Origin of the sequence: Paracoccus litorisediminis (assembly GCF_009711205.1) — a bacterium.
GTDB lineage: Bacteria > Pseudomonadota > Alphaproteobacteria > Rhodobacterales > Rhodobacteraceae > Paracoccus > Paracoccus litorisediminis.
The window spans coordinates 1-115,343 of sequence record NZ_WMIG01000006.1; the positions used below are offsets into that span (position 1 = coordinate 1).

Here is a 115,343-nt window from a genome sequence, read left to right on the forward strand (position 1 = left end):
GCAAGCCGAACCCCGCCCAGACCGCCAAGGAGCGGCTGCAGATCCTGCTGGCTCATGAACGCGCCGGCGGCACCAGCCCGGATTTCCTGCCGCTGCTGCAGCGCGACATCCTCGAGGTCGTCCGCCGCCACATGGAGATCGACGGCGAGCAGGTCGAGGTCAAGCTGGAACGCGGCGAGGAACTCTCCAGCCTCGAAATCAACATCGAACTCCCAGGCGCGACAAAGCTGAAGAAACGGGCCTAATCAGGCCCGCCCCTGCGGCCGTCTCCGGGGCGGCCGCGGCGAAACAGATTGGCGCGGTCGTAAAGCTCTTCCAGCCGCTCCATCCGGCTTTGGGTTTGCGGCCAAGTGCGTTCCTGCACGGCGGCCAGCAGGGTTTCGACCAGCACCAACAGCGCAACCGAACTGTCCCAGGCCGAGGGCACCTCGATCTGGGCAGAAAAGCGGAAACGGGCATGGGCGGCGACCGGGCTGATCCAGGGATCGGTGATCAGCACGATTTCCGCACCCTGTTCGGCAGCAAGTTCCGCCAGTTGCAGAATTGTGCCCTCGTAGCGGCGGATGTCGAAGACGATCAGCACGTCGCCCTTTTGCAGGTCCAGTAGCGCTGGAGGCCAACTGTTCGACAGCGCCCGCAGCGCGGTGACACCGGGCCGGACGATGCTAAGCTGGGTCACCAGATAATCGGCCAGCGCATGGGTGATCCGGCCACCTGACACAAGGACGCGACGCGCCGGATCGGCCAGCATCGCGGCGCAGGCGTCGAATTCAGAATGGTCGATCCGCCCCAGCGTCGCGGTCAGGTTGCTTAGCACCGCATCGGCGAAGCGATTCAGGATATGGGTGCGCGGCACGCCCTCGGTCCAGCGGGCATGGCGGGACAGGGGGGATTCCAGCCGCGCCTCGATCTCGGCCCGCAACCGGGCCTGAAACTCGGGATAGCCGCGAAAGCCCAGCTTCTGGACCAGCCGCAGTACGGTCGGCGTCGACACCCCGGCCTCGCGCGCCAGCTGCGGCATCGAGGACAGGCCCGCCACCGGGTAATGGCGCATGAAATGGCTGGCCAGCTGGCGTTCGGCCGGGGTCAGCGTGTCGAACCCGGCGGCAAGCCGTTCCTCAATCCTGCCGGGAAAACTGTCCTCTGGATGCATCTGCCTGCCGGTGGGCAATTGCCCTGCTGATGGTCGTAAAGATCATAACAGATGGTACCTGTCCTGAAATATTATTGACAGGATCAAGCCCGCTGCGCCAGCCTGACCGGGCAGGGAGCGCCAAAATGTCTGATCAAGAGTCGTTTTACGCCAATGATTTCCCCCGATCGCCCGACATGGCGCGGCCGGGCTGCGGCTTCCAAGGCAGGGGGGCATGATGCCGGGCTGGGCCATTGCCTATGTGCAAAGGATCGAGGCGGTGAATTACCGCATCGGGCGCTTTGCCATGTATCTGCTGTTCGTGATCATGGGCATCCTTTTGTGGTCCTCGGTGACCAAGATCATCAAGCTACCCTCGCTGTGGACGCTGGAAATGGCGCAGTTCACGCTGGTCGCCTATTACCTGCTGGGCGCGCCCTATTCGATGCAGCTGGGCGCGAATGTGCGGATGGACCTGATGTATGCCCGGATGCCGCTGCGGCGACAGGCGCTTTGGGACATGTTCACCGTCTTCTGCCTGATCTTCTATCTTGGCGTGATGCTGTGGGGCGCGGTCGATTCCACCGTCTACAGCCTCAGTGTCGGAGAGCGCGCCCCCAGCGCATGGCGTCCGCCGCTATGGCCGATCAAGTTCATCATCACCATCAGCTTCGCGCTGATGATCCTGCAGGCGCTGGCGCATCTGATCCGCGACATTGCCATTCTTCGGGGCGTCGAGATCCCCATGCCGTTCCGGGGTGAGGTCGACCGATGAGCTATGAATGGATCGCCATCCTGATGTTCTCGACCATGCTGTTGATGATGGTCACGGGGCAAAGGGTGTTCGGCGCGATCGGCTTTGTCGCCGTGGTCGCGGCCTTGGCGCTGTGGGGGCCGGGTGGCTCCGACATGGGCTTTTCCGCCGTGATGAAGCTGATGAAATGGAACGCGCTGCTGACGCTGCCGATGTTCGTCTTCATGGGCTATGTCATGTCGGAATCCCGGCTGGCCGAAGATCTGTACCGGATGTTCCATGTCTGGTTCGGCCCGCTGCCGGGCGGCCTTGCCATCGGGACGGTGCTGTTGATGGTGCTGATTTCCGCGATGAACGGGCTGTCGGTCGCGGGCATGGCGATCGGCGCGACCATCGCGCTGCCGGAGCTGGTCAAGCACCGCTATGACAAACCGATGATTTCGGGCGTGATTCAGGCGGGCTCCAGCCTTGGCATCCTGATCCCGCCCTCGGTTGTGCTGGTGCTGTATTCGCTGATCGCGCGCCAGCCGGTCAGCCAGTTGTGGCTGGCGGGGATCGGGCCGGGGCTGCTGATGGCGGCGCTGTTCATCATCTATATCCTGATCCGGACATGGCTAAATCCGGCGCTCGCGCCCCCCATGCCGCCCGAAGAACGCGCCCGGATCACTTGGGCCGAGCGGTTCCGTCTGCTGCGCGCGGGTATCCTGCCACTGGTGATCTTTGCGGCGATGATGATCCCCTTCATCAAGGGCTGGACCTCGCTGACCGAAAGCAGCGTCGTCGGTGCGCTGGCTGCGGTCTTTGCCGCCATCATCAAGGGCCGTTTTACCCGCCACGTGTTCGAGGTCGCCACCCGCCAGACCCTGGCCATCACCTGCATGTTCATGCTGATCATCATGGCGGCTTTGTCCTTTGGCGCGGTTTTTGACGGCTTGGGCGCGGGCAAGGCCATCGAGAACCTGTTCCTGCAGGAAATGGAGCTGACGCCGCTGCAGGTGCTGCTGATCATGCAGGCATCCTTCCTGATCATGGGGATGTTTCTGGACGACACCGCCATGCTGGTCATCGTCGCCCCGATCTATGTGACCATGGCGCGCAGCCTTGGCTTTGATCTGGTCTGGTACGGCATCCTTTACACGATCACCTGCCAGATCGCCTATCTGACGCCGCCTTTCGGTTACAACCTGTTCCTGATGCGGGCGATGGCGCCGCGGGATTTCACCTTGGGCGTGATCTATCGCTCGGTCCTGCCCTTCGTGCTGATCATGATCCTGACTCTGGCGCTGGTCATCGCCTTTCCCGGCATCGCGATGTGGCTGCCCCATTCGATCTACGGACAATAACCAACAGGGAGAATGACGAATGACCACCAGACGCACTTTCCTGACTTCCGGGGCCTTGGCTGCGGGCGCAAGCGCGTTGTCCGCGCCCGCCATTGCGCAAGGCGCGCCGCTGAAATGGCGGATGCAGACCTATGCCGGGGCCACGCTTGGCGCGCATGTCGCCAAGCCCGCGATCGATTCCTTCAACAAGATCGCCAATGGCCAGATGGAGATCGAGCTGTACTATGCCGACCAGCTTGTCCCCACCGCCGAGCTGTTCCGCGCCATGCAGAACGGCACCATCGATGCGGTGCAATCCGACGATGACAGCATGGCCAGCCCGACCGAGGTCACGGTCTTTGGTGGCTATTTCCCCTTTGCGCTGCGCTACTCGCTGGATGTGCCCGCGCTGTTTTTGCACCATGGTCTGGATGAGATCTGGAAGGAAGAATATGCCAAGCAGGGCATCCAGCATATTTCGGCCGGATCATGGGACCCCTGCAACTTCGCCACCAAGCAGCCGATCAACAGCCTTGCCGACCTGCAGGGAAAGCGGGTCTTTACCTTCCCGACCGCAGGCCGCTTCCTGTCGAAATTCGGCGTCGTTCCGGTGACCCTGCCATGGGAGGATATCGAGGTCGCGTTGCAGACCGGTGAGTTGGACGGCGTTGCATGGTCGGGCATCACCGAGGATTACACCGTCGGCTGGGCCGAGGCGACCGGGCACTTCCTGACCAACAGCATCTCGGGCGCGTGGATCGGGCATTTCTTTGCCAATCAGAAGCGCTGGGACGAAGTGCCCGATCACCTCAAGGAGCTGATGAAGACCGTCTTCGATCAGTCCCACTACTATCGCCAGCATTGGTATTGGGCGGGCGAGGCCAATTTGCGCGTCACCGGCGACAAGATGAAGCTGACTACCATTCCAGCCGCCGAATGGGCTACGGTAGAGGAAGCAGCCCGCGAATTCTGGGACGAGATTGCCGCCGAATCCGAGGTCAAGGCCAAGGTCGTCGCCAAGATCAAGGAATACAATCAGGCCATGACCAAGGCCGGTCCGCCCTACCGCGACGCCTGACCCGCACAATCGGGGTGCGCCACTTCCGGCGCGCCCCCTCTAATAGGTGAGACATGCCTGCCAATCTGGACTTTGAGACGTTGAAAGCCGCTGTTGCCAGTGGTGAGATCGATACCGTGATGGTCGCACTGGTCGACATGCAGGGGCGCCTGATGGGCAAGCGCTTCCATGCCGCGCATTTCATCGAAAACCCCGACGAGACGCATTGCTGCAACTACCTGCTGGCCACCGACCTTGAGATGGAGACCGTGCAGGGCTACCGGGCGACCAGCTGGGCCTCGGGCTATGGCGACTATGTGATGAAGCCCGACCTGGCGACTCTGCGGCGCATCCCTTGGGCCCCCGCAACCGTCTTGTGCATGGCCGATCTTTATGATCACCGCACGCATGAACCGGTGCCCCATGCGCCGCGCAACATCCTGCGCCGCCAGATCGAGCGCGCGCGCGCGATGGGCTTTGAGCCGATGATGGCGACCGAACTGGAATTCTTCCTGTTCACCAAGGGTTACAAGGAACTCTTCGACGCGGATTATCGCGGCCTTGTGCCGACCGCACGTTTCAACGTCGATTACGGCCTGACCGGGACCTTTGCCGAAGAGCCCTTCATGCGCGCTCTCAGGAATGGCCTTTATGGCGCTGGAATTCCTGTCGAAAACACCAAGGGCGAGGCCGAGGCGGGCCAGCACGAAGTCAACGTCAAATACTCGGACGCGATGGATACGGCGGACATGCATGTCATCGTCAAATCCGCGACCAAGGAAATCGCGCAGAACCAAGGCCTGTCCGCGACCTTCATGGCGAAATATGCGCATGGCAAGGCCGGGTCCTCCAGCCATGTCCATCAGTCGCTGTTCCGGGATGGCGTGAACGTCTTTCATGACGCGGGGGCGGAACATGGCATGTCCGACCTGATGCGGCATTACATGGCCGGGCAATTGGCCCATGCGGCCGAGCTGACCTATTTCCTTGCGCCCTATGTCAACAGCTACAAGCGTTTCGTGACCGGGCTGTTCGCGCCGACCAAGGCGATCTGGTCCATCGACAACCGCACCGCCGGTTTCCGCGTCTGCGGCGACAATACCCGTGGCGTCCGCGTCGAATGCCGCATCGGCGGTGCCGACCTGAACCCCTATCTGGCCTGCGCGGCGCTGCTTGCGGCAGGACTGGCCGGGATCGAGCAGAAGCTGGAGCTAGAGCCCGCATTCAGCGGCGATGCCTATGCCGCCGAACAGGCCCGGCAGATCCCGAAAACCCTTGGCACGGCGGCGATGGCGCTGAACGGCTCAACCATGCTGCGCGCGGCTTTTGGCGACGAGGTGGTGGACCACTACCTGCGCGCCGCCGAATGGGAGCTTGAGGAACAGAACCGCGTCGTCACCGACTGGGAGCTGTCCCGCGGCTTCGAACGCGCCTGATTTGAGGACAAGATGACCAAGACGATCAAACTGATTTCCCCCGTCGATGGCGCGGTCTATGCCGAGCGTCCGGTTCTGACCGGACCCGAGGCCCGCGTCGCCGTCGCCCGCGCCCGGACAGCCCAGCCCGCATGGGCCGCGCTGCCGCTGGCCGAGCGTATCGCCAAGGTGCAGGCCGGGATCGCCGCGCTGAATGCGATGAAGGATGACATTGTTCTGGAACTTGCCGGGCAGATGGGTCGCCCGACCCGTTATGGCGGCGAGTTTGGTGGTGTGAACGAACGCAGCGCCTATATGGCCAGCATCGCCGAAACCGCGCTGGCTCCCATGGTTGCCGAGGATAGCGACCGCTTCCGCCGCGAAATCCGGCGCGAACCGGTCGGCGTGGTCTTTGTCATCGCGCCTTGGAACTATCCCTTCCTGACGGCGGTCAATACCATCGTTCCCGCGCTGATCGCCGGGAATGCGGTGGTGCTGAAACATGCCAGCCAGACCTTGCTGGCGGGGGATCGGCTGGCGCAGGCGCTGCATCAGGGCGGTGTGCCCGAGGATGTGTTCCAGAACGTCGTCCTTGACCACCAGACCACCGAGGAGCTGATTGCCGAACGCAGCTTTGGCTTTGTGAACTTCACCGGCTCGGTCAAGGGCGGGCAGGCGATTGAGCGCGCGGCCTCGGGGACCTTCACCGCGACGGGGTTGGAACTGGGCGGCAAGGACCCGGGCTATGTCCGGGCCGATGCCGATCTGGATGCCGCCGTGGACAGCCTGATGGACGGCGCGATGTTCAACAGTGGCCAATGCTGTTGCGGGATCGAGCGCATCTATGTCCATGAAAGCCTGTATGGCGCCTTTGTCGAAAAGGCGGTGGCTTGGGTAAAGGCGCAGAAGCTGGGCAATCCCTATGACGCGGAAACCACCATGGGCCCGATGGCCCATCGCCGCTTTGCCGAGCTGGTGCGTGGCCAGATCGCAGAGGCCGTGGCGCAGGGGGCCAAGTCGATGATCGATCCCGCTGACTTCCCCGCTGACGATGGCGGCGCCTATCTGGCGCCGCAGATTCTGGTCGATGTGACCCACGACATGCGGGTCATGCGCGAGGAAAGCTTTGGCCCCGTTGTCGGCATCATGCCGGTCAGCGGCGACGATCAGGCGGTCGCGCTGATGAATGACTGCGATTACGGGCTGACCGCCTCGATCTGGACTTCGGATGCTGAGGCGGCGTCGGAAATCGGTGCGCGGCTGGAAACCGGCACGGTCTTCATGAACCGCTGCGACTATCTGGACCCGGCTTTGTGCTGGACCGGCTGCAAGGATACCGGTCGCGGCGCGGCGCTGTCCAACCTTGGCTATCTGGCCGTGACCCGGCCCAAATCCTACCATCTGAAGAAGGTGACGAAATGACCCTGCGCGCCAATTGGTCCTATCCGACCGCGATCAAGTTCGGGGCCGGACGCATCGCGGAACTGGCCGAGCAGTGCAAGGCCGTGGGCATTCAGCGCCCGCTGCTGGTCACCGATAAAGCGCTGGCCAGCCTGCCGATCACGGCAGCTGCGCTGGACATTCTGGAGGCCGCGGGCCTTGGCCGCGCGGTGTTCTCGGATGTCGATCCGAACCCCAATGAACATAACATGCAGGCCGGGATCGCCGCCTATAAGGCGGGCGGCCATGACGGGGTGATCTGCTTTGGCGGCGGTTCCGCGCTGGATCTGGGCAAGATGATCGCGCTGATGGCCGGGCAGACGGTGTCGGTCTGGGATCTTGAGGATATCGGCGACTGGTGGACCCGCGCCGATGCCTCGGTGATCGCGCCGATCATCGCCGTGCCGACCACGGCGGGCACCGGCTCCGAGGTCGGGCGAGCGGGCGTGCTGACAAACTCGGAGACGCATAAGAAAAAGATCATCTTCCATCCCAAGCTGATGCCCGCAGTCACCATCTGCGACCCGGAACTGACGGTGGGGATGCCGAAATTCATCACCGCAGGCACCGGCATGGATGCCTTTGCCCATTGCCTTGAGGCCTATTGCAGCCCGTTCTTCCACCCGATGAGCCAAGGCATCGCGCTGGAGGGGCTGCGACTGGTCAACGAATACCTGCCGCGGGCCTATGCGACCCCCGACGATCTGGAGGCGCGGGCACAGATGATGGCCGCCGCCGCCATGGGTGCGGTCGCCTTCCAGAAGGGCTTGGGCGCGATCCACAGCCTCAGCCACCCGATCGGCGCGGTCTACGGCACCCATCACGGCACCACCAATGCCGTGGTCATGCCGATGGTGCTGGATTTCAACCGTCCGGTGATCGAGGAACGGCTGGTCCGCGCCGCGGATTACCTTGGTATCAAGGGCGGCTTTGAGGGTTTCCGCGCCCGGGTGATGGAACTGCGCAGCACTCTGGGCATTCCGGCCAACCTGACAGCCATGGGCGTCGAGCCCTCGCGTCTGGACGAGTTGACCGAAATGGCGCTGGAGGACCCGTCCTGCGGCGGCAACCCCATCGAGATGACGCGCGAGAATACCCGCGCGCTGTTCGATGCCTGCATGTAGGGCGCGCTAGTAAGGCAGACCGACATAGTTCTCTGCCAGCGCGGTCTGAGCGGCGGTCGAATGGGCCAGATAGTCCAATTCGGCCGCCTGCATCCGCGCCAAGAATTCGCCCTCGGCTGGGAATTCATGCAGCATTCGCGTCATCGACCATGAGAAACGCGAGGCCTTCCAGACCCGCGCCAGCGCCGTGACCGAGTAGTCGCGCAGGGGCTGACCGTTGCCCGCGAAATGCGCGATCAGTGCGCGCGACAGGTAATGTACATCCGAGGCTGCCAAATTCAGCCCCTTGGCACCTGTTGGCGGCACGATATGGGCGGCGTCGCCCGCCAGATGGATGCGTCCCCAGCTCATCGGTTCCGAGATGAAGCTGCGCAGCGGCGCGATGCTTTTCTCGATCGAGGGGCCTTCGACCAGCGTTTCCGCCAGATGCGGGGGCAGGCGACGGCGCAGTTCTGCCCAGAAAGACGCGTCGCTCCAATCCTCGGGGCGGTCGGTCAGCGGCACTTGCAGATAGTGGCGGCTCAGATTGGCATTGCGCATCGAGCACAGGGCAAAGCCGCGTTCGTGGCCGGAATAGACCAGTTCAGGCGCGACCGGCGGGGTATGGGCCAGAATGCCAAGCCAGCCGAAGGGATAGACATGTTCGAATTCGCGGCGCACCGATGCGGGGATCGAGCGGCGGCTGACGCCGTGAAAACCGTCGCAACCCGCGATCTGATCGCAATCCACGCGCTGGCTGCGCCCGTCATGGGTGAAGGTCACATAGGGTGCGTCGGTATCGGCGCCGTGGATGGTGACGTCCTCGGTCCCGTGAAGGACGGGCGCGCCGATCCGGTCCAGTTCGTCATACAGATCATGCGTGACCTCGGTCTGGCCATAGATCATCACCGACTTGCCGGTGAGCTTCTTGAAGTCGATATGGACCGTCGTGCCATGGGCGGCGATGATGGTGCCGTCATGGACGAATCCTTCGCGGTCCATGCGCGCTCCGACGCCCGCCGCACGCAGCATGTCGCACAGGCCCTGCTCCAGCACTCCGGCCCGGATGCGCGACAGAACATGTTCGCGCGAACGGCGCTCAAGCACGACGGAGTCGATGCCGGCGCGGCGCAAAAGCAGTGAAAGCAATAGCCCCGACGGACCACCGCCAATGATGCAGACCTGATGGCGCATGATCTTACCTCCTCGGACGGCAGATCCGCGCCGTCCCCGATCTGCGGCAAAATGGCGCAAGGGTGCATGGCACGAAATGGACGGGGCGTCGGAAAACTTGGACAGATCGTCAGTCCGTTCCACCCCGCTGGCGATAGGCCCCCGGTGACATCCCGACCCTGCGGGCGAAGAAGCGGTTGAAATAGGCCGGGTCGTCGAAGCCGGTCATATGGGCGATCCGCGCGACGCTGTTTTCGGTGTAAAGCAGGCAGCGCTTGGCTTCGAGCAGGATGCGGTCATGCAGAACCTCGCTGGCGGTGCGGCCTGCACGGGCCTTGCAAGCCGCGTTCAGCCGCGCGGTCGTCACTGCCAAGGCCGCGGCATAGGTCGAGGGCGCGCGTTGCACCCGGAAGTCCCGCTCGATCAGCGCGCGGTAGCGCATCAGCAGGTCCAGATCGCGGTCGGGCTGCGCTGGCTCGGGGCGGGCATGGGTGATGCCCAGACGCAGCACGATGACTAGGATGCGCAGAAACAGCGCGGTGATGGCCGAGCGGCGGCCCGGAGCGGACCAGACGAATTCGCGCAGGAGCCAATCGAACGTATCGATCACTGCCGGCAGATCGACACCCGAGCCCGCAATCCCCAGCACCGCGGGCCGTGCCACCGCCTGCGCCAGTCTGGGGTCGCCTGCCGTCACCGCGCCCAGAAAACCCAGCGCCGCAGTCACGACATGGCCATCCGTGCCGGGATCGAAGTCGAATTGATGGACGCAGCCCGCGGGCAGGACAAAGATGCAGGGCGCGAAGATCGGATGGGTCTTTTCCTCGATGCGGATCGTGCCGCCACCGCTATGGATCAGCATGACCTGCATGTGGTCGGGATGGGCATGGGCCTTGATGCGCCAGCCATTCGGGCCGCTCCGGTCAAGGATCGGCTCGGCATGCAGGAAGTCCAGCTCAACGTCGGAATCCCGATCTCCGTAAAGGTAGTAAAGCGGGATTCCGGTAGGGGGTTTGCGGGTCATCGGATGTTCATTCGGCTCCGCCAAGATTGCGGGCTACCTCGCGGGCAATGTCTTCGAACTCCGACAGGCCCGGAGCGGTTACCGCCTGTCTGCGCGTCATCCCGACTGCACCGGACAGGAAGCGGGCGCCGGTCGGCAATTGGGTCATCTCGGCCCGCTCAAGCTCATGCAGGATCACCCCGCGCGAGATGAACCACAGCGCGTCCGAGCCAAGGCAGATCCCGCGCCCCAGCGCCAGCGAGACGGTCTCGAATGCCGGGCGCATGCCCGCCAGCCCATTCGCCGCCAGATAATCATTGACCGCCGGGCGGATCAGCGCGGTTGCTGGCGGCAGGATCACCGGACAGACCGCCAGTGCCTGAGGGGCGGGATGCTCACGCAGGGGATGATCCGCGCGGGCGACAAGGATCACCTCGTCCTCATATAGGTGGTCGAAACTTAGCCCCGCCATTTCCGAGGCGCCGGGCAGGCGGCCCACCATCACATCGACATGCCCGTCGCGCAAAAGCCGCATCAGGTGGAAATGCGGGCCTGTTTCGGCGGCCAGCAGGATCTGCGGATGCAATTCGCGAAAGCGCAGCATGACTTGCGGCAGAAAGCGTGTGGCGACGCTGGGCAAAACGCCAATCCGCAAGGTGCCGCTGCCGCCCGGACGCAGGGCGGCCGCCCCGGCCTCAAGCGACTGAATGGCCGCGATGGCGTGGCGGCGAAACACCGCGCCGGCCTCGGTCAGCAGCAGCCTGCGGCCCTGACGCAGGAACATCGGCTGGCCCAGCAGGCTTTCCAGCTCGGCCAAGGTGCGCGACAAGGCGGGCTGGGTGATGCCTTGTGCACGGGCAACCGCCGACAGCCCCCCTTCGGCGGCAATGTCCAGGAATGCCCGGATGTGGCGCAGCTTGACGCCGGGATGCATAGCAGAATGGTTATTCATCTTGGCCGATTTTGCATTATCCAAGCCTGAGTAGTCATGCCAGATTATGGATAAGGGAGATTAGCATGCAAGTTCTGACCCGCCCCTGGGGCGCGATGCATTACCGGATTGATGGCCCGGCGGACGGTCCCGTCGTGGTTTTCGCCAATTCGCTGGGGACCGACCTGCGGCTTTGGGATCAGCTTCTGGACGAACTTCCCCAGATTCGCGCCGTCCGCTTCGACAAGCGCGGACATGGCCTGTCGGATGAGGGCGGCGACTACGGCGTCGACGATCTGGCCGATGACGCGGCTGCCCTGATCGAGCATCTGGGCCTGGGCCGCGTGATCTTTGTCGGCCTGTCCATCGGCGGCATGATCGCCCAGAACATCTCGGCCCGTCGCCCCGACCTGATCCGTGCCGCCGTGCTGTCGAATACCGCCGTCAAGATGGGCACCCAGCAAAGCTGGTCCGAGCGCATTGCCGCGGTCCGTGACGCCGGGCTGGACAGCATCGCCGATGTGATCATGCAGCGCTGGTTCGCGCCGACCTTCCGCGCCCGACCCGAGCTGGCCGCGTGGCGGAACATGGTCGTGCGGACCTCGGGCAATGGCTACATCGCCGCCTGCCACGCGCTGGCGAATGCCGACCTGACCGCGACGACCAGAAAACTGGCCCTGCCGGTCACGGTGATCGCGGGGGATCAGGACGGATCGTCCCCGGCAGAGCTGGTCAAGGCGACGGCCGATCTGATCCCCGGCGCCACCTTCCACGTCATTCCCGATGCCGGCCATCTGCCCTGCGTCGAGCAGCCCGCGGCCTTTGCCGCGATCCTTCGCAACTTCCTGCAGGACCATTCCAGATGAATGCACGCTATGACCAGGGCATGAGAACACGCCGCCGCGTGCTGGGCGACGCCCATGTCGACCGGGCCGAGGCGAACAAGACCGCCTTTGACGAGCCCTTTCAGACGCTGATCACCGAATCCGCATGGGGCTCGGTCTGGTCGCGAGACACGATCAGCCCACGCGAGCGCTCGATGCTGACGATCGCGCTGCTGGCGGGGCTGGGCAATGATCATGAACTGGCCATGCATATCCGCGCCACCGCCAATACTGGCGCCAGCAAGGACGACGTGCTGGAAGCGCTGCTGCATGTCGCGATCTATGCCGGCGTGCCCCGGGCCAATCACGCGATCAAGATCGCCAAGGACACTTTCGCTGAAATGGAGCATGCGCGATGACCCTCAGAAACGACCTTGATCGCGGGCCGCTGTTCTTCCGCGACCGCGACTGGCACCCCGCCGCCTATACGCCGGGCTACAAGACCTCGATGACCCGCGCCCCGCACCGTCCGCTGGTCGCGATGGGCTCGACCCTGTCCGAGGAAACCGGCCCGGCATTTGGCCATTCCATGATCGGTGAACGGGACAACAACCTGATCCTGAACTTCACCGGCCAACCCGCGATTGGCGAACGCATCATCATGCATGGCCGCGTTCTGGACGAATCCGGTCGCGGCGTTCCGAATGTGCTGGTCGAGATCTGGCAGGCCAATGCCGGCGGCCGCTACCGCCATAAAAAGGACAGCTATGCCGCCCCGCTCGATCCGAATTTCGGCGGCTGCGGGCGCACGATCAGCGGGCCGGACGGAGCCTATGAGTTCCTGACCATCCGCCCCGGTGCCTATCCCTGGCCGAACCGCGTCAATGACTGGCGACCGATGCATATCCATATCTCGGTCTTCGGCTCGGGCTTTGGTCAGCGCCTGATCACCCAGATGTATTTCGAGGGCGACCCCCTGATCGCCCGCTGCCCCATCGTCAATACCATCGGGAAAGACCGCGCCATTCAGGCACTGGTCGCGCCCCTGGACATGAACCGGGCGATTCCGATGGATTGCCTTGCCTACAAGTTCGACATCGTGCTGCGAGGTCGCCGCCAATCGTTCTTCGAGAACCGCAAGGAGGGGCTGTGATGCAAAAGCTCGACTACCTCAAGGAAACCCCCTCGCAGACGGCTGGTCCCTATGTCCATATCGGCCTGACCCCGAACCAGCTGGGGATTGAAGGCATCTATCCGACCGATCTGGGCAGCAGCCCGATCCGACCCGGTGCGCAGGGCCAGGAAATCACCATCACCGGAACCGTGCAGGACGGCGCGGGCATGATCCTGCGCGATGCGCTGATCGAAAGCTGGCAGGCGGATGCGAACGGCATCTATCCGGGCAACGATCCGCGTGGCGCGGCGGACCCGAATGTCACCGGCTGGGCGCGGATCATCGCCGATTTCGACAGCGGCGAATGGACCCTGAAAACCATCAAGCCCGGTCGCGTGCCCTTCCCGGACGGGCGTTTGATGGCACCCCATATCGCGCTGTGGATCGTGGCGCGAGGCGTCAATCTGGGCCTTCAGACCCGCATCTATTTCGAGGATGAGGACAATTCCTCCTGCCCCGTCCTTGCGCGGATCGAACATCGGGCACGGCTGGATACGCTGATCGCCAGGAAAACCGGCGACGGCAGCTATCGCTTTGACATCATCCTTCAGGGCGAAAACGAAACCGTCTTCTTCGACATGTGACGTTCCCGCTGCCCGCCTGCCCCCTCGCATCCTCTTTCTTGCGGAAATATCCTCGGGGGGTCCGGGGGGCAGACAGCCCCCCGGTCTTTGCCCACAAGAAAGCCCAGACATGCCCGCATCCGCCGCCGACAGCGCCATCTATCGCAACCTTTTCAGCGATGACGCGACCGCCGCCCTGTTCACAGACAGCGCCGAGATCCGCGCGATGTTGCTGGTCGAAGGCGTGCTGGCCCGCGTGCAGGGGGAACTGGGGCTGATCCCCGAAGCCGCCGCCGCCTATATCGACCGCTCCTCGCGTGAGGTGCAGATCGACCCGACGGCGCTGGCCGCCGAAACCGCGATCAACGGCGTCCCGATCCCCGGCCTTGTCGCGGCCTTCCGCAAGGCGATGCAGGCGCCCGAATATGCGCAATACCTGCATTGGGGCGCGACCAGTCAGGACATCATGGAGACAGCTCTTGCCCTGCGCCTGCGCCGGGTGACGGCGAGTTGGGATGAAAGCTTGGGGCAGCTCATTACCGCCCTTGGCGCTCTGGCCCGCACCCATGCCGACCTGCCGATGGCTGCGCGGACCTATGGTCAGGCGGCGACGCCGACCAGCTTCGGCGCGGCGGTGGCGGGCTGGGGCCATCCGCTGCTGCGCCACCGCGCCCGCCTGACCCCCATTGCCAGCGACCTTGCCACGGTTTCGCTGGGTGGGGCGGCGGGAACGCTTTCGGCCATGGGCTCCGACGGTCCTGCCGTCCGCGCTGCTTTGGCACAGGCGCTTGGCCTGACTGATCCCGGCCATTCCTGGCATGCCGAACGCGACCGGATCGGTGTCTTTGCCGCGTGGATGTCGGGTCTTGCCACCAGCCTTGCCAAGATGGGCGAGGATCTGATCCTGATGACCCAATCCGGGATCAATGAAATCACACTGGAAGGGGCGGGCGGCTCGTCCACCATGCCGCAAAAGCAGAACCCGGTCGGCCCTTCGGTGCTGGTCGCCTTGGCACGGCAATCGGTCGCGCTGGCTGCGGCGCTGCAAGGCGCGGGCATCCACCGCCAGCAACGCGACGGCGCCGCGTGGTTTGTCGAATGGCTGACGCTGCCGCAGCTTTGCATCTCGACCGGTCGGGCCTTGGCGCTGGCTCTGGAACTGGCCGGAAGGATCGCGCCGGACGCGCGGGCAATGGCGCGTGGCCTTGATGACGGGACCGGCCTGATCCATGCCGAGGCCTATACATTCGCGCTGGCCCGCCACATGCCCCGCCCCGAAGCGCAATCGCGGATCAAGGCGCTGTGCGTTGAGGCTCAGGCAGGGAAACTGTCCCTGCCGGAACTGGTCGCGCGGGATTTCCCCGAACTTGATCTGAGCGCGGCAGGTGGCCTTGGCGCCGCCCCGGCCGAGGCCCGGGCCTTTGCCCAGACTGTCGGGGTCTAGCGCAGCCCCCGCCAGATCGACGAGGCGATATCCCCCAGATCGCCCAGCCGGGCCAGCAGATGTTCGCCCGCCATGGGCGCGGCCTCTTGCCGCCGGTCCAGCCGCGCCAGCATGCGCATCAAGCGGCGGCGATGCAGCCCGGTCCAGCTTTGCACCGGGTCCGCGATCACCCCGGCAAATGTCGTTACCACCGAGGCAATCACGGTCAGCACGATCCCGGTCAGGATCAACTCGCCCATCGCGATCTCGCGCGGGAACACGCCATACCACATGCGCCCGGCCCAGTTCCCCAGCGCGAATTCCTCGATCGCACGGGATTGGGCGCGCATCTGCGCCACCGGTTCGGCCAGCGACATCACGCCCGGTGTCGCGCGATAGAACAGCAGCAGCCCGCCCAGCAACACAAGCAATGAGGTGGTGATCTCGGCCACCGCATTACGGGTTTCGACATAGGCAGAGATCGCCCGTCGGATGGTTTCGGGCTGCGCTTTCGGGGCAAGACCGCGCTCGGTCAGCCGCACCATCAGCCCGTCCAGATCCGCCTCGACCTGACGGCCCAGATCCGAGGCCAGAAAGATCCGCCGCGATGCCAGCCAAGCCGCCGGTCGCGTGGCCCCACAGCTTCGCAAGACCCATGCCAGAAGTCTGATCAGCAGGAAAACCGGCGACAGCATCACATTCACCGGTGCCCGCAACAGGTCCGCCCCCAATGCCGCGCGATGCAGGCGCAGGCTGCCCCGGACTCCGAAGCGCGCGCGCACAAAGCGACGGACCTCGTTCTCGCGCTGGGTCAACGGGCGGGTGTCAGCAGGGGCGGACATGGGGATTCCGAAAAAGCATGAGTGGAATTTAGGGCAGCCCGGACCCCGCCGCAATGCGCCCGGGCCAGCAAGCGCTGGTTCTGCCCGTGAGCTGGGCAGTCTTTGGCATGCAAAAGAAGCCAAAACGACGGATTGCGACGCCATGTCAGGACGTTGTGCCGCGAAAGCGTGAAATTTCCGAACCTCGGTCCGCACCGCGGGCTTGCCGGAAAAACATGCTCTGCGGCCTGCGGGATGGGCGGGAACACCTCCTTCATTTCGGAAAAACACCAAATCTCTATATACTCAGTAGTGATTAAGTGTATTCTGCCCTCGAACCGAATGAACGCCGTGACCCACAGCATTAAGACAGGGCACGGCAAAGCAAAGGATCGCGACATGACCATTCCCGCGCCCGACAAGATCAAGGTGCTCTGGTTCCTTCCGACCCATGGCGACAGCAGATATCTGGGGACTGCCGAAGGCGGCCGCGCCGTGAACCTGCCCTATCTGCGCCAGATCGCGCAGGCGGCGGATTCGCTGGGCTATTACGGGGTGCTGCTGCCCACCGGCCGCAGCTGCGAGGACAGCTGGATCGTGGCGGCGGCGCTGGCCTCGCAGACGGAAAAGCTGCGCTTCCTTGTGGCGGTGCGCCCCGGCCTGCAATCGCCGACCTTGGCTGCGCGGATGACGGCGACGCTGGACCGGTTGTCCAATGGGCGGCTGCTGATCAACGTGGTCACGGGCGGCGATCCGACCGAGAATGCCGGCGACGGCATCCATCTGACCCATGCCGAGCGCTACGAGGTGACGCAGGAATTCCTGGACATCTACAAAGCGCTGCTGGCTGGTGAGACGGTCAATTACGAAAGCAAGCATTTCAATATTGTCGACGGCAAGCTGCTGTTTGCACCCTTGCAACCCAATGGCCCGCAGCTGTTCTTTGGCGGCTCGTCGGAGGCGGCGAATGCCGTCGCGGCCAAGCAGGTCGACAAATACCTGACCTGGGGCGAGCCGCCCGAGCAGGTTCGCGAAAAGATCGAGGGCGTGCGCCGTCTGGCCGAGGCCGAGGGCCGCGATGTCAGCTTTGGCATCCGCCTGCATGTCATAGTCCGCGAAACCCAGTCCGAAGCATGGGAGGCCGCCGAGCGCCTGATCAGCAAGCTGGATGACGCGACCATCGCCAAGGCGCAGGAGACCTTCGCCCGGATGGATTCGGTCGGGCAGCGCCGGATGGCGGAACTGCATGGCGGTCGCCGCGACAAGCTGGAAATCAGCCCGAACCTGTGGGCGGGTGTCGGCCTTGTCCGGGGCGGGGCCGGGACCGCGCTGGTCGGCGACGCCGCCACCGTGGCCGAGCGCATCGACGAATATCGCCGCATCGGCGTCGATACCTTCATCCTGTCGGGCTATCCGCATCTGGAGGAAGCCTACAGCTTTGGGGAGCGCGTGTTGCCGCTGCTGCCGCTGGACCACCCGCTGCCGCAGGCCAGCCAAGTCGCGAATATGGGTCCGTTTGGCGAAACGGTCGGCAATGATTATCGCCCGGCCGCCAAGCCGCGCCCGGTTCTGGTCACCGGAGGCTGAACCGATGACCCTGCAGCAAACCTCGCGCCTGCGCGTCGTGATCATCGGGGGCGGTTTCTCTGGTGCTTCGTTGGCCTGGCAGCTTGCCGAGCTGCAGGTTCATGCCAATGTCACCGTGGTCGAACCGCGGTCTCAACTGGGCCGGGGTCTGGCCTATTCCTCGGCCGAGGCGGTGCATCGGATCAACGTCCCGGCGCATCGCATGACCATGGACCCCGAGCGGCGCGAGGATTTCCTAGAATGGCTGCTTGAGGCCGAGGCGGATGGCAGTCTGCCCCCCGATCCGGAATCGGTGACCGCCCTTGGTGAGCGTTTTCCCCGGCGCGAGGTCTTTGGCCGCTATGTGGGCGAACGGCTGGCCCCGCATCTGGCCACTGGCCGCATCCGGCATGTGCGGGCGCGCGTTTCGGATATTGAGCGGACGCCCGACGGATCGCTGGTGCTGATGCTGTCGGACGAAAGCCGCATCCGGGCCGATATTCTTGTGCTGGCGACCGGCCATCCGGCCCCCGCCGTGCCGCGCCCAGTGGCCGGGCTGACCGGATCGCCCCGGCTGATCGCCGATCCCTATGATCCGGTCCGGCTGGCCGAACTGGACCGCGATGCCCGCATTCTGGTGATGGGGGCGGCGCTGACCTCGGCCGATGTCGTGGCAACGCTGGATCGGCTGGGCCATCGCGGGCGGATCACCTGCATCTCGCGCCACGGCTTGCGGTCGCGCGGGCATGGGCAGATCACCAAGGACTCGCAAGTGGATTTCACCGATCCGCCGATCCACAGCGCCTCTGAACTGCTGCGCCGCGTCCGCCATGCCGTGGTCGACGATCAGGCGCAGGGACAAAGCTGGCACGCGACCTTCTTTCGCCTTCGCGCGCAGGGGCCGCAGATCTGGGCGACGCTCGACGCCGAAAACCGCGCCCGGCTGCTGCGCCACCTGCGCACGCTATGGGACGTTCACCGCTACCGTCTGGCCCCGCAGGTCGAGGCGGTGCTGAACCGGCTGATCGCCGAAGAGCGGCTTGAATATGTCGCGGGCCATCTGCTGTCGGCTGAAAAGCAGGAAGATGCCCTTGATATCGTCTGGCGGCCCCGTGGCAGCTTGCGTGAACGGCGCGAACGCTTTGATGCGGTGATCGTGACCACGGGTCCGGCGCAGGGGCGATGTATCGACTGGAACCCGGCGCTTGGTGCGCTGGCGCGACTGGGCCTGATCACCCCCGACCCGTTGGGTCTGGGACTGGCCACGACCCAGACCTGCCATGCCGTCGATGCCGGTGGCGCGGCCAGCCAGCGCATCCTGATCGCTGGCCCCTTGGCCCGCGGCCATATCGGGGAACTGGTCGGTGCGCCGGAATGCGCGATCCAGGTCAGTTCCATCGCCCGCGAGATCGCCCGGCAGGCCCTGCTTGCCCCCATCCTACGCCCGGCCGCCGTCGCGCATGGCCCGGCTGCCAATCCTTATTGATCCTTCGGGAAGCCCCCGAAAACAGGAGATTCACATGACGACCCTGACCATCGCCGGTTTTGCCGGAAGCCTTTCTGTACCCTCTCGTACCCGTTCGCTGGTCCAGCAGACCGTCGATCAGGCCGCCGAGCGCTTCAACGCCGTGGGTCATGTCTTTGACCTGTCCGACCTTGGCCCCTCGCTGGGTTCGGCCCGCCAATTGGGCGATCTGGAGCCGGAGGCGCTGGAGCTGGTGACCTCGCTGGTGCGTGCCGATGCGCTGGTGATTGCAAGCCCGGTCCACAAGGGCAGCTATAGCGGGCTGTTCAAGCATGTCTTCGACCTGCTCGATCCCGGCATGCTGCATGGCAAGCCGGTGCTGCTGGCCGCGACCGGCGGCGGCGACCGCCATGCCCTGATCATCGAACACCAGTTGCGCCCCCTGATGGGCTTCTTTGAGGCACAGACCCTGTCCACCGGCGTCTATGTCTCGGATCGCGATTTCGTCGGCGGCAAGCTGGTCGATGAGGCCGCCCGCGCCCGCCTGAGCCGCGCCGTCGGACAGTTCGCCCCCTTCTTCGCCGAATTCGCCATTCCGCAACGGGCCACGGAACCGGCCCAACTGCTGAAAACCCACTGAAGGATGACCGCCATGACGATGAATTTCTCGCGCCGCGCGGCGCTGGGGCTGGGGCTGGCGGCGCTTGCCACGCCCGCCATCCTGCGCGCGGCTCCGGCAACCACCCTGCGGGTTGGTTGGCAAAAGGGCGGCCTTCTGGGGCTGGTGAAGGGCGCGGGCGTGTTCGAGCAGACCTTTGCCGACAAGGGCATCAAGGTCAGCTGGTCCGAGTTCACCTCGGGTCCGCCACTGCTTGAGGCGCTGTCGGCCAATGCGCTGGACTTCGGCTATACCGGCAACGTGCCGCCGATCTTTGCCCATGCCGCGCGCGGCAATCTGGTATTTGTCGGGGCCGGGCAGGGTTCACGCGAAGGGCATGCGATCCTTGTGCCCAAGGATTCGCCGATCCAGACCCTTGCCGACCTGAAGGGCCAGAAGATCGCCTTCAAGCGCGGCAGCTCGGCGCATTACGCGACGATCAAGCTGCTTGAAACCGCGGGCCTGACGCTGGATGATATCCAGCCGCAGGATCTGGCCCCGCCGGATGCGATCGCTGCCTTTGATGCGGGCGCGATCGGGGCATGGACGATCTGGGATCCCTATTTCGCCATGGCGCAGGAACGCCCCAATACCCGCGTTCTGGAGACCACCGCCATCGTCGATCCGGATTACAACTTCTATTCGGCCAATGGCGATTACGCCAAGGAAAACCCGGCGCTGGTCAAGCAGATCATCGAGACGATCCAGACCGCAGGTCGCGAGGGTCAGGCGAACCTGCCACAGACCATCCAGACCTTCTCGAAGGAAACCGGCCTCAGCGAGACGGTGATGGAACGCGCGCTGACCCGCAAGGGGGCCGATCTGGGACATCTTGGTTTCGTCGAGCCCCAGCACATCACCTATGAACAGGGCGTCGCGGACGAGTTCTACAAGCTGGGGATCATCCCCCGGCAGCTGGACATCGCCTCGGTGGTCTGGACCCCGCAAACCGCGACCTGACGGAGCCATGACATGAGCCTGACGGAAACCCTGATCGCCGCCCGCAGCCGTCGCAGCCCCGGCTTGCGCGGCCTGCTGCCCCGGCCTGATGCGCTGCTGCCCTATGCCGTCCCCGCCGCCATCCTGATCCTGTGGGAGATCGCCGGGGCCAGCGGCGTCATCTCGGACACGGTGATGCCGCGTCCCTCGACCATTCTGGCGACTGCCGTGCAGATGACGCTGTCGGGCGAGTTGTTCACCCATCTGGGCGTTTCGGCGCTGCGGGCGCTGGCCGGGCTGGTGGTCGGCGGCGGCATCGGCTTCATCCTTGGCGTGTCGAACGGGGTTTCTCGCCTGTCCGAGACGTTGACCGATTCCACCCTGCAAATGGTGCGCAACATCCCGCATCTGGCGCTGATCCCGCTGGTCATCCTGTGGTTCGGCATCGGCGAAGGGGCGAAGCTGTTTCTGGTCGCGTTGGGGGTGTTCTTTCCGATCTACCTCAACACGTTGCACGGCATTCGCAACATCGACCCGCAACTGATTGAAATGGGCCGCGCCTATGGCATGACCCCGACCCAGCAGTTCCGCCGGATCGTGCTGCCGGGCGCGCTGCCATCGATCTTTGTCGGCCTGCGCTACGGTCTGGGGATCATGTGGCTGACGCTGATCGTGGCCGAAACGCTCTCGGCTTCGTCCGGGCTGGGCTACATGGCGATGAAGGCGCGTGAATTCATGGTGCTGGACGTCGTGGTGCTGTCGATCCTGCTTTACGCGGCACTTGGCAAGCTGGCCGATAGCCTGACCCGCGCGCTGGAACGCCGCGCCCTGAAATGGAGCCCCGCCTATGCAGGCCGTTGAGCTACTGCCCCGCGACATCACCGTGCCGCCGATGCTGCGCGACAATCGCGGCGCCGCCGTGTCGATCCGCAACGTGACGCGCAGCTTCGAAGGCAACCGCGTGTTGTCCAATCTGGATCTGGATGTGCGACCGGGCGAGTTCCTGTCCATCGTCGGCAAAAGCGGCTGTGGCAAGTCGACGCTGCTGCGCCTGATTGCCGGGCTGGACCAGCCCAGCTCGGGCGAGGTTCGCATCGATGACCGCCCCGCGACACAGGCCGGGGACAAGCTGCGGATCATGTTTCAGGAACCGCGGCTGCTGCCTTGGGCCAATGTCGCCGACAATGTCGCGGTGGGTCTGCGGCAAGGTCCCGACCCGCAGGCAGTGACCGAGGCGCTTGCCTCGGTGCAACTGGCGGATAAGGCCGGGGTCTGGCCCGCGCTGCTGTCTGGCGGTCAACGTCAGCGCGCGGCGCTGGCGAGGGCCTTGGTCAGCCATCCCAGCCTGCTGGTGCTGGATGAGCCGCTTGGCGCGCTGGACGCGCTGACGCGGCTGACCATGCAGAACCTGATCCGCGACATGCATGCGAAAGCCGGCTTCACCGCCATCCTTGTCACCCATGACGTGGCCGAGGCGGTGGCGCTCTCGGACCGGGTCATCGTGCTGGGGCAGGGCGGCATCCTGCACCATGTCGAGATCCTGCGCGTCGGCCCCACCCAGCGCGGCAGCGCCGAACTGGCCGCGATCGAGGCCGAGATCCTCGACGCCATCTTCGCAGCCTAAGCAGGGCATCCCATCGGAACCGGGGCTGGCATATTGCTGGCCCCGGTTTTTTGCAGCTGTGGCCAGAAAACCGGACCTGCCATGAACCGCCCCTAATCCTGACGGATTTGCTTGCATTTGTCTGGTTTATGTCTCAAGGCGAAAGCAACCAAAACAATCGGAATACTCACCAGTCCCAGCCTGCCGGGACGCGTGATTTCAGTCGAAGGGCGCTGACCATGTTGCTTTCATACCGTTTTGCCTTGCTGGCCGGAACCAGCCTGCTTGCGCTCGCCCTGCCGGCATTGGCGCAAGACGCCCCAACTGCCGAAACGGTGGTTCTGGACGAGGTGGTTCTGGACGCGACTGCACCCACGCAGGGCTATGTGGTTCCCACCACCCAGATCGCCACCAAGACGAACACCCCGGTTCTGGAAACCCAGCAATCCGTTTCGGTCATCACCCGGCAACAGATCGAGGATCAGGGCGCGCAGAACATGACGCAGGCCCTGCGCTATACCGCCGGGGTCACGGCCGAGCCCTTTGGCGCCGATCCGCGCTTCGACCAGCCGCGGATGCGTGGCTTTGACGTGAGCAACTCGCAATATCTGAACGGGCTGCACCTGATCCGCGATTTCGGGGCCATGTCGCTGGACCTTTACGGGCTTGAGCGGGTCGAGGTGCTGCGCGGGCCGTCCTCGGCGCTGTATGGTTCGGGTTCGCCGGGCGGCATCATCAACATGGTCCAGAAACACGCCCAACCCGAGGATTTCTCGGAAGCCGGTGTCAGCTATGGCACGCATGGCAATGCCAGCGTCTTCTTTGACATGAACCGCGCGCCCAGCGACACGCTGGCCTGGCGCCTGACCGGCAATCTGGCGAATGAGCAGGAGCAGGTCGAGGAACTGGAAAACCAGCGCGGCTATCTGGCAGGCGCGCTGCGTTGGGAACTGGACGACGTCTCGACGCTGGACGTGATGCTGTCCTACCAGAAGGACAAGCCGCTTTCGCCGACCGGCGTGCCGCATGCCCTGACCGACATTGGCGACGCCGATGACCTGCGCGAGCTTTACGCGGGTTATCCGGACGAAGACGACAGCGACCGTCGCATGCTCAACCTTGGCGTCGAATATAAGCGCGAGCTGGACAATGGCTGGCGGCTGGAGCAGGGCTTCCGCTACCAGAAATTCGACTGGGATTACACCGGCTTCTACGTCACCGGCCTGACCGGCGACATGATCGGCGTCGGCTCGACCTATCAGGACGAGACCAGCGACACCGTTCAGGTCGACACCCGCCTGATCGGCGAGGCCGTGACCGGAGCCGCCACCCACCGGCTGCTTTTCGGTCTGGATGTCAGCCGCTGGAGCGGTCGCAACGCCACCGATTTCGGCACTGCGCCCTCGCTGAACTGGCGCAACCCGGATTACAGCGTGCCCGCGCCCCGCTCGACCTGGTACAATCTGGTCAATGACATCAGTCTTGAGCAGATCGGCGTCTATGCGCAGGACGAGATTTCGTGGAACAACTGGCGCGCCTCGCTGGCGCTGCGCCATGACTGGGCCCAGCAATCCGGTACGGCCTGGAACAATTTCGGTGGCGAAACCGATGTCTCGCAGAAGGACGAGGCCACGACCGGTCGCGTCGGCCTGACCTATCTGTTCGATAATGGCGTGGCCCCCTATGTCAGCTACGCGACCTCGTTCGAGCCCGAAATAGGCCCGGACAATAAGGGCGACACGCTGAAGCCGACCGAAGGCAAGCAATGGGAAGCCGGGGTCAAGTATCAGCCGGAAGTCATTGACGCGCTGGTGACGCTGGCGGTCTATGACCTGAAGCAGACCAATGTGACGCGCAACATGGGCGGCGACATCGGCAACATTCAGATCGGCGAAGTGCATTCGCGCGGCGTCGAACTGGAAGGGACTGCCGAACTGGCCGAGGGCTGGGACATCCGGGCATCCTATGCCTATACCGATGCCCGCCAGAAAGGCGGTGCCGAGGACGGTCGCCGCATGCCCGACACCCCTTACAACAGCGCCAGTCTGTGGCTTGACCGCGATTTCGGCAATGGGTTCCGTCTTGGCGGCGGTATCCGCTATGTCGGCGAACGCGATGGCGTCGGCGCGGATTGGCTGCCGACCAAGGTCGATGGCTTCACGGTCGGCGACGTGGCGGCCAGCTATACCCGCGACAATATCGTGGCCTCGATCAACGTCTTCAACATCACCGATGAGGCCTATATCTCCAGCTGCAGCGGCTTTGGCTGCTTCTATGGCGACGGCCGCGAAGTCTTGGCCAAGCTGACCTACAAGTGGTAACTGCCGGGCCCCAGCTTGGGCGCCGTGCCTTTCTGATCTCCGTCGCCGCAATCGCGGCGGCGGGGTCTTCCTTTGCGGCCGAGCGTCCGACGCCTCGGCTGGCGGCCATCGACTGGGCCATGCTGGAAACCGCGATCGCGCTTGGCCAGATGCCCGTCGCCGCCTGCGAGTTGATCCGCTATCGCGCCGATACCGAAACGCCCGTCATCCCCGACAGCGTCACCGATCTGGGGCTGCGCGGCGCACCGAATTACGAATTGCTGCAGCTGACGCGGCCGGATTTCATCCTCAGCTCGCCCTTTTATGCCCAGCACGAGGCCCGGCTGCGCAGCATCGCCCCGGTAATCTCGCTGCCCTTCTATGTTCCGGGTGAACCACCCGTCGACAAGGCGCTGGCAGCGCTGACGGCGCTGGCAATCGCCACCGGCCAGCCCGACAGCGCGCTGGCCGCCCGGACGCGCTATGGCGTGCAGATCCGCGGCCTGTCGAAGCGGATCACCCCTTTCACCGACCGTCCGGTCTGTCTGGTCAATATCGGCGATGCCCGCCATCTACGTGCCTTTGGCTATGACAGCCTGTTTGGCGACATGCTGGGGCTGCTGGGCATGCAGAACGCCTGGACCGACCGCACCCAATTCAGCTTCCGCGCGCCGCTGCCGGTCGAGCGTCTGGCCGAGATGCCGGACGCGCATCTGGTCATCGTCGGCACCGTCCCGGTCGAGGCCCGCTCGGGCCTTGCCCGCAGCGTGCTGTGGCGTCACCTGCCCGCCGTGGCCGAGGGGCGGGTGCTGCATTTGCCCGATGTCAACGCCTTTGGTGGCATGCCCTCGGCCCTGCGCTTTGCCAGCCTGCTGACCGAAGCCTTCGAGGCGGGACCGCGCGCGGCATGATCATGAGGAAGGCTGCGATATTGGCTTTGGCGGCTGGGCTGGCTGCCATTCTGTGGGGGCTTGCGGCGCGGCAGATGCTACCCTCGGGCTGGCCGAGCCTGCCTTTCGATGCGTCCGCGATGAGCCTGCAGCAGATCCTGATCGCCTTTGGCATGATGCCGCGCGGTATGATCGCGCTGGTCGCCGGCGCGGCTTTGGGACTGTCGGGGGCGCTGCTGCAAGCGGTCCTGCGCAACCCGGTGGCCGATCCGACGACGCTGGGGATATCGTCGGGGGCGCAACTGGCGCTGGTGATGGCGACGATCTTTGCGCCCGGACTGCTGGAGGTCGGGCGTTGGCCGGTGGCGCTGGTCGGCGCTGGTCTGGCCGCCGGGCTGGTCATAGCGATCGGGGCAAGGCGCGCCTTTGCCCCTGTCACCATGGTCATTGCCGGGATGCTGGTCGGGCTGACGACATCCGCCATCGCCACCGCAATCACGCTGTCGCGCGGGGAATATCTGCTGTCGCTGGTGATCTGGAACGGCGGCTCGCTGGTCCAGCAGGATTGGAGCGGGGTGCTGTCGCTGACCGCCGTTCTGATCGTCGGCGCAATCGGGGCGGCGTTGCTGGCCCGACCCTTGCGGGTCCTTTCCCTTGGCGCGGCGGGGGCGAGCGCGCTTGGCCTGAACGTCGCCGGTGTGCGGCTGGCAGTGATCCTGCTGGCGGTGCTGCTGGCCGGCGCGGTCTCGGCCGAGCTGGGGCTGATCGGCTTTGTCGGCCTTGCCGCACCGGCGCTGGCGCGCAGCATGGGCGCGCGCAGCATGGGGCAGGTATTGGCGCTGGCCCCGCTGATCGGGGCGCTGATCCTGTCGGTCTGCGACGGCGTGGTCCTGACGCTGGCGGGCGCGACCGGAGAGATGTTCCCGACCGGCGCCCTGACCGGGCTGATCGGCGGTCCGCTGTTGATCTGGCTGCTGCCGCGACTGCGCGGCTCGACCCCGCCGGGGACCGAAACCGCCGAGGGCATTGCGCCGCGCCTTGCCCATCCGGTCACCTTTCTGATCGTGTTCGGCCTTGCCGGGTTGGCTTTGGCCGGGTTGCTGGCATGGATCGGGCGGGTTCCGCATGGCTGGGCCGTGCTGGACTGGGACAGCTTCAACGCCTTCTTGCCCCTGCGCCTGCCGCGCATCGTCGCGGCGGCGGCGGTCGGCGCGCTGTTGGCCATGGCCGGGGCGATCCTGCAGCGGCTGACCGCCAACCCTTTGGCCTCGCCCGAGGTGCTGGGCGTCTCGGGCGGCGCGGCGATCGGCTATGCGCTGACGCTTTTCGCCACCGGCACGCCAATCCCGGCGCTGCAGATGCTGGGCACGATGCTGGGCGGCGCGATGGCGCTGGCGCTGGTCGCGGCCTATGCGCGCAGGCGGGATATGCCTGCCGAACGCGTGCTGCTGGCGGGGATCTCGGTCTCGGCGATGGCGGCGGCGGTGCTGTCGGCGATCATGGCGACCGGCAGCGCCCAATCATGGCAGGTGCTGGCATGGTTGAGCGGTTCTTCCAGCACGGTGGGCTGGTGGCAGGCCGCTTCGCTGGGCGGACTGGCGGTTCTAGTTCTGGTGCTGGCCCGGATGGCGGCGCGCTGGTTGCAGATCCTGCCGCTGGGACCCGAGGTCTCGCTGGGGCTTGGCCTGCCGCTGGACCGTGCGCGGGTCGGGCTGATCGCGCTGGCGGGGGTGGCCACGGGGGCCGCGACCGTGCTGGTCGGACCGGTCAGCTTTGTCGGGTTGATGGCCCCGCATCTGTCGCGGCGCATCGGCTTTGCGCGGGCACAGGACCATATCGCCGGATCGGCGCTGATCGGCGCGATCCTGATGATCGCCGCCGATTTCGGCGCGCGCATGGCCGGTTTCCCTTATGAATTGCCGCTGGGGCTGTTCGCCTCGCTTCTGGGTGCGCCATGGCTTTTGTGGCTGATGATGAGGATGAGGCGATGACCGATCCGCTGTTCACCATATCCGGTCTTTGCGTCGATGTGCCGGGGCGCAGGTTGCTGGACCGTCTGGACCTGAACCTGCCGCGCGGGCAGGTCGTGGCGCTGATCGGGCATAACGGCTCGGGGAAATCCACGCTGCTCAAGGTGCTGGCGCGTCAGGTGCAGGCCTCGGGCGGACAGGTGGGTTTCCTTGGCCGGGCACTGACCGACTGGCTGCCGCGCGACTATTCCCGTGCGCTGGCCTTCATGCCTCAGACGACGCCTCCGGCCGAAGGCATGACCGTGCGCGAGTTGGTCGCCCTTGGCCGTTACCCGTGGCATGGCGCTTTGGGTCGCTTTGGCGCGGCTGACCATGCCGCCGTCGCGGCGGCGCTTGAGGAATGCGCGATCACCCCCTTGGCCGATCGGCTGGTCGATACGCTGTCCGGGGGTGAGCGGCAGCGGGCGTGGCTGGCGATGATGGTCGCGCAAGAGGCCGGTGCCCTGCTGCTGGATGAGCCGATCTCGGCCCTTGATATCGCCCATCAGGTCGAGGTGCTTTCACTGGTCCGCCGCATGTGCCATGAGCAGGATCGCAGCGCGATCGTCGTGCTGCACGAGGTGAACATGGCCGCACGTTTCTGCGACCATGTGGTCGCGCTGAAGGCCGGGCGGATCGCCATGCAGGGCACGCCCCGCGAATTGATGACCCCCGAGGCGCTGCAGCGTATCTATGGCCTGCCAATGCAGGTCCTGCTGCGCGAGGATGGCGGCCGCGTCGCCGTTCCCGCCTGAATGAACGACCGGGCCTGACTGGAAGATAGGACTGAGAATGCTGCGCGATTTCTTCGCATATTACCGCCCTTGGATGGGTCTGTTCTGGCTGGATTTCGGCTGCGCCGTTCTGGCCGGCTTGCTGGAGCTGGCCTTTCCGGTGGCGATCACCGCTTTCATCGACCACCTCTTGCCGCAGGGCAACTGGGGCCTGACCGTCGCCGCCGCCGTGGGCCTGATGGCGCTTTACGCGATCAATACCGGGCTGATGTCCATCGTGATCTATTGGGGCCACATGCTGGGCATCAATATCGAGACCGAGATGCGCGCCCGTGCTTTTGACCACCTGACGCGGCTGTCATGGCGCTGGTTTGACCGCGCCCGCACCGGCAAGCTGGTCGCCCGCGTCACCCGCGATCTGGAGGAGATCGGCGAGGTCGCCCATCACGGCCCCGAGGACGCCTTTATCGCGCTGATGACCTTTGTCGGTGCGTTCCTGCTGATGTTCTGGATCCATCCAAACCTTGCGCTGATCGTTGCCCTGATCGTGCCGGCGATGCTGGGGCTGGTCATCGTCTATGGCGGGCGCATGACCCAGACATGGCGCGCGATCTATGCCCGCGTCGGCGATTTCAACGTCCGGCTGGAAGAGGCCCTTGGCGGTGTCCGCGTCGTGCAGGCCTTTGGCAACGAGGCCCATGAATCCGAGCTTTTCGCCGCCGATAACCAAAGCTACCGCAAGACCAAGCTGCAGGCCTACAAGGTCATGGCCGTGTCCTCGGCGCTGCAATACATGGGGCTGCGGCTGGTGCAGGTCATCGTCATGGTGGTCGGCGCGGGCTATGTGCTGTCCGGCGATCTGACCACCGGCGGCTTTGTTGGCTTCCTGCTGCTGGTTGGCGTTTTCTATCGCCCGCTGGAAAAGATCGCTGCCGTGATTGAGACCTATCCCCGCGGCATCGCCGGTTTCCGCCGCTATCAGGAATTGTTGGCGACCGAGCCCGAGATCGCCGACGCGCCCGATGCAGTGGACGCACCGGCGCTGAAAGGCGACATCCGCTTTGAGAAAGTCAATTTCGCCTATGAGGGCGGCCGCCAGATCCTGGACGGCATCGACCTGACCATCCGCGCGGGCGAGACTGTGGCCTTTGTCGGCCCTTCGGGGGCAGGCAAGACCACTTTGCTGGCCCTGCTGCCGCGCTTCTATGAGCCGACTTCGGGCCGGATCACCGTGGACGGCCTTGCGCTGGACCAGATGAAGCTGAACAGCCTGCGCCGCCAAATCGGTCTGGTCAGTCAGGATGTGTTCCTGTTCGGCGGGACCTTGCGCGAAAACATCGCCTATGGCCGTCTGGGCGCGACAGATGCCGAGGTGCTGCGCGCCGCTGAACAGGCCCAGCTTGGCCCGATGATCGCGACCCTGCCGGATGGGCTGGATACAGTCGTCGGAGAGCGCGGCGTGATGCTGTCGGGCGGGCAAAAGCAGCGCGTGGCGATTGCGCGCGCGTTCCTGAAGAACCCGCCGATCCTGATTCTGGATGAGGCCACCTCGGCCTTGGACAGCCAGACCGAGCGTGAAATCCAGTCGGCGCTGGACGCGCTGGCGGTGGGGCGCACCACGCTGGTCATCGCGCACCGTCTGGGCACGATCCGCCATGCGGATCGCATCGTTGTCATGCAGGACGGCAAGATTGTCGAAAGCGGCCAGCATGGGCCGCTGATCGCGCAGGGCGGCGTTTACGCCCGGCTGTCAGGCTGACCCCAATAGGCGGCAGCCGTGAACTGCCGCTTGTTCAACCCGCGCGTTGCCAGATGGCGGCGCGCCTCGCGGGCTTGGGTGGCATGGCCCGCGAACCAGACATGCAGATCGCCCTCGGGGGCAATGTTGCAATCCGCCAGCGCCGTCAGCAGATCGTCGCAACGGGTGACGCGGAGGTCATCGGCCAGCTCGGCCATGTCCTCAACTGCCGCGCGGACAAAGGCGCGGACCTCACCCCTGGCAATGGCCAGCATCCGACGGATCGCGGGCAAAGCGGTCTCATCGCCGAACAGCCAGATCGAGGCCGCATCGGAACACCAACCGCCGCCCGGACCCATCAGGCCGACGGCCTCGCCGGGCTGGACCCGCGCCGCCCAGTCGCAGGTCGGGCTGCCCTCATGGGCGAAAATGTCGAACTCGACCCAATTGTCGCGCTGGTCGGCGACGGTATAGACCGGACGGTGCAATGCATCCTCGCCCTCGGGCCAGCGGGTGCGGCCATTCGCGGCGATGCGCGGCCAGACCGGTTGGCGGCCCTGCGGGGCGATCAGCAGACGGAAATGCAGGTTGCTCTGGCCGAACCGCCCGGCATCCGGACCCGACACGCGGACTCGGACAAATCCCGGCGTCTGCTGCACGACGCTTTCGACTCGCATCAGCGCCAGACCCGGTGCCAAGGCACCTTCATCCACATTGTCCCAGATGATCGCCATGCCGTGGCTTTCGAAAAGCTCGGTGGCGCTGTCCTGTAACACGCCGATCAGGCGCTGCTCGGGGGCGCGGAGTTCGATCCGCACTGCGCCGTCCTCGGGGATTAGGCAAAGCTCACTACCCCAGACATGCATGGTCAGCGAAGTAGGTGTCTCGATCAGGTCGATTTCCCATTCCGCAGCCCGCGCCCGCAAGAGGGCCGAAGCCGCGCCAGAGGCCGTGGACAGCATCCCTGTGCTGCGATGCGGACGGATCGGGAACATGGCGGACCTTCCTGCTGTGTCACTCCGGACCTTATAACCAACTGAAACAATCAGCAATTAGGTGCGGAACAAAAATCGGATTCTGCGGATTTCGTCGGGAACCGTTTGCGCGGCAGGGAATTGGTCCCGGGGTGGAGTGGAATGGATTATGGGCGATTGGCTGCGGCCAATCAGGACCGGAACAGGGCAATCCGTCGCGATATTGCGGTGGGCCGCCATGCAAATGGGGCGAAATCGATCATGACGGATGAGCAACTCGCGCTCGCACGCAGCATGATGATGACACGGGTTCCTGCCGCGACGGACGATGAGACGGCCCCGATGATCACGCCGGTGTCCTTCAGCCTGCTGGCGATCGACCGCTCTGGGTTGACCGTGCGCTTTGTCGACGCCGAAGGCGTGCTGCTGGACCTGCATCTGAACAGCGCCGTCGCCCATGCGCTGGGACATTGCGTCGGGACAGCCCAGGAATTCGGAGACGATACCCCACCTAATTGATCGCGATCAGGGAACCGGATTGCGACAAGGCAGTTTCTGATCTGGCGGTGTTCCGTGCGCATTCCGGCATGGGCAAGGCCCTTCCTTGCGGATGTATCGGAGACTTGTGCTCATGCCGATCCTGATCAGTTCCGTAGCGCTTGCCATGACCAGCGCGGTGGTGGCCTTTGCCTTGGGATGCTCTCTGCCCAAGGTTATGGCCATCTATATCGGCAGTGGGGTTCTGGCCGTTTTCGCACAGGCACTTCTGCGCAATCTGATCTTGCCGACTGAAAACCGGGGCTAAAGAACAGTCTTCAGTCCCTGTTGGGCGGGTTGCGGCATTGGCATCCCGGTCTGCGGTTCAGTGTCGTAAATGCCCTTGGCCAGACGCTGCGCATTGCCAAAGATCACCCCCGCAATCAGCCATGTGATCGGCGTTGCCGTGGCATTGGGCAGGATATCGACCAGATTGGTCGCCAGCATCATCGACAGACAGGCCAGCGGCAGCAATTCGCGATCCATGCTGCGGTCGGCCCGATGACGATGGGCGACACGCGCCAAGGCCCAGATCGGGCCAAGCAGCATCAGGAAATGGCACATGTAGCCAAGGATGCCCAGGCTGCCCAGCCAGATCACCCACAAGCCGTCGGGGATGGCCGAGATCCTGCCACTCCAGGAATCGAAGTACAGTGAACGCCCGCCGCCGCCCCAGCCGAACAAGGGCCGCTCCATGGCGCGTTCCAGCAGCTTTTCCTCGTTCATGAGGCGGAATTCCAGCGAGGCACCACGATCGAGCGAGATCGATTTCGCCGTCTCGACGATAGCCTCCAGCGGCACCAGCGAGGTCGTGCGCAGGATCGGATAGGCAAAGGCCGCGGTTCCCGCGATCAGTGCGACGCGGATGATCAGCTGCGGGCGGCCCAGCAGCACCAGCGGCATCGACAGGATCGACAGCATCAACGCGCCCGCCGATTTGCAGATTACCACCAGCAGCGCCAGATATCCGGCACGCAGGATATTGCGCCGACTGGGCTCAAGTCGGGCCAGCCCGATCGCAGCCAGAAACGTCATCAGGGTCAGCGAGGCAACCCATAGCGGATGTTCCAGAAACACGATGGGACGGAACCCGCCATATCGCATGGTCTGGCTGAAATCATGCTGGAAATAGCCATAGACCCAGACGTTCACCTGTGGGCTGAATCGGACCTCGACCCACATGAAGAAGGAATAGACCAGCATCGCCGCCAGCAGGATCTGCAGGAATAACCGCGCACCCTCGGCATTCCACAACAGCCTGTAGGCCAGCAGGAAGGGCAGGATCTCGATATAAGCGCGCATCAGATCGCCAATAGCGAACGTGGCCGAGATGCCGGGGCGGTAGGTGATCCCCTCCTGGATCGGGTCGGAATTGGTCGCGGCGGTCAGCAGCGGGGACATCAGCGCCAGCACCACCAGCACCGTCATGAAGGCACCTTTGGGGGGCGGCGCGGGGACGGCCTTGTCACTGTCCTTTTGCAAAAAGATCATCAGCGCGACCATCAGCGCCGGCAGAGCGGGTTTGCTCAGGATCGGCAAGCCGGGCAGCATGATGGCAAAGCCCGGTGCAAGATACAGGTAACCGCCAAGGATCGACCAGATCGCCGCGCGTTGCCAGTCCAGACGCGAAAACAGGATTCCGACCACGACAGGGAAAGTCAGCAGGGCGACCGGAGGCAGCATCGGGGCGCTTTTCTGTCAGGCCAGCCGCTTGGTCCCGGTGACCGGGGCCTCGCGCGGGTTGGCATGATTGATGGACGACATCCGGAACAGAACCGCGACCCCTGCGTGACAGATATTGACCATCAACCTAGCCGCAAGCCAGCCACGCCCGCAAACGAAAAGGGCGGCCATCACAGGCCGCCGCTTCGGGTTTCGGGTCCGGGCGTCTTAACCCAGCGAGAAATGCGACAGCACCAGATAGAGCCCGGCCGAGAGCAAGGCCGAGAAGGGCACGGTAATCACCCAGGCCATTGCCACCGTCACCGCATGCGAGCGGCGCACCAGCTTGCGGCGGCGGCGCTCCTCGGGCGGGACGACCTTGCCCTTTTGCAGGCCCAGCATGCGGGCGCGACGCTCGGCATGCCATTCGCGGAAAAAGCCCACGCCAAAGATCCCGCCGACCGCAATATGGGTCGAGCTGACCGGCAGGCCCAGCCAGCTGGCAACGATCACGGTCACCGCCGCCGACAGCGCCACGCAATAGGCGCGCATCGGGTTCAGCTTGGTGATCTGGTCGCCGACCAGCATGATCAGCTTGGGCCCAAACAGCATCAGGCCCAGCGAAATGCCGATCGCGCCGATGATCATGACCCAGCTGGGGATGCTGACGCTGGCCTCGACCGAACCGGCCTGCACGGTATGGACGACGGCGGCCAGCGGGCCGACCGCATTGGCCACGTCATTCGCGCCATGGGCAAAGGACAGCAGCGCGGCAGAGACGATCAGCGGCAGCGAGAACAGCACGCGCAGCGACTTCTTTCGGTTTTCCAGCCCGCGCGATTGCCGTTCGATCAGCGGGCGCGAGGCCAGCCAGCAGGCGACGCCGATGGCGATGCCGATGGCGACTGCGGTGGGCGAGTCGACCTCGATGATGCGGCGCAGACCCTTGAGCGCCAGATAGGTGGCAAAGACGCCAGCCATCAGCCCGGTCAGGATTGGCACCCATTTGCGCGCCGCCGCCAGCTTGTCGTCGACATAGGCGATCTTGGCCTTGATGAAGGCCAGCAGGGCCGCCGCAATGACACCCCCCATCACCGGAGAGATCACCCAGCTTGCCGCGATGCTGGTCATCTGGCTCCAGTTGACCGCGTCAAAGCCCGCCGCGACCACGCCCGCGCCAACCACACCACCGACAACGGAATGGGTGGTCGAGACCGGCGCACCAAGCACCGTGGCCAGGTTGATCCACAAGGCCGCCGCGATCAGCGCCGACAGCATCAGCCAGACAAAGGTCGCGCTGTCCGCCACCACCTCGGGTGAGACGATGCCCGAGGAAATCGTGCTGACCACGTCCCCGCCCGCAATCAGCGCACCGGCGGTTTCGCAGATGGCGGCGATGACAAGGGCCGAACCCATGGTCAGTGCCTTCGCACCGACCGCCGGGCCCATGTTGTTGGCCACGTCATTCGCACCGATGTTCAGCGCCATATAGGCCGCAACCACCGCCGCGCCGACGATCACCAACCCCGAGGGGCTGGCTCCGATCAGTGCCAGCGCCACCAGCGCCACGCCGATCACGAAAAGCAATGCCAGACCCGGCGCGACAAGCGGGCGCGAGATCGTGGCCGTCGCCTGCTCCAGCACGCTGATCCGACCCAGATCCTTGTCCAAGGTCTTCCACTGGTTCCGGGGGCCGTCGCCCTGCCGGAGTTGTTCATCCGCGTTGGTCACTCGTTACATGCCTGTCATATTTGGCCGAAATTCGGGGGGCACATACAGTGCGTTCCCCCGTGGCACAACCAGATTGGCAATCTCACGCAGCGGAAGCCGATTTGTCGCATGGGCGGGGCATGCGCCCGCTGGCCGTCGTCCCACCATTGTTCAGAGCGCAACCTCGCGGCGCAAAGCCATGCCCTCAAGCATCACCGCGCCGACTGTGGTCGAAACAGGCTCCTGTGCGATCAGCAGCTGATCATTGATCCACGGCACCTAGAAGCGTTGTGCTGATGGCCAGCAACCGGGTCTGCATCGGCAGATCGGGAATGGTCAACCTTGAGCCGATGCGTCGTGTCTTACTGAAGCTTTCCGACTTCCTTGTAGAATTTCTCGGCACCCGGATGCAGCGGGATGCCCGCGCCCTTGGTGGCATTGTCCAACGTGATCTGGTTGCCCTTGGCGTGACCCGCAGCGAACAGCTTCTGGGTCGTCTCACTATAGATCGTCTTGGTGATGTCATGGATCAGCTGCTCGGGCTGATCGGCGCTGGTCACCAACTGAGCACCTACCGAGATCGTAGGAACGGCAGCGGTCTGCCCGTTATAGGTCCCGGCAGGAAAGCTGTCGGCAGAAAAGAAGCGATATTTCTCGCGCAGCTTGTCGGCAGCCTCGCCGTCGATCGGGATCAGCTTGACGTCATGCTGGCTGGCCAGTTCCGCAATCGCGCCCGCGGGATAGCCACCGACAAAGAAGAACGCGTCCATCGCCCCGTCCCGCATGCGATCGGCGGCCTGATCGGGCTTCAGGAACTCGGCGCTGATATCGGCCTCGGACAGACCATAGGCTTCAAGAATGATGCGGGCATCGACCAGCGTGCCGGAACCCGGCTCATCCAAAGACACCTTCTTGCCCCTGAGATCGGCGACGGTTTCGATCCCGGCATCGGCGCGGGCCACCAGATGGATGCTTTCTGGATATAGATTGGCGATCAGGCGCAGCTTTTCGACGGCAGGTCGGCCTTCCCACAGGCCGGTGCCCGTCTGCGCCCAATAAGCCACGTCGGACTGGGTGAAACCGGCGTCGATCCGACCCGCAGCGATCGCCTCGATATTGTCGACCGAGCCATTCGAGGCCAGCGCGGTCGCGACCAGTCCCGGCAGACCGCAGGGGCCGCCATTTTCGCAGGGGCGCGATCCGGGCGGGTTCGAGATCGCATTCGCGATCAAACCGCCCATCGGGTAATATGTGCCCGCGGTGCTGCCCGTGCCGATGCGGAAAAAGCTCGGTTCCTGTGCCGCCGCGCAATGGGTCAGAAGCCCAACCGCGACCGCGATCCCAAGAATGATGCGTCTGTTCACGACATGTCTCCGGTTACTTTCGCACCAGCCTAGCATGAGCGCGCGGCCGGGCCAAAGCTGCCCCTTGGCGGGCGTGGCATAACCGCGCATTATCAAGGCCATTACCCATTAGAAATTTATCTGATCGATACATTGGCCTAATACTTTCCACAGAAGCGCGAGTCACCGAAAGCCGACCCATCAAGGCGGCCCGGTCGCAAGTCAGCGGAAGGAAGATGAACATGGACGACAAGACGGTAAAATCCGGCGGCGGCTGCCCGGTCATGCATGGGGCAAACCGCAACACGCGGGTCAGCGCGCGGTCGAACCGCGAATGGTGGCCGAACCAGCTGAACCTGAAGATCCTGCATCAGGACAATGCCCAGCTGAACCCGCTGGGCGAGTCGTTCAACTATGCCGAAGAGTTCAAGAAGCTCGACCTGGAAGCGGTCAAAGCCGACCTGCGGCAGGTGATGACCGACAGCCAGGACTGGTGGCCGGCCGATTGGGGTCATTATGGCCCCCTGTTCATCCGCATGGCGTGGCACAGCGCCGGGACCTATCGCACCGCCGACGGTCGTGGCGGCGCCCGTGCTGGCGCCCAGCGTTTTGCGCCGCTGAACTCGTGGCCGGATAACGTCAACCTGGACAAGGCCCGCCGCCTGATCTGGCCGATCAAGCAGAAATACGGCAACAGCCTGAGCTGGGCCGACCTGCTGATCCTGACCGGCAACGTCGCGCTGGAATCGATGGGCTTCAAGACCTTCGGCTTTGGCGGCGGTCGTCCCGATGTCTGGGAACCGCTGGAAGACATCTACTGGGGTTCGGAAATCGAATGGCTGGCGCTGACCGGCTCGCAAGGCAGCCGCTATTCGGGCGAGCGTGAGCTGGAAAGCCCGCTGGCCGCCGTGCAGATGGGCCTGATCTACGTCAACCCGGAAGGCCCGGATGGCAATCCCGACCCGATCGCCGCAGCAAAGGACATCCGCGTTACCTTTGGCCGCATGGCCATGAATGACGAGGAAACCGTCGCGCTGATCGCTGGCGGCCATACCTTTGGCAAGACCCACGGCGCTGGCGATGCGGCCCATGTCGGCTCGGACCCGGAAGGCTCGGCGATTGAGCTGCAGGGCTTCGGCTGGGCCAGCACCCATGGCACCGGCATTGGCGGCGACACGATCTCGTCGGGGCTGGAAGTCGTCTGGACCCAGACGCCGACCGAATGGAGCCAGAATTTCTTCAAGAACCTGTTCGAATTTGAATGGGAACTGACCAAATCGCCCGCCGGCGCGCATCAGTGGAAGCCCAAGGGCGATGCCGGTGCAGGCTCGGTTCCGGACGCGCATGATCCGTCGAAACGCATCGCGCCGTCGATGCTGACCACCGACCTGTCGCTGCGCTTCGACCCGATCTATGAGGCGATTTCGCGTCGCTTCTACGAAAATCCCGATCAGTTCGCGGACGCCTTTGCCCGCGCATGGTTCAAACTGACCCACCGCGACATGGGGCCGAAGAACCTGTATCTGGGTCCGGAAGTTCCCGCCGAAGACCTGATCTGGCAGGACCCTATCCCGGCCCCCGACTACCCGCTGATCGATGCAGCGGACGTGACCGATCTGAAGGCGCGGGCTCTCGCCTCGGGCCTGACCTCGGCTGAACTGATCGAAACCGCATGGGCCTCGGCCTCGACCTTCCGTGGCTCGGACTATCGCGGCGGCGCCAATGGTGCGCGCATCCGTCTGGCCCCGCAGAAGGATTGGGAAGCCAACCAGCCCGAGCAACTGGCCCGCGTCCTGTCGGTGCTGGAAGGGATCAAGGCCGAATTCGACGCCAAGGGCGCGAAGAAGGTCTCGATCGCGGATCTGATCGTTCTGGCAGGCGACGCGGCGGTGGAAGCTGCGGCCAAGGCTGCCGGTCACGACCTGTCGCTGCCCTTCGCCGCCGGGCGTGGTGACGCGACGCAGGACCAGACCGATGTCGAAAGCTTCGACTGGATGGAGCCGATGGCCGATGGCTTCCGCAACTACCAGCGCAAGCAATTCAAGAACGCGGCCGAGGAACTGCTGATCGACCGCGCCCAGTTGCTGCAACTGACCGCGCCGGAAATGACCGTGCTGGTCGGCGGCTTGCGTGCGTTGAACGCCAATTACGGCGGCACCGCGCATGGCGTCCTGACCAACCGTCCGGGCCAGCTGACGAACGACTTCTTCGTCAACCTGCTCAGCATGGACACGGTCTGGAAGGCCCAATCGGATGCGCAGGACGTGTTCGACGGCACCGATCGCAAGACCGGCGCGCCGAAATGGACCGCGACCCGCGTCGATCTGGTCTTTGGCTCGAACTCGCAATTGCGCGCCATCGCCGAGGTCTATGCCCAGAACGATGCCAAGGCCAAGTTCGTGGCCGACTTCGCCAAGGCCTGGAGCAAGGTGATGAACGCCGACCGCTTCGATCTGAAGTGATGCAAAGGCCGCGAGGTTTGAAATGACTTCAAATCCTCGCGGCAACATACTGAAAATAAAACGCGCGCCGGGTGTGGCGCGCGTTTCTGTTTGGTCAGCCAGCGGCGACTTGTGGCAAGATCCAGATGCCCTCGGCTGGAACCGCGTTCACCCGCAGGTCGCAGCCATAGGCGTGGGACAGGGTGGCATCCGTCAGGACTTCGGCAGGGGTGCCTTGGGCCAGGACCTCGCCCTTGCCCATCAGGATGACTTTCTGCGCGAAAAGCGCGGTCAGGTTCAGGTCATGCATGACGGCGATCACGCCGCCACCGCGCCGCGCATAATCGGCGGCCAGCCGCATGACCGTCAGCTGATGCGCGATATCGAGGCTGCTGACCGGCTCATCCAGAAACAGCCAGCGCGGACCTTGGTCATCGACGGGCTGCCAGACCTGCGCCAGGACGCGGGCCAATTGCACGCGCTGCTGTTCGCCCCCGGAAAGCTGCTGGTAATGCCGCCCCGAAAAGCCGGGCAGGTCGACGGCGGCCAATGCTGCCGGGACCAGCGCATCGGCACGCTCGCCCCGCGCCTCAAGGCCGATGCGCACAACCTCGGCCACGGTGAAGGGGAATGACAGGGCAGCGGCCTGCGGCAGCACGCCCCGTCGGCGGGCCAGATCCTCGGGCGCGAAGGCGTCCAGATCGCGCCCGCCCAGCCGGATCGCACCACGATGCGGAAGCTCTCCGGTCAAGGCCCGCATCAGGGTGGTCTTGCCCGAGCCGTTCGGACCGACGATGGCGGTGAACTGACCAGCCTCGGCCTGTAGCGAGACGCCGTTCAGGATGCGCTTGCGGCCGATGCTAACCGCGATGTCTTGGGCGATCAGGCTCACAGGTCCAGCACTCCGCGATTGCGCAACAGGATCCACAGGAAGAACGGCCCGCCGATCATCGCAGTGACGATGCCGATGGGAAGTTCCGCCGGGGCAATCAGCGTGCGGCTGGCCATATCGGCCCAAAGCAGCATGACCGCGCCCAGAAGGCCGGAATTGACCAGCAGCCAACGGTGATCCGGCCCGCTGGCCAGCCGCAGCAGATGCGGCACAACAATGCCGACAAAACCGATCCCGCCCGAGACCGCGACCGCAGCCCCGGTGGCCGCAGCGACGGTCAGGATGGCGCGGTTCTTGACCCGTTGGACGCGGATGCCGACATGGCCCGCGGCAGCCTCGCCCAAGGCAAGGGCGTTCAAGCCGCGCGCCAGTGCTGGTGCGGACAATACCGCCAGCACCATGATCGGAGCGGCGGCCAGAAGCTTCGGCCAGTTCGATCCGGCCAGCGATCCCAGACCCCAGAAGGTCAGATCCCGCAGCTGGCTGTCATTGGCGCGCAGGATGACAAGGCCCGCCACCGCGCTGAGGATCGCACCAAGCGCGATGCCCGCCAGCAACATGGTCGCGACCGAGGTCCGACCCCGCCGCGTGGCAATTCGATACAGGGTCAGCGTGGTGACCCAACTGCCGACAAAAGCTACGACCGGCACGAGATACCAGCCAAATATCCCGGCGACCGAGGCAGGCAGCGCCGCGCCCCAGACGATCGCCAGAATAGCGCCCAGTGACGCGCCAGAACTGACACCGACCAGCCCCGGATCGGCCAGCGGATTGCGAAACAGCCCCTGCATCAGCGCACCGGACACGGCTAATGCCGCGCCGACACAGATCCCCATCAGCACCCGGGGCAGGCGGATGTCCAGAAGCACCACCCGATCCTGAACCGCCAGCTCACGCCCGGCCAGCAGGTCCGAGACGGCGCGGGTCAGCGAGGTTCCCGACGCGCCCCAGCCCAGCGACAGCACGGAGCTGGCCAGCAGCAGGACGACAAGCACCCGGCAGGTCAGGCGGGCGCGATGGCTGCGATCGCCGTCGATCCGTGGCATGTCGGGGCTGATCGCCACCATCACGAGCCTCCGTAAACCAGACCGTGCAGCTCGATCGCCGCTTCGCCGGTCCGGGGGCCGAAGCCCAGCAGTTTCAGCCCGTCCATGATGACGATGCGGCCATCCCGGCCCGCCGGGGTCTGGGCGATGGCGGGCATCGTTTGGGCGGATTGCTTGGCCGCCTCAAGGCTGTCGCCGCCATTCGCGGTCGCATCGGCCTTGGCGTCGCCGCGCTGCATCATCAGGATGACGTCGGGGGCGGCCTTGATCACCGCCTCATCGGTCAGGGGCTTGTAGCCCTGAATATCCGCCAGCGCATTCTGCGCCCCGGCCAGCCGGATGATGCCATCTGCGGATGTGCCCGTGCCGCCCGCCATGACCCGCCCGCCTTGCAGCGACAGGACGAACAGCACCTTTTTCGGCTGACCCACGGCCTTGGCCTTGCTTTCCGCATCAGTCAATTGCGCCGCCAGCTTTTCATGCAGCGCGTGGCCCTTTTCGGGCACGCCAAGCGCCTCGGCCACGGCATCGACCTTGGCCAGCACGCCCGCAGCATCATAGCCCTCGGCCACCGTCACATAGGGCAGATTGGCCGATTTCAGCACCGAGACCGCCTCGGGCGGACCCGCGCCTTCTTCGGCAAGGATCAGATCGGGCGACACCGACAGCACGCCTTCGGGGGAAAGCGCGCGCATGTAGCCGACATCGGTCAGGGCATTGGCCTCGGGTGGCCAATTCGAGGTCGTGTCGCGCCCGACCAGCCGGTCCTGTTCGCCAAGCGCATAGACCAGTTCCGTCACCGCGCCACCGATGGCCAGCACGCGGCTGGCCTCGGGATAGGTTTCGGCATGGGCAGGCGCCGCCAGCAGCAGCGCGAGAGCCAGCCGTTTCATTCGGCGGCCTCGGCCAGCACCGGCAGCCCCTGAACCAGCGCCGCCCATTCAGCCGCATCGCCGCCCTTTTCGGGGCGCAGGCCGAAGCATTGGAAGATCAGCGCGCCTTCCGCGTCAAACGCCTCGACCGAGATTGCCGGACCGCGCTTGGTCGGCTTTTCGACCGCCCAGACCTCGGCGATGTGGTCGCCGCGCAGATGCAGGTTGAAGCGCGGGTCCAGCACGTTCAGCCACGGACCCATCGGTTTCAGCGACTCGATGCGGCCGGAATGGATCTCGATGCAGCCCATGTTGCCGACAAAGAACATGATGCCGACATTGCCCGCATGGACGCGTTCGAGCAGGGCGGGGACCGCATCCACCGCCAGCGGGCGGACATAGGGCGCACCCGCGACGCGGTACGCGCCCAGACGGTTCATCTTGAGGCGATGGATCAGGGTGTTGAACTGGTGGGTGTCGGTCATTTCGGACCATTCACGGCGCAGTGCGTCGATACGCTCGGGCGCGGCCTTGGCGGGCTCGACCGGCGCGCGCACACCGAATTCGGCGCTGTCGGACTGGTCGGCCACGACCAGATCACGCTTCAGTGCCTGCCATGCGGTCAGGTCCGAGGTCTCGCGCAGGTGGACCTTGTGGACCGCGTCGCCCGCCGCGTCGAAGACCTGAACCGAGCGCTTCACGCTCGCCTCGGTTTCCTTCTCGACCGCAAAGGCATGGACCCAGTGGCGCGGAAAGAAGCGCATGTCGATTTCCGCATCCAGCGTCATCGCGGCATGCTCGCCGTCGTGGAACTCGTTATAGGTCCCGACCTTTTCGATCACGCAGGAGCGGTTGCGGGTCAGCGCCATGACCTCGCCCAGCGACTGGATCGCGGGGATCAGGCGGCCCAGCGTCGGGTCGATGCGCTGCACGCCATGTCCGACATGGGCCAGAACCAGCGCGGCCTCGGGCAGACCAAGTTTGGCGGCCAGATCGACCGGGCGGCCGGTATCCTCGGCCTGAAGGCGGCGCAGGTCGGCGGGGCTATGGGTGGTCATGGTGGCAGCCTTTATCGTTGTTAATCTTATGGTTGTGCCCGAATTAACGGGGCGAATGTATCATTGACAGTTTTACTCGGAAAACTTAACGCAGCGCAAGATGCCAGCCGTTCGCCAGCAAAAAACTTAAGAAACGCAAGGGGACATAATGTCACGACTCCCGCTCCGCATCGCGCTGCTTGCCAGCACGACCTGCCTGACGGCTCTGGCGATCACCGCTCCGGTCTGGGCACAGGACGCTGCTGCCACCGCCGCGACCGAGGAAAAATTCCTGCTGGACCCGCTGGTCCTGCGCGCCGGGCAGCCGAAAGTGGCCTCCGAGGTGCCGCAGTCGGTTTCGGTCGTCGGGCAGCAGCAGCTTGACGATATTGCGCCGATCCATATCGGTGAGGTGCTGGACACGGTTCCGGGCGTCGCGGGCACCGGTTCGGGCAGCTTCTTTGGTCAGGGCTTCAACATCCGCGGCTTTGGCGCGAACGGTCTGGCCGGGGGCGAGGCGGGCATTGTCCAGCTGATCGACGGCGAGGAGAAGTACTACGAATCCTATCGTCAGGGCTCGCTGTTCGTCGAACCCGACTTCCTGCGTCAGGTCGAGGTTCTGCGTGGCCCGGGCTCGTCCACGCTTTACGGTGCGGGCGCGCTTGGCGGTGTGATCGCGATGGAGACGATCGAGGCATCAGACCTGATCGAAGAGGGCAAGACCTTTGGCGGCAAGGCCAAGATCGGCTTTGCCTCGAACCCGGACAGCATTCTGGGCAGCGTCGCGCTTGGTTGGCGTCCGGCCGAGGATTTCGAAGCCGTCGCGGCCTTCGCATGGCGCAAGCTGGGCGACACCAAGGATTCCGATGGCAACACCACCATCCGTTCGGATTCAAGCACGCCGAACGTGCTGCTGAAGGCCAAGAAGACCTTTGGCGACCAATATGTCGCGTTCTCGTATCAGCATCTGGAAGCCAAGGGCGACAATCAGGACTTCGATCAGATGCACGGGGCGCAGAAGGATCTGTTCTATCCCGGCTTCTCGTGGGGGGTGGGCGACATCACCACGCGCGACCAGACCGCCAAGGCGGAATGGGGCTGGAACCCGGCCGATAACCGCTACATCGACCTGACCGCAGCCCTGTCCTACACGAACACGATGAAGGACGTGCAGCAGGGCGACGACCCGGCCGAGCCGATCATGGATTCGCTGCTGGGCAAGCGCGACTACCGGTTGTGGAAGTTCAAGCTGAACAACGTGGCCGACCTCTCGGGCGACAGCTATGAGCATTTCCTGATCACCGGGGCGGAAATCTGGAAGCAGGACCGTTCGTCCAGCGTGCCGTCCTCGTCCCACCCCGAGGGTTACACCCGCGGCTGGTCGGTCTATGCCCTGTCCGAAGTCACCTGGGACCGGCTGACGGTCAATTCCGGCCTGCGCTACGAAAAACAGCGCACCGAACCCAAGGACAGCGTCAGCTTTGACGCCGATGAGCGCAGCTTTGAGGCGGTCGAACCGCAGATCGCCGCGATCTATCGCCTGAACGATCAATGGTCGGTCTTTGGCTCAGTCGCCTTCGTGAACCGCATCCCGACCGTGGATGAGCTTTACGACGGCTCGATGATCACCGCGCCCAACCCGAACCTGAAGGACGAGAAGGGCAAGAACATCGAGATCGGCACCTCCTATACGGGCAGCTCAATCCTTGCCGAGGGCGATCAGGCGGTGATGAAGGTAACGCTGTATCGCAACCATATCGACGACATGATCATCCGCGCCGGTGCGGGTCCGATGGCCTATTACACCAATATCGAGCGCGCATATCTGAAGGGTGGCGAGCTTGAGGCCAGCTACCTGCTGAACGACTGGGAACTGGGCGCGGCGATCACCGTGACCGAGGGCGTCGATCAGGATGATGTCGATCTGGACACGCTGCAGAACAACCGTCTGATGCTGCAGGCCACCTGGAACGCGAACGAGGCATGGCGCATCGGCGCGCGCAGCACGCTGGCCGCTGGCCGCGACAAGCCCGATGGGACCCATCGCGCGGGTTACGGCGTGCATGACATCTTTGCCTCGTGGTCGCCGCAAGCTGGCGTCGCCGAGGGGATCGAGGTGCAGATGGGCGTCGATAACGTCACCAACACCGATTACACCCCGGCCAGCTGGCTGGGCGGCCCGGCACCGGGACGCAACTTCAAGCTGTCGCTGTCGCGCAAATTCTAAGAAAATCAGGAAAGGCCCGGAAATCTCCGGGCCTTTCGCTTATTGGCCGCGCAGTTTCGCGATGGTGGTCCGGGTCGAGATCTGTTCTGGATCGGTCATCAGTTCGATCACCGTGGGCCGGGCCGAGGCGAAGGCGGCCTTGATCGCGGGCAGGAACTCAGCGGTCTGGGTGACACGGGCGAATTCCGCCCCCAAGCCCCGCGCCAGCGCCCCGAAATCGGTGGTGACGATATCAGTGCCGGAAACACGCCCCGGATGCTCGCGTTCCTGATGCATGCGGATCGTGCCATAGGTGCCGTTGTTGAAGACCAGCACGATCGGACGTCCGCCATGCTGGACGGCGGTGGCGATTTCGGCCCCGCTCATCATGAAGCCGCCATCGCCGACAAAGGCCAGCACCTGCCGAGCCGGGTCCTGCAGAGATACGGCGACAGCGGCGGGGACCGAATAGCCCATCGCCCCGCAGGTCGATCCGATCTGCCGACCCGGACGGCCATAGCGCAGGAACCGCTGCGGCCAGCCGGTATGGTTGCCCGCATCCAGCGTGATGACCGCATCGGCGGGCAGGGCGTCGCGCAGCGCCAGCATCGCCTGTCCCATATCCAGCGGATGGTCATGCGCGGGCGCTTGGGTATCGGCCAGATATTCCTCGCGCAGCGTCTGACGCCAGTCGCCATGCCCGGACAGACCCAGATCCGTTCCTGCCAGCGCAAGAGCCGCAGCGGTCGAATCCGCGGCAATGCCCAAGGTCGGGCTATAGACGCGCCCGATCTCATCGGCATCGACATGGATATGGACAAGCACCTTGCCGGTATCAGGCACATTCAACGAGACATAGTTGCGGGTGGTGATCTCGCCCAGTCGGGCACCGATGACCAGCAGCACGTCGGCTTCGGCCAGTCGGCGGACAAGGCTGGGCGCGACGCCAGTGCCGAAATCCCCGACATAATGGTCCGAGTCATTGTCGATCGCGTCCTGACGCCGGAACGATGTGGCGATCGGCAGGTCATTGTCGGTGGCAAAGCGCAGCAAGGCCTCGGCCCCCTCATCGGTCCAGCCCGACCCTCCGGCCAAGACCAGCGGTCGCTTGGCCCCGCGCAGCACCTGCACGATCCGGGCCACCTGCGCCGAATCCATCGCGGGCGCGGTCGGGACATAGGGCGGGGCGTCGGCCACCTCGACCAATTCGGTCAGCATGTCCTCGGGCAGGGCCAGCACCACCGGACCCGGCCGCCCCGAGGTCGCCACCCGGAACGCCCGCGCCATGTATTCCGGGATGCGGCGGGCATCATCGATCTGTGCCGCCCATTTCGCCACCGGGCCGAACATCTGGCGATAATCGATTTCCTGAAAGCTTTCGCGATCCACCGTGCCGCGTCCGACCTGACCGACCAGCAGGATCATCGGCGTCGAATCCTGATAGGCGACATGCACTCCGATGGCGGCATGGCACGCCCCCGGGCCGCGCGTCACCATGCAGATGCCCGGCCGCCCGGTCAGCTTGCCATAGGCTTCTGCCATGTTCGCGGCCCCGGCCTCGTGCCGGGCATTGTACAGGGTGAAACGGTCGCGCACGTCATGCAGCGCGTCCAGCACCTCAAGATAGCTTTCGCCGGGGACGCAAAAAGCGCAATCCGCGCCATGGATCAGCAGTTGATCGACCAGCACCTGTCCGCCGCTGCGGGAATTCTGCTGTTGTTGCATCCGGCTCTCCTCTGCGATCCGCCCGCCGCCACTGTGGAAGCAAAGCGGCAGGAATGTCGAGACGGCGCGACACAGCCTGAGCTTGCGCATATATTTTAGTTTTCATGCCGAGCCGAGCCTGTATTCTGCTTGCAGGCAGCTGGGAGGCGCCGCGCGCCTTCGGGCTGCGACAAGGGGGAAAGAGATGAATTTGTCCGTCAAGGCGGCGGTCGAGTTGGCACGGCACAATATGCGCCACCAGCCGCGCTCGGCAGCCGCCAGAATTTACGATGACCTGCGTCAGCGCATCCTGTCGCTGGAGCTGCCGCCGGGCGCAAGCCTGCTGCGGGCGGAACTGGCGCAGCGCTACGATGTTAGCCAGACCCCGCTGCGCGACGCGCTGCAGCGGCTGGAGCAGGACGGTCTGGTCGAGATCTTTCCCCAATCGCGGACTTTGGTCACCCGGATCGACGCGACCCGCGTGCAAGAGGCCCAGTTCCTGCGAGTTGCGCTGGAGACCGAGGTGGTGCGCCGTCTTGCCCGCAAGGGCGCACAGGATGTGGTCGATTTCGGCCGCGCCGTGATCGAGCTGCAGCGCAGCCTGGCCACCGACCGCTCGCAATTGCAGCTGTTCCAGGAGATGGACGAGTATTTCCACGGGGTGTTGTTCGGCGGCCTGCAGCAGGACGACCTGCATGCGCTGGTCCGTTCCCGATCGGGGCATCTGGACCGGGTGCGGCGGCTGCAGACCCATGCCGAGGACAAGATCCGCGAGATTTTGCAGGGGCACGAACGGATCGTGGCCGCCATCGAGGCCCGCGACGAGGATGCCGCGGTCGAAGCCATCCGCGTGCATCTGCACAAAGAGCCCGATTGGGTAAACAGCTTCCGCGCCGAGCATCAGGATTACTTCAGCTGAAAACGGGCCTCGGCGGGCGGGACCTCATGCCCTAGCGGCGCTGGCCAGCAGGGCCTTGATCTCGGGGCGGCAGGAACCACAATTCGTTCCCGCCCGCAATGCAGCGCCGACCTCATCGACCGTGGTCAGGCGCTGCGCGCCGATGGTGCTGCGGATCAGGTTCACGCCGACGTTGAAGCAGGCGCAAACCAGCGCGCCGTGATCGGGCCGGTCGCCACCGGGCCTGCCCGCCAGCGCGTCCCCGGCATTTTCCCCGCCCAGCAGGCTGCCCAGATGGCTGCGCGACAGACCGACCGGCTCTCGCGCGATGAACAGGGCAGCCTGCAAGCGGCCCTCGCGCATGAAGGCCAGCCGGATCTGGCCCTTGGCCCGGTCATGCACGGTCAGCGGCTCATCCCTTAGCCCGAACAGGGCGCGGGCATGATCCATCCAGCATTCGGGATCGGCCTCGCCAGCCAGTTCGGCCTGCCAGCCGCCCTCAATCGCGGCGCGCGCCCAATAGGCGCTGGCGGGAATGATCGGCCCGGCCGAGATCGCATAGCCATACCACGCAGCGCGGAACGGGGCGATCGCGACCGGCGCGGATTTCGAGGCGGGCTGACCCGAGACAGGATCGGTCACGCCCGGAACCAGCACATCCACCCGCCCCGAGGGCGCGGTCTGCCCGGTCCAATGGATCGGCGCAAAGGGATGTCCCGGTGCGACCCGGTCGGTGACCAGAACCCGCAGGATCGCGGTACCCTCGGGGCTGCTGACCCGTGCCAGCGACGCGACCGACAGTCCCAAGGCCTCGGCATCGCGTGGATGGATCTCCAGATAGGGTTCGGCCAGATGGCGCGAAAGACGGGCCGAAATCCCGGTGCGGGTCATCGTGTGCCAATGGTCGCGGACCCGACCGGTATTCAGGCGATAGGGATGTTCGGCGCTGACCGACTGCGGGGCGCGCGGCGTGACCGGGATCATCCGCGCCTTGCCATCGGGATGGTGAAAGCGGCCATCGCCAAAGAAGCGGCCGCCCGATTTGCGCGGCGATTGCGGCCACAGGAATGGCTCCAGCCGGTCATAGGCGTCCCGCGTGATCCCGGCATGGCTCGAGATGTCGAAATCGCTGCCAAGCCTGCCCGCGACGCCGGACAGGGCGGCATGCTCGGCATAGATCTGGGCCGGGTTGGTCCAGGCGAAATGCTCGCCCCAACCCATGCGGGTGGCGACATCGGCGATGATGCGCCAATCGTCGCGGGCCTGACCAGCAGGGGCCATGCTGCGACGCTGGCGGCTGATCCGACGCTCGGAATTGGTGACGGTCCCGTCCTTTTCCGCCCAACCGGTCGCGGGCAACAGGACATGGGCCAGACGAGTCGTGTCCGTTTCCGCGACCATGTCCGAGACCACCACGAAATCGCAGCCGGCGATGGCACGGGCGACGCGGTCCGCCTCGGGCATCGAAACGGCGGGGTTGGTACACATGATCCACAAGGCCTTGATCCGCCCGTCCTCGACCGCGCGGAACATGTCGACAGCTTTCAGGCCGGGTCTCTCGGCCATGCGCGGCGCGGCCCAGAAATCCTGCACGGCGCTGCGATGGGTCGCGTTTTCGATATCCAGATGACAGGCCAGCATATTGGCCAGACCGCCGACCTCTCGCCCGCCCATGGCATTGGGCTGGCCGGTGACGCTGAACGGCCCCATGCCGGGACGACCGATCCGGCCCGTGGCAAGATGACAGTTCAGGATCGCATTGACCTTGTCGCTGCCGGATTCCGACTGGTTGATGCCCTGCGAATAGACGGTGACGACCTTTTCCGTGCCGGTCCACAGGTCAAGGAAACGCTCCAGATCCTCGGCCGACAGGCCGGTGGCGGCAGGATCGGCTTCGCGCGCAGCGTGAATTGTGGCGTCAAAGCCATTCACATTGCTGATGAAATATTGGTTCACTGCACCACGCTCAGCAATCGCGGCCAGCAGCAGATTGAACAGAACCGCATCCGCCCCCGGCGCGATCGCCAGATGCAGGTCGGCCAGATCGCAGGTTGCGGTCCGCCGCGGGTCGATCACCACGACGCGCATTTCGGGGCGGGCTTCCTTGGCGGCGACAAGGCGCTGAAACAGCACCGGATGGCACCATGCCAGGTTCGACCCGGTCAGCACCACCAGATCGGCCTGCTCCAGATCCTCGTAAAGCCCCGGAACCGTATCGGTGCCAAAGGCGCGGCGATGCCCCGCGACCGAGGACGCCATGCACAGCCGCGAATTCGTGTCGATATTGGCCGAGCCGATGAAGCCCTTCATCAGCTTGTTGGCGGCATAGTAATCCTCGGTCAGCAATTGCCCCGAGACATAGAAAGCGACCGAATCCGGGCCGTGTTCGGCGATGGTTTCCGCAAACCGTGCCGCGACCAGATCCAGCGCATCGTCCCAGCTTGCCTCGCGCCCGTGGATGCGCGGGGCAAGCAGCCGACCTTGGCGGTCCAGCGTCTCGCCCAAGGCCGAACCCTTGACGCAAAGCCGCCCCCGGTTTGCCGGATGGGCCGGATCACCCATGATGTTCAGCCCGCCCGTCCCGTCCGGGCTGGCCAGCACCCCGCAGCCTACTCCGCAATATGGGCAGGTGGTGCGGATCGTCGAAACTGCGGGATGCATGGTCATGTGATGGTCCTTGGCTCTACTCGGCGGGAACCGCGACGGGCTGAACCTCGTCGGCATTGCGCTGGCGTTCGGGCGAGGTCTTGTGATGGGTGGCATAGATCACCGCACCGACAAAGGTGATGCCGCCGACCATATTGCCCAGCACGGTCGGGATCTCGTTCCAGATCAGGTAGTCCATCCAGGTGAACTGCCCGCCCAGCAGGATGCCCGCGGGGAACAGGAACATGTTCACGATGGAATGTTCGAAGCCCATGTAGAAGAAGACGAGGATCGGCATCCACATCGCCATGATCTTGCCGGAAACACTGGTGGACATCATCGCGGCCACGACCCCGGTCGAGACCATCCAATTGCACATGACCGCGCGGACAAACAGCGTCAGCATCCCCGCCGCGCCATGCGCCGCATAGCCCAGCGTCCGGCCCTCGCCGATATGGCCGATCTTTTCGCCGACGGCGTTGGGGGCCTCGGAGAAGCCGAAGGTCACGATGATCGCCATGAACACCGCGACGGTGAAGGCCCCCGCGAAATTCCCGGCGAATACCAGCCCCCAGTTGCGCCACAGCCCCTTCATTGTCACGCCGCGCCGCTTGTCGATCAACGCCAGAGGCACCAGCGTGAACACCCCGGTCAGCAAATCGAAGCCCAGAAGGTACAGCATGCAGAACCCGACCGGGAACAGCAGCGCGCCGATCAGCGGATCGCCGGTATTGACCGTGACGGTGACGGCGAATGCGGCCGCCAGCGCTAGGATCGCCCCCGCCATATAGGCGCGGATCAGCGTGTCACGGGTCGACATGAAGACCTTGGCCTCACCAGCATCGACCATTTTTTTAGCGAAATCAGATGGATTGACATAGGACATGATGTGACTCCTCAGGCAGCCCGGCGGGCCATCAATTCGGCGCTGATCAGGATGCGGCCATTTTCGACGCGGATCGGATAGGTGCGGACAGCGCCTTCGTCGGCGCCCTGAGCCTCGCCCGAGTTCATGTCGAAGACCCAGTTATGCAGGGGACAGGTGACCGAGGTCCCATGCACGATCCCCTCGGAAAGCGGGCCGCCCTTGTGCGGGCAGCGGTCCTCAAGGGCGAAGACCCGGTCATCTGCGGTGCGGAATACTGCGATGCAGCCCTGCACGGTTTTCACGACGCGCGCACCCTGTTGGGGGACGTCCGAAAGCGCGCCGATATCGACGAATGTGGTCATTCCGCTGCCTCCAGCGTCAGGTCTGCAAGGGGGCCCCATTTGGGCGTCTCGGCGGGGGTGGAAAGCTCGGCCCAGGGGTCGGTGCGATAGACCGACTGGCTGATCTCGAAGCGTTCGACGAGGGCGCGGCGGTTTTCCAGATCATCGACGACCTGCGCCTTGATCCAGTCGAGGCCGACCTTGGCCATCCACTTCCAGATCCGGTCCAGATATTTGCCGTTCTCGCGGTAAAGCTGGGTCACGGCCAGAATGATCTGAATGGTTTCCTCTTCGGACGGGGTCGAGGCCAGATGCTCGGTTTCCTTGACCTCCATCCCCGCCGCGCCGCCGATCGAAATGTTGTAGCCGCTGTCGACGCAGACCACACCGATGTCCTTGCAGGTCGCCTCGGCGCAGTTGCGCGGGCAGCCGCTGACGCCCAGCTTCAGCTTGTGCGGCGTCCACGACCCCCACATCAGCTTCTCCAGCTTGATGCCAAGCCCGGTCGAATCCTGCGTGCCGACGCGGCAGAATTCCTTGCCGACGCAGGTTTTGACCGTGCGCAGACCCTTGGAATAGGCCGCGCCCGACACCATCCCGGCGGCGTTCAGATCGGCCCACATATGGGGCAAGTCCTCCTTGCGCACGCCCAAAAGATCGATGCGCTGGCCGCCGGTCACCTTGACCATCGGCACGTTGTATTTGTCGGCAGCGTCCGCGATGGCGCGCAGCTCGGCAGGCGTCGTCACCCCGCCCCACATGCGCGGCACGACGGAATAGGTGCCGTCCTTCTGGATATTGGCGTGGTTGCGTTCGTTGACAAAACGCGACTGGCGGTCGTCCTTGTATTCCAGCGGATATTCGGCCAGCAGATAGTAGTTCAGGGCCGGACGGCAGGAATGACAGCCGCCGACGGTTTTCCAGCCCAGTTCCTGCATGACGGCGGGGATGGATTTCAGCCCCATCACCTTGATCAGGCGGCGCACGTCCTCATGCGTGTGGTCAGAGCATTTGCACATGCCGGCGGGCGCTTCGTTCACCTCGCCACCCAGAGCGAACGCCATGATCTGCTGCACCAGCCCGGTGCAGGTGCCGCAAGAGGCGCTGGCCTTGGTGCAGGCGCGCATCTGATCCAGCGTGCAGGCCCCGCCCGCCACTGCATCCATGATCACGCCCTTGGAAACGCCGTTGCAACCGCAGATCTCTGCCTCAGGCGGCAAGGCTGCAACGGCCGCCATAGGGTCCAGCTTGGACCCTCCCTGGAAGGCCGGGCCAAAGATCAGGGTCTCGCGCATCTCGCTGATGTCGGTGCCGTCCTTCATCAGCCCGTAGAACCAGTTTCCGTCGCCGGTCTCGCCATACATGACGACGCCGATGATGCGGTTGTCCTGCAGCACGAGGCGCTTGTAGATGCCGCGGCCCGGATCGCGGAAGACGATGTCTTCGCGGCCCTCGCCCTCGGCAAAGTCCCCGGCGCTGAACAGATCGCAGCCGGTGACCTTCAGCTTGGTCGCGGTCTGGACCGGGACGAATTCGGCGGCTTGGTCCAGCAGGGTTTTCGCCAGCACCTTGGCTTGGTCGTAAAGCGGAGCCACCAGACCGAACAGCTGCTTGCGGTGTTCCACGCATTCGCCAAGCGCGAAGATATGCGGATCGCTGGTGCGCATGGCGTCATCGACGACAATGCCGCGTTCAACCTCCAGATGGGCGTCATTGGCAAGGCGCGTTTCCGGGCGGATACCGACGGCCATGCAGACCAGATCGGCGGGATAGACGGTGCCGTCTTCCAGCAGCACGGCCTCGGCACGGTCATGGCCCATGATCGCCTTGGTCGCGCCCTTGCAATGGACGGTGATGCCGCGTTTTTCCAGATCCTTTTTCAGCAGGTAACCTGCGGCGGGGTCCAACTGACGCTCCATCAGGTGGCCCATGATATGGATCACGGTGACCTTCGCGCCGCGTGCGGCCATGCCCGCCGCCGCTTCCAGCCCCAGCAGACCGCCGCCGATCACCACGGCATCCTTGCCCGCCACGCCCGCATCGATCATCGCATGGGTATCTTCGAGGTCGCGATAGGTGACGACGCCGGGCAGTTCCTTGCCCACAACCGGGATGATGAACGGGGCCGAGCCGGTGGCGATGACCAGCGCGTCATAGGGCGCGCCGCCCTTGTTCGAATAGACGATGCGGTTCTTGCGGTCGATCTTGACCACCGGCTCGCCAAAGCGGCAATCCACGCCGTTTGCGCGATACCAGTCATCGTCATGGGTGACGATGTCTTCGTAGGTCTTTTCGCCCGACAGGACCGGGGACAGCATCAGGCGGTTGTAGTTACCGCGCGGCTCTCCGTTGAACAGGGTGACTTCGTAGGCATCGGGGGCAGCATCGAACAGCTGTTCGAGCATCCGGCCCGAAGCCATCCCGGCGCCAATGACCACTAGCTTCTTTTTCATGGCTGGGGTTCCTTTCAGGCGGTTTGCAGGGCAGGGGCGCGGTTCAGGCGGCGGATCGAGACATGCATCCAGATCAGGCAACCGGCGACCAGCAGGAACAGGACGGCAAAGCAGCTGGACCACAGGCCCGTCGTGTCCTTGAGCCAGCCAAAGAGCAGCGGCAGGAAGAAACCGCCAAGGCCGCCGATCATGCCGACCAGACCGCCGACTGCGCCGACATTCTGCGGGTAATAGGTGGGGATGTGCTTAAAGACGGCGGCCTTGCCGAGGCTCATGAAGAAGCCAAGGACAAAGATCACCACCAGGAACACCGGGGTCGAGACGCCCGAGGGGATTGCCAGGATCGCAGTGGCGGCCAGCGACACGATCAGAGTCCAGTACATCACCGTGCGCGCACCGATGCGGTCCGACAGCACCCCGCCATAGGCGCGGAAGATCGAGGCCGGGATGGAATAGGCAGCGCCGATCATGCCGGCGGTCTTGATATCGAAGCCATAGACCCCGATCAGGTAGCGCGGCAGCCACAAAGCCAGCGCGACAAAGGCGCCGAAGCTGAAGAAGTAATAGGCCGCGAAGCGCCAGACCTGCACGTTCTTCAGCGGCGCGAATTCGGCCTTCAGGCTGCGCAGCGGGGCCGATGCGCCGCGACGCTGGATGGTGACCGGATCGTCCTTGCTGAAGATCCAGAACAGGATCGCGGTCAGCGCCAGAACGGCGGCCCAGATCTGTGCCGTCGCTTGCCAGCCATAGGCCACCATGACGAAGGGCGCGACGAATTTGGTCAGCGCCGCGCCGACATTGCCGACGCCAAAGATGCCAAGCGCCGTGCCCTGTTTCGCCGATGAGTAGAAACGCGAGACATAGGCCACACCGACGGCGAAGGAACCACCCGCAAGGCCGACGCCAAGCGCGGCCAGCAGCATCTGGTTATAGGTCTGGGCCCAGCCCAGCAGGAAGGTCGCCAATGCGGCAGCCAGCATGGTCAGGGTATAGACAACGCGTCCGCCAAGGCGGTCGGTCAGCACCCCCAGCACGATGCGGACCAGCGATCCGGTCAGGACGGGCATGCCGATCAGCAGACCGAACTGGGTTTCCGTCAGGGAAAGCTGTTCGCGGATCTGGATGCCGATGATGGCAAAGATCGTCCAGACGGCAAAGCAGATGACAAAGGCGAAGGTGGACAGGCCGAGGGCGCGATTTGCCTCGGACGAGGGGGACATGGTCATGGGATGCTCCGATGGCGTTGACTGAAAAGCGTCTGCTGTCGGAAAACGATGCTCGCGGAACCTCAGCGGTTCGGATCGCACGCTTTCGCAAGATTCCGCATCCTCGCGGGATCATGCCGCATCATTGCGAGCTGGCCTGGTCGCGCCGTTGCGCCGGGCCGTAAGATCACATTGCCCGTGCCGGGCCTGTCACTCAACTGTCGTGATGGATTTTCGCCGTGTCGGAATGCTGCTGCTGCGCGATACGGCGGCATTGCTTCGCTGCGGGCGCAAAATGCCCGGATTTCGCTCAGATCGCGAATGGTGGCTCGAATGTGGTGCCGTCAAAGAACGCGTCGCGACGCAGAATCATCTGCCCACGCTCGGCCGGGACATGCAGGTCCGTGGCCAGCGCGCCCTCCAGCCGGGCCGAAGCGCCGGGCAGCTCGGCCCCGGCCTCGCGCAGGTGCTGGCGATAAAGGTCGGTGCGATAAACCGCCATGGCGCGGCGCATCGCCTCGGCAGGGTCGCGGCCATGCCGACGCGCGATCCGGTCGGCAAAGAAGGCGGCAAGGCTGCGCCAAGGATAGCTGGCCGATCCCGCATTGAACGCGATAAAGCCGGGCACGTCGCGCATTTCGCCCATGGGCGAGACCATCATCCGCCCGGTCAGGCCGCGTTCGGCCAGTTCCGAAGGCAGTTTCAGATATTCGGGACGGGAAAGGATCTCGGCCGCACTGCCGCGATGTTCGGGCATGTCCAGCCAGCGCCCGGCACGCCAGATCGCCCGCATCAGGCGACCGGTCAGGTCCGGCTGACCCTCGACAAAGGCATGGTTCAGCACCAGCCCCTTTTCCGGCGGGGCCGCCCAGATTGCGATGCCAGGCAAGATCAGCGAGGCAATGCCATTTTCCACCGCGAAGGATGCCCAGGGCTCACCCACGCAGAACAGGTCGACCTCGCCTGCCGCCATGGCCTCGGCCATGTTTGGCGGTGGGACGGTCACGACCGAAATATCGTCGCCGAAGCCGGAATGGTGCAGCCAGTGGCGCACCAACTCGTGCTGGGTCGAAAACAGGAAGGGCACGCCGATGCGCAAGGGTTTGTTCACTGCGGCGCGCAGGGCGCGACCTGCGGCCATGGCATCGGAAAAGGCAAAATCATGGCCACCGAGACGCAAAGCCTCGGCCAGTTCGGGGCTGACGGCAATCGCCTGACCGCCCTGCGACAGCACCATGACCAGATCGCTGGGCGGCAGGGCCGGACCAAGCCCCATCGCTTGTGCGACGGGCATGGGGGCCAGCATATGGGCGGCCTCGATCAGACCCGCGCCCAGCATGTCGCGGCTTTGCGCCCATGAGTTCAGGCGGATCAGGTCCAGCGACAGGCCTTCCTCGGATGCAAAGCCCAGCTCCTGCGCCACGATCAGCGGGGCCGCGTCGATCAGCGGCAGATAGCCCAGTCGGATCGGCGTCAGCGGCATGACAGAAGCCCCGCCGCCATCACCAGTTGTTGGGCAATGTCGCCCATGCGCTTGCCCTGATCCATCGCCGTCTTGCGCAGCAGCGCATAGGCGGCCTCTTCGTCGATGTCGCGGGCCTTCATCAGGATGGCCTTGGCGCGGTCGATCAACTTGCGTTCCTCAAGGGCGGCACGGGTCGCGGCCAGTTCGGCCCGCATGCGCTGGAACATGTGGAACCGCGCGATGGCCGCATCCAGCACCGGCTTGATCCGGTCCTGCCGCAGCCCGTCCACAACATAGGCCGAGATGCCGGCCTCGATCGCGGCGCGGGTCAGCCCTTCGTCCGAGCGGTCGACGAACATCGCCACCGGTCGTTCAGTCGGGCTTGAGGCCAGCGCCAGATCCTCAAGCATGTCGCGCGATGGGTTGGCCAGATCGATCAGCACGATATCGGGGTGAAACTCGGCGATATGGCGGGCAAGGCCCGCGACCTCGGCCAGCACACGGATGTCATGGTCTCCGGCCTCGCGCAGCCCATCGACGATGGTTTCGGCACGCAGGGCATCCTCTTCGATGACGATGATCGACAGGCGTTTTTCCATGATCCCTTCCGCCGCTTCCTGCGGCCCAGATCGCATCGGATGAGGCCGTCAGCAATGCTGCGCCCGTCACATCCGCAAATATCACCCGTCTGTGCCGAAGTTTCACGCAGACCGCACAAACATTAGCCAGAATCCCGGTCACTATACCAAGGTCTAGAAAGACAAGGATCGCGAAATACGGCGCATTAATATTCAAGCTCTCCCAAACGGGATCGGGAACACCCACAAGTTGTAAACCGAAAAACCTCGCGCCAGACGGATCGCAAGGAAAGGCTACAGGATGAGTGCTCAGCTTCAGTCGATGGAACGAGGCGTCAAGACCATGGATTCGCTGGGATGCGCCACCACGGCCCTGTCCGCCGATCATGTGCTTTGCACCGGCGATATCGTCTTTCGCCGCAAGGCCGCGCCGGGACTGCATCGCAGCACGGTCGCGACGCCCGCGCAGGAGCGTGGGTTGCTGGTCGGAATCTCGCTGGCCGATGGCCATCGCCGCAAGGGCGGTGAAGGGGGGCGGGTACAGGACCGGCTGTTCGACCGGGGCGACATCTATATCCGCGACTTCGACAGCGATTACGCCGCGACAATGGACGGCCATTTCGATTTCTTTCTGATCGAGCTGTCGCGCAATTTCATCGAGGATGCCGAGCGGATCAGCGCCCGCGGCAAGGGTCAAACCCTGTCGCGCGTTCAGGGCCGCGAGGACCAGATCCTGCGCCATCTGGCTCAGGCCCTGTTGCCCGCGCTGGCCGCGCCCGAGTCCTTTGATCCGCTGTTCATTGAGCAGCTGGCGACCACAATCGGTGCACATTTGCTGCACCAATATCGAACGGATGGCGGTTCGGATAGCGACCGGCTTTGCGCGCTGGCCCCGGTGATGATCCGCCGCGCGCAGGATATGCTGATGTCAGGCGAGGGGGACAAGGTCTCGATCGCCGATATTGCCGAGGCGCTGAACCTGTCCCGCCACGGCTTTTTCCGCGCCTTTCGCGACTCTACCGGGGTGACGCCCTATCAATGGCTGCTGAACCAGCGCATCGAACGCGCCCGTCGGTTGCTGGCCACCACGGACCTGTCGCTGGTCGAGGTCGCCCTGACCTGCGGCTTCTCGGATCAGAGCCATTTCACCCGCGTCTTTGGCCGCATAGAGGGCATGTCGCCGGGGCGCTGGCGCGACCGCGTGCGGTAAGAGACGGCGTCGTTAACTATCTGTTAACAAATCCCGTTGACGAGATCATCGGCTTCCGCCATCAGCGAATTTGTGTCGACAAAAGATGCATGGGCGCTGGCTGGGAATTTCCCCCGATCGCCACCATGCCTCCGCGTGACGAGTGTTCGTTTTTAACGATTGCAATGGAGATTGGGCGATGGCCGTTTTCGACGCTTACGTAGGTATGAGGATGTGGGGTGTCGGCACGTCTTACGGGACTGTCACTTGGGCAGGTTATGACGCGATCGTCATTCAGGTCGGTTCCCATACTTATGAGTATTATGGAAATTTCAGCTATGATTCCTATGGAAACGTCTATGGGACGTTGACTGGTTATGCCGAATATTACGGCAATACTCTGCTTGGAGAGGCTTACAATTTCTCAGTCGATGCGGCGACGGCCTTCGATGCGATCAATGCCGGAAATGCCGATGGGCTGATCGCCTATATCGCGCGCGGGTCGGATATCGTCTATGGCTCGGACTATGCCGACAACATCGCGGGCTTTGGCGGGAACGACGCCCTGATCGGCTATGCCGGGAATGACCTGATCTATGGCGGCGCTGGCAATGACTCGATTTCGGGTGGCGCTGGCAACGACCGGATGTATGGCGGGTCGGGCAACGACGAATTCTACATCCTCGACGGTTCGGACAACGTCACCGAATATGCCAATGAGGGCACTGACCGGGCGCAGATTTCGGTCAATTACACGCTGACGGCGAATGTCGAAAACCTTGCCATGAATGGCAGCGGCAACCTGTCGGGCACCGGAAACGGCCTTGCGAATGCCATGACCGGCAATGCGGGCAACAACCGTCTGAATGGTGCAGCGGGCAATGACAATATCAACGGTGGCAGCGGCAACGACGTGCTGCTGGGCGAGATCGGCAACGATATCCTGAACGGAGCCGCGGGCGCGGACCGTCTGATCGGTGGGGCCGGGGCAGACCGGATGGCCGGCGGTGCCGGGGCGGATACCTTCGTCTTTACCGCAAGGACCGAGTCGACCGTTGCCTCGGGCGGGCGCGATATCATCACCGATTTCAGCCGCAGCCAGCATGATCGCATCGACCTGAGCGCGATCGACGCCAATACGAACCGCACGGGCGAACAGGCCTTTACCTATATCGGCAATGCCGGGTTTACGGGTCAGGCGGGTCAGGTCTCGGCGCGGGCGGTCAGCGGCGGTACGCTGATTTCGGGCGATGTGAACGGGGACCGGGTGGCGGATTTCTCGATCCTGCTCGACGATCGGATGACGCTTTCGGCCAGCGACTTCATCCTGTGAACGGATTGCGGCGCGCCAAGGCGCGCCGTTTTCCTGCGCGACGATCGTGAAACGCGCAGCACGAGCTTGCAAGATCGAGGGGGTGATCCGGGGCTAGGGTCAGCGGCAAGTTACGATTGCGCCCCGCAATGTCTTCTCGGGCCGTCAGGCTACTGCAATCCGGCGGACGGCCGGGGCAGGGGCGCTTTTCGTGGCGAACGGGGACGGCTTTTGGCCGCCCCCATGTCACTGAAAACGGAGCCTGACCATGAGCTACATCACCACCTCGGACGGCGTGCAGATCTTTTACAAGGATCAGGGGCAGGGCCGTCCCATCCTGTTCTCGCATGGCTGGCCGCTCAGCGCCGATGCCTGGGAAACGCAGATGCTGTTCTTTGGTCAGAAGGGCTACCGCGTCATCGCCCATGACCGGCGCAGCCATGGCCGCTCGCAGCAGGTCTGGGATGGCAACAACATGGACCGCTATGCGGACGATCTGCACGACCTGATCGAGGCGCTGGATCTGAAGGACGCGATCCTGATCGGTCACTCCACCGGCGGCGGTGAGGTTGCGCATTACCTTGGCCGCCATGGCACCGCCCGTGTCGCGGCCGTCGTGCTGGCAGGCGCGGTTCCGCCGCTGATGGCAAAAACCGAGGCCAACCCCGAGGGCCTGCCGATCGACGTCTTCGACAGCATTCGCGCGGGCGTGGCCAGCAACCGCTCGCAGTTCTTCAAGGATCTGGCGGTGCCGTTCTACAGCCACAACCGCGAAGGGGCGACGGTCAGTCAGGGCCTGCAGGACGCCTTCTGGCTGCAGGGCATGGCCGGGGGGATCAAGGGCCTGTACGATTGCATCCACGAATTTTCGGAAGTCGACTACACTGACGACCTGAAAAAGATCGACGTCCCGGTCCTGTTCATCCACGGCGACGACGACCAGATCGTGCCCATTGGTGCCGCGGCGGAAAAGGCGGTGAAGCTGACCGCCAAGGGCACGCTGAAAGTCTATCCCGGCGGCTCGCATGGGCTGGCCGAGACCGAGCCTGAACAGTTCAACCACGACGTGCTGGCCTTCATTTCCTCGCTTTGATCCGCCGAACCCAAGGGAGCATCGCAATGAACGACAAGCTTGAACTGCTGACCCCCGAAAACTGCCAGATGATCTTTATCGATCATCAGCCGCAAATGGCCTTCGGGGTGCAGTCGATCGACCGGCAGGTGCTGAAGAACAACACCGTCGCGCTGGCCAAGGCCGCCAAGATCTTCAACATCCCGACCACCCTCACCACGGTCGAGACCGAAGCCTTTTCCGGCCACACCTATCCCGAGCTTCTGGAGGTCTTTCCCGATCATCCGCTGCTTGAGCGCAGCTCGATGAACTCATGGGACGACCAGAAAGTGCGCGATGCGCTGGAACAGGCGGGGCGGCGCAAGGTCGTGGTCTCGGGGCTTTGGACCGAGGTCTGCAACAACACCTTCGCGCTGTCGGCCATGCTTGAGGGCGGATACGAGATCTACATGGTCGCCGATGCCTCGGGCGGGACCTCGCGCGAGGCGCATGACTATTCGATGCAGCGCATGATTCAGGCGGGGGTGGTCCCGATGACATGGCAGCAGGTGCTGCTGGAATGGCAGCGCGACTGGGCACGGCGCGATACCTATGATGCGGTGATGGCGCTGGTCCGCGAACATTCCGGGGCCTACGGCATGGGTGTCGATTACGCCTATACCATGGTCCACAAGGCCCCCGAGCGCGTGGCCCATGGCCCGCGCCTTGCTCCGGTGCCGGCCGCGCTGTCGCCTCAGGCCGCCGAGTAACCGGTTACGCCGCGCCCGGCTTCCCCAAGCCTTCCGCCGGGCGCGGCGCCCAACTTATCGATGAAAGCGCAAGCATGATTGACACGATCCTGACCGACGGCCGCATCACGACGCTTGATCCCGCCTGCCCCGAGGCCGAGGCGCTTGCCATCTCGGGTGGCCGGATTGCCGCGGTCGGAAGCAATCGCGACATCATGCGGCTGAAGGGCGATCAGACGCAGGTCATCGAACTGGCCGGGCGACGGGTCATTCCGGGCTTGAACGACAGCCATACCCACCTGATCCGGGGCGGTCTTAGCTACAACATGGAGCTGCGCTGGGAAAATGTGCCGTCGCTGGCCGATGCCTTGCGGATGCTGCGCGAGCAGGCCGCGCGCACGCCTGCGCCGCAATGGGTGCGGGTGATCGGCGGCTGGTCCGAATTCCAGTTTGCCGAACGCCGCATGCCCAGCCTGGACGAAATCAACGCCGCCGCGCCTGACACGCCGGTGTTTGTCCTGCATCTTTACGCCCGGGCGCTTCTGAACCGGGCGGCGTTGCGGGTGCTGGGCATCGGCCCCGACACCCCGAACCCGCCCGGCGGTGTGATCGAACGTGACGCGCGTGGCAATCCGACCGGGATGCTGCTGGCCAAACCCTCGGCGCTGATCCTTTACTCGACGCTGGCGCAGGGACCAAAGCTGCCACTTCAGGACCAGATCAACTCGACCCGGCACTTCATGCGAGAGCTGAGCCGTCTGGGCATCACCAGCGTCATCGACGCGGGCGGCGGCGGCCAGAACTATCCCGAGGATTACGAGGTCATCCGTCATCTGGACAGTTCCGGCCAGTTGACCCTGCGGCTGGCCTATAACCTGTTCGCGCAAAAGCCGGGCAGCGAGCTGTCCGATTACGAACGCTGGATCGCGATGACCGAACCGGGCGCAGGTTCCGACCTGCTGCGGATGAACGGCGCGGGCGAGAACCTGACATGGTCCGCCGCCGATTTTGAAAATTTCCTTGAACCCCGCCCCGAACCCGGCCCCCATATGGAGGCCGAGCTGGAGCGCATCGTCGAATTGCTGGCGACGAACGGCTGGCCCTTCCGCATCCATGCCACCTATGACGAGACGATCGACCGCTTCCTGACGGTGTTTGAGCGGGTGAACGGGCGCACGCCCTTTCACCAGCGCTTCATCATCGACCATGCCGAAACCATCACCCCCCGCAATATCGAGCGCATCCGCGCCCTTGGCGGCGGCATCGCCATCCAGCACCGCATGGCCTTTCAGGGCGAGTACTTCGCCGCCCGCTACGGCATCGAGGCTGCCCGCGCCACGCCGCCCGTGGCCCGCATGCTGGCCGACGGTGTGCCGGTCGGCGGCGGCACCGACGCGACCCGCGTGGCGTCCTACGATCCATGGGTGGCGCTGCACTGGCTGACCACAGGGCGCAGTCTGGGCGGATTGCAGATGACCGAGGAAAGCGCGCTGCTGGACCGGGAAACCGCCCTAAGGATCTGGACCGAGGGCTCAAGCTGGTTTTCCGGAGAATCTGGCGAAAAAGGCCGACTTGTCAAAGGCTTTCATGCCGATCTTGCAGTTCTTTCCACGGACTACATGCGCGTGCCCGACGACCAAATCCGCGGCATCCGCTCGGTCCTGACCATGCTGGCGGGCAAGGTGGTTTACGGCGAGGGTGGTTTTGCGGGCCTGGCCCCGCCACTGCCCCCTGCCAGTCCGGATTGGAGCCCGGTGGGACACCTTCCCAGCCCCGGCCAGCGTCCCGCAGCAATGGCCGCGCCGGGCGACTGCGACATCCCGTCATGCCATTCAGACTGCCGGAATGCTTGCGCTCTTCATGCTCACGACCATAGCATTGCCTGGAACAACAAGGTGCCTGTCCGCCACGCTGGTCGGTTCTGGGGCGCCTTGGGTTGCTCGTGTTTTGCGATCTGACGAAAGGGCGGGTGGGCATGCAGGAAATCCCGAAACTCGTGGCGCAGAACCAGCAATCAGCCTGGAGTCCGCTGCGGCACAAGGCCTTTGCGCTGCTTTGGACGGCGACACTGATCTCGAATATCGGGACATGGATGAACGATGTCGGCTCGGGCTGGCTGATGACAGAGCTTAGCCCGTCGCCGGGCATGGTGGCGCTGGTCTCGGCCACGACCACCGTTCCGGTGTTTCTGTTCGTGCTGCTGGCAGGCGCGCTGGCCGACCGCGTCGACAAGCGGCGCTACCTGATCACGGTCAACATTCTGCTGGGCATGGTCGTCACGCTGATGGCGCTGGTCACGATGTGGGGGCGGATGACGCCACAGCTTCTGCTGGTCTTTACCTTTGTGGTCGGCACCGGGGCGGCCTTCATCGCGCCGGCATGGCAATCGATAGTGCCCGCGCTGGTCCCGCGCGAGACGCTGTCGCCGGCGGTGGCGCTGAATTCGCTGGGGGTGAATATCAGCCGTGCCATCGGTCCGGCGCTGGCCGGGCTGCTCATCACCGCCGTCGGACTGTCTGCGCCGTTCTTTGTGAACGCAGCCAGTACAATCGTCATCGTCACGGCGCTGATCCTGTGGAAACCGCCCCCGGCCGAGCCTTCGCGCCTGCCGCCCGAGCCGATCTTTGGCGCCATGCTGACCGGCTTCCGCCACGCGCTGCATAATGACGCGCTCAAGGCGACGTTGCTGCGATCCTTTGCCTTCTTCAGTTTCGCCAGCGCCTATTGGGCCCTCGTGCCGCTGCTGGCGCGCGGCGTCCCGGGCGGAGGGGCCACGCTTTACGGGCTGGTTCTGACCGCGATCGGCACGGGTGCCGTCACCGGTGCGCTGGTCCTTCCCAGCCTGCGCGTCCATTTCGGCATGAACGGGCTGACCGCCGCAGGCACGATCGCGACCGCGCTGGCCATGGCGCTGCTAAGCCTTGCCGCCAGTCGCGGACTTGCGATCATCGCGGCATTCATCGGTGGTCTCGGCTGGATCGCGGTGCTGACCAGCCTGAACGTCTCGGCCCAGATGGCGCTGCCGAACTGGGTCCGGGCACGCGGGCTGTCGATTGCGCTGATGGTGTTCTATGGCTGCATGGCGGCGGGTTCGACCATCTGGGGGCAGGTCGCAGGGATGACCTCGACCCGCTTTGCGCTGCTTCTGGCGGCAGCGGGGCTGGTCGCGGCGATACCGCTGACCTGGCACGCACGGCTGGGGCAGGGGCAGGGGCGCGACCTGACCCCCGCAGCAAACTGGCCCGACCCCCAGACCGAGGGCGATCCTGCCGACAGCGCCGATCGCGGCCCGGTCCTGATCACCATCACCTATGAGATCGAACCTGAGGAGGCCGAGGATTTCCTGTCCGCCATGTCGGACCTGTCGGGCGAGCGCTACCGCGACGGCGCGCATGACTGGGGGGTCTATCAGGACGCGGCCTCGCCCCGGAACTGGATCGAGTGGTTCTTTCTGCCCAGTTGGGCCGAGCACCTGCGCCAGCATCAGCGCCACACCCAGCATGACGTGCAGAACCACACCCGTGCCCAGGCCTTTCATCGCGGCATGCGTGCCCCCGAAATCCGCCATTACCTTGCGCCCCGCACCGCCGAGACGCGCGCCGCGCCCTTGGCAAAGGAGACCGCGACATGATCCGGACCGTCATCGGCCTGTTGCTTGCCCTGGCGATCGGCATCGCCTGCCGGGTTGCGGGCATCCCGTTGCCCGCGCCGCCCGTGCTGATCGGTGCGCTTCTGGTCGTTGCCATGACGCTGGGCTATGTCCTGACCGACCGGTTGGCCGCGCATCGGGCCAACAGCACCCGCCCGCTTTGCGGTGGTCCCACCGGCGAAAGCGGAACCCAGCCATGACCCAGACATTCGGGGGACTGCTGCTGGGATTCCTGATCGGCTCGGGGTGTCGCTGGTTCGATCTGCCCTTGCCAGCCCCACCCCGGATCGTCGGCGCACTTCTGGTCGTGGCCATGACGCTGGGCTTTCTGGGGGCGGATCTGGCGCTTTCCTAAGCGCCGACCGGCGGCGGCGAGGACGCGATCCACGTCATCGCCTGTTCGACCTGTGCCAGATGCTGCTGCATGGCGTCGCGGGCCGCCATTTCCGAGCCCGCGGCAATCGCCTCGGCAATCAGGCGGTGTTCGCGGTTCGATGAAATCCGGCGGTCCGCCATCAGGTTCACCAGTTCGGACTGGCGCATCATCGCCTGCCGTGATTGGGTAACGACACGGGCGAACAGCGCGTTCTGCGAGGCTTCGGCGATCAGGCAGTGAAAATCGGAATCCAGCCGCACCCAGGTCAGGGAATCCGTTTCAGCATCCATCCGGTCGCACAGCACGACCAGCTTGGCCAGCGTTGCATCGTCGCGCCGCAGCGCCGCCCAACCTGCGGCCGGGATTTCGATAAAGGGGCGGGCCTCGACCAGATCGCGCGCGGAAAGCTCTCCATAAGCCAGTTCGCTGACCTGCTGCGCCGAGATGACATAGCTGCCGCTTCCCGTCCGGCTGCGGGTCAGACCCAGGGTCTGCAAGGACCGCATCGCCTCGCGGATCATCGGACGGCTGACGCCGTAATTCAGGGCCAGCTTTTCCTCGGAGGGCAGACGGCTGCCTACCGGGATGCGCCCGGACAGGATCGCTCCGCGCAAATCCTCGAACACGGCCTCGGTCGCATTCCTGCGATTGACAGCAACCTTCTCCTTCACATCCTCAGCCAAGCTTCCCGTCCCTTTCCCTCCGAAACCCGTGGCGTCGCAGTCTGGACGATCGCAGGGGCCGGGGCAATGCCGCACAGGGCGCTATTGCAGCCAATGCAGTCCGGTCACGACAAAAGCTCCCAGAAAGACGGTTTGGGCCAGCAGAAGCACCATCGCGCCTGCGCCCACATCCAGCATCCTGCCCAGTTCCGTCTTGATCCCGACCGCGGCAATGGCGACCAGCAGCGCCCAACTGGACAGCGCGCCCGCGGCATCGGCCAGCCAGACCGGGATCAGCCCGGCCGAATTGACGGCGGCAAGCACCAGAAAACCCAGCACGAAACCCGGCAGCAAGGGTGGGCGCTGGCCCTCGACCTGATCGGCCAGCCCGCGCGCCCGGATCGCCAGTGAAAAGACCAGCACGACCGGGGCCAGCATCGACACCCGGATCAGCTTGACCAGAGTTGCGGTCTCTCCGGCTTCGGGGCTGATCGAAAAGCCCGCGCCGACCACTTGGGCCACGTCATGGATGGTGCCGCCCAGGAAGACCCCGGCATCGCGGGCATCCAGCCCAAAGACCTGCGCCAGCATCGGATAAATCACCATGGCCACGGTCGACAGCACCGTCACCGCCAGCACGGTAAAGACCAGATCGCGCTCGGATTTCTCGTGCCGGGGCAGGACGGCGGCAATCGCCATGGCGGCCGAGGCACCGCAAATCGCCACCGCGCCGCCGGTCAGCAAGGCAAAGCGCCAGTCGCGGCCGATCAGCCGGGTGACGGCCAGCGCGAACAGGATGGTCAGCACCACCCCCGCCACCACCAGCGCGATCGCCGCCCCACCCAGACCTGCCAGCATCTCGACCGAGATCCGCGCGCCCAGCAGCGCTACCCCCAGCCGCAGCACGGTGCGGGCGGTGAAGCCAATGCCGGGCGCGGTGCGCGAGCCCTCATCGGCCAGAAAATTCAGCGCCAGCCCCAGCAACAGGGCCATCAGCATGGCAGGCGCGCCGTAATGCTCGGACAGGAACTGCGCCGTCGCCGCCACCAGAACCGAAACCGCAAGGCCGGGAAAAAGCTCGCGCAGTTTGTCGGAACGCGACGGATCCACATTGGCTGTCATTTACAAGCCCCGCGCGTGGATATGAGAACCGGACGCAGCCTTGTGCAAATCGCCCAGCTTAGTCCCGACGATCCAGCTCAGACGAGTTGGCAATCCGTCCCTATACGCCAAGTGTCGATCAATAATATTCGAGCGTAATGCAATTAATTTAGACAATTTCTGTCCCTCATGCCCGGTTTTCGGGCATGAGGATTATCAAGCTGTCTCACTACGTCGCAACCTCATGCGGACAGGCGCAGTTCAACCTTTCGGGAACAGCCAGGTCACCGAGGCTCGCGCACCCCAGTCGTCCTTCGGTCCATTCTCGGGCGTGTCCGCCCAGTAGCGGGCTCCGACCTGCAAGCTGACGGGTTGAGCGCCGAATTGCATCAACTTAGCGATCTGCATGTTGATCGGCACGCTCCATTCCTCAGCCTTCCAGTCATAGGTCGACTCGGTGTTCAGCGAGAATGTCCAGGCAGTGGGCGTGGTATAGGCCATGAAAGGTTGCAGGAAGGTCGAGGAGATGTCGTTGCGGTCATCCTCTCCGGCAACCGACCACAGGTGGTTCGCCAGTCCGCCAAAGGTCCAGTTGCCGCTTTGCTTCAGCACGACCGCAGTCGGACCGATGGCCCATTTCTCGGCCCCCAGCAATTCGTCGCTGGCAGTCGGCAAGTAGAAGGCCGGACCCGCCCCCCAGATCAGCCCATTCGCGGTGGGTTCCTTGGGAGAGAAGAAGAAGCTGGCAAGGATATCGCCAAGACCCGATTGACTGCCCGACTCTCCGGCAATGTCCTTTTGGTCGATGATCGGGACGATCACCCGCGCGATGACGTTCCAATTTTCATTGAGATCAATCGGAATGACCGGCTGGACGTTCAGAACGTTCTTTTCCCCGTCAGCAGAGCCATAGCCGGAATCATGGTTGAACTGAAACGGCAGACTGATCAGCGAGGCGACCGGGTTGGAAAGCTGCTTGGCCAGATCCTGGTCTTGCGCGAGGGCCGGCACGCTGCTCAATGAAGCCGCCGCGATCAGCCCGACTTGTAGTGCTTTCATGTATATTCCCCTTCGTGAGGGCCGAGCGGGAACTTGAACGCCCACATTCCGGCGGCTTGATCGCCATTCGAATCAGGAAGTCATCATGGGAATGGTAGCAGCCGATTTTTCCTCAGCGCAGTAAGGCCACGCAGGAGCGAATACGGTGTGACATGTCGGTCACAAATGATTACGGCATTTGAATTACATAATTGTGATTATCCTACGCCTTTGCGAACAGTGGGGACGTGCTATTTCTGAATGCGACTTTTTATGCTCGACAATGGGTTGAGCCATGAAAGGATCGCAGAATGAAGGTTCGGTTTTCTCACCTTTCGCTCTCTGATCGGGGCAAGATCGAGCGCTGGCGGCATGCCAAGCTGAGCCCTGATGAGATGGCCCGCCGACTTGGCCGGCATCGCTCGACGATCTTCCGCGAACTCAAGCGCAATCATTTCCACGACAGCGAGATCCCGAAGCTCAGCGGCTATTGGTGTGTCGTGGCCCAGAGCCGCTGCGATGCCCGCCGGACGCGGCGACGCAAGCTCGTCCGCGATCCGCGCTTGCGCGACCAGGTCGAGCGCTGCTTGCGCGCCGGCTGGACGCCCGAGCAGATCGCCGGGCGGATGCGCTATGAGCGCGCGCCCGCCTCGGTCTGCCACGAGACCATCTACCGCCACATCTATTCCGAGGAAGGCCGCCGCGCTGAACTTTGGCGTCACCTTCCCTCGGGCCGCAGGTGCCGCCGTGGCTATCGGTTGCGCAAACGGCTGCCGCCGAAATTCGCCCCTGAACTCAGTATCTTGTTCAGTCCCGATGTCATCGCGCATCGCAAGGAGTTCGGACATTGGGAGGAAGATTTGGTCTTATTCAGGCAGAAATACGGCCCGGCCAATGTCGCCACGATGATCGAGCGCACCAGCCGGTTCCTTCTTGTGCTGAAGAACGAAGAAAAGCGCGCCAAGCCGATCATGTCCCAGATCGCGCAGGCGTTGATGCCCCTGCCCCGCCATGCCTGTCGCTCGGTGACATTCGATCGCGACTCCGAATTCGTCGACAGGCCACATTTACAGGCTGAAGTCGGCGCGCAAACATGGTTCTGCGAGGCCCGGTCGCCTTGGCAGAAAGGTGCCGTCGCAAACGCCAAAAAACGGCTGCGGCGCTGGCTCTGTCGCGACACCGATCCCAACAGCCTGTCCCAGGAGAATCTACGATTTCTCTACGCCGGGTTGAACACCACGCCGCGCAAATGCCTCGGCTTCCGTACGCCAGCCAAAGTGTTGGCTCCTAAGTAAAACAGAAAGACACTGATCAGTGCTAGATTTCGGTCATCTGCAGTCATCTGCCGCCCCGCTGGTGTTTTCCTCCAACAACCGATGACAGAGCCACACACGCAACCCTGACTTCATAACGTCAAGCTCACGCCAAATCTGGCGCCACAAGCACGCAACGCGATGGGTCAACCTACCTCTGCCCACCATGCCTGCGCATAGCCGCTTATCCCCGCATCGCTGGGAACGCGGGTGGTCGGCAACGCATTTGCCTTGGGCAGGCACAGCAATGCCGCGCCGGCGGAGGTTCCTGTTGCAGATCCGGCGATCTGGATCCCATCCGACCTCAGCGTCGCGAGCATCTCGCAGAAATCCGGGTTTCGGGCAAAGGGCCCCTCGATCAGCGCGGGTCCCCGCGATCCGGTCAGAGTCAGGCAGGTGTCCGTCATCAGCGCCAGATACCACGATAACGCCAGCATACGTTGACCCTCGGTCTGCGGTTCCGAAGTCCAGCGCATCTTGCGACCCTGGAAAGGGCCGGAATCGCTCACGACCGCAGGCAGGATCATGAGCCCTCGCCGCAGCACTTCCGCGCGGTCGGCATCCGTCGGGTGTGCCTCGGATCCCCCGCGCAGCACCTCATATTCCCGACCTCCCATGAAGCGGGCCGAGGGCACCGGCTGCCCGAGCGCGTTGACATTGACGAGAACGTCCCGCGTCGGGTCCAACGCAACGGGCGACGTCCCCATGGACATCACGACGACCCATGTGCCGGTCGAGACCACCGAAAACGGCCCCTTCCGCCCCAGCAGATAGGGATAAAGCGAGGCGTTGCTGTCATGTATGCCAACAGCAACCGGTGTGCCCGCCCGCAGGCCGGTTGCTGCTGCAAGCTCGGGACGCAGATGACCCAGAACCTCGGACGGGCAACGCGGCGGGGCAATCCGCCCCTCCAGTCCCAGCCGCGAAACGAGGTCGGAAAAACGGCCCTCCCACGGGTTCCACAGATCGGTGTGACAACCAAGCGAGGTCACGTCGCTGGCCAATTCACCGGTCAACCGCCATCCCCAATATTGCGGATAGGTCAGGACATGCGCCAACCGCCCCGACAGGTCGGGATCGTGGCCCAGCTGCCAATGCAATTGCGCGCCAAGGTTCAACCCATGCGGCAGCCGGGGCGATCCGGTCTGCGCGAATTCCGGGCGGATCGCATCATATGCGGCAGCGACCGCGTCCGGGCCGTCATGCTCGTAATCGAGCATCGGCGCGGCCAACTCACCTGCCCCATCCAGCAGCACCGCCGCCGCACCATGCGTCGTGACCGAGATCGCATCGATCCCATGCTGCGCGTGGAAGGCAGACAAATGGTGCAGGAAGAACTGCCAATGCCCCTCAAGATCGGTATGCGGCCATGGCGGGCCGGGCAAGGGGCGGTTCGGGCGTGTGACGACAGCGATCTCCGTCAGGGTCTCGCCCTCGACCAGGGCCAGTTTGGCATTGGTCTTGCCGATATCGATGACGGCGATGCGGGTCATGGCAGGTGGAACATCGGGATCAGGGGGATGGCAATGGGCTCATTGTCGGGATGGGTCGCCATCAGGTCGGCCATATGTGCCCACCAGCGCTGCATGACCGGATGGGCGGGCAAATCGTCCATGCCGTGATCGTCGGTCCGCCACAGCACGCCAAACAGCGCGTTGGTTTCCGGGTCAAGATGGATCGAATAGTCCTGCACCCCAGCATCCTTCAGCAGCGCGACCAGCTCGGGCCAGATCGCGTCATGGCGGCGGCGGTACTCATCCGCCATCCCGGGATTGAGCTGCATTCGAAAGGCGTATTTCTGCATCATTTCCTCAGCATCGTCCAAAGCCGGGGCAGCGCGATCACCGAGATCAGCAGCAGACCCATGATGATCGACATGACGATCCCTGGCACGTTCAACAGCCCCAATCCGAATGTCACCAGCCCCATGACCAGCGCCGCCAGCACGACACCGGCGATCGACCCCGAGCCGCCAAGGATGCTAACGCCGCCCAGAACAACGATGGTCACGACCTCAAGTTCAAACCCCGAGGCGATGCTGGGCCGGGTCGAGCCCAGCCGCGAGGTCAGGCAGATCGAGGCAATCCCGCTCATCAGCCCGGTCAGCAGGAACAGGATGAAGCGGATCTTCTCGACCCGGATGCCGGAAAAGCGCGCGGCAGTGGCGTTATTGCCGATGGCATAGACCATGCGTCCGAAATTGGTGCGGTGCAGCAGGATGCCGAAGGCAAGTGCTGCCAGCGCAAAGATCACCAGCTCGACGGTAATGACCCACCAGACATAGCCCTGCCCGAACCACGCAAAGCTGTCCGGGTAAGTGGTATAGGCCCCATCCCCCAGCGCGATGTAGCTGATGCCGCGAAACAGGCTCATCGTGCCGATGGTGACGACGATCGAGGGCAGGCCGAAGCGCGCGACCAAAAGCCCGTTGAACGCCCCGCAAACCAGCCCGGTACCCAGCCCCAGCACGACCAGCGCGGGTGTGCCCATCCCGGCTGCCGCCGCGGCCCCCATCACGGTCGAGGCCAGCGCAATGATCGAACCCACTGACAGGTCGATTTCGCCCGCGATGATCAGCATGGCCATGGCAAAGGCGATCATCGCCTTTTCGGTGAAGTTGAAGCTCGCGTCGCTGAGGTTCCACGGGTCGAGGAAATATGGAGATGCCAATGAATTCGCGATGAAAATCGCGACGGCTACGACCAGAAGCAGGGCCTCCCAGCTTTTCAGGGCGCGCGACAGGGGCGAGGTCAGGCGGTCGGGTATCTGGCGTCCGGTTGCCGTGGTCATGTCCGATGCTCCGCCTGTTTCAGGATGATGCGGCCGCTTTCGCGCTGGCTGGTGGCGTTGAAGGCAATCGCGACAAGGATCGCCGCGCCTGAAATCGCCATCTGCCAAAAGGGCGAGATGCCGACGACTGGCAGGGCGTTCTTGATGATGCCCAGAAACAGCGCCCCCATGACGCAGCCCGCCACCGTGCCCGAGCCGCCCGCAATGGCGATGCCGCCAATGACGCAGGCGGCAACCACGTCCAATTCAAACCCGCCGGCGATATCGACATAGGCCACGGCATAGCGCGCCACCCACAGATAGCCGGTCAACCCGGCCAGCGCCCCGGCCAGAACAAAGGCCGCGAATTGTGTCCGGCCGACCGAGATACCGGTATAGACCGCCGCATGGGGGTTGCCTCCGACGGCATGGAAGGCGCGGCCAAGCGCCGTACGGTTCATCAGCACCGCAACGCCCGCGACCACCGCCAGCGCGATCCATGTCATCACCGGCAGACCCGCGATGATGGTGCGGGGGAAGGCCTTGAAGCCCTCGCTCATCTGGTGGGCGTTGATCCATGCACCGCCCGTCAGCAGGAAGATCGTGCCGCGATAGATCGTCATCGTACCAAGGGTCACGACGATGGACGGGATGCCCAGTTTCCAGACCATCAACCCGTTCACCGCGCCAAGCGCCGCGCCAAGCGCGATCACCGCCAGCAGGATCAACGGCAGCGGCACCCCTGCCCCGTTCATCAGCGCCGCAATCATGCCGCAAAGCGCCAAATTCGCCGCCACCGACAGGTCGATGCATTTCGTCAGGATCACCGCCATCTGACCCAGCGCCAGCAGGATCAGCGGCGAGGTATCGGTCAGCACGCGGGCAAGGTTTCCGGGCGTGACAAAGCCCGGAAAGCGGCTGGCGATCAGTGCCAGCAGCGCAAGGATGGCAAAAGCAAGGATGGCCTCGCGGGATTTCAGGATGCTCATGCGGTGCCTCAGTTGATGCCGACGGCGGCGCGGACAAGGTTTTCCGGGGTCATCTCGTCACCCGTATATTCGGCAGCGATGCGGCCTTCGCGCATGACGATGACGCGGTCGGACATGCCCAGAACCTCGGGGATTTCGCTGCTGACCATGATGACCGCCAGCCCCTGCCCGGCGAGTTCCGACATGAAGTCATGGACGGCGGCTTTTGAGCCGATATCGATGCCCTTGGTCGGCTCATCAAGGATGATGACGCGGGGCTTGGTCGCCAGCCATTTGGCGATGACGACCTTTTGCTGGTTGCCCCCGGACAGCAGGCCGACATCCTGATCAAGGCTCGCCGCCCGCAGGTCCAGCCGCTGGGTATAGTCGCGGGCCAGGGAAAATTCCTCGGCCAGCCGCAGGAAGCCCGCGCGGCTGGTCCGCGCGAGCGACGGCAGCGTCACGTTCTGAAAGATCGGCAGGCCCTTGACCGCGCCCTGCTTGCCGCGATCCTCGGGGACATAGACGATGCCCGCATGAACCGCCTGCGCGGTCGAGCGGATCACCCGCACGTCGTCCCCGATCCGGCAGGCCCCACGCGAAGGGCGGGTGATGCCAAACAAAGACTGCATGACCTCGCTGCGGCCTGCGCCGACAAGGCCGTAAAAGCCAAGGATCTCACCCTGATGCAGGGTGAAGTTGATGTTCTCGAACTCGGTCGGATGGCAATACCCGACGACCGTCAAGGCAGGCGCTCCGATCTGCGCCGGGCGCTTGGGATAGATCTGGTCGACCGAGCGACCGACCATCAGGCGGACCAGTTCGGCTTCTTTCACATCGGCCATCAAACCTTCGCCGACGAATTGCCCGTCGCGGAAGACGGTCCAGCGGTCGGCGATGCGGAAGATTTCGTCGAATTTGTGGCTGATGAACAGGATCGCCTTGCCCTGTGATTTCAGCTTCTCGACCAGTTCGTAAAGCTCGGCGATTTCCTTATGCGACAACGCGGCGGTCGGCTCGTCCATGATGACGACGCGGGCGTCGATCGACAGCGCGCGCGCAATCGCGACCAGATGGCGCGAGGCGATGCTAAGGTCCTTCAGCCGCACCATCGGGTTCAGATCGGCCCCGATGCTGCGCAGGATCGCGCCCGCGCGGTCACGCATGGCCTTGCGGTCGATCAGGCCGAAACGGGTACGCGGCGCATGACCAATGAAGATGTTCTCGGCCACGGTCAATTCGTCGAACAGCACCGTTTCCTGATGGATCGCGGTCACGCCGGAATGACCCGCCGCCTGCGCGGTCGGGAAATGCACCGGCGCGCCATCGACAAGGATCTGCCCCTCATCGGGCTGATAGATCCCGGTCAGGATCTTGACGATGGTGGATTTCCCCGCGCCATTCTCACCCACAAGGGCGGTGACTTGACCGGGGTAAAGGTCAAGCTGCACGCCGCCAAGGGCACGCACGCCGGGAAATGTCTTGACGATGCCGCGCAGTGACAGCACCGGTTCGGTGCCGCCTGCGGCCCCTGTTCTGGCCAGCATGAAAGTGATCCTGTGATGTCGGCCCGGCAGGATACGCCGGGCCGTGCCGTTCAAGTCAGATCAGAAGATCGAGCTGAACTGGTCGATATTGCCCGCGTCATAGACGAAGGGATCGGCCATGGCGGCTTCGTTCTTGTCGTCCAGTTTCACTTCACCCATGCGACCGATCGCGATCGAGGCACCGGGCTTGGCCTCGGCATCCTTCTTGGCCAGATGATAGGCCAGCATGGTCGCCGAATAGCCCAGATCGATCGGGTTCCAGATCGCGAAGGATTTGGACGCGCCCGATTTCACATGCCCCGCCATTTCCGAGGGCAACCCCAGACCGGTGACGTTCACCTGCCCCACCTTGCCGGCATCGGTCACCGCTTGTGCTGCTGCCACAATTCCCACCGACGTCGGGGCGATGATCGCCTTGAGGTTCGGATAGGTCTGCATCAGGCCTTGGGCCTCGCGGTAGGACTTGTCGGCAAGGTCATCGCCATAGACCGTGCCCACGACCTTCACGTTCGGGTAGTTGGGGGCGACCTTGTTCATCTCCTCGATCCAGGTGTTCTGGTTGGTCGAGGTGGTGGTGGCCGACAGGACCGCGACTTCGCTGGTCCCATCTTTCGGCAGATTGTCCGCGGCCAGCTTGATGATCATGTTGCCGATCAGCGAGCTGGAGGACGGGTTCAGGTGCATCTGCCGACCTTCCGGCGCGACGCCCGAATCCCAGCTGATGACGGTGATGCCGCGATCCATCGCCTTTTTCAGCGTCGGAACAAGGGCATCGGTGTCATTGGCCGAAACCGCGATGGCATCGACCTTTTGCGCGATCAGGCTGTTGATGACCTCAATCTGGCCTTCAGCGGTGGTGTCGGTCGGGCCGGTATAGATGATCTTGACGTCGCCAAGCTCTTTCGCGGCTTCCTCGGCGCCCTTGTTCGCGGCCTCAAAGAAACCGATCCCCAGCGCCTTTACCACCAGCGCGATGCGCATTTCCTCGGCCTGCGCCGCCGTGGTCATCAAAGCCAGACCCATTGCAGCCGTGGCCAGTGCCTTACCAATTACGCTCATTCGTTCCTCCCCTATGAGCGGTTTTGCGCGTCACTCCTCCTGCGCGCGCTTTTTTCTGTCCGTCGCGGCCTCGGCCACGATCAGACGGACTTCGGCAGCCTCCAGCATCTGCGCGGCGCGATCCTCGATCCCACTGTCGGTAATGACGGTATGGATCCGGTTCAGCGGGCACAAAAGCAGGCTGGAGCGCTGGTTGAATTTGGAACTGTCGGCCAGAACGACCAATTCATCGGCCTGATCGATCAGCTTCTGCTCGGCCTGAACCAGAAGGGGGTCCCCCTCCATCAGGCCCAAGGGTCCAAGACCACGGCAGCCCATGAACATGCGCCGGGCATAGAAATGGTTGCTGCCATCGGTGTCGAAGGGCGACAGGATAATGTTCTGTTCGCGATAGATCGCACCCGCCGGAACCAGAACCGTGTTCTTGGAATGCTTCAGCAGATGTTCGGCGATTGGAAAGCTGTTGGTAAAGACCTGCAACCGCTTCGTGGTCAGCGGATGCACCATCTGAAAGGTGGTCGTGCCGCCATTGACGATGATCGCATCGCCATCTTCGCACAGATCCACCGCCGCCTGCGCAATGGCGCGCTTTTCCGCGATATGCAGCGTCTGGTTCACCGCGAAGGGCCGCGCATTAATGCCGACGAATTGCGGCGGCGAGATCGCCTCGGCCCCGCCCCTGACACGGCGCAGTTTCTTGGCCAGATGCAGCTGGCCGATATCGCGCCGCACAGTCGCCTCGGACGCGCCGGTCAGCGCGCACAGATCGCCAACCGTCACCACCGGCCGCTCCTGCACGGCCGAAAGGATGATACGATGACGTTCAGTTTCCAGCATGATGCGCCCCTAGTTCCACGGATCAGTTTCCATCATTACCGCTCACTGTCAATCATATTTGATCGCAATCATGATTGCTGCGCCTGCACAGTGATCGATTATGATCGAAACTGATTGACGATTGCGCGAATCCGAGTCTTATTCGCTCAGGGAAGCGCGGCAGGTCTTGACCGCCTAGGGAGGGTTTCCATGACTGGAACAATTGCGGCCAACCGGCTTGAGAACCTGTGGGATGACGCCCGCGCCAACGGAATGAGCGAATCGGAAAAGCTGCTTTACCGCTCGAATCTGCTGGGTTCGGACAAGCGCGTCACGAATTACGGCGGCGGCAATACCTCGGCCAAGGTGATGGAAACCGACCCGCTGACCGGCGATACGGTCGAAGTGCTGTGGGTCAAGGGCTCGGGCGGCGATATCGGCTCGATGAAGATGGACGGATTTTCGACCCTTTACATGGACAAGCTGCGCGCCCTGAAAGGCAAGTATCGCGGGCTGGCCTTCGAGGATGAGATGGTCGGCTACCTGCCCCATTGCACCTTCGCGCTGAACCCGCGCGCGGCCAGCATCGACACGCCCCTGCATGCCTATGTGCCCCGCAAGCATGTCGATCACGTCCATTCCGATGCGATCATCGCCATTGCTGCATCGACCAATTCTCGCGAGTTGACCGCCGAGATTTTTGGTAGCGAGATCGGCTGGCTGCCATGGAAGAAGCCCGGCTACGAACTGGGCCTGTGGCTGGAAAAATTCGCGACCGAGAACCCGCAGGCGCGCGGCTGCGTGCTGGAAAGCCACGGCCTGTTCACCTGGGCCGATGACGCCAAGGATTGCTACCTGACCACGCTGGAAATCATCAACAAGGCCGCCGCATGGCTTGAGGAGCGGACCGCGGGCAAGCCTGCATTCGGCGGCGCCAAGGTCCCGACATTGGACGCCTCGGCACGGCGCGAGGTTGCGGCAAAGCTGATGCCGGTGATCCGTGGCCTGATTTCCAAGGACCGCCACAAGGTCGGCCATTTCGACGATCAGCCCGCCGTGCTGGAATTCGTAGGCTCGAACGCGCTGGATACTCTGGCCCCGATGGGGACCTCTTGCCCGGATCATTTCCTGCGCACCAAAATCCGCCCGCTGGTGGTCGATTTCGCCCCCGCCGCCCCCGATCTGGACGCGACCATTGCCGGGCTGGAAAAGGCCGTCGCCGATTACCGCGAGGATTACGCGGCCTATTACGATCGCTGCAAGCATCCCGACAGCCCCGCCTTGCGGGACCCGAATGCAGTGGTCTACCTGATCCCCGGTGTCGGCATGATCACCTTTGCCTTGGACAAGGCCACGGCGCGGATCTCGGGCGAGTTCTATGTCAATGCGATCAACGTGATGCGCGGGGCCAGCGCCGTCAGCACCTATCAGGGCCTGCCCGAGCAAGAAGCCTTTGACATCGAATATTGGCTGCTCGAGGAAGCCAAACTGCAACGGATGCCCAAGCCGAAATCCTTGGCCGGACGCGTGGCGCTGGTCACCGGCGGCGCGGGCGGGATCGGTGCCGCCACCGCCGAACGCTTCCTGAGCGAAGGCGCCTGCGTCATGCTGGCCGATATCGACGCCACCGCATTGGCCACCGCGCAGCAGGCACTGTCCGCCCGCCACGGCAAGGATGTCGTCCGCAGCGTGCAGATGAACGTCACCGACGAGGCTCAGGTAATCGCTGCCTATGCCGAAATGGCTGTCGAATTCGGAGGCGTCGACATTCTGGTCTCGAATGCCGGGATCGCCTCTTCGGCCCCGGTCGAGGACACCACGCTGGCCTTGTGGAACCGGAACATGGACATTCTGTCCACCGGCTATTTCCTTGTCTCGCGCGAGGCATTCAGACTGCTGCGCAAGCAGGATATCGGCGGTTCCATCATCTTCGTCGCCTCAAAGAACGGCCTCGCCGCCAGCCCCAATGCCAGCGCTTACTGCACGGCCAAGGCGGCCGAAATCCATCTGGCGCGCTGCCTTGCGCTGGAAGGGGCAGAAGCGCAGATCCGCGTCAATGTCGTGAACCCCGATGCCGTACTGCGCGGCTCCAAGATCTGGGAAGGCGAGTGGCTGGACCAGCGCGCCGCGACCTACAAGACCGACAAGGAAGGGCTTGAGGAAATGTATCGCCAGCGCTCGATGCTGAAACGCTCGGTCCTGCCCGAGGATATCGCCGAGGGCGCCTATTTCTTCGCCAGCGATCTTTCCGCCAAATCGACCGGGAACATCCTGAACGTCGATGCCGGCAACGTCCAATCCTTCCCGCGGTGAGCGCCATGATCGACAAGCACCTGATCGAGGCTGAAAACGCCGCCCGCGCCAAGGATCTGGCGCAGGATTACGAGGCCCTCGCCGCGCGCCTTGCCCGCCGTGATGTCGATATCGAGGATCTGACCGCCCGCGCCACGGCCTTTGGCGTTGCCGTTCCCAGTTGGGGCACCGGCACCGGCGGCACGCGCTTTGCCCGCTTTCCGGGTCTGGGCGAACCACGCGGCATCATGGACAAGCTGGACGATTGCGCGGTCATTAACCGTCTGACCGATGCCACGCCATCGGTCAGCCTGCATATTCCCTGGGACAAGGAGGACCCCGCGCTACTGCTGGAAAAGGCCGGGGAATGCGAGCTTGGCTTTGACGCCATGAACTCAAACACCTTTCAGGATCAGCCGGATCAGGAACGCAGCTACAAATTCGGCTCGCTTTCCCATACCGATGCCGCCACCCGCGAGCAGGCGGTCGAACACAATCTGGAATGCATCGAGATCGGCCGTCAGATTGGCTCCAAGGCGCTGACAGTCTGGATCGGCGACGGCTCGAACTTCCCCGGCCAGACCTCGCTGTCTCGCCAGTTCGACCGCTATCTGGAGGCGATGAAGCAGGTCTATGCCGGGCTGCCGGACGATTGGCGGATCTTCTCAGAACACAAGATCTATGAACCCGCCTTCTATTCGACCGTGGTGCAGGATTGGGGCACCAGCCTGATGACCGCGCAAGAGCTTGGCCCCAAGGCGCAATGCCTGGTCGATCTGGGCCATCACGCCCCGAACGTGAATATCGAGATGATCGTCGCGCGCCTGATCCGCGCAGGCAAACTGGGCGGCTTCCATTTCAACGACAGCAAATATGGCGATGACGATCTGGACAGCGGCACGATCGAGCCGTTCCGCCTGTTCCTTGTCTTCAACGAGCTGGTCGAGCTGGAAAACACCCCCGGCCTGAACCTCGCGCATATGATCGACCAAAGTCATAATGTCACCGACCCGATCGAAAGTCTGATCGTCTCGGCCTGCGAGATCCAGCGCGCCTATGTGCAGGCCTCGCTGGTCGACCGCGCCGCGCTCGATGGCTACCGGCAGGAAAACGATGCGCTGATGGCAGCGGCAACCCTGCGTGCCGCATTCCGCACCGATGTCGAACCGATCCTCGCCATGGCGCGGGCACGGGCCGGTGCGGCCATCGACCCAGTCGCGGCCTATCGCGCCTCGGGCTACCGGGCCAAAACTGCGGAACAACGGCCGCGGGTCGCGGGTGGAGGCGGCGGGATCGTCTGATCCCGTCACCGACCGAAAAGGATGGGGCTCGATGCCCCGCCCTTTTCGTTCATCCCTCGATGGGCTTTTTCTCACCCGCGCGGATTTCAAAGGCCATGATGTTCTGACGCGGAGGCAGCGGGCAGACCGCGAATTCGGTAAAGGCGCAGGGCGGATTGAAGGCCTTGTTGAAGTCCAGCACGATCTTGTCGCCCGCCATCTCGCCAATCAGGAAGCGCGAGGCGCCATAGGTCTCGCGACCCGCCGTGCGGTCGCGGATCACGAACATCGGCTTGCCGGATTTCCAATGTGTCGGCAGCAGTTCCACCTGTTCTCCCTCATGGGTGAAGCGCGCAGCATGGGTCAGTTGGACCGAGGTTTCCACACCCGTCACCATGCCGATGCCCAAGGATTTTGGCACTTCCAGCTTTTCCCAATCCGCCTCGATCCGCCATGCGGGATCGATCGGATAGCTGTCGATCCCCGGAAACTCGCGGCGCGAAGGCGCATCGGCATCGCGCACCCGCAGGGCATATTGCCCCTCAAGCTGCGTCACCTCCAGCAGCAGCGCGCCGACCTTGATCCGCGGCGGGTTGTCCGGCACCGGCTTCAGCGCCTGCAATCCCTGCCCCGCGTCAAAGCGCGCCGTCCCATCGGCGTCCAGCTCCAGCACGCCCAGGCTCTCGGGACCGACCGACAGCACCACGTCATTTCCTGTACCGGCGCCGACCGTCAGCCGACCCGCCGCGATCTCGACCCGGTCGGTCAGGTTCAGCCAGCCATCCTCGGCAGTCAGGGCGGCAAGACGGCCCGCGCGCCAGGCCTCGATCTGGGATTGATAATCGGTCATGGGGTCTCCTCAGGCATATGCTGCAGGCTGGCCAGAAGCCGCTGCGTATAGGGATGCTGGGGCGCGCGCAGGATGTGGCGGGTCGCGCCCCCCTCGACGATACGCCCCTGTTGCAGGACGATCATGCGCGGGCACAGCGCCGCGACAATGGCGATGTCATGCGAAACCAGAACCAGCGTGATGTCACGCGCAAGCTCGGTTAACAGCTCGATCACGCGCACCTTGGTCGCCAGATCCAGCGCAGAAACCGGTTCATCGGCCAGCAACACGCGCGGCCGCGCGATCAGGGCTCGGGCAATGGCGATGCGCTGACGCTGCCCGCCGGAAAAGGCGCGAGGGTAGCGATCAAGGCTGTCCGCAGGCAGGCCCACGGCGTCCAGAACCCGCGCGGCCTCAGCACCGGCATCGCCGGGCAGATCCAGCGCGACATGGGGCTCGGTCAGGATGCGGCGCACCTTCATCCTTGGATCAAGCGAGGTATAGGGGTCCTGGAATACCGGTTGGACGAAGCGCCGATGTGCCTGCATCCGGGGACGCGAGCGGATATCCAGCACGGACCCATCAGCCTCGACCACGCCCTGATCCGGTCGCGCCAGCCCCAGCATCAACCGCAGGATGGTGGATTTCCCCGAGCCGCTTTCGCCCAGAATTCCAAGGCTCTCACCCTGTTCCAGCGCCAGCGACACATCATGCAGGATGGGCTGGCCGCCGTAGCCGAACTGCACATCGCGCAGAGAAATCAGGCTCATCGCATCCCCCTGACGGCCGTTTCCAGCTGGCGCGCTGCGGCGACCAGACCGCGGGTATATTCGTCCTGCGGCCGGGTAAAGACCTGACCCACCGGCCCTTCCTCGACCGCGCGGCCATGCTGCATGACGATCACGCGATCGGTGATGCGGGCGACGACGGGCAGGTCATGGCTGATGAACAGCAGCGCCAGCCCCTCGTCGCGGGCCAGATCGTCCAGCAGGTCCAGAACCTCGGCCTGCGTGGTGACGTCCAACGCAGTCGTCGGCTCATCCGCGATCAGCAGACGCGGTCCGCAAGCCAGCGCCATGGCGATGGCCACACGCTGGCGCTGCCCGCCCGAGACTTCGTGCGGCCATGAGCGCAGGATGCGTTCAGGGTCGGCAATCGACACCCGGTCCAGCCAGCGCAGCTGTTCGGCGCGCAGGGTGGCCGCGTCCAGCGCCCGCCCCTCGCGTCGGGCGCGGCGGCGGATCGGCAAGGCCAGTTGCTCACCCAGCCGCATCAGCGGGTCCAGCGCGGAACGCGGGTCTTGAAACACCACAGCAGCGACCGAACCGCGCAGCGGCACCAGCGCGCGATCCGACTGGCCGATGACCTGATGGCCGTCCAGCAAGACCGAGCCCTCGGCCCGAAGGCCATTTGCCAACAGCCCCACGACCGACATCGCGGTCAGCGACTTGCCCGAGCCGCTTTCGCCGACCAGCCCCAGCCTTTCGCCGGACTCGACCGAGAAGCTGATGCCATGGACCAACTCGCGCGCGGGGCCGTGGACGCGCAGATTTTCGACCTGAAGCAGGCTCATGCCGCCCCCCTTTCCGGGTCCAGCAGATCGCGCAAGCCATCGGCAAGGAAGTTGATCCCCAGAACCAGCGCCATCAGCGCCAATCCCGGCGCGATCACGCCGATCGGCGCATTATAGACCGTCGATTGCGCACTTTGCAGCAACTGCCCCCATGAGGCATTCGGCGGCGGCGCGCCAAGGCCCAGATAGGACAGCGAGGCCTCGGCAATCACCGCCAGCCCGAATTGCAGCGCAATCGCGACCAGCACGGTCGGCGCGATATTCGGCAAGACATGGACCAGCACGATCCGCCCCCAGCCCAGTCCAGAACAGCGCGCGGCGGTGATGTAATCCTGAGCCAGCACGCGCTTGGTCAGGATGCGTACCAGCCGTGCAAGGATCGCCGACATGGCGATGCCGATGGCAAGGATCGCCGTGCCCAAGGACGCCCCATCGCTGGCCGCCACGACCAGCATGGCCAGCAGCAGCGTCGGGAAGGCGATCAGGATATCCAGCGTCGCCGCCAGCGCATCATCGATCCCCCGCTGCGCAAAAGCAGAAAGCACGCCCAGCGTGGTCCCGATCAGCCCGCCAAGCGCTGCGGCACCGATCCCGACGGTTAGCGCGATCCGCGCCCCGATCATGACTTGGGTGAAATAGTCGCGCCCCAGCCGGTCGGTGCCCGCCCAATGCGCCCAAGACGGCGGTTGCAACCGTCCGCCCGCCATCGCGGTCGGATCATAGGGCAGCCAGACCAGCGTCAGCAGCGCCACCGCGACATTGATCCCGACAAGGATCGCACCGATCCACAGACTTGTGCGTCTCATCGTCCGGCCACCGTTTCACGCAGGCGCGGGTCGATCAGGCGCTGAACCACATCGGCCACGAAGCCGATCAGCAGCACCAGCAGGGTCGAGACCAGCAGCACCCCCTGCACCGTCGGATAATCCCTTTGCTGGATGCCCAGCAGCAGCATCGAGCCCAGCCCGGGCAGCGCAAAGACCCGCTCAACCACGACTGCGCCCAGCAGGGTCGAGGCCAGCTCGATCCCCAGAATGGAGATCACCGGCACCGCGCCATTGCGGATGCCGTGGCGGATCAGCGCGCGCGGGAAGCTCGCGCCCAAGGCGCGGGCGTTGCGCAGATAATCCGCGCCCAGCACGTCCAAAGTAGCCGAGCGCACATAGCGCATGAGCGACGCAGACATCACCAGAGAAATCGTCAGCACCGGCAGGATCAGCGCGCGGAAAGCGCCCGGAAAATCCTGCCAGCCCTTCATCGGGAAACCGCTCGCGGGCAGCATCCGCCACTTCACCGCGACCAGCCAGATCAGCAGCACCCCGATCCAAAAGACCGGAACCGCGATGCCCAGTTGCGACACCGCTGACAGCAGCGCCCCATACCAGCGATCCGCCCGCAGCGCCGAGATAATGCCCAGCGGCACCGCAATCGCCACCGCCAGCAGGAACGACGCCACCGTCAGCGGCAGCGTCACAGACAAGCGCGCCGCAATCTCGGGCAGGACCGGCGTGCCCGAGACAAAGGACTTGCCCAGATCGAAGCGCGCCAGATCAGACAGGAACATGCCCAGCTGCACCCAGATCGGCTGATCGGAACCGACCTGCGCGCGGGCGGCGGCGATCTGCGCTTCATCCGCGCCGACCGAAAGAAGCGCCGCCGCCGGATCGCCCGGCAGCAGACGCAGCAGCACGAAAAGCACCAGCCCCGCCGCGATCAGCGACAGGGCCAGCACGAAAGTCCGGCGCAGAAGATACCGGCCCATCCGTTACTCTTTGGCGATGCCGCGCAGGAAGAACTGGGCGTTCAGCCCGTTCAGCGGATAGCCCGTCGTCGCCGTGTTCGACACAACGATCTGCGGATACAGGAACAACCAGTTCGAGGCGGCATCCTCGGTGATGATGCGGTTCGCCTCGCGCAGCTTGTCGGCCTGTTGGGCCTCGGTGTCGCTGGCCTCGGCGGCAGCCACCAGTTCGGTCACTTTCGGGTTGTTATAGCCCCAGTAGAAGTCCGGGTTGCCATAGAAGACCACGTCGCGGTGGTTGACGTGTTCCTGCAGCGTCGCCTGAAAATCCTTGGCCTGATAGACCTTGGTGTACCATTCATTGGCGGTGATGACGTGGATGTTCACGGTGACGCCGATCTTGGCCAGTTCCGCCTTCAGGAACTCAGCCGTGATCGGATGCGGGTCGTAATTCGGGGTTTCCAGCGTGAAGGTGAAGCCTTCGGGGAAGCCCGCCTCGGCCAGCAGCGCCTTGGCGCTTTCCGGATCATAGGCATCGACGCTGGTCAGGTCCTCATACCATGCGTCGGTCGGGGGCACGAAGCTGCCCAGCACCATGCCGCGGTCGCCCCAGATCGCTTCCAGCAGCTTTTTCTTGTCCACGGCGCGGGCCAGCGCCTTGCGGACCTTAACGTTGTCGAAGGGGGCGACACGGTCGTTATACGCCATGATCTGCTTGGTCGTGGACTTGCCTTCGGAAATCTTGAAGGCTGAGGCATCCTCGAACTGAGCCAAAGCATCGGGGCTTTGTACCGAGGTGATGACATCCACCGCATCGGTCAGCAGCGCGTTGTTCAGCGCGGCGGCCTCGGTGAAATAGCTGAAGATCGCGCCGGAGTTCGCCGGCTTGTCGCCCCAGTAGCCGTCAAAGGCCTCCAGCGACAAGGCCGAACCGCGCTTCCAGTCGGCCAGCTTATAGGGGCCGGTGCCGTCTTCCTTGGCGGTGATGTCGCCCGCCGCATCATTCACCACCCAGACATAGCTGAGGTTATAGGGCAGCGAGATCGACTTCGATTTCAGCTTGATGACCACGGTCTTGTCGTCCGGGGTGTCGATGGATTCGATCGTCGACAGGCTTTTCTTGCGCGAGGATTTCGAGGTCTCGGCGGTCACACGCTCGATCGAGTATTTCACATCGGCGGCCGTCAGCGGCTCACCGGAATGGAAGGTCACGCCGGGCTTCAGGGTGAAGCTATGGGTCAGCCCATCTTCGCTGACCTCGTGCTTTTCCGCCAGGGCGGGCGTGACCGAGCCATCGTCGTTCAGGCGAAACAGCGCCTCATAGACGTTGTCGTTGAAGGCTTCGTTGATGCCCTGCCCCGCGCCCGCCGTATTGTCGAGGTTCTGCGGCTCATAGAGCGAGCCGACGCGGATCACCGCCGCAGGATCGGCAGCCAAGGCCGCGCCCGCCGACAGCAGGGCCGCCGAGGCGAGGCCGAAAATATGGACCGAGAGGCGCTTGGTGTTCATCTGCGATGACCTTTCAGACAATGCTTTGCCCGCACGATATCCGCAACTTGCGCCCGATGCGAGGCGCTATCGGCGATGCTGGAAATCCCGGCATTGGCAGGATCGCGGGGCAAAGGTCAAGATGCCCCGGCACCCCTCATCGCGGCACTTTAGGCCGTTCGCGTCCGAAATGCTCTTCGACATAAAAGGACGGGCGCTTGCCGACATCGTCCAGATGGTTCTGCAACCAGTCCTCTGCCCATGCGGTGCCGCAGTTGAACAGATGCTGCAGATAGGCCCAATCCGCATTCATCTTCGAAGATGAGGACAGGTCCTGAAGATCCTCCTCGCCATGGATCATGTGCAGGCGCAGGTGAATGCCACCATTCATTTCGACCACACCCTTGTCGACCAGCCGGCTGAGACTGTCGAGCGCACGCAGTTCCTTCATCAGACTGGTGTTGAAGCTGATCTCATTGATGCGATTGATGATTTCGCGGGCGTTACGGGGCAGCTTCTCGCGCCGCATCGGGTTCAGCTGGACGATCAGCACATCGACGACCTCGCTGTCGATGATCAGCGGCGTCAGCGCCGGATTGGCAGAATAGCCGCCGTCCCAATAAGCCTCGCCGTCGATTTCCACCGCGCGATACATCAGCGGCAGACAGGCGGAGGCCAGCACCGTGTCGCAGGTGATCTCTCCGTTTGAGAAGATCCGGGCGTGGCCGGTGCGAACATTGGTCGCATTCAGATGGACGCGCAGCTTGGTGGAGCGGTTGATGGCGTCAAAATCGACCGACTCTTGCACCAGATCGCGCAGCGGGTTCACATCGAAGGGGTTCAGTTCATAGGGCGAGAACATTCGGCTTAGCGTCTCGGCCATCAGATAGGGCGGCGAACGATCAAGCGAGAAATCCCCCTTCATCCGGTCCCAGATCGTCGGCTGCATGGGCGAGTAGCGCGCCGCGTCGCTGACCGCCTTCCAGAAGCCGGCCAAGGCCTCGCGCGCGGCCTCGGGACCGCCCTTTTCCATGCCATGCGCCAGCACCACCGCATTCATCGCGCCGGCGCTGGTGCCGCTGATTTCCGCGATGCGCAGTCGGGGTTCCTGAAGCAACCGGTCCAGCACCCCCCAGGCCAGGGCCCCATGAGAGCCGCCGCCTTGCAGCGCAAGATTGATGGGCAGTGCAGCGTCCGTCATCTGTCGCTCCGTCGCCAATGCGTCAATTTCCGCAGTGCAGCATCAATTGGGCAGCGTTTCAACAGCGGATCGCGAATGACCCCTATGTCGCGATCAGTGTGGTAAAGGCGGACAGATGCGCGTCCAGCCTTGCGCGAAGCTGCGCGAGGGGCTGGTCCTCGTCCAGAATGAATTCGGTGAACAGTGCGTTGAGGTCATTGAAGGCCATCTCGCCCAAGGCAGTCGCGCCGATCCCCTGCCGGACGTCACCCCGGGTCTGAAGGGTGGCGATCAACCGACAGACCTGCGCGGCCAGCGCTGCGTCCAGCTCGCGGTAGCGCCGCGAGAAGGGTGCCTCGGGCTGCTGGATCGTCATCGCCATGGCCGAGCGCCACATCGCCTTGGTCAGATAGACCAGCGAATGGTCGTAATAGGTGCGGATCAGCACGCTCATCGCCTGAATGGCGGTTTCGGGGGGACGGGCCACGACCACCTCGCCCTGCGCCAGCACCTCCTCGACCTCCATGCTGACAATAGCCAGCAGAAGGTCTGCCTTGTTTTCAAAGTAATTATAAAGGGTTCCGACAGAAACCTCGGCGACCTCGGCGATCGTGTCTATCCGCGCAGCCTCATATCCCATCTGCCCGAAAAGCGTGCTGGCCGCCTCAAGGATGCGGCGGTTTCGGTCGGCCTTCTGTCGTTCGCGCAGTCCCGTCATTGCTTCCCCTGTCGGACCTAAAATTATCATTGACTGCAAAAATGAACTGCTTCAACTTTTTTCTTGAACGGACCCGTCAGAGGTCCTCCACCGACAGGAGTTTGAATGATGATCAGATCCGCCTGCGCCGTGATCGCCCTTGCCGCCGTCGCGCCGCTGACCGCCCATGCCGCCGAAGAGTTGAACGCCCTCGTCTGGTGCGACCACGCCGACCCGGCCTTTCTTGAGCCGTTCGAGAAGGCCCATGACGTCAAGGTCAACGTCAAGGAATATCAGGGCACGGCCGAAGGGCTGACGATGCTGGAACAGTCGCGCCCCGGCGATTGGGACGTGATGGTGATCGACGCCGTCGACGTCCATCGCGCCATCGACCGCGATGTGCTGGCACCCCTGCCGCCCGAGGCACTGCCGGTCGCGGATTTCTTCCCCGAACTGGTGATGGCATCGCATAACAGCCGCGATGGCGTGACCTACGCCGTCACCGACAAATTCGGCTACAACACCATCGCCTATAACAAGTCCAAGGTCGATCCGAAGGACATGGAAAGCCTCAAGACCCTATGGTCGGGCAAGTATGACGGCCGGATCGGGATCTATGACTATTACCTGCCCGCGCTTGGCATCGTCGCGCTGTCGCAGGGCGTCAAAACCGCCGATCTGAAGGGCGAGGCCATCGAGGGCCTGCGCGAACCGCTGATGAAGCTGAAGGCTGCCTCGAAACAGGTGGCGGATGTGGTTGGCAGCCAGACCGCGTTGGCCACGGGCGAGGTCGACATTCTGGTCGGCGGCGGCGAATTCCTGACCGCCACCCTGCATGCCGAAAACCCCGATCTGGACTATACGATCCCCGCCGAGGGCGGTGTCCTTTGGGCCGAATCCATCGCCATGCTGAAGGATTCCCAGAAACCCGAACTGGCGCTGGAATTCATCAAATACGTGACCTCGCCCGAGGGGCAGGCCCGGCTGGCGACCTCGTCCTGCTATTGGGGCATGCCCGCCAATGCGAAAGCGGGCGAGCATCTGACGCCGGAACAAAAAGCCGTGCTGCGCTGGGACGCGCAGGCCGATTACCTGAAACGCGCGCAGCTTTACCCGATCCCCAGCGCCGATGACGATGCGGCGATGCAGGATCTGTGGACCGACATGCTGCAGAACTGATCCGATGAGCATCGAACAGACAGAACGCAGGGCGGGGGCCGCCTTGGTGGCCCCCGCCCTGCTGTGGACCGTCGCCTTCTTTGTCCTGCCCTTCGCCGCGATGATCTGGATGAGCCTGTCGCATCTGGAAGGCCGCGAGGTCGTCAGCGGGCCGGGCATCGGCAATTACCTTCGCATCTTTACCGAACCCTCGCTTCTGCGCGGCATCCGCGTTTCGCTTGAGATCACCGCGATCGTCACGGTGCTGTCGGTGATCCTTGCCTGGCCGCTGGCCTGGATCATCGCGACCCGTGTGCCCCCGAAATGGCGCAGACTGGCGCTGATGCTGGCGGTGCTGCCTTTCTGGACTTCCTATGTCGTGCGTTCCTATTCATGGGCGCTGGTGCTGGGCGAAAACGGCATCGTCATGCAGGGGCTGATCCAGCTGGGCCTGCTGGAACAGCCGTTGCAGATCATGGCGACGCGCACCGCGACGATCATCGGTTTCGTGCATTTCTTCGTCATGCTGCTGACGCTGACGATCTATTCGAACCTCGTGCAGCTTTCGCCTAACTATGCCCGCGCCGCCGAGGATCTGGGCGCATCGCGCTGGCAGGTCATCCGGCTGGTGATCCTGCCCCTGACCCTGCCCGGCGTGATAACCGGGGCATTCCTGACCTTCGTGCTGTGCATCGGCGATTACATCACGCCGCAGATTCTGGGCGGGAACTCGGAACTGACGCTGCCGCAGCTGATCATGCTGCAACTGGGGCGGCGTGGCGATTACCCGATGGCCTCGGCCTTGGCGGTGGTGCTGATGGTGCTGGTGACGCTGGCCTATGCCGCCTGCGCCCGCTGGCTGAAGATGGAGCGGGTCTGATGCGCATCCTGTCCTGGGCCTATCTGGTCCTGCTCTTTCTGTTCATCCTGCTGCCGGTTGGCGCGCTGGTGGTGTTTTCCTTTCAGGACGGACGCCTGCCGGTTCCGCCCTTCAAGGGCTTCACGCTGGAATGGTATGCCAAGGTCATCGCCGATCGCGACCTGATGGCGGCGCTGTGGAATTCGTTCCTTGTCGCCTTCGGCTCCTCGGCGTTGGCGCTGGTGCTTGGTTTTCTGGCGGCGTCGGGACTGGCACGAGTGGCGCTGCCCGGATCGGTTCTGCTGCGCGGGTTGCTGATCGCGCCGATGACCGTCAGCTATCTGATCATCGCGCTGGGGCTGTTGCAGGTCTTCAACGCGGTGGGCGTGCGGCCGTCGCTTCTGTCCACCGGGATCGGCCATGTCGTCATCAACCTGCCGCTGTGCTTTTCCATCATCTACGCCGCGATGGGCGAGCATCAGCGCAATGCGCTGCGCGCCGCTCGCGATCTGGGCGCACGGGAATGGCAGGTGTTGGCGCTGATTTCGGCCCCGATGCTGGCGCCCGCCTTGGCCGCCGCGTTTTTCCTGTCGGTCACCTTCAGCTGGGACGAGTTCATCATCGCCTTCCTGCTGACCCGTTTCGATGTCACCCTGCCGGTCGAGATCTGGTCCATGCTGCGTTCGGGCCTGTCGCCGGCGACCAATGCCATCGGCTCGCTTGTCTTCCTCGTCTCGGTCGCCGTTGTCGTGACGCTTGAATTCACCCTGTTCAGAAAGTCCCGGTCATGACCGCCGAAGTCCGTTTCCAGGCCATCCACCATCGCTTCGGCACTTTCACCGCCCTGCACCGGGTCGATCTGACCATCGCGCCAGGCGAGTTCATCGTGCTGCTGGGTCCTTCCGGCTGCGGCAAGACCACGCTGCTGTCGATCCTTGGCGGCTTTGTCACGCCGACACAGGGCAAGGTTCTGATCAATGGCAAGGACATGACCCATGTCCCGCCGCGAGGCCGTCCGACGACCACGATGTTTCAGGACTACGCCCTGTTCCCGCATATGAGCCTGCGCGACAACGTGGCCTTCGGGTTGCGCATGCGCGGCGTGGCCAAGACCCCGCGCCGAGACCGCGCACAGGAGATGCTGGACATGGTGGGACTGGGCGACAAGGCCGAGCGTCGCCCGCATGAGCTGTCTGGCGGCCAGCGCCAGCGCGTCGCCCTGGCCCGCGCCTTGGCGGTTTCGCCCGACGTGTTGCTGCTGGATGAGCCCTTGGGCGCGCTGGACCTGAAGCTGCGCCGCCAGATGCAGGATGAGCTGAAGGCGATCCAGCGCCGCGTCGGCACCACCTTTGTCCATGTCACCCACGATCAGGAAGAAGCCATGGCCGTCGCCGATCGCATCGTGGTGATGAATCAGGGCCGGATCGAACATTGCGGCACCCCCGAGGAGGTCTATCTGCACCCCGTCAGCCTGTTCTCGGCCGGGTTCATGGGTGAAATGAACCGCATCCCGGTCACCGCCAAGGGCACGGGTGCGGACAGTCCGCTGGGGGCGCTGCCCTTGCCGGTCGCCTCGGGCGGTGGCGTGCTGTGCCTGCGCCCGGAAAATATCGGCTTTGCGGGTGAGCTGGCCCTTGGCCCGGCGCGGCTGGTCGATACGGGTTTCTTCGGCACCCACCACCGCTGCCATTTCGCGCCGCTTTCCGCCCCCGACCTGCGGCTGGTTGCGCATCTGCCGCAAGGCGCGGTGCTGGAACCGGGCCGCGAGGTCCAACTTTATGCCAGCAACCCCGTCATCCTGCCACATGAGGCCGCCGCATGAACCGTATCCCCGCCCGCGACTGGTATCGCCTGCGCCGGGTGGGGGACGACATCACATGGATAGACGAGCCGCATATCCACGAATTCTATCGCTGCAATATCTGGCATGTGCGCGGACGCGACCGCGACATGCTGGTGGATAGCGGGATGGGCGTGGTCAGCTTGCGCGAATGGGTGCCGCTGGTCAGCGAACGTCCGCTGGACGCCGTAGCCAGTCACACCCATTTCGACCATATCGGCTGTCATCACGAATTTGATTGCCGGTTGTGCCATCCGGCCGAGGCAGAGATCCTTGCCGCGCCAAGTCGCGCCAGCACCCTTGCCGATCCCTATGTCACTGACGAGATCTTCACCGCCCTGCCGCCACAGCCCTATCTGTCCACGACCTATGCCGTCCGTTCCGCGCCCGCCACGCGGCTGATTGCGGATGGCGAGCGGATCGATCTGGGTGACCGCAGCTTTGAGGTTATCCACACTCCTGGCCACTCACCCGGCGGCATTGCTCTGTGGGAAGCGTCTACCGGTATCCTGATCTCCGGCGATATCGTCTATGACGGCCCGCTGATCGAGGACACCTATCATTCCGACCCAGCGGATTACATCGCCTCGATGCGCCGCCTGCTGGAGCTGCCGGTCCGCCTGGTCCATGGTGGACATTTCCCGTCCTTTTCGGGCGAACGGCTGCGAGGGATCATCCGCAACTGGCTGGCCGGCAAGGACGCCTGAGCTATTCCGACCGGGTCGGCAGATCCATTCCCAGCCCCTGCAACTGCCATTCATAGACCCGCGTATCGGTTCGGAAGGTCCAGATCCGGCCCGAGCCGATGTCGATGATGGTGGTGACCAGCAAGCACCACAGGACCGACAGCGCGATTGCCGCCAGCGGCCCCTTACGATCTGTCAGGCCGAACTGATAGCCCACCGTGGCCGAGCCAAGCAGACTCATGAAAAGAAGCAACCCGATCAACTGTATCGGCAGCCGGTATTCCATCATCAGCCGCATCTTGGTCGAGGCATCGAAGGCAAGGTTCAACGAGTTCATCAGCGAGGACGTGACATCGTTTGGCTCTGACCTGACGCGCTCTTCCAAGAACTGCCAGATCTCGTTTTGCAGCAGGTTGGTCCGCGCGGTCGTCTCGGCAATCTCACCGGAATGCGGCTCGGCGCGCACGAAACGGTAACGCGTTGCCAGATATTCTCTCAGCCGGGCGTTGATCTGCTCGGCTTGCGGGCCACCCACGGCATCGGCCTGCAGCATGGCAGTGCCGATGGCATTGACCTCCTCCAGCCCTGCGGCCAGCCGCGCATCCTGCCGCGATGAGGATGCAGCAAGGTTCAGCGCCAGAACGAAAGCCAGAAGCCCCAGCACACTGCCCACGACCAGCGTCGCCCCTTCATCCGGTGTCTCGCCGATCGCCTTGCGGCGAATGCGGCCGATTTTCACGCCGATGAGATAGAACAGGATCAGCGCCAGCAGCAGCAGAGCGAAAAAGATCAGGGCGTTCTTTTCAAGGATTTGAAGAAAAAGCATTCTGGCGTCCCTTGTTGGCCCGACCGGCACCTCTGGGGCGCAGAATATGGGGCTTGGGCGAAACGGCAAGGGGACGGCACATCAACCCTTGGCCGCGGGGCGCAGTTGCCACAGATGGGGTCAGGCTCCGCCCCATCGGGCGGAGCCTTTCAGCTTAGAACGGGCTGTCGGGATAGTAGAATTGCGCGGCGTTTTCCGGGGTGATCAGCTGCGAGCCGATGATGAAACGTCCGGTCACCGGCGCGTTCGAGACAAAGCGCAAAGCCGTCATCTCGATGGCCGAGGAAATCAGCGCCGGCGGATAGGTCACGTTCACCGGCAGTTGCTTGTCGCCGTCCATGATGCGCTTGACGATTTCCTTCATGCCCGCGCCGCCGATCACCCACATCTCATCGGTGCGGTTGGCGGCGGCAATGGCCTCCATGACACCAATGGCCATGTCGTCATCGGCAGCCCAGACCGCGTCGATCTTGGGATATTTCGACAGGTAGTCCTGCATGACGGTAAAGGCGTCATCGCGGTTCCAGTTGCCGTGCTGCATGTCGAGGATCTCGACATCCGAACCCAGCGCCTTCTGGAAGGCCTCGACCCGCTCATTGTCCAGCGTCGTCGGGATGCCGCGCAGCACCACGATCTTCGATCCAGCAGGCAGGTGGGTCTTGAAATACTCGCCCGCAACCCGGCCGAAGGCGGTATTGTCGCCCGCGACATACAGATCCTCGATGCCCTCCTCGGACAGGCCGCGATCGACGACGGTGACGAATTTGCCCGCCTCTTTGACCGCCTTGACCGGCGCGGTCAGGGGCTCGGATTCGAAGGGCAGGACGACCAGCCCGTCGATATTGCGGGTGGCCATCATGTCTTCGATGTCATTGACCTGCTTGGCGGCATCGCCCGCGGTCGCCAGCACGAATTCCAGATTGGGATAGGCCTTGCCCAGTCGCGCGATGGTGTCCTGCGCATGCCAGTTCAGCCCGCCCATGAAGCCATGCGTGGCCGAGGGGATCGAGACGCCGATCACCTTCTTTTCCGCATCCTGCGCGTGACCCGCGCCCGCCACCATGCCCAGGGTCGCAGCAAGGGCCGCGGCCTTCATCAGGTTTCTGCGTTGCATATTCCTCTCCTCCCCAGGATTACCGCTCATCGGCGGTGCTTTTTTCCCGCTGCAAGACGACAGCAAGAACGATGATGACCCCCTGGATGGCCCCGTTCAGATAGGGGCTGACCAGATCGGCCAGATTCAGGATATTGTCGATCAGCGACAGGATCAGGACACCAACCACGGTGCCCCAGACCCGGCCCGTGCCGCCCTTCAGCGCGGTGCCGCCGATGATGACGGCGGCAATCGCCTCAAGTTCCCACAGGACGCCGGTCGAGCCCGAGGCCGAGCCAAGGCGCGGGACGTACAGCACGACCGCCAGCCCGACCAGCAGGCCCAGCAGCACATAGGTCATCAGCTTGACGCGGTTCACGTCGATGCCGGAATAACGCGCGACCCGTTCGTTTGAGCCGATGGCTTCGACATGGCGGCCAAAGCGGGAATGGCGCATCATCCATTCCCCGATGATCGCGACCACGGCAAAGGTGATGATCGGCCAGGTGATCCAGCCAATGCCGCCGAAATAGACCGGGCGGTAAAGCGTGCGCAGCCCCGAGCCAAGGCTCAGCGTGCCGCCATCCGCCAGCCATGTCACCAGCGAGCGGAAAATCCCCATCGTGCCCAGCGTGACGATGAAGGGCTCGATCCGCGCCTTGGTGACCAGTGCTCCGTTCAGCCAGCCTGCCGCAAGCCCGCCAAGCAGGGCGACGCCCATGCCCAGCAGGATCGTGCCCCAATGCACCCCCAGTGCGGGTGCGACCGCATTCATCGCGATGATCGCCACCCCGGCCAGAAACGCCGCCATCGAACCGACCGACAGGTCCAGCCCGCCCGAGGTGATGACAAAGGTCATGCCCACCGCGATCATCCCGATAAAGGCCGAGCGCGCCAGCACGTTGGTGATATTCGCCGGCGCCAGAAAGGCCGGATTCAGCATCGCGCCCAGAATGATCAGCGCGATCAGCGCGACGATGGGACCAAGCGTATGCAGGTTCAGACGGTTCATGCGGCCTCGCTGCTGACGCCCATGGCAAGGCGCACAATGTTTTCTTCGGTCATGTCCGGGCCCGAAATCTCACCCGCGATGCGGCCCCCGCGCATGACTAGAATGCGGTCGGACAGGCCGATCACCTCGGTCATCTCGCTGCTGATGACGACCAGGCTGCGGCCCTCATCGGCCAGCTTGCGGATGAAGGCATAGATCTGGCGCTTGGTGCCGACATCGATGCCGCGGGTCGGTTCATCGATGATGATAATTCTGGGATCAGGCAGCATGGTCTTGGCCAACAACAGTTTTTGCTGGTTGCCACCGGATAGCTTGCCCGTCTGCATGTCGCGGCGCGGGGCGCGGATGTCGAAATCGGCGACGGCGCGGTCCAGCGCCGCGTCCTCGGCGCTGGTGTCGATGCGAAAGCCGCCGAAACGCTCGAGCGTCGCGAGCGTCAGGTTCACGCGCAGATCCTTTTCCAGCAGCAGCCCGGCTTCCTTGCGGTCCTCGGTCAGATAGGCCAGCCCCGCCGCAAAGGCATCGCGCAATTCCCGGATGTGGACCGGCTGGCCGTTCACGCGGATCTCGGCGCTGGCGGGACGCAGGCCGACCAGCCCCTCGGCCAGTTCGGTCCGGCCTGATCCGACCAGCCCGGCAATGCCCAGCACCTCGCCCTGACGCAGAGACAGATCCACGCCATGCACCTCGCCCGGCACGGTCAGACCGGTGACCTGAAGCGCGAGGGCGTCCGAGGGATGCCCCTTGGGCGGATAGAAATCCTGCAGCTCGCGCCCGACCATCGCGGTCGCCATGCCGTTTTCGTCCAACTCGCCGCGCAGCGCCTGACGCACCACCCGGCCATCGCGCAGCACGGTGATGCGGTCGGCCAGATGCGCGACCTCATCCAGCCGGTGCGAGCAATACAGGATCGCCACGCCCTGCCCCCGCAGCCGGTCGATCTGTTCATAAAGCGCGCCGACCTCACGATGGGTCAGGACGGCGCTGGGTTCGTCCATGATCAGCACCCGCGCCTTGCGCGACAGGGCCTTGGCGATCTCGACCATCTGGCGATCAGGGACCGACAGATCGCGGATCAATGTATCGGGGTCGATCGGGCTGTGAAGCTGGCCCAGCAGATCAGCCGTGCCCTCGCGCATGGCGCGGTGATCCAGCCGGAAGCCTCCGGCCTCGCGTCCCAGAAAGACGTTGGCCGCGACCGACAGATCGGGGGCAAGGTTGAATTCCTGATGGATGACCACGACGCCCGCCGCCTCGGCCTGCGGGCCGCTGGTGAATTGGCGGGGTTGGCCGTCCAGCAACAGATCGCCCGTCGTCGGGTCCAGAAACCCGCCAAGGATCTTCATGATCGTGGATTTGCCCGCGCCGTTCTCGCCGATCAGCGCGTGCACCTCGCCCGGCTCAAGGGCCAGGTCGACGCCGTGCAAAACCTCGATCGGGCCGAAGCTTTTCGAGACATTGCGCAGCGCCAGAACCGTCATGGCTGAACCTCGGTCCAAGTGCCGTCCTGCGCGGACGATGCCTTGGCCGCGGCGATGAACGCCATGCCGGACAGGCCCGCCGCCAGTCCCGGCACCCGGTCCAAGCGCGAGGTATCGCCCCGAATGATCTCGGCAATGTCCAGATAGAGGTTGGCGAAACCCTCCAGATAGCCCTCGGGGTGGCCGGGCGGCGTGCGGAACGACCCCGAGCGGTCCTGAGCCCGCGTCAGGATCTGCGCCGGGCCGTCCTTGGGCGTGAAAATCAGCCGCTCGCTGTCGCCAAGCCGCCAGTCCAGCGCGCCGCGATCGCCAAAGACCCGCAGCGACAACCCGTTTTCCATCCCCAGCGCCACCTGACTGGCCCAGATCCCGCCCTTGGCCCCCGAGGCATAGCGCAGCGCCACCCGCGCATCGTCGTCGATGGGCCGCCCCGGCACCACGCTGGACAGGTCGGCCGAGACATGGCTGGGCGTCTGCCCGGTCACGAACTCCGCCAGTTGCCAGGCATGTGTGCCAATATCGCCAAGCGCCCCTGCCCCGGCCTGCGCCGGATCGGTGCGCCAATCGGCCTGCTTGTTATGCACCTCATCCGACAGCCAGCCCTGCAGATATTCCGCATGGACCAGCCGGACCTGCCCCAACGCGCCTTCGGCCACCAGCGCACGCGCCTCTCGGACCATGGGCAGGGCCGAGTAGTTATGGGTCAGAAAGAAGCGCGCCGGGCTTTCGGCTGCGGCATCGGCAATCTGGCGCGCCTGTTCTGCCGTCGCACTCAGCGGCTTGTCGCAGATGACATGGATGCCCGCATTCAGGAATGCCACGGCGGGGGCGGCATGCATGTGGTTCGGGGTGACGATGGCCACGGCCTCGATCCCGTCGTCGCGGGCGGCCTCAAGGCGGGCCATTTCGGCAAAGCTGGTGTAGCCGCGGATGCCCAGATCGGCGGCGCTGGAAGCCGCACGGGTCGGATCGCTGCTGAGCGCGCCCGCCACCAGATCGAACCGCCCGTCCATGCGTGCGGCGATGCGGTGGATCGCCCCGATAAAGGCGCCGCTGCCGCCGCCCACCATGCCCAGCCGGATAGGTTTCATAGCCCAAGTGCCTTGTTGATGGCGGCGGGGTCCACCGCACTGGCCGCGAAATCGTCGAAAGCGTGCGGTGTCACGCGGATGATATGATCACGCACGAATTTCGCGCCTTCGCGCGCGCCGTCCTCGGGGTGTTTCAGGGCGCATTCCCATTCGACGACCGCCCAGCCGTCAAAGTCGTATTGCGTCAGCTTCGAGAAGATCGCCTTGAAATCGACCTGCCCATCACCAAGACTGCGGAAGCGTCCGGCGCGATCGACCCATGACTGATAGCCGCCATAGACGCCCTGCCGGCCATTCGGACGGAACTCGGCATCCTTGACGTGGAACATCCTGATCCGGTCATGGTAGATGTCGATATGTTGCAGGTAATCAAGCTGTTGCAGGACGTAATGCGACGGATCATAGACCATGTTCGCCCGCGCATGGCCGCCGACGCGATCAAGGAACATCTCAAAGGTCACGCCGTCATGCAGATCCTCGCCGGGGTGGATCTCGTAGCAGACATCGACGCCGTGATCCTCGGCCAGATCCAGCAGCGGGCGCCAACGTGCGGCCAGAGTGTCAAAGGCGGCATCGACCAGACCGGGCGCGCGCTGCGGCCAAGGATACAGATAAGGCCAGGCCAAGGCGCCCGAAAACGTCGCCATCGCCTTAAGACCCAACTGCCCGCTGACCCGGATCGCCTTGCCGACCTGATCGACCGCCCAAGCCTGACGCGCCGCGGGATTGCCTCGCAACGCCTCGGGGGCGAAGGCGTCGAAGCCTGCGTCATATGCCGGGTGGACGGCGATCAACTGGCCCTGCAGATGGGTCGAAAGCTCGGTCACCTCGACGCCGTTCTGGCGTGCGATGCCAAGGAACTCGTCGCGATAGGTCTGCGATTCCGCCGCGCGGTCCAGATCCAGAATACGCGGGTCATTGGTCGGGACCTGCACGCCCTTGTAGCCGCAATCCGCCGCCCAGCGGGTGATCGAATCCCAGCTGTCAAATGGCGCATCAGCGCCGATGAACTGCGCCAGAAACAGCGCAGGCCCCTTGATCGTCTGCATGGATGATCCCCTCTCTTGCCCGTCAGGCTGCACTGGACTGAAATCGATTGCAACACTTTCTTTCACGGCCTAGTTTCAGGACATGGAAAGAACACTCTCTCGGGTCAAATTGGCGGATGTAGCGCGGCGCGCCGGGGTCTCGGCGGCAACGGTCAGCCGGGTGCTGTCGCATCCCGATCTGGTGGCCGAGACGACCCGCGCCACCGTCCTGCAGGCGGTCGAGGATACCGGCTACCGCATGAACCACGCGGCCCGGAACCTGCGCAAACAGCGCACCGGCAGCGTCGTCGCGCTGGTCCCGAACCTTGCCAATCCCTTCTTCGCCAAGATCCTTGACGGAATGGGGCATGAACTGGCCCGCGCGGGGTATGACCTGCTGGTTGCGGACACCCTTGAGGACAAGGGCCGCCACACCGCGCTTAGCCGGTTCCTTGATCCCTCGCGCTGCGATGGGGTGATCCTCCTGGACGGGCAGGTATCGTTGGCCGATCTGCAGGACCAGCGCGATCTGCCGCCCCTGATCACCGCCTGCGAATGGATCGAGGACAGCCCCGTCCCCCGGATCACGCTGGACAACCGCGAGGGCGCACGTCTGGCGATCCGGCATCTGCGCGGGCTGGGCCATGACCATATCGGCCTGATCGGCGGCCCGGCCGAAAACGTCCTGCACCGCGCCCGCCTGACCGGGGCCGAGGATGCCGCCGGTCCCGCCCGGCTGACGCATTTTCCCGGCGATTTCACCCTGCAATCCGGGAAGGCCGCCGCGTATGCGTGGATGGCGCTGGCGCCCAGCGACCGCCCCAGCGCGGTCTTTGCCTTTTCGGATGAAATGGCCTGCGCCTTCATGGCGGCGCTGCAAAGGGCGGGCCATGTCGTGCCGCGCGATGTCTCGATCATGGGTTTTGACGATATCGAGCTGGCCTCGTATCTGGCCCCGGCGCTGACCACGATCCGCCAGCCCAAGCGCGAGATTGGCCGCACCGCCGCGCAACTGATGTTGCGCCTGATCGGCGGCGAGCCGATTGCGCCGCGCACCCTGCTGGCCCCGTTGCTGATGCTGCGCGAGACGACCGGGTTGTTCGCACGGGCCTAGACCGCAACAGCAAAGCCAACCCGATTGAAATTAATCCAGAACCGGCTTGCACAAACCGCAGGTTGCTTTGAAGCTGCCCGTCAGGCGACCGGCTGCGCCGCGCCCTCACGACCCAGCCTTGTTCCTTGCGAAAGAGCCAGTCACCGTGAAGTTCGTCCTTGCCCTGATCTTGACGTTTTTCGCCTCCGCGGCCCATGCCGACGAACCGCCCGCCTATATCGGCTCGGCCCAATGCGCGACCTGCCACGCGCCCGAAGCCGAGGCCTGGAAAGGCTCGGATCACGGGCTGGCATGGACGCTGCCGTCGGATCAGACGGTCGTGGCCGACTTTGACGGGACCACGTTCAGCGGCAATGGCACTGCCGTTCAGTTCAGCAAGGACGATGCCGGCTATCATGCCAAGGTCACCGAGATGGACGGCTCGGTCAAAGATTACAACGTCCATTCCGTCATCGGCATCCGCCCGTTGCAGCAGTTCCTGTTCGAGACTGCGCCCGGCAAGCTGCAAAGCTTCGACGTGGTCTGGGACGTGGACAAGAAGGAATGGTACCACCTTTACCCGGATTCGGTCCTGCCGCCGCGCGACGGCCTGCATTGGACCGGCCCCTACAAGAATTGGAACGCGCGCTGCGCCGAATGCCACGCGACCGGGTTTGAGAAGAATTACGACCCGAAGACCCGCAGCTACCAATCCACCCAAGCCGAGATCGGCGTCGGCTGCGAGGCCTGTCACGGTCCCGGCTCGGCCCATCGCGACTGGGCTGCGGATCGCAAGCCGATCACCCTGCCCGGTCTGGACGCCTATGGCTTCACCATGCCGACCCGTGGCGGGGCGGAAAAATGGGTGCAGCAATGCGCCGGCTGCCATTCCCGGCGCGAGGCCTTTGGCGACGGCAACCCGCTGCCCGGCACGCCTTATCACGATGCCTACCGCCTGTCCCTGCTGACGCCCGAGCTTTACCACTCGGACGGGCAGATCCTGCAGGAGGATTACGAATACGGCTCATTCCTGCAGTCCAAGATGTATGCCAAGGGCGTCAGTTGCGTGAACTGCCACGACCCGCACGAGGCCAAGCTGAAGGCCGAGGGCAATGCCGTCTGCGTCCAATGCCATTCCCCGGCGGGCAATCCCGAATTCCCCAGCCTGCCGCTGAAGGAATTCGACAACGCCGCGCATCACTTCCACAAGGAAGGCTCGGCCGGTGCCGAGTGTAAGAACTGCCACATGGTCGAGCAGACCTACATGGTCACCGACGAACGCGCCGATCACAGTTTCCGCATTCCGCGCCCGGACCTGTCGGCACAGACTGGCGCGCCCGATGCCTGCACCACCTGTCACAAGGACCAGAACCCAGAATGGGCCGCCAAGCAGATCGAGGCATGGTACCCCGATTCCACGCATCGCGGCCCGCATTTCGGCACGACCTTTGCACAGGCAAGGCGCAATCCGCAGGGGGCGCTGGCCTCGCTTCTGGCGCTGGCCAAGGATCAGGATCAGGCCGATCTGGTCCGCGCGACCGCGCTTTACCTGATGCAATCCGCCGCCGATGAGGAAACGGCAGATCAGACCTCGGTGCTGCTGGCGGATGACAGCCCGCTGGTGCGCGCCAGTGCCGTGCGCCTGCAACGGGCCGCGCAGCCGCCGGTGCGGGTGCAGAACCTGATCGGCCTGACCAGCGATCCGGTGGCCCTTGTTCGCATGGCGGCCGCGCAGGAACTGATCGCGCCGGGCGCCATCCTGCCGCCCAAGATGGCCGCAGCGCTGCGCGGGGCGTTTGACGAATGGCGGCGCTCATTGGGTAACCGGCTGGATTTCCCGGAAACGCATCTGGTTCTGGGGGGCATGGCGCTGGTCATGCGCAACTATCAGGCCGGTCTGGCGGGCTTCCGCGAGGCAGTGACGCTGGACCCGCAGCGCGTCGAGGCATGGAGCATGATCGTCCGGCTGGAACAGGCGCTGAACGGCGATGAGGCTGCCCGCCAGGCCGTAGGCCAGGCATTGCAGGCCAATCCCGGCACGCCGGAATTGCTGAGCATGCAGATTGAATTGCAAGGTGGCTCAGGTATGCCCCCGGCCCCCTAGCGGGCCTGTGCCCCCGGATTGAGCGCAGGCAGGATCTGCCGATTACTGCGGCCCCAGACCGAGGGCGTGGCCCGAACGGCGTGGGCCAATGCCTCCCATGATGAGGTGGGCGCGGCAGGCTGCGCGGCATAAAGCGTCGCACCGACCGCCGCGAAAAGCTCAGACAGGTCCTGCATCGGGACGCCCGCAGGCAGGCGCGCGCGCCAATCCTCCAGCCAGCGCGAAGTTTGCGGATAATCCCGGCGCGAAATGGCCGCCAGAAGCTGACTTCGCGCATAGGCTTCACTGGCCAGACGCGCCTGACGATGGGTTTGCGCAGCGTCGCGGGCGCGTGGCCAAAGCCCGCGCAGCATCGCCGCAACCCCCAGCACGAGTGCCAGTGTCGTCAGGATCAGCCGCCAATCGCGCTGCTGCGCGGTCTGGGCGCTTTTCGGCGGCGGGCCGGTGACCGAGATGTCAAAGCCCGGCACGCTTGCGGTCTCGACCTTGCCGGTTCCGAGGTTTAGCCAGTCGAGGCTGATCGGCGGCGCGCTGCCCTGCCCCCCGCCCAAGGCCATCAGCGTCTCGCTTTCGACCCGCGTACCCGAAAGCTCCTCGGCGCCGTCATCCTCGGTCACTTGCGGCGAGGCGGGATAGGCCCGGATCGCGGGCAGATCGAATTGCGGCATCAGGGTCGGCAGGACGATGGGCGATGTGCCCTCGATCTTGGCGGTGACGGTGCGGATGACGCTGGCCCCCGGTGTCAGCCCGGTCGAGGGGCCGGACAGGTCTTGCGTCAGGACCAGTGACTTGGCGGCGATGAAGGGATCAAGCCCCTCGGCGCCCTTGGGCACGGTGCCGGTCAGCGTCACCGGCTGGGTCTGCACCGTGGCGGTCAGCGGCGCGGGCCCGTCGGGATCGGCCCAGGTCAGTTCGATCTTCTGCGCCGGCAGGACGAATTGGCCGGGGACCATCGGCGTCAGCAGGTAGCGGTGCGAAATCCCGGACCAGTTTTGCCCATCGACCTGACGGCTGATCGCGGTCGAGCCACGCGGCGGCACGCGCACGCGCAGGTTCGGTGTCTCGAACGTCGGCAATTCGGGCGGGTTCGGCATCCATGTCGGGACAAGGATGTTTAGCCGCAGTGTTACCGACTGGCCGGGCACGGTCTGGGACTGGTCAAGCACCGTCTCGACAATCGGGGTCGGAGGGGTTTGTGCAAGCGCCGGACCGGCAAGCAGCAGCAGGGCAAGAAGCAGCCGCCTCATTGCTGGGCCGCCTCGATGGCGAAGCGCTGGCGCAGGAAATCGGCGGTATTGGTGTCCACCGTATTCATCCATTGGTCCGCAGTCAGCAGCTTGGCGCCCTGCTCGCCACCCCTGATCTGTGTATCGGCACCGCGCGCATCCTTGTTGTCCAGCACCACGCCATCGGCCCCCTCGCCTGTTTTTTCGCCGGTATCAGACTGCACGCGCGCGGTTTCGACGAAATCCAGCATCTTCTTTGCCAGCTCCAGATTTTGCGCCGCGCCGGGGAAATTCGGGTCGCGGTCCAGCGTGGTCTGGAAATCCGCGATGGCCTCGCGATAACCGCGGCTTTTGATATGGGCCATGGCGGACAGGAACGCGGCATCCGGCGTTTCGATCCCGGCAAGAGTTTCGACCACGGCGTCGTATTTCCCGTCACGATAAAGAGCATGGGCCTTGTGCATCGGCTCAATGAACAGTGCGCCCGCCCGGTCGAAATGGTGCTTGTCATAGGCAATCTGGCCCTGCTGGTCCGGGGTCAGGAACCAGTCCGTGACCCCTTCGGCCCGGCCCGTTCCGGGTTGCAGGACCAGCGCCGCCAAGGCCGCCGCGCCCCAGCGCATGGTCCAGCCGCGCCGGAACCAGAACAGCCCCAGCAACATCGCAGGCCAAGCCAAAAGCCAGCCGCGATCGTCCCAAGGCTGGTCGCCCTGTTCGGCCAACGCGCGGCGATAGGCGGCGTTCAACCGCCGGTCCAGCGTGGTGATATCCGCATCATCCACCGTCACCTGCTGGACGGGAATGGTCAGTTGATCGATCCCGGCGCTGCCTACGCCATCGGGCAAAGCGGCCAGCACCGCGACGCTGGCACCCTGAAATCCGTTCAGCGCCGCGACATCCGCGGCCTCGATATCGTCGGTCACGAACAGGATGCCGCCGGGAGCAGATTCCTTTGCCATGATGCTGCGGGCCAGTTCCAGCGCAGCGGCGGTGGCATTGCCCTTGTCGGGCATCACGTCGGGGCTGAGCCCCTCAAGATAGGGTTGCAGCACATGCGGATCCTCGGTCATCGGCACGACCGAATGCGCGGTTCCAGCATAGGCGATCAGGGCCGAGCGTGCGCCGGCGCGCAAAGCCAGCAGATCCGCGATCTTCTGTTTGGACCGTTCCAGCCGCGAGGGGGCGAGATCATGCGCCTCCATCGAGGGCGTCACCTTCAGCGCGATGACCAGTGGCGCGGTCTGGGCGACGAAAGGATCGGGCACCCGCGACCAAGTCGGACCGGCAGCGCCCAGACAGGTCAGCGCCAGCACCAGTGCCACCCCGTCGATGGGCAGGACACGCCGCGCGCTGGCCCGGCCAACGGTCAACGCCTGCGCCAGATGCGGCGCAATCGCGGTTTCCGGCGGCTTGTGGGGCGCAAGCCTGCGTCGCACCCACCACCATAGCAGCGCAATGACCGGCAACAGCACCAGCAGCCACGGCCGGATGAAATGAAACAGATCCAGAGGCAGCGCCAGATCGCTCATGGCCGCACCCTGCGTCTGCGCGTCATCAGTGCCAGCCAACCGGTCATGGTAAGCCCGATCAGCGTGGCCAGCAGCAGCGGCAGCCATGCAAGGGCCTGCCGTGGCCGATAGGACAGCGCCTCGGTCTGGCGGGGGGCAAGCTCATCGATGCGCTTGTAGACATCGCGCAGCCCCGCCCCGTCCTCGGCAAAGAAATACTGCCCGCCAGTGCGCGAGGCGATGTCCTGCAGGGTTTTCAGATCCACCTTGTCCTCACCGGTGGCCTTGGGATCGCCGACGCCGATCGTATAGATCTCGATCGAACGGTCGCGGGCGATTTCGGCGGCGTTGACCGGGCTCATGCGGCTGACGGTATCGGTGCCGTCGGACAAAAGGATCAACAGGCGCTGCTGGATATCGCTGGCCTCGAAGGTGCGGATGGCAAGACCGATGGAATCACCAAGCGCGGTATGGGGACCGGCCATGCCGACCTGGGTCTGGGCCAGCAGATCGCGGATCGTTTGCAGATCCTCGGTCAGCGGGGCCTGCACATAGGCGCGCGAGCCAAAGACGATCAGCGCCATGCGGTCACCGTCGCGGCCCGCGATGAAGCCGTCCACGACCTCGCGGACGCCTTGCAGGCGTTGTTCGACCGAGCCGTCCGGCGTGTGGAAATCCCGCGCATCCATCGAGCCGGAAATGTCGATGGCCAGCACCACATCGCGCGCGGCGCGGGTCTGTTCGATCGGCGCGCCGACGCGCTCGGGGCGGGCCATGGCAAGGATCACCAGCACCCAGACCAGTGCCGCCGCAATCATCTGGAGGACGGACCGCCGCATGACCACCGCACCCGAGGCCGCGTCACTGCCTGCCGCATCGACGATCCGGCGAAAGAACGGAAAACGCAGGGCGGGGACCTGCTCCTTATGCGGCGGGATCAGCCACCAGACCAGCACGGGCAACGGCAGCGCCAGAAGCGCCCATGGAAAACCCAGCGAGATCATGGCGTGACCCCGCGATGCCTGCGTATCCAGGTCTCGGCCAGCCGGGTCAGCTGCGCATCGGGCGGGGTCGGGCGATAGGGGGCGCTGGCAATCGCGCGGCCGGGGCCGTTCCGAAATGCCTCGCCGCCGATCTGGCGGTCCAGAAAGCCCAGCCAATCCGCCCCGAAAAGCGAGGCCACCTGATCGCGTGGATAAGCGGCAAGCGCGGTGCGGCGCAGGATTTCCGCAATGCGGGCGGGATCATCGCCCGCGCCCGACAACATCCGCAGCGCGGCGCGGCGATAGGCATTGGCGCGGTACTGCCTGCGCCACCGCCACAACGCATAGGCCAGCGCCGCCAGCACCAGTGCCGCCAGCACCGCCCAGCCCCATGTCTGCGGCATCATCGAAATCGGCGCAAGCTCGGCGGGTTCGACAAGCTGCTCGATCAGCCCGATCAGGCTGTCATTGTCAGGCGTGGCGGGGGCGGCGTCCTGCTCCATCAGCGGCGTGTCCCGGCAAGACCCATCAAGCGGCGCATCTGGGTCACGCTGTCCTCATCCGCGCTGAGCGGCAGGACGGGAACGCCAAAGCGCCGTTGCCAGTCAAGGATCTGCGCCAGCCGACCGCTGGCCAGATCGCTCAGCGCGCGGTGGGTCTTCTGGTCGCCGGTGTCGATCTCGGCCTGCAGGGTCCCGTCCGAAACTACGATGCGATGGCCGCCCGGCAATTCCTGCGAAAACGGATCATTGACCAGCCCAAGGATCAGATCATTGTGCCGCGAAATCCCGGCAATCAGCCTTTCGGTCAGATCGTCCACGATGTCGAAATCGCTGAAGACCAGCACCAGATGGTTGCGCGGCGCCATCCTTGCGACCGAGGCCAGAACCCGGTTCATCGGGATCGGATCAACCGTCGGCGCATCGGCGTGCAACAAGCTATTCGCATCGGCCAAGGCAGTCAGGAAAGCGGTCAAGGCATGGCGACTGCGGGCGGGCCGGATCTCGGCCAGATCGCGGTCCCCAAAAACGATGCCTCCGACCCGGTCGCCCTGATCGAAGATGCGGAATGCCGCCAGCGCCGCGCATTCCGCCGCCGTCACCGATTTCATATTCAGTTGCGAGCCAAAAAACATCGACATGCGCTGATCGACGACGATCAGAGTCGGACGGTCGCGTTCCTCGGTATAGACGCGGACATGCGGCGTGCCGGTCCGGGCGGTGACCTTCCAGTCGATGCTGCGGATGTCATCCGAGGGCAGGTAGTCGCGTAACTCCTCGAAGTTCAGCCCGCGCCCGCGCAGCCGCGAGGCATGGCGACCATTCAGCACCGAGCCCGAGGGCTGGCGCGGCAGGAAACTGATGCGTTTGGCTTGCGCCTCAAGTCGGCGCAGATGGTCCAGATCGACGCTGATCCGCGGGTCCAGCCCGCTGGGCGGCGGATGTGGTTCGATCGTTCCGGTGCGGATGCGTGCGGCCTGATCCTTCATCGCGCATCAGGTCAGGGCGACCTGCCTCACGATTTCAGCGGTGACCTGATCGGGGGTCACGCCCTCGCCCTGCGCCTCAAAGCTTAGGCCCAGACGATGGCGGAACACGTCGGGGATGATGGCTCGCACGTCCTCGGGGTCGACATAATCGCGGCCTTGCAGCCACGCATGGGTGCGCGAGCAGCGGTCCAGCGCGAGCGAGGCGCGGGGCGAGGCGCCGACCTCGATCCAGCGTTTCAGGTCGTCGCCGAACTGCGCCGGAATCCGCGTCGCATTGACCAGATCGGCCATGTAGCGTTCGACCGCATCCGCGACATGGATCGCAGCGATCTCGCGCCGGGCCAAGAACACGGCGTCCTGCGCGATGGGCGTGGGCGCGGCGGGCGGGGCTGTACCCTGCTGTTCGCTCAGGGCCTCGATTTCTTCGCCACGGACCAGCCGGATCACCTGAACCTCGTCCTCGACCGGGGGATAGGTGATGTTCACATGCATGAGAAAGCGGTCCATCTGCGCCTCGGGCAAGGGATAGGTCCCCTCTTGCTCGATCGGGTTCTGGGTCGCCATGACCATGAACAGCGGCTCCATCTTGTGGGTGGTGCCGGCGACGGTGACCTGACGTTCCTCCATCGCTTCCAGCAGCGCGGCCTGCACCTTGGCGGGGGCGCGGTTGATCTCATCCGCAAGGACGATATTGGCGAAGATCGGGCCGGGATCGAAACGGAACTCGGTCTCATCCCCCGATTTATACAGCACCTCGGTCCCGGTCACATCCGAGGGCAGCAGGTCCGGCGTGAACTGGATGCGGCTGAATTTTGCTTCAAGATTCTTGGCCAAAGCCTTGATCGCACGGGTTTTAGCCAGTCCTGGCAGGCCCTCGACCAGCAGGTTGCCGTTGGCCAAAAGACCAATCAGCAAGCGGTCGATCACGTCGCGCTGGCCGATAATCGCCTGTCCCATGCGCTTGCGCAGATCTTCGACCGCCTCGCGCGCAGAAATATCCGTCTGGTCCATGAAATCCTGCTTGTCGCTGAAAAGACCGCGCGCCGGTCAGGGCGCGCAGGGTCGGTCACTTCGGCACGGACCAGATCCGGGCCCAGTCGTTTTTCATATCGACCAGATGCCAGCCGCGTTTTTCGGCCTCGTCCAAGCCGCGGCTGAGAACGCCGATATGACCCTCGCGGTCATAGGCGAATTCGCGGTCGGCGTCGGTATGGTGGACGATCAGGCCAAAGGCCGGGCCCTCGCCGCTGGTCGCATATTCCAGCATGGCGAAATCGCCGTCGGAATTGCCCGCGACAAAGATCGGACGCTGGCCGATATGGCGGCTGATGCCGACGGGCTTGCCCTCTTTGTCGTCGATGAAGCTGACGCCGCCACGCTTCATCAGCACCATCTTGCCATCGACCTCTTCGTATTTGGTGTCGCCCTCGGTGCCGACGACCTGAGCGGGCGGGATGCCATAGGCCTCCTGCGCGAAGGAGCGCAGAAAATCCGCGCCGCCGCCCGAAACGATATAGGTCGTGAAGCCCTCATCCCGCAGATATGAGAGCAGTTCCAGCATCGGCTGGTAGGTCATGTCGGCGTAATGCATGCCGGTGGTCGGATGGGTCGCGGTGGTCAGCCATTCGCGCGCATCCTTCTGGAACTGGTCCACGGTCATGCCGGCATGAGAGATGTTGCCCACCTCGATCAGCCCCTCGACCCCCTTGGCGGTGGCGCCCTTGATATCGCCGGATGCGGCGGCTTTCAGCACGTCCGAGGACAGGATCGAGGGATCGGCCTCGGCCTTTTTCTTCAAGACGTCCAGCGCGTAGATGCCTTGGAAATAGAACGGCTGCTCGGCCCAGAGCGTGCCGTCATTGTCGAAGGTGGCGACCCGGTCGGCCTCGGGGACATAGCTGTCCAAGGCGGGGTCGGTGACACTTTCGACGAATTCGATGATCGCGGCTTTCGTCGCGCCCTCATTCCATGAGGGCAGCGGATCGGCCAGGACCGGGGATGCAAGGATCGCAAGGACGGCACCAAGGGCCGTGGCAGAGCCGGACCGGATGGACATGTTCGCTCCTTTGGTGGGAAACCCGTTCCCCAACGGCATGACGCGGGGAACGGTAAGAAGGGGCCGCAGGGGCAGCCCCTCCGTCAGGCAGCGGATCAGTTGCCGCCACCCATGGCCTCAAGTGCCTTATTGATCTCCGCCTGAACCTGATCGATCGAGAAGCTGTCCGGCCGCTGCGCCGGTGGGAATTCCTTGAAGGTTGCAAGGAATTTCCCCACCTCGGCGGTTGCCGGAGCGACCAGATAGGCATGGTCCATCATCCAGTCGTAATAGGTGTTCGAGGTGATGTCGGCCCGTTCATAGGGGTCGGCACGCAGATCGAACATCTTGGGAAGACGCAGCTTGGTGAAGGGCTCGGCCCATATTCTCAGCGTCCCGGTCGCACGCTGCTCGGCGAAAACGAATTTCCAGTTTTCGTAACGCAATCCGACGACTTCGCCGTCATCATTGAAGTAGAAGAACTCGTTGCGTGCCCCTTCAGGCTGTTCGCCGGTCAGGTAGGGCAACTGGTTGTAGCCATCCAGATGATTCTTGTATTGCTTGCCGTTGATGGTGGTTCCGGCCAGCAGGCGGTCTTTGATGTCGGTGTCACCCACTGCCGCTAGGATCGTCGGGAACCAGTCAAGACCCGAGAATATGTCGTTGGCAACCGTATCCGGCTTGATGTGGCCGGGCCAGCGGATCATCGCAGGCACACGGAAAGCGCCTTCCCAGTTCGTGTTCTTCTCGCTGCGGAAGGGGGTGGTGCCGGCATCGGGCCACGAGTTCTGGTGCGGACCGTTGTCGGTGGTGTAGATGACGATGGTGTTGTCGGCGATGCCCAGATCATCAACCGCCTTGAGCAGTTCACCCACCACGGCATCATGTTCGATCATGCCATCGGCATATTCGGTCAGTGCGGTCAGGCCCGGTGCACTACGATGTTCGTCGCGCACATGGGTGCGGAAGTGCATCCGTGTGGTGTTCATCCAAGTGAAGAACGGCTTCTTGGCATCCACCTGACGCTTCATGAAGTCGATGGCAGCGGCCGAGGTTTCGTCGTCGACCGTCTCCATCCGCTTGCGGGTCAGCGGGCCGGTATCCTCGATCTTGCCGTCGGCCGAGGACTTGATCACGCCGCGCGGACCCCATTGCTCGCGGAAGGCCGGATCCTGCGGATAATTGCGATTCTCGGGTTCCTCTTCGGCGTTCAGGTGATAGAGGTTGCCGAAAAATTCGTCGAAACCATGCGCCGTTGGCAGAAACTCGTCGCGGTCACCCAAGTGGTTCTTGCCGAACTGCCCGGTCGCGTAGCCCTGATCCTTCAGTGCGGATGCAATGGTCGCATCCGAGGCCTGCAATCCCGCATTGGCGCCGGGCAGCCCCACCTTGGACAGGCCCGTACGGAACGTCGACTGGCCGGTAATGAAGGTCGAGCGACCCGCCGTGCAGCTTTGCTCGGCATAGTAGTCGGTAAAGATCATCCCCTCATTGGCGATGCGGTCGATATTGGGCGTCGTGTAGCCCATCAGGCCCTTGGTATAGGCCGAGATGTTGGCCTGCCCGATATCGTCGCCAAAGATGACAAGAATGTTGGGCTTGGCCCCCGCCTCGCCTGTCGCGGGCGCGGCTGGTGGCGTTTCCTGGGCCATAGCAAACCCTGCCACCATCACGGTTGCAAGGGTGCAGCCTAGCAGTCGAAGCATGGTCGTTTCTCCTTGTAAGCGAAACAGCTCGATCAGTCTAGTTTGGTATTTATCGAATATGCTCAAAGAGCGCGTTGATCACCGGAACAGGGGATTTGAAGGACGGGACGTCTTGCAATGCTGGGTCGGAAGAGTCGTGATCCGCACCTTGCCTACCTTTCCTCTGTGACGATTCCGAGTTGCCCGCAGTCTTCCGGGATGAGCGCAGGTTGTATCCGAATTAACAAACGGTCAAGTTTCTGCGCGCAAGTCATGAGGAATTTGATAAATTCCACTGCGTCGCAGCATTTTGGCCGCAACGTCGTGCGGCCTTGCACCTTGACGTGATCCGTGGTTTCCAGCGCCCGGAACCCCCAGCGAGCTGGTAATGCCCAAAGAGATCGAGCGGAAATTCCTGATCGCCAATGACGATTGGCGCAAGGCCGTGACCCATCGGGTGCAGATCCGCGACGGGCTGGTGGCGGCCTGCGAAGGTCGCAAGATCCGTGTCCGTTTCTATGACCAAAGGGCAACGATCACGGTCAAGGGTCGCCGCAACGGCCTGAGCCGCGACGAGTTCGAATACGATATTCCGCCCGCCGATGCCGAAGCGATGCTGCGCGACCATTGTGGCGGCGACGTGCTGGAAAAGACCCGCCACCACATCCACCATGCCGGGCTGGATTGGGTCATCGACGAATATTTCGGGATTCTCGCGGGCGTGTTGATCGCCGAGGTCGAATTGCCCTTTGAGGATATGCCGATCCAGCCTCCCGACTGGCTGGGCCGCGAAGTCACCGGCGATGACCGCTATCGCAAGATCAACATGCTGATCGACCGGCGCAACGCGCTGGCGGCGGAATCGGCCTAGCCCAGCAGCCCGCGCAGATCGGCCTGCAGCCGCAGCAGATGTGGCAGGAAGCGGGCGCGCAGATCATCCACCGAGGCATGGCTGGCCGACAGCCCGACATTCACCGCCGCCACCACCCGTCCCCGCGCGTTCAGAAGCGGCACCGCAATCGAGCGCAGCCCGATCTCGACCTCCTGATCAATGACCGCGTGGCCGTCGCGGCGGACGCGCTGCAATTCCTCGCGCAGGGCCTCGGCGCTGGTCAGCGTATGCGTGGTGCGTGCCGGAAACGGTGCCAGCGCAAGGATCGCGTCCAGATCGGCATCGGGCAGCGCCGCCAGCATCACCCGCCCCATCGAGGTGCACCATGCCGGCAGGCGCGACCCCGGCATCAGCGCGATGGACATCACCCGGCGCTGCGCCGCGCGGGCGACATAAACGATTTCGGCCCCGTCCAGCACCGAGACGGATGAGCTTTCGCCGATCTCCTCGGACAGGCGATCCAGATTGGGCTGCACGATCTGCGGCAAGGGCATCGTCGCCAGACAGGCCGTGCCCAGCCGCAGGATGCGCGGGGTCAGGGTAAAGAACTTGCCGTCGTAATCGGCGTAGCCGTGATGCGCCAAGGTCAGCAGGCAGCGCCGCGCCGTCGCCCTATCCAGCCCCGAGGCCGCAGCAACCTCGGTGATGGACTGGCGCGGATGCTCGGCGGTGAAGGTCTCGATCACGCTCAGCCCCTTGGCCAGACCGCCCATGATGTCGCGCTCATTGATGCTCATGTGCCGTCCTTGATGTGCGATATGTCAACAAATACAGCATATCGCACAAACCGCATAGACGGAACAGCCATGGTTTGTGTAATCCACCAGCAGAAGCTTGCGGTTTCACCCGCAAAGGAGGATGCATGGACAAGACGCTTCCCGATCTGGCCGCCGCCGTGGCGGGGATCGAAGACGGCATGACGGTGATGATCGGTGGCTTTGGCGGCTCGGGCGCACCGATCGAGCTGATTCACGCGCTGATCGACCGCCATATCGCGACCGGCCACCCGACAAACCTGACGGTGGTCAACAACAACGCGGGCAATGGTCACGTCGGGCTGGCCGCGCTGATCGAACAGGGCATAGTCGCCAAGCTGATCTGTTCCTTCCCGCGTTCCGCCGATCCGCGCGTCTTCACCGATCTGTATCTGGCCGGAAAGATCGAGCTGGAACTGGTCCCGCAGGGCACTTTGGCCGAGCGTATCCGCGCGGGCGGCGCAGGCATCCCGGCCTTCTACACCCCCACCAGCTACGGCACCGATCTGGCCCGCGGCAAGAAGATCGAGGAATTCGAGGGGCGTCCCTATGTGCAGGAACGCTGGCTCAAGGCCGATTACGCGCTGGTCAAGGCCGACAAGGGCGACCGTCTGGGCAACCTGACCTATCGCATGGCGGCGCGGAACTTCGGTCCGCTGATGTGCATGGCCGCGAAAACCGCCATTGTGCAGGTCAGCCAACTGGTCGAGCCGGGCACCATCGACCCGGAAACCGTCATCACCCCCGGCATATTCGTCCAAGGCCTCGTCGAGGTCGCGAACCCCGCGCAGGAAGAAGACCTGAACCGCGCCAATGCCGTCTATCCGGAGCCCGTCCAATGACCAAACTGACCTCGACTCAGATCGCATGGCGCGCGGCGCAGGACATTGACGATGGCGCCTATGTCAACCTTGGCATCGGCTTCCCCGAGATGGTGGCGAAATTCCAACCTCCGGGCCGTCAGGCGATCTTTCACACCGAAAACGGCATCCTCGGCTTTGGCGAGGCCCCTGCGCCGGGCCTTGAGGATTGGGACCTGATCAACGCGGGGAAAAAAGCGGTGACGCTGAAGCCCGGCACGGCGTTTTTCCACCATGCCGACAGCTTTGCGATGGTGCGCGGCGGACATCTGGATGTCGCGATCCTTGGTGCCTATGAGGTCGCGGAAAACGGCGATCTGGCGAATTGGTCCACCGGTCCTAAGGGCGTTCCCGCCGTCGGCGGCGCAATGGATCTGGTCCATGGCGCGAAACGCGTGGCCGTCATCACCGAGCATGTGACCAAGGACGGCAAGCCGAAGCTGGTGCAGAAATGCGCGCTGCCGCTGACCGGGGTGGGCTGCGTCACCCGCGTCTATACCTCGCTGGCGGTGGTGGACATTCAGGACGGCCATTTCGTGCTGCGCGAAAAGCTGGCAGGCCTGTCCTTTGACGAATTGCAGTCCCTGACGGGCGCGACCCTGCATCTGGACGGCGACGTGGCCGACCTGATCGTGCCGGAGCTTTGAGATGACCGAAGTCTTTATCTGCGACTATATCCGCACCCCCATCGGCCGCTTCGGCGGCGCGCTGTCCGCGGTCCGGGCCGATGATCTGGGCGCGATCCCGCTGCGCGCGTTGATGGAGCGTAGCCCATCGGTCGACTGGGCCGCCGTCGATGACGTGATCTATGGCTGCGCCAATCAGGCGGGCGAGGATAACCGCAACGTCGCCCGGATGTCGGCGCTGCTGGCGGGCCTGCCGATCGAAGTCTCGGGAACGACGATCAACCGGCTTTGCGGCTCGGGCATGGATGCGATCCTTGCCGCCGCCCGCGCGATCAAGGCAGGCGAGGCCGAGCTGATGATCGCGGGCGGGGTCGAGTCGATGTCGCGCGCGCCCTTTGTCATGCCCAAGGCCGAGACGGCGTTCAGCCGCCATGCCGAGATCCACGACACCACCATCGGCTGGCGTTTCGTCAACCCGCTGATGAAAAAGCAATATGGCGTCGATTCCATGCCCCAGACCGGGCAGAACGTCGCCGATGATTTTGGCATCTCGCGCGAGGATCAGGACGCGATGGCGCTGGCATCGCAGGCCAAGGCCGCGAGCGCTCAGTCCAATGGGCGGCTGGCGCAGGAAATCACTTCGGTCACCATCCCCCAACGCAAGGGCGATCCCGTCGTGGTGGACCGCGACGAGCATCCCCGCGCCACCACGCTGGAGACGCTGGCCAAGCTGAAACCCCTGTTCGAGGGCGGGTCGGTCACGGCGGGCAATGCCTCGGGCGTGAATGACGGGGCGGCGGCGCTTATCCTTGCCTCGGAAGCGGCGGTGCGGAAATACGGCCTGACCCCCATCGCCCGGATTCTGGGCGGGGCCACGGCAGGGGTTCCGCCACGCATCATGGGAATCGGTCCGGCCCCCGCATCGCAGAAGCTGATGGCGCGACTGGGGCTGACTCAGGCCGATTTCGACGTGATCGAGCTGAACGAGGCCTTTGCCGCCCAAGGTCTGGCGACTTTGCGCCAGCTTGGCATTGCCGATGACGACCCGCGCGTGAACCGCAATGGTGGCGCTATCGCGCTGGGACATCCCTTGGGTATGTCAGGCGCTCGCATCACCGGGACGGCAGCTCAGGAATTGCAGATAACCGGCGGGAAACGCTCGCTTTCGACGATGTGCATTGGTGTGGGCCAAGGCATCGCCATCGCACTGGAACGGGTCTGACGCACAGGTCTGCGAAGACGGCCTTTCAGCCGCCATACCTTTCGTGATCACAAGACACGCAGCCATCCTTGCACGGATCGCTGCGTGTTTTTTCTTGACGGCAAAGTGATCCTGCCCCTAACACGCCGCAATCTGTCAGACAGCTTTTCAGATCCAAGGTGGTGCGGCCGGGACCAAGCGTGTCCCGCGCCGAAGGA

General features: G+C 64.2%; 105 protein-coding genes. 50 read left to right on the forward strand and 55 right to left on the reverse strand.

The window, feature by feature from the left end; all coding sequences use genetic code 11:
* A partial coding sequence (minE, locus tag GL300_RS12665) for a cell division topological specificity factor MinE (protein ID WP_155040008.1) occupies positions 1-245 on the forward strand: 245 nt, incomplete at its 5' end.
* Here minE and GL300_RS12670 read toward each other — a convergent pair.
* Entirely contained in the window at positions 242-1,153 is a 912-nt protein-coding gene (locus GL300_RS12670; protein ID WP_155040009.1) for a MurR/RpiR family transcriptional regulator, read from the reverse strand. The genes minE and GL300_RS12670 overlap by 4 nt on opposite strands.
* A 217-nt stretch (positions 1,154-1,370) precedes the next feature.
* Here GL300_RS12670 and GL300_RS12675 point away from each other — a divergent pair, with 217 nt between their 5' ends.
* The 6 genes from GL300_RS12675 to GL300_RS12700 are packed head-to-tail and all read left to right on the forward strand — an operon-like array spanning position 1,371 to position 8,244.
* Positions 1,371-1,907, forward strand: coding sequence for a TRAP transporter small permease subunit (locus GL300_RS12675; RefSeq protein ID WP_155040182.1), 537 nt, complete (start codon positions 1,371-1,373; stop codon positions 1,905-1,907).
* Positions 1,904-3,229 carry a TRAP transporter large permease gene (locus GL300_RS12680; protein ID WP_155040010.1) on the forward strand — a complete coding sequence of 442 codons (1,326 nt, stop codon included), beginning with the start codon at positions 1,904-1,906 and terminating at the stop codon, positions 3,227-3,229. Before GL300_RS12675 ends, GL300_RS12680 begins: the two co-directional genes overlap by 4 nt.
* Positions 3,230-3,248: 19 nt before the next feature.
* A complete protein-coding gene (locus tag GL300_RS12685; protein WP_155040011.1) occupies positions 3,249-4,286 on the forward strand; it encodes a TRAP transporter substrate-binding protein in 1,038 nt (345 codons plus the stop codon).
* 53 nt (positions 4,287-4,339) lie between these two features.
* Positions 4,340-5,701 carry a glutamine synthetase family protein gene (locus GL300_RS12690; protein WP_155040012.1) on the forward strand — a complete coding sequence of 454 codons (1,362 nt, stop codon included), beginning with the start codon at positions 4,340-4,342 and terminating at the stop codon, positions 5,699-5,701.
* A gap of 12 nt (positions 5,702-5,713) precedes the next feature.
* Positions 5,714-7,102 carry an aldehyde dehydrogenase family protein gene (locus GL300_RS12695; RefSeq protein WP_155040013.1) on the forward strand — a complete coding sequence of 463 codons (1,389 nt, stop codon included), beginning with the start codon at positions 5,714-5,716 and terminating at the stop codon, positions 7,100-7,102.
* A complete protein-coding gene (locus GL300_RS12700; protein ID WP_155040014.1) occupies positions 7,099-8,244 on the forward strand; it encodes an iron-containing alcohol dehydrogenase in 1,146 nt (381 codons plus the stop codon). Before GL300_RS12695 ends, GL300_RS12700 begins: the two co-directional genes overlap by 4 nt.
* 6 nt (positions 8,245-8,250) lie before the next feature.
* Here the strand turns inward: GL300_RS12700 and pobA are convergent, their stop codons facing one another.
* The 3 genes from pobA to GL300_RS12715 all read right to left on the reverse strand — a co-directional run bounded on the left by pobA (position 8,251) and on the right by GL300_RS12715 (position 11,351).
* Positions 8,251-9,417 (reverse strand): 4-hydroxybenzoate 3-monooxygenase, encoded by a 1,167-nt coding sequence (pobA, locus tag GL300_RS12705; RefSeq protein WP_155040015.1) that lies wholly within the window; start codon positions 9,415-9,417, stop codon positions 8,251-8,253.
* Between the two features lie 109 nt (positions 9,418-9,526).
* Positions 9,527-10,420 carry a helix-turn-helix domain-containing protein gene (locus GL300_RS12710; protein WP_155040016.1) on the reverse strand — a complete coding sequence of 298 codons (894 nt, stop codon included), beginning with the start codon at positions 10,418-10,420 and terminating at the stop codon, positions 9,527-9,529.
* A 7-nt stretch (positions 10,421-10,427) separates the two neighbouring features.
* Positions 10,428-11,351 (reverse strand): LysR substrate-binding domain-containing protein, encoded by a 924-nt coding sequence (locus GL300_RS12715; RefSeq protein ID WP_155040017.1) that lies wholly within the window; start codon positions 11,349-11,351, stop codon positions 10,428-10,430.
* Positions 11,352-11,416: 65 nt separating this feature from the next.
* Between GL300_RS12715 and pcaD the strand changes: the two genes are divergently transcribed.
* From pcaD to GL300_RS12740, 5 genes are all read left to right on the forward strand, one after another.
* Positions 11,417-12,196 carry a 3-oxoadipate enol-lactonase gene (gene pcaD, locus GL300_RS12720; RefSeq protein WP_155040018.1) on the forward strand — a complete coding sequence of 260 codons (780 nt, stop codon included), beginning with the start codon at positions 11,417-11,419 and terminating at the stop codon, positions 12,194-12,196.
* Positions 12,193-12,573, forward strand: coding sequence for a 4-carboxymuconolactone decarboxylase (pcaC, locus tag GL300_RS12725; protein WP_155040019.1), 381 nt, complete (start codon positions 12,193-12,195; stop codon positions 12,571-12,573). The genes pcaD and pcaC overlap by 4 nt, the downstream gene beginning before the upstream one ends.
* Positions 12,570-13,307, forward strand: coding sequence for a protocatechuate 3,4-dioxygenase subunit beta (gene pcaH / locus GL300_RS12730; RefSeq protein ID WP_155040020.1), 738 nt, complete (start codon positions 12,570-12,572; stop codon positions 13,305-13,307). The genes pcaC and pcaH overlap by 4 nt, the downstream gene beginning before the upstream one ends.
* On the forward strand, positions 13,307-13,912 hold the full coding sequence (gene pcaG, locus GL300_RS12735; protein ID WP_155040021.1) for a protocatechuate 3,4-dioxygenase subunit alpha: 606 nt from the start codon (positions 13,307-13,309) through the stop codon (positions 13,910-13,912). Before pcaH ends, pcaG begins: the two co-directional genes overlap by 1 nt.
* 109 nt (positions 13,913-14,021) lie before the next feature.
* A complete protein-coding gene (locus GL300_RS12740; RefSeq protein ID WP_155040022.1) occupies positions 14,022-15,335 on the forward strand; it encodes a lyase family protein in 1,314 nt (437 codons plus the stop codon).
* Here the strand turns inward: GL300_RS12740 and GL300_RS12745 are convergent.
* Positions 15,332-16,156, reverse strand: coding sequence for a DUF6635 family protein (locus GL300_RS12745; RefSeq protein WP_155040023.1), 825 nt, complete (start codon positions 16,154-16,156; stop codon positions 15,332-15,334). The two genes, GL300_RS12740 and GL300_RS12745, sit on opposite strands and share 4 nt — an antisense overlap.
* Positions 16,157-16,534: 378 nt before the next feature.
* Between GL300_RS12745 and ssuD the strand changes: the two genes are divergently transcribed.
* The 11 genes from ssuD to GL300_RS12800 all read left to right on the forward strand — a co-directional run bounded on the left by ssuD (position 16,535) and on the right by GL300_RS12800 (position 30,058).
* Positions 16,535-17,722, forward strand: coding sequence for an FMNH2-dependent alkanesulfonate monooxygenase (gene ssuD / locus GL300_RS12750; protein ID WP_155040024.1), 1,188 nt, complete (start codon positions 16,535-16,537; stop codon positions 17,720-17,722).
* Positions 17,723-17,726: 4 nt separating this feature from the next.
* On the forward strand, positions 17,727-19,187 hold the full coding sequence (locus GL300_RS12755) for an FAD/NAD(P)-binding protein (protein WP_170297666.1): 1,461 nt from the start codon (positions 17,727-17,729) through the stop codon (positions 19,185-19,187).
* 34 nt (positions 19,188-19,221) lie between these two features.
* Positions 19,222-19,806, forward strand: coding sequence for an NAD(P)H-dependent oxidoreductase (locus GL300_RS12760; RefSeq protein ID WP_155040026.1), 585 nt, complete (start codon positions 19,222-19,224; stop codon positions 19,804-19,806).
* Positions 19,807-19,818: 12 nt separating this feature from the next.
* Positions 19,819-20,784: an aliphatic sulfonate ABC transporter substrate-binding protein gene (locus GL300_RS12765; RefSeq protein ID WP_155040027.1), complete on the forward strand. Its 966-nt coding sequence runs from the start codon at positions 19,819-19,821 to the stop codon at positions 20,782-20,784.
* A gap of 12 nt (positions 20,785-20,796) precedes the next feature.
* On the forward strand, positions 20,797-21,624 hold the full coding sequence (locus GL300_RS12770; protein WP_155040028.1) for an ABC transporter permease subunit: 828 nt from the start codon (positions 20,797-20,799) through the stop codon (positions 21,622-21,624).
* Positions 21,611-22,387 (forward strand): ABC transporter ATP-binding protein, encoded by a 777-nt coding sequence (locus GL300_RS12775; RefSeq protein ID WP_155040029.1) that lies wholly within the window; start codon positions 21,611-21,613, stop codon positions 22,385-22,387. The genes GL300_RS12770 and GL300_RS12775 overlap by 14 nt, the downstream gene beginning before the upstream one ends.
* A 218-nt stretch (positions 22,388-22,605) precedes the next feature.
* Complete coding sequence (locus GL300_RS12780) at positions 22,606-24,687, forward strand: TonB-dependent siderophore receptor (protein WP_155040030.1); 2,082 nt, start codon at positions 22,606-22,608, stop codon at positions 24,685-24,687.
* Positions 24,681-25,577: an iron-siderophore ABC transporter substrate-binding protein gene (locus tag GL300_RS12785; RefSeq protein WP_343043027.1), complete on the forward strand. Its 897-nt coding sequence runs from the start codon at positions 24,681-24,683 to the stop codon at positions 25,575-25,577. Before GL300_RS12780 ends, GL300_RS12785 begins: the two co-directional genes overlap by 7 nt.
* Positions 25,578-25,579: 2 nt before the next feature.
* Positions 25,580-27,547 carry a Fe(3+)-hydroxamate ABC transporter permease FhuB gene (gene fhuB / locus GL300_RS12790; protein WP_155040031.1) on the forward strand — a complete coding sequence of 656 codons (1,968 nt, stop codon included), beginning with the start codon at positions 25,580-25,582 and terminating at the stop codon, positions 27,545-27,547.
* Positions 27,544-28,320: an ABC transporter ATP-binding protein gene (locus GL300_RS12795; RefSeq protein ID WP_155040032.1), complete on the forward strand. Its 777-nt coding sequence runs from the start codon at positions 27,544-27,546 to the stop codon at positions 28,318-28,320. The genes fhuB and GL300_RS12795 overlap by 4 nt, the downstream gene beginning before the upstream one ends.
* A 37-nt stretch (positions 28,321-28,357) precedes the next feature.
* Positions 28,358-30,058: an ABC transporter ATP-binding protein gene (locus tag GL300_RS12800; RefSeq protein WP_155040033.1), complete on the forward strand. Its 1,701-nt coding sequence runs from the start codon at positions 28,358-28,360 to the stop codon at positions 30,056-30,058.
* Here the strand turns inward: GL300_RS12800 and GL300_RS12805 are convergent.
* Positions 30,037-31,032 (reverse strand): siderophore-interacting protein, encoded by a 996-nt coding sequence (locus GL300_RS12805; protein WP_155040034.1) that lies wholly within the window; start codon positions 31,030-31,032, stop codon positions 30,037-30,039. The genes GL300_RS12800 and GL300_RS12805 overlap by 22 nt on opposite strands.
* Before the next feature lie 141 nt (positions 31,033-31,173).
* On the opposite strand from GL300_RS12805, the gene GL300_RS12810 reads away from it, so the two are divergent.
* Complete coding sequence (locus GL300_RS12810; protein WP_155040035.1) at positions 31,174-31,530, forward strand: hypothetical protein; 357 nt, start codon at positions 31,174-31,176, stop codon at positions 31,528-31,530.
* A gap of 112 nt (positions 31,531-31,642) precedes the next feature.
* On the forward strand, positions 31,643-31,816 hold the full coding sequence (locus GL300_RS12815; RefSeq protein ID WP_155040036.1) for a hypothetical protein: 174 nt from the start codon (positions 31,643-31,645) through the stop codon (positions 31,814-31,816).
* Here GL300_RS12815 and GL300_RS12820 read toward each other — a convergent pair.
* The 4 genes from GL300_RS12820 to GL300_RS12835 all read right to left on the reverse strand — a co-directional run bounded on the left by GL300_RS12820 (position 31,813) and on the right by GL300_RS12835 (position 36,284).
* Entirely contained in the window at positions 31,813-33,231 is a 1,419-nt protein-coding gene (locus tag GL300_RS12820) for a hypothetical protein (RefSeq protein WP_246195167.1), read from the reverse strand. The genes GL300_RS12815 and GL300_RS12820 overlap by 4 nt on opposite strands.
* Before the next feature lie 15 nt (positions 33,232-33,246).
* Positions 33,247-33,402, reverse strand: coding sequence for a hypothetical protein (locus GL300_RS12825; RefSeq protein WP_155040037.1), 156 nt, complete (start codon positions 33,400-33,402; stop codon positions 33,247-33,249).
* A 36-nt stretch (positions 33,403-33,438) separates the two neighbouring features.
* The gene (locus GL300_RS12830) at positions 33,439-34,941 is read right to left on the reverse strand and encodes an inorganic phosphate transporter (protein WP_192337958.1); all 1,503 of its coding nucleotides are present in this window, start codon (positions 34,939-34,941) and stop codon (positions 33,439-33,441) included.
* Between the two features lie 341 nt (positions 34,942-35,282).
* Complete coding sequence (locus tag GL300_RS12835; RefSeq protein ID WP_343043028.1) at positions 35,283-36,284, reverse strand: TAXI family TRAP transporter solute-binding subunit; 1,002 nt, start codon at positions 36,282-36,284, stop codon at positions 35,283-35,285.
* Positions 36,285-36,505: 221 nt separating this feature from the next.
* Here GL300_RS12835 and katG point away from each other — a divergent pair, with 221 nt between their 5' ends.
* Positions 36,506-38,725, forward strand: coding sequence for a catalase/peroxidase HPI (katG, locus tag GL300_RS12840; RefSeq protein ID WP_155040038.1), 2,220 nt, complete (start codon positions 36,506-36,508; stop codon positions 38,723-38,725).
* A 94-nt stretch (positions 38,726-38,819) separates the two neighbouring features.
* Here katG and GL300_RS12845 read toward each other — a convergent pair whose 3' ends face one another.
* Genes GL300_RS12845 through GL300_RS12860 form a run of 4 tightly spaced genes read right to left on the reverse strand, consistent with a single transcriptional unit; the run spans position 38,820 to position 42,572 of the window.
* Entirely contained in the window at positions 38,820-39,596 is a 777-nt protein-coding gene (locus tag GL300_RS12845) for a heme ABC transporter ATP-binding protein (RefSeq protein WP_343043029.1), read from the reverse strand.
* Positions 39,593-40,663, reverse strand: coding sequence for a FecCD family ABC transporter permease (locus tag GL300_RS12850; RefSeq protein ID WP_155040039.1), 1,071 nt, complete (start codon positions 40,661-40,663; stop codon positions 39,593-39,595). Before GL300_RS12850 ends, GL300_RS12845 begins: the two co-directional genes overlap by 4 nt.
* The gene (locus tag GL300_RS12855) at positions 40,663-41,535 is read right to left on the reverse strand and encodes a heme/hemin ABC transporter substrate-binding protein (RefSeq protein WP_155040040.1); all 873 of its coding nucleotides are present in this window, start codon (positions 41,533-41,535) and stop codon (positions 40,663-40,665) included. Before GL300_RS12855 ends, GL300_RS12850 begins: the two co-directional genes overlap by 1 nt.
* Positions 41,532-42,572, reverse strand: a complete 1,041-nt coding sequence (locus tag GL300_RS12860) for a hemin-degrading factor (protein WP_155040041.1) — start codon at positions 42,570-42,572, stop codon at positions 41,532-41,534. The genes GL300_RS12855 and GL300_RS12860 overlap by 4 nt, the downstream gene beginning before the upstream one ends.
* Positions 42,573-42,720: 148 nt before the next feature.
* Here GL300_RS12860 and GL300_RS12865 point away from each other — a divergent pair, with 148 nt between their 5' ends.
* Positions 42,721-44,778, forward strand: coding sequence for a TonB-dependent receptor domain-containing protein (locus GL300_RS12865; protein ID WP_155040042.1), 2,058 nt, complete (start codon positions 42,721-42,723; stop codon positions 44,776-44,778).
* 39 nt (positions 44,779-44,817) lie between these two features.
* Here GL300_RS12865 and GL300_RS12870 read toward each other — a convergent pair whose 3' ends face one another.
* A complete protein-coding gene (locus GL300_RS12870; protein WP_155040043.1) occupies positions 44,818-46,482 on the reverse strand; it encodes a thiamine pyrophosphate-dependent enzyme in 1,665 nt (554 codons plus the stop codon).
* Positions 46,483-46,666: 184 nt separating this feature from the next.
* Between GL300_RS12870 and GL300_RS12875 the strand changes: the two genes are divergently transcribed.
* Positions 46,667-47,380, forward strand: coding sequence for a GntR family transcriptional regulator (locus GL300_RS12875; protein WP_155040044.1), 714 nt, complete (start codon positions 46,667-46,669; stop codon positions 47,378-47,380).
* Positions 47,381-47,404: 24 nt separating this feature from the next.
* On the opposite strand, the gene GL300_RS12880 is transcribed toward GL300_RS12875, so the two are convergent.
* The 7 genes from GL300_RS12880 to GL300_RS12910 form a co-directional block, all read right to left on the reverse strand.
* A complete protein-coding gene (locus GL300_RS12880; protein ID WP_246195168.1) occupies positions 47,405-50,026 on the reverse strand; it encodes a nitrate reductase in 2,622 nt (873 codons plus the stop codon).
* Positions 50,027-50,042: 16 nt separating this feature from the next.
* Entirely contained in the window at positions 50,043-50,891 is an 849-nt protein-coding gene (locus GL300_RS12885; RefSeq protein ID WP_155040045.1) for a formate/nitrite transporter family protein, read from the reverse strand.
* An 11-nt stretch (positions 50,892-50,902) separates the two neighbouring features.
* Positions 50,903-51,235: a nitrite reductase small subunit NirD gene (gene nirD / locus GL300_RS12890; RefSeq protein ID WP_155040046.1), complete on the reverse strand. Its 333-nt coding sequence runs from the start codon at positions 51,233-51,235 to the stop codon at positions 50,903-50,905.
* Positions 51,232-53,667: a nitrite reductase large subunit NirB gene (gene nirB, locus GL300_RS12895; RefSeq protein ID WP_155040047.1), complete on the reverse strand. Its 2,436-nt coding sequence runs from the start codon at positions 53,665-53,667 to the stop codon at positions 51,232-51,234. The genes nirD and nirB overlap by 4 nt, the downstream gene beginning before the upstream one ends.
* 14 nt (positions 53,668-53,681) lie before the next feature.
* On the reverse strand, positions 53,682-54,893 hold the full coding sequence (locus GL300_RS12900; RefSeq protein ID WP_155040048.1) for an MFS transporter: 1,212 nt from the start codon (positions 54,891-54,893) through the stop codon (positions 53,682-53,684).
* Positions 54,894-55,182: 289 nt separating this feature from the next.
* Positions 55,183-56,355: an ABC transporter substrate-binding protein gene (locus GL300_RS12905; protein WP_155040049.1), complete on the reverse strand. Its 1,173-nt coding sequence runs from the start codon at positions 56,353-56,355 to the stop codon at positions 55,183-55,185.
* Positions 56,346-56,936 (reverse strand): ANTAR domain-containing response regulator, encoded by a 591-nt coding sequence (locus tag GL300_RS12910; RefSeq protein ID WP_155040050.1) that lies wholly within the window; start codon positions 56,934-56,936, stop codon positions 56,346-56,348. The genes GL300_RS12905 and GL300_RS12910 overlap by 10 nt, the downstream gene beginning before the upstream one ends.
* A 280-nt stretch (positions 56,937-57,216) precedes the next feature.
* On the opposite strand from GL300_RS12910, the gene GL300_RS12915 reads away from it, so the two are divergent.
* The 8 genes from GL300_RS12915 (at position 57,217) to GL300_RS12950 (ending at position 65,220) form a co-directional block, all read left to right on the forward strand.
* A complete protein-coding gene (locus GL300_RS12915) occupies positions 57,217-58,125 on the forward strand; it encodes a helix-turn-helix domain-containing protein (RefSeq protein WP_155040051.1) in 909 nt (302 codons plus the stop codon).
* Between the two features lie 178 nt (positions 58,126-58,303).
* Entirely contained in the window at positions 58,304-59,437 is a 1,134-nt protein-coding gene (locus GL300_RS26690) for a calcium-binding protein (protein ID WP_155040052.1), read from the forward strand.
* A gap of 247 nt (positions 59,438-59,684) precedes the next feature.
* Positions 59,685-60,509 carry an alpha/beta fold hydrolase gene (locus GL300_RS12925; protein ID WP_155040053.1) on the forward strand — a complete coding sequence of 275 codons (825 nt, stop codon included), beginning with the start codon at positions 59,685-59,687 and terminating at the stop codon, positions 60,507-60,509.
* 26 nt (positions 60,510-60,535) lie between these two features.
* Complete coding sequence (locus tag GL300_RS12930; protein WP_155040054.1) at positions 60,536-61,237, forward strand: hydrolase; 702 nt, start codon at positions 60,536-60,538, stop codon at positions 61,235-61,237.
* 74 nt (positions 61,238-61,311) lie between these two features.
* Entirely contained in the window at positions 61,312-63,174 is a 1,863-nt protein-coding gene (locus tag GL300_RS12935; RefSeq protein WP_155040055.1) for an amidohydrolase, read from the forward strand.
* A 17-nt stretch (positions 63,175-63,191) separates the two neighbouring features.
* A complete protein-coding gene (locus tag GL300_RS12940; RefSeq protein ID WP_155040056.1) occupies positions 63,192-64,847 on the forward strand; it encodes an MFS transporter in 1,656 nt (551 codons plus the stop codon).
* On the forward strand, positions 64,844-65,065 hold the full coding sequence (locus GL300_RS12945) for a DUF1427 family protein (RefSeq protein WP_155040057.1): 222 nt from the start codon (positions 64,844-64,846) through the stop codon (positions 65,063-65,065). The genes GL300_RS12940 and GL300_RS12945 overlap by 4 nt, the downstream gene beginning before the upstream one ends.
* Positions 65,062-65,220: a DUF1427 family protein gene (locus tag GL300_RS12950; RefSeq protein WP_155040058.1), complete on the forward strand. Its 159-nt coding sequence runs from the start codon at positions 65,062-65,064 to the stop codon at positions 65,218-65,220. The genes GL300_RS12945 and GL300_RS12950 overlap by 4 nt, the downstream gene beginning before the upstream one ends.
* Here GL300_RS12950 and GL300_RS12955 read toward each other — a convergent pair.
* The 3 genes from GL300_RS12955 to GL300_RS12965 form a co-directional block, all read right to left on the reverse strand.
* Complete coding sequence (locus tag GL300_RS12955; protein ID WP_155040059.1) at positions 65,217-65,924, reverse strand: FadR/GntR family transcriptional regulator; 708 nt, start codon at positions 65,922-65,924, stop codon at positions 65,217-65,219. The genes GL300_RS12950 and GL300_RS12955 overlap by 4 nt on opposite strands.
* Positions 65,925-66,005: 81 nt before the next feature.
* The gene (locus GL300_RS12960) at positions 66,006-67,025 is read right to left on the reverse strand and encodes a YeiH family protein (protein WP_155040060.1); all 1,020 of its coding nucleotides are present in this window, start codon (positions 67,023-67,025) and stop codon (positions 66,006-66,008) included.
* Positions 67,026-67,265: 240 nt separating this feature from the next.
* Complete coding sequence (locus GL300_RS12965; protein WP_155040061.1) at positions 67,266-68,063, reverse strand: transporter; 798 nt, start codon at positions 68,061-68,063, stop codon at positions 67,266-67,268.
* Between the two features lie 290 nt (positions 68,064-68,353).
* Between GL300_RS12965 and GL300_RS12970 the strand changes: the two genes are divergently transcribed.
* Entirely contained in the window at positions 68,354-69,337 is a 984-nt protein-coding gene (locus tag GL300_RS12970) for an IS30 family transposase (protein ID WP_155040062.1), read from the forward strand.
* Positions 69,338-69,501: 164 nt separating this feature from the next.
* On the opposite strand, the gene GL300_RS12975 is transcribed toward GL300_RS12970, so the two are convergent.
* Genes GL300_RS12975 through GL300_RS13005 form a run of 7 tightly spaced genes read right to left on the reverse strand, consistent with a single transcriptional unit; the run spans position 69,502 to position 76,535 of the window.
* Complete coding sequence (locus GL300_RS12975) at positions 69,502-70,848, reverse strand: FGGY-family carbohydrate kinase (protein ID WP_155040063.1); 1,347 nt, start codon at positions 70,846-70,848, stop codon at positions 69,502-69,504.
* Positions 70,845-71,159 carry an L-rhamnose mutarotase gene (gene rhaM / locus GL300_RS12980; protein ID WP_211595061.1) on the reverse strand — a complete coding sequence of 105 codons (315 nt, stop codon included), beginning with the start codon at positions 71,157-71,159 and terminating at the stop codon, positions 70,845-70,847. The genes GL300_RS12975 and rhaM overlap by 4 nt, the downstream gene beginning before the upstream one ends.
* On the reverse strand, positions 71,159-72,145 hold the full coding sequence (locus tag GL300_RS12985) for an ABC transporter permease (protein WP_155040065.1): 987 nt from the start codon (positions 72,143-72,145) through the stop codon (positions 71,159-71,161). Before GL300_RS12985 ends, rhaM begins: the two co-directional genes overlap by 1 nt.
* Entirely contained in the window at positions 72,142-73,113 is a 972-nt protein-coding gene (locus tag GL300_RS12990) for an ABC transporter permease (RefSeq protein ID WP_155040066.1), read from the reverse strand. Before GL300_RS12990 ends, GL300_RS12985 begins: the two co-directional genes overlap by 4 nt.
* An 8-nt stretch (positions 73,114-73,121) precedes the next feature.
* A complete protein-coding gene (locus GL300_RS12995) occupies positions 73,122-74,639 on the reverse strand; it encodes a sugar ABC transporter ATP-binding protein (RefSeq protein WP_155040067.1) in 1,518 nt (505 codons plus the stop codon).
* A 60-nt stretch (positions 74,640-74,699) separates the two neighbouring features.
* Positions 74,700-75,698, reverse strand: coding sequence for a rhamnose ABC transporter substrate-binding protein (gene rhaS, locus GL300_RS13000; protein WP_155040068.1), 999 nt, complete (start codon positions 75,696-75,698; stop codon positions 74,700-74,702).
* A gap of 30 nt (positions 75,699-75,728) precedes the next feature.
* Positions 75,729-76,535, reverse strand: coding sequence for a DeoR/GlpR family DNA-binding transcription regulator (locus tag GL300_RS13005; protein WP_155040069.1), 807 nt, complete (start codon positions 76,533-76,535; stop codon positions 75,729-75,731).
* A 189-nt stretch (positions 76,536-76,724) separates the two neighbouring features.
* Here GL300_RS13005 and GL300_RS13010 point away from each other — a divergent pair, with 189 nt between their 5' ends.
* Positions 76,725-78,827: a bifunctional rhamnulose-1-phosphate aldolase/short-chain dehydrogenase gene (locus GL300_RS13010; protein ID WP_155040070.1), complete on the forward strand. Its 2,103-nt coding sequence runs from the start codon at positions 76,725-76,727 to the stop codon at positions 78,825-78,827.
* A 5-nt stretch (positions 78,828-78,832) separates the two neighbouring features.
* A complete protein-coding gene (gene rhaI, locus GL300_RS13015; RefSeq protein ID WP_155040071.1) occupies positions 78,833-80,107 on the forward strand; it encodes an L-rhamnose catabolism isomerase in 1,275 nt (424 codons plus the stop codon).
* 49 nt (positions 80,108-80,156) lie between these two features.
* On the opposite strand, the gene GL300_RS13020 is transcribed toward rhaI, so the two are convergent.
* The 8 genes from GL300_RS13020 to GL300_RS13055 all read right to left on the reverse strand — a co-directional run bounded on the left by GL300_RS13020 (position 80,157) and on the right by GL300_RS13055 (position 87,615).
* Positions 80,157-80,936 carry a DUF1684 domain-containing protein gene (locus GL300_RS13020; protein WP_155040072.1) on the reverse strand — a complete coding sequence of 260 codons (780 nt, stop codon included), beginning with the start codon at positions 80,934-80,936 and terminating at the stop codon, positions 80,157-80,159.
* Positions 80,933-81,685 (reverse strand): ABC transporter ATP-binding protein, encoded by a 753-nt coding sequence (locus GL300_RS13025; RefSeq protein WP_155040073.1) that lies wholly within the window; start codon positions 81,683-81,685, stop codon positions 80,933-80,935. The genes GL300_RS13020 and GL300_RS13025 overlap by 4 nt, the downstream gene beginning before the upstream one ends.
* On the reverse strand, positions 81,682-82,488 hold the full coding sequence (locus GL300_RS13030) for an ATP-binding cassette domain-containing protein (protein ID WP_155040074.1): 807 nt from the start codon (positions 82,486-82,488) through the stop codon (positions 81,682-81,684). The genes GL300_RS13025 and GL300_RS13030 overlap by 4 nt, the downstream gene beginning before the upstream one ends.
* Positions 82,485-83,294: an ABC transporter permease gene (locus GL300_RS13035; protein WP_155040075.1), complete on the reverse strand. Its 810-nt coding sequence runs from the start codon at positions 83,292-83,294 to the stop codon at positions 82,485-82,487. The genes GL300_RS13030 and GL300_RS13035 overlap by 4 nt, the downstream gene beginning before the upstream one ends.
* A complete protein-coding gene (locus GL300_RS13040) occupies positions 83,291-84,250 on the reverse strand; it encodes an ABC transporter permease (protein ID WP_155040076.1) in 960 nt (319 codons plus the stop codon). The genes GL300_RS13035 and GL300_RS13040 overlap by 4 nt, the downstream gene beginning before the upstream one ends.
* Positions 84,251-84,253: 3 nt before the next feature.
* The gene (locus tag GL300_RS13045) at positions 84,254-85,738 is read right to left on the reverse strand and encodes an ABC transporter substrate-binding protein (protein WP_155040077.1); all 1,485 of its coding nucleotides are present in this window, start codon (positions 85,736-85,738) and stop codon (positions 84,254-84,256) included.
* 136 nt (positions 85,739-85,874) lie between these two features.
* Entirely contained in the window at positions 85,875-86,918 is a 1,044-nt protein-coding gene (locus GL300_RS13050) for a patatin-like phospholipase family protein (protein ID WP_155040078.1), read from the reverse strand.
* An 82-nt stretch (positions 86,919-87,000) separates the two neighbouring features.
* A complete protein-coding gene (locus GL300_RS13055) occupies positions 87,001-87,615 on the reverse strand; it encodes a TetR/AcrR family transcriptional regulator (RefSeq protein WP_155040079.1) in 615 nt (204 codons plus the stop codon).
* Positions 87,616-87,720: 105 nt separating this feature from the next.
* Here GL300_RS13055 and GL300_RS13060 point away from each other — a divergent pair, with 105 nt between their 5' ends.
* The 5 genes from GL300_RS13060 to GL300_RS13080 are packed head-to-tail and all read left to right on the forward strand — an operon-like array spanning position 87,721 to position 92,158.
* Complete coding sequence (locus tag GL300_RS13060) at positions 87,721-88,773, forward strand: ABC transporter substrate-binding protein (RefSeq protein WP_155040080.1); 1,053 nt, start codon at positions 87,721-87,723, stop codon at positions 88,771-88,773.
* Between the two features lie 4 nt (positions 88,774-88,777).
* Positions 88,778-89,632, forward strand: coding sequence for an ABC transporter permease (locus GL300_RS13065; RefSeq protein WP_155040081.1), 855 nt, complete (start codon positions 88,778-88,780; stop codon positions 89,630-89,632).
* Entirely contained in the window at positions 89,632-90,402 is a 771-nt protein-coding gene (locus tag GL300_RS13070) for an ABC transporter permease (RefSeq protein ID WP_155040082.1), read from the forward strand. The genes GL300_RS13065 and GL300_RS13070 overlap by 1 nt, the downstream gene beginning before the upstream one ends.
* The gene (locus GL300_RS27440; RefSeq protein WP_155040083.1) at positions 90,399-91,433 is read left to right on the forward strand and encodes an ABC transporter ATP-binding protein; all 1,035 of its coding nucleotides are present in this window, start codon (positions 90,399-90,401) and stop codon (positions 91,431-91,433) included. Before GL300_RS13070 ends, GL300_RS27440 begins: the two co-directional genes overlap by 4 nt.
* Positions 91,430-92,158 (forward strand): MBL fold metallo-hydrolase, encoded by a 729-nt coding sequence (locus GL300_RS13080; protein ID WP_155040084.1) that lies wholly within the window; start codon positions 91,430-91,432, stop codon positions 92,156-92,158. Before GL300_RS27440 ends, GL300_RS13080 begins: the two co-directional genes overlap by 4 nt.
* A gap of 1 nt (position 92,159) precedes the next feature.
* Here the strand turns inward: GL300_RS13080 and GL300_RS13085 are convergent, their stop codons facing one another.
* The 6 genes from GL300_RS13085 to GL300_RS13110 form a co-directional block, all read right to left on the reverse strand.
* Positions 92,160-92,963 (reverse strand): hypothetical protein, encoded by an 804-nt coding sequence (locus tag GL300_RS13085; protein WP_155040085.1) that lies wholly within the window; start codon positions 92,961-92,963, stop codon positions 92,160-92,162.
* A gap of 154 nt (positions 92,964-93,117) precedes the next feature.
* Positions 93,118-94,077 carry an ABC transporter substrate-binding protein gene (locus tag GL300_RS13090; protein ID WP_155040086.1) on the reverse strand — a complete coding sequence of 320 codons (960 nt, stop codon included), beginning with the start codon at positions 94,075-94,077 and terminating at the stop codon, positions 93,118-93,120.
* Positions 94,078-94,096: 19 nt separating this feature from the next.
* The gene (locus GL300_RS13095) at positions 94,097-95,068 is read right to left on the reverse strand and encodes an ABC transporter permease (RefSeq protein ID WP_155040087.1); all 972 of its coding nucleotides are present in this window, start codon (positions 95,066-95,068) and stop codon (positions 94,097-94,099) included.
* Positions 95,065-96,549: a sugar ABC transporter ATP-binding protein gene (locus GL300_RS13100; RefSeq protein ID WP_155040088.1), complete on the reverse strand. Its 1,485-nt coding sequence runs from the start codon at positions 96,547-96,549 to the stop codon at positions 95,065-95,067. The genes GL300_RS13095 and GL300_RS13100 overlap by 4 nt, the downstream gene beginning before the upstream one ends.
* Complete coding sequence (locus GL300_RS13105; protein WP_155040089.1) at positions 96,546-97,640, reverse strand: Gfo/Idh/MocA family protein; 1,095 nt, start codon at positions 97,638-97,640, stop codon at positions 96,546-96,548. Before GL300_RS13105 ends, GL300_RS13100 begins: the two co-directional genes overlap by 4 nt.
* The gene (locus GL300_RS13110) at positions 97,637-98,689 is read right to left on the reverse strand and encodes a sugar phosphate isomerase/epimerase family protein (protein WP_155040090.1); all 1,053 of its coding nucleotides are present in this window, start codon (positions 98,687-98,689) and stop codon (positions 97,637-97,639) included. The genes GL300_RS13105 and GL300_RS13110 overlap by 4 nt, the downstream gene beginning before the upstream one ends.
* A gap of 82 nt (positions 98,690-98,771) precedes the next feature.
* Between GL300_RS13110 and GL300_RS13115 the strand changes: the two genes are divergently transcribed.
* Entirely contained in the window at positions 98,772-99,782 is a 1,011-nt protein-coding gene (locus tag GL300_RS13115; protein ID WP_155040091.1) for a LacI family DNA-binding transcriptional regulator, read from the forward strand.
* A 145-nt stretch (positions 99,783-99,927) separates the two neighbouring features.
* A complete protein-coding gene (locus tag GL300_RS13120; RefSeq protein ID WP_343043031.1) occupies positions 99,928-101,865 on the forward strand; it encodes a multiheme c-type cytochrome in 1,938 nt (645 codons plus the stop codon).
* On the opposite strand, the gene GL300_RS13125 is transcribed toward GL300_RS13120, so the two are convergent.
* The 8 genes from GL300_RS13125 to GL300_RS13160 form a co-directional block, all read right to left on the reverse strand.
* Positions 101,862-103,112, reverse strand: a complete 1,251-nt coding sequence (locus GL300_RS13125; RefSeq protein WP_170297667.1) for a BatD family protein — start codon at positions 103,110-103,112, stop codon at positions 101,862-101,864. The two genes, GL300_RS13120 and GL300_RS13125, sit on opposite strands and share 4 nt — an antisense overlap.
* Positions 103,109-104,620 (reverse strand): VWA domain-containing protein, encoded by a 1,512-nt coding sequence (locus tag GL300_RS13130; protein ID WP_155040093.1) that lies wholly within the window; start codon positions 104,618-104,620, stop codon positions 103,109-103,111. Before GL300_RS13130 ends, GL300_RS13125 begins: the two co-directional genes overlap by 4 nt.
* Positions 104,617-105,603, reverse strand: coding sequence for a VWA domain-containing protein (locus GL300_RS13135; RefSeq protein ID WP_155040094.1), 987 nt, complete (start codon positions 105,601-105,603; stop codon positions 104,617-104,619). The genes GL300_RS13130 and GL300_RS13135 overlap by 4 nt, the downstream gene beginning before the upstream one ends.
* Complete coding sequence (locus GL300_RS13140) at positions 105,600-106,085, reverse strand: DUF4381 domain-containing protein (RefSeq protein WP_155040095.1); 486 nt, start codon at positions 106,083-106,085, stop codon at positions 105,600-105,602. The genes GL300_RS13135 and GL300_RS13140 overlap by 4 nt, the downstream gene beginning before the upstream one ends.
* Positions 106,085-107,071, reverse strand: coding sequence for a DUF58 domain-containing protein (locus GL300_RS13145; protein ID WP_155040096.1), 987 nt, complete (start codon positions 107,069-107,071; stop codon positions 106,085-106,087). Before GL300_RS13145 ends, GL300_RS13140 begins: the two co-directional genes overlap by 1 nt.
* A 6-nt stretch (positions 107,072-107,077) precedes the next feature.
* Positions 107,078-108,082: an AAA family ATPase gene (locus GL300_RS13150; RefSeq protein ID WP_155040097.1), complete on the reverse strand. Its 1,005-nt coding sequence runs from the start codon at positions 108,080-108,082 to the stop codon at positions 107,078-107,080.
* Positions 108,083-108,137: 55 nt separating this feature from the next.
* Complete coding sequence (locus GL300_RS13155) at positions 108,138-109,127, reverse strand: HAD family hydrolase (RefSeq protein WP_155040098.1); 990 nt, start codon at positions 109,125-109,127, stop codon at positions 108,138-108,140.
* A 95-nt stretch (positions 109,128-109,222) separates the two neighbouring features.
* Entirely contained in the window at positions 109,223-110,812 is a 1,590-nt protein-coding gene (locus tag GL300_RS13160; RefSeq protein WP_155040099.1) for an arylsulfatase, read from the reverse strand.
* A 367-nt stretch (positions 110,813-111,179) separates the two neighbouring features.
* On the opposite strand from GL300_RS13160, the gene GL300_RS13165 reads away from it, so the two are divergent.
* A complete protein-coding gene (locus GL300_RS13165) occupies positions 111,180-111,662 on the forward strand; it encodes a CYTH domain-containing protein (RefSeq protein WP_155040100.1) in 483 nt (160 codons plus the stop codon).
* Here the strand turns inward: GL300_RS13165 and GL300_RS13170 are convergent.
* Positions 111,659-112,420, reverse strand: coding sequence for an IclR family transcriptional regulator (locus GL300_RS13170; RefSeq protein WP_155040101.1), 762 nt, complete (start codon positions 112,418-112,420; stop codon positions 111,659-111,661). The two genes, GL300_RS13165 and GL300_RS13170, sit on opposite strands and share 4 nt — an antisense overlap.
* Positions 112,421-112,545: 125 nt before the next feature.
* Here GL300_RS13170 and GL300_RS13175 point away from each other — a divergent pair, with 125 nt between their 5' ends.
* Genes GL300_RS13175 through pcaF form a run of 3 tightly spaced genes read left to right on the forward strand, consistent with a single transcriptional unit; the run spans position 112,546 to position 115,146 of the window.
* The gene (locus tag GL300_RS13175) at positions 112,546-113,280 is read left to right on the forward strand and encodes a 3-oxoacid CoA-transferase subunit A (RefSeq protein WP_155040102.1); all 735 of its coding nucleotides are present in this window, start codon (positions 112,546-112,548) and stop codon (positions 113,278-113,280) included.
* Positions 113,277-113,945 carry a 3-oxoacid CoA-transferase subunit B gene (locus GL300_RS13180; protein WP_155040103.1) on the forward strand — a complete coding sequence of 223 codons (669 nt, stop codon included), beginning with the start codon at positions 113,277-113,279 and terminating at the stop codon, positions 113,943-113,945. Before GL300_RS13175 ends, GL300_RS13180 begins: the two co-directional genes overlap by 4 nt.
* A gap of 1 nt (position 113,946) precedes the next feature.
* Positions 113,947-115,146, forward strand: coding sequence for a 3-oxoadipyl-CoA thiolase (pcaF, locus tag GL300_RS13185; protein WP_155040104.1), 1,200 nt, complete (start codon positions 113,947-113,949; stop codon positions 115,144-115,146).
* Positions 115,147-115,343: the final 197 nt, after the last annotated feature.

Coding starts and splice junctions, on each gene's coding strand:
- GL300_RS12670 (WP_155040009.1), bottom strand. CDS start 1,153: ATGCATCCAGAGGACAGTTTTCCCGGCAGGATTGAGGAACGGCTTGCC.
- GL300_RS12675 (WP_155040182.1), top strand. CDS start 1,371: ATGCCGGGCTGGGCCATTGCCTATGTGCAAAGGATCGAGGCGGTGAAT.
- GL300_RS12680 (WP_155040010.1), top strand. CDS start 1,904: ATGAGCTATGAATGGATCGCCATCCTGATGTTCTCGACCATGCTGTTG.
- GL300_RS12685 (WP_155040011.1), top strand. CDS start 3,249: ATGACCACCAGACGCACTTTCCTGACTTCCGGGGCCTTGGCTGCGGGC.
- GL300_RS12690 (WP_155040012.1), top strand. CDS start 4,340: ATGCCTGCCAATCTGGACTTTGAGACGTTGAAAGCCGCTGTTGCCAGT.
- GL300_RS12695 (WP_155040013.1), top strand. CDS start 5,714: ATGACCAAGACGATCAAACTGATTTCCCCCGTCGATGGCGCGGTCTAT.
- GL300_RS12700 (WP_155040014.1), top strand. CDS start 7,099: ATGACCCTGCGCGCCAATTGGTCCTATCCGACCGCGATCAAGTTCGGG.
- pobA (WP_155040015.1), bottom strand. CDS start 9,417: ATGCGCCATCAGGTCTGCATCATTGGCGGTGGTCCGTCGGGGCTATTG.
- GL300_RS12710 (WP_155040016.1), bottom strand. CDS start 10,420: ATGACCCGCAAACCCCCTACCGGAATCCCGCTTTACTACCTTTACGGA.
- GL300_RS12715 (WP_155040017.1), bottom strand. CDS start 11,351: ATGAATAACCATTCTGCTATGCATCCCGGCGTCAAGCTGCGCCACATC.
- pcaD (WP_155040018.1), top strand. CDS start 11,417: ATGCAAGTTCTGACCCGCCCCTGGGGCGCGATGCATTACCGGATTGAT.
- pcaC (WP_155040019.1), top strand. CDS start 12,193: ATGAATGCACGCTATGACCAGGGCATGAGAACACGCCGCCGCGTGCTG.
- pcaH (WP_155040020.1), top strand. CDS start 12,570: ATGACCCTCAGAAACGACCTTGATCGCGGGCCGCTGTTCTTCCGCGAC.
- pcaG (WP_155040021.1), top strand. CDS start 13,307: ATGCAAAAGCTCGACTACCTCAAGGAAACCCCCTCGCAGACGGCTGGT.
- GL300_RS12740 (WP_155040022.1), top strand. CDS start 14,022: ATGCCCGCATCCGCCGCCGACAGCGCCATCTATCGCAACCTTTTCAGC.
- GL300_RS12745 (WP_155040023.1), bottom strand. CDS start 16,156: ATGTCCGCCCCTGCTGACACCCGCCCGTTGACCCAGCGCGAGAACGAG.
- ssuD (WP_155040024.1), top strand. CDS start 16,535: ATGACCATTCCCGCGCCCGACAAGATCAAGGTGCTCTGGTTCCTTCCG.
- GL300_RS12755 (WP_170297666.1), top strand. CDS start 17,727: ATGACCCTGCAGCAAACCTCGCGCCTGCGCGTCGTGATCATCGGGGGC.
- GL300_RS12760 (WP_155040026.1), top strand. CDS start 19,222: ATGACGACCCTGACCATCGCCGGTTTTGCCGGAAGCCTTTCTGTACCC.
- GL300_RS12765 (WP_155040027.1), top strand. CDS start 19,819: ATGACGATGAATTTCTCGCGCCGCGCGGCGCTGGGGCTGGGGCTGGCG.
- GL300_RS12770 (WP_155040028.1), top strand. CDS start 20,797: ATGAGCCTGACGGAAACCCTGATCGCCGCCCGCAGCCGTCGCAGCCCC.
- GL300_RS12775 (WP_155040029.1), top strand. CDS start 21,611: ATGCAGGCCGTTGAGCTACTGCCCCGCGACATCACCGTGCCGCCGATG.
- GL300_RS12780 (WP_155040030.1), top strand. CDS start 22,606: ATGTTGCTTTCATACCGTTTTGCCTTGCTGGCCGGAACCAGCCTGCTT.
- fhuB (WP_155040031.1), top strand. CDS start 25,580: ATGAGGAAGGCTGCGATATTGGCTTTGGCGGCTGGGCTGGCTGCCATT.
- GL300_RS12795 (WP_155040032.1), top strand. CDS start 27,544: ATGACCGATCCGCTGTTCACCATATCCGGTCTTTGCGTCGATGTGCCG.
- GL300_RS12800 (WP_155040033.1), top strand. CDS start 28,358: ATGCTGCGCGATTTCTTCGCATATTACCGCCCTTGGATGGGTCTGTTC.
- GL300_RS12805 (WP_155040034.1), bottom strand. CDS start 31,032: ATGTTCCCGATCCGTCCGCATCGCAGCACAGGGATGCTGTCCACGGCC.
- GL300_RS12810 (WP_155040035.1), top strand. CDS start 31,174: ATGGATTATGGGCGATTGGCTGCGGCCAATCAGGACCGGAACAGGGCA.
- GL300_RS12815 (WP_155040036.1), top strand. CDS start 31,643: ATGCCGATCCTGATCAGTTCCGTAGCGCTTGCCATGACCAGCGCGGTG.
- GL300_RS12820 (WP_246195167.1), bottom strand. CDS start 33,231: ATGCTGCCTCCGGTCGCCCTGCTGACTTTCCCTGTCGTGGTCGGAATC.
- GL300_RS12825 (WP_155040037.1), bottom strand. CDS start 33,402: ATGGCCGCCCTTTTCGTTTGCGGGCGTGGCTGGCTTGCGGCTAGGTTG.
- katG (WP_155040038.1), top strand. CDS start 36,506: ATGGACGACAAGACGGTAAAATCCGGCGGCGGCTGCCCGGTCATGCAT.
- GL300_RS12850 (WP_155040039.1), bottom strand. CDS start 40,663: ATGGTGGCGATCAGCCCCGACATGCCACGGATCGACGGCGATCGCAGC.
- GL300_RS12855 (WP_155040040.1), bottom strand. CDS start 41,535: ATGAAACGGCTGGCTCTCGCGCTGCTGCTGGCGGCGCCTGCCCATGCC.
- GL300_RS12860 (WP_155040041.1), bottom strand. CDS start 42,572: ATGACCACCCATAGCCCCGCCGACCTGCGCCGCCTTCAGGCCGAGGAT.
- GL300_RS12865 (WP_155040042.1), top strand. CDS start 42,721: ATGTCACGACTCCCGCTCCGCATCGCGCTGCTTGCCAGCACGACCTGC.
- GL300_RS12870 (WP_155040043.1), bottom strand. CDS start 46,482: ATGCAACAACAGCAGAATTCCCGCAGCGGCGGACAGGTGCTGGTCGAT.
- GL300_RS12875 (WP_155040044.1), top strand. CDS start 46,667: ATGAATTTGTCCGTCAAGGCGGCGGTCGAGTTGGCACGGCACAATATG.
- GL300_RS12880 (WP_246195168.1), bottom strand. CDS start 50,026: ATGACCATGCATCCCGCAGTTTCGACGATCCGCACCACCTGCCCATAT.
- GL300_RS12885 (WP_155040045.1), bottom strand. CDS start 50,891: ATGTCCTATGTCAATCCATCTGATTTCGCTAAAAAAATGGTCGATGCT.
- nirD (WP_155040046.1), bottom strand. CDS start 51,235: ATGACCACATTCGTCGATATCGGCGCGCTTTCGGACGTCCCCCAACAG.
- nirB (WP_155040047.1), bottom strand. CDS start 53,667: ATGAAAAAGAAGCTAGTGGTCATTGGCGCCGGGATGGCTTCGGGCCGG.
- GL300_RS12900 (WP_155040048.1), bottom strand. CDS start 54,893: ATGACCATGTCCCCCTCGTCCGAGGCAAATCGCGCCCTCGGCCTGTCC.
- GL300_RS12905 (WP_155040049.1), bottom strand. CDS start 56,355: ATGCCGCTGACGCCGATCCGACTGGGCTATCTGCCGCTGATCGACGCG.
- GL300_RS12910 (WP_155040050.1), bottom strand. CDS start 56,936: ATGGAAAAACGCCTGTCGATCATCGTCATCGAAGAGGATGCCCTGCGT.
- GL300_RS12915 (WP_155040051.1), top strand. CDS start 57,217: ATGAGTGCTCAGCTTCAGTCGATGGAACGAGGCGTCAAGACCATGGAT.
- GL300_RS26690 (WP_155040052.1), top strand. CDS start 58,304: ATGGCCGTTTTCGACGCTTACGTAGGTATGAGGATGTGGGGTGTCGGC.
- GL300_RS12925 (WP_155040053.1), top strand. CDS start 59,685: ATGAGCTACATCACCACCTCGGACGGCGTGCAGATCTTTTACAAGGAT.
- GL300_RS12930 (WP_155040054.1), top strand. CDS start 60,536: ATGAACGACAAGCTTGAACTGCTGACCCCCGAAAACTGCCAGATGATC.
- GL300_RS12935 (WP_155040055.1), top strand. CDS start 61,312: ATGATTGACACGATCCTGACCGACGGCCGCATCACGACGCTTGATCCC.
- GL300_RS12940 (WP_155040056.1), top strand. CDS start 63,192: ATGCAGGAAATCCCGAAACTCGTGGCGCAGAACCAGCAATCAGCCTGG.
- GL300_RS12945 (WP_155040057.1), top strand. CDS start 64,844: ATGATCCGGACCGTCATCGGCCTGTTGCTTGCCCTGGCGATCGGCATC.
- GL300_RS12950 (WP_155040058.1), top strand. CDS start 65,062: ATGACCCAGACATTCGGGGGACTGCTGCTGGGATTCCTGATCGGCTCG.
- GL300_RS12960 (WP_155040060.1), bottom strand. CDS start 67,025: ATGACAGCCAATGTGGATCCGTCGCGTTCCGACAAACTGCGCGAGCTT.
- GL300_RS12965 (WP_155040061.1), bottom strand. CDS start 68,063: ATGAAAGCACTACAAGTCGGGCTGATCGCGGCGGCTTCATTGAGCAGC.
- GL300_RS12970 (WP_155040062.1), top strand. CDS start 68,354: ATGAAGGTTCGGTTTTCTCACCTTTCGCTCTCTGATCGGGGCAAGATC.
- GL300_RS12975 (WP_155040063.1), bottom strand. CDS start 70,848: ATGACCCGCATCGCCGTCATCGATATCGGCAAGACCAATGCCAAACTG.
- rhaM (WP_211595061.1), bottom strand. CDS start 71,159: ATGCAGAAATACGCCTTTCGAATGCAGCTCAATCCCGGGATGGCGGAT.
- GL300_RS12985 (WP_155040065.1), bottom strand. CDS start 72,145: ATGACCACGGCAACCGGACGCCAGATACCCGACCGCCTGACCTCGCCC.
- GL300_RS12990 (WP_155040066.1), bottom strand. CDS start 73,113: ATGAGCATCCTGAAATCCCGCGAGGCCATCCTTGCTTTTGCCATCCTT.
- GL300_RS12995 (WP_155040067.1), bottom strand. CDS start 74,639: ATGCTGGCCAGAACAGGGGCCGCAGGCGGCACCGAACCGGTGCTGTCA.
- rhaS (WP_155040068.1), bottom strand. CDS start 75,698: ATGAGCGTAATTGGTAAGGCACTGGCCACGGCTGCAATGGGTCTGGCT.
- GL300_RS13005 (WP_155040069.1), bottom strand. CDS start 76,535: ATGCTGGAAACTGAACGTCATCGTATCATCCTTTCGGCCGTGCAGGAG.
- GL300_RS13010 (WP_155040070.1), top strand. CDS start 76,725: ATGACTGGAACAATTGCGGCCAACCGGCTTGAGAACCTGTGGGATGAC.
- rhaI (WP_155040071.1), top strand. CDS start 78,833: ATGATCGACAAGCACCTGATCGAGGCTGAAAACGCCGCCCGCGCCAAG.
- GL300_RS13020 (WP_155040072.1), bottom strand. CDS start 80,936: ATGACCGATTATCAATCCCAGATCGAGGCCTGGCGCGCGGGCCGTCTT.
- GL300_RS13025 (WP_155040073.1), bottom strand. CDS start 81,685: ATGAGCCTGATTTCTCTGCGCGATGTGCAGTTCGGCTACGGCGGCCAG.
- GL300_RS13030 (WP_155040074.1), bottom strand. CDS start 82,488: ATGAGCCTGCTTCAGGTCGAAAATCTGCGCGTCCACGGCCCCGCGCGC.
- GL300_RS13035 (WP_155040075.1), bottom strand. CDS start 83,294: ATGAGACGCACAAGTCTGTGGATCGGTGCGATCCTTGTCGGGATCAAT.
- GL300_RS13040 (WP_155040076.1), bottom strand. CDS start 84,250: ATGGGCCGGTATCTTCTGCGCCGGACTTTCGTGCTGGCCCTGTCGCTG.
- GL300_RS13045 (WP_155040077.1), bottom strand. CDS start 85,738: ATGAACACCAAGCGCCTCTCGGTCCATATTTTCGGCCTCGCCTCGGCG.
- GL300_RS13050 (WP_155040078.1), bottom strand. CDS start 86,918: ATGACGGACGCTGCACTGCCCATCAATCTTGCGCTGCAAGGCGGCGGC.
- GL300_RS13055 (WP_155040079.1), bottom strand. CDS start 87,615: ATGACGGGACTGCGCGAACGACAGAAGGCCGACCGAAACCGCCGCATC.
- GL300_RS13060 (WP_155040080.1), top strand. CDS start 87,721: ATGATGATCAGATCCGCCTGCGCCGTGATCGCCCTTGCCGCCGTCGCG.
- GL300_RS13065 (WP_155040081.1), top strand. CDS start 88,778: ATGAGCATCGAACAGACAGAACGCAGGGCGGGGGCCGCCTTGGTGGCC.
- GL300_RS13070 (WP_155040082.1), top strand. CDS start 89,632: ATGCGCATCCTGTCCTGGGCCTATCTGGTCCTGCTCTTTCTGTTCATC.
- GL300_RS27440 (WP_155040083.1), top strand. CDS start 90,399: ATGACCGCCGAAGTCCGTTTCCAGGCCATCCACCATCGCTTCGGCACT.
- GL300_RS13080 (WP_155040084.1), top strand. CDS start 91,430: ATGAACCGTATCCCCGCCCGCGACTGGTATCGCCTGCGCCGGGTGGGG.
- GL300_RS13085 (WP_155040085.1), bottom strand. CDS start 92,963: ATGCTTTTTCTTCAAATCCTTGAAAAGAACGCCCTGATCTTTTTCGCT.
- GL300_RS13090 (WP_155040086.1), bottom strand. CDS start 94,077: ATGCAACGCAGAAACCTGATGAAGGCCGCGGCCCTTGCTGCGACCCTG.
- GL300_RS13095 (WP_155040087.1), bottom strand. CDS start 95,068: ATGAACCGTCTGAACCTGCATACGCTTGGTCCCATCGTCGCGCTGATC.
- GL300_RS13100 (WP_155040088.1), bottom strand. CDS start 96,549: ATGACGGTTCTGGCGCTGCGCAATGTCTCGAAAAGCTTCGGCCCGATC.
- GL300_RS13105 (WP_155040089.1), bottom strand. CDS start 97,640: ATGAAACCTATCCGGCTGGGCATGGTGGGCGGCGGCAGCGGCGCCTTT.
- GL300_RS13110 (WP_155040090.1), bottom strand. CDS start 98,689: ATGCAGACGATCAAGGGGCCTGCGCTGTTTCTGGCGCAGTTCATCGGC.
- GL300_RS13115 (WP_155040091.1), top strand. CDS start 98,772: ATGGAAAGAACACTCTCTCGGGTCAAATTGGCGGATGTAGCGCGGCGC.
- GL300_RS13125 (WP_170297667.1), bottom strand. CDS start 103,112: ATGAGGCGGCTGCTTCTTGCCCTGCTGCTGCTTGCCGGTCCGGCGCTT.
- GL300_RS13130 (WP_155040093.1), bottom strand. CDS start 104,620: ATGAGCGATCTGGCGCTGCCTCTGGATCTGTTTCATTTCATCCGGCCG.
- GL300_RS13135 (WP_155040094.1), bottom strand. CDS start 105,603: ATGATCTCGCTGGGTTTTCCATGGGCGCTTCTGGCGCTGCCGTTGCCC.
- GL300_RS13140 (WP_155040095.1), bottom strand. CDS start 106,085: ATGGAGCAGGACGCCGCCCCCGCCACGCCTGACAATGACAGCCTGATC.
- GL300_RS13145 (WP_155040096.1), bottom strand. CDS start 107,071: ATGAAGGATCAGGCCGCACGCATCCGCACCGGAACGATCGAACCACAT.
- GL300_RS13150 (WP_155040097.1), bottom strand. CDS start 108,082: ATGGACCAGACGGATATTTCTGCGCGCGAGGCGGTCGAAGATCTGCGC.
- GL300_RS13155 (WP_155040098.1), bottom strand. CDS start 109,127: ATGTCCATCCGGTCCGGCTCTGCCACGGCCCTTGGTGCCGTCCTTGCG.
- GL300_RS13160 (WP_155040099.1), bottom strand. CDS start 110,812: ATGCTTCGACTGCTAGGCTGCACCCTTGCAACCGTGATGGTGGCAGGG.
- GL300_RS13165 (WP_155040100.1), top strand. CDS start 111,180: ATGCCCAAAGAGATCGAGCGGAAATTCCTGATCGCCAATGACGATTGG.
- GL300_RS13170 (WP_155040101.1), bottom strand. CDS start 112,420: ATGAGCATCAATGAGCGCGACATCATGGGCGGTCTGGCCAAGGGGCTG.
- GL300_RS13175 (WP_155040102.1), top strand. CDS start 112,546: ATGGACAAGACGCTTCCCGATCTGGCCGCCGCCGTGGCGGGGATCGAA.
- GL300_RS13180 (WP_155040103.1), top strand. CDS start 113,277: ATGACCAAACTGACCTCGACTCAGATCGCATGGCGCGCGGCGCAGGAC.
- pcaF (WP_155040104.1), top strand. CDS start 113,947: ATGACCGAAGTCTTTATCTGCGACTATATCCGCACCCCCATCGGCCGC.